Raw genomic sequence first — 108,401 nt, forward strand, 5'->3', positions numbered from 1 at the left:
TACACACACAATATAAGATTCTTTTCTTACCTTGTTAGAGCTATCACATCTAAAAAGGTTGCATTTATTTGGTGCAAAACAGTAAATAAAGTCTAATTAATAAAAACGTTTAGCTGTTTGCTTGCGATGGGTTAACTTTAGAATAATCGTAAAAGTCAGACAAACGATAAAAATAAAACCAATAAGTGAAAAAAATTAAGCTATAGACTTTAGTCTAACGTGTTGTGTTATTTTATTGATTTAAAAAGATAAATTTTTATAGGTTAGCTTGCGGGGCAAAAACGAATGATTAAATAAAAATATTTAATTAATAATAAATCACTAAACGGTGTTGTTAAGCTGCAAGAAAGTAAAAAAGAAGGAGCTTTACAGTTTACTGCGTGCAGCTTTAGCACTTGCTACGTGCTGCACACATTAAAATTGGCGTTATTAAACCAAAATGTAAATTGTATTTACTAAGGTAACACTAACCTTGAATGTTGCTAAATGTAGATACAACCCATTTAGCAAATAAATCTAGCGCGGGATTTGGCGAATTAGCTTCATGCTGTACTAAATAGTATTTATCTTTGGTGGTAAGGGGCTGTTGAAATAATTTATAAAGCCATTTTTCATCAAACCAGCTTTGGCTAATAGGCAGCGGTATAAGTGAAATGCCAATGCCCTGTTGCGCTGCACGAGCGACCCCAAACATACTATCAATTTGTATAATTTGCGTAGGCGAAAAGTCATCTATACCTGCTTTTTCAGCCCATTGGTGCCATGCCCACGGCCTTGCTTTGTGAAGGATTAATGGTACTTGGTTTAATGCTTGGCAGTGATCGTCTTTCCACTGTTTTAACAGTTTTTCGTTACACGCCGGTATATATTCAAGATTAAATAGCTCTGTAGTAAGGCCCTCAGTGGGTTTACTTGAGGATAAAACAATCGATAAATCACTGTGACGGGTTAGCTCTTTACGGGTTTTGAGCGTATCCATTTGTAAATTTATATTAGGGTGCTCAGATGTCCACTCACTTAATTTAGGCATAAGTAGTTCACTGGCAAAAAATTCAGGCAGCGTAATGGTTATATTAGTGTTTTGCTGCAATTGACTGAATTCGTTGATGGTGTTTTCAAGCGTATAGATAATAGGCGAAATGGCATCAAAAAAGTTTTTACCCGCAGCCGTTAAACTAATGGATCGGGTTTGGCGTTGAAAGAGTTCAATGCCCAGTTGTTCTTCAAGTTGTTTTATCTGATGGCTTACCGCAGAGGGCGTTAAGTACAGCTCTTTAGCTGCATGTTTAAAACTTAGGCTTTTTGCTGCAAAGCAAAAAGAGCGGAGGCCTCGAATAGGAGTTTGCATGTTTTCCAGAATTGTTTAATTAATTTAAGACGCCTTTAATAGGCAATAATCGAACCAATAATTTAATATAATAATATCAATAGTTTAATTTTAAATATAGCACTAGTTCACAAAAAAGGTGCAGACAATCCACAAATTAGTGCAAATAATCTAAGCGCTTACATTAAAAGCTATTTGTATTATAGATAATATTTACTACAACTGTATTAAAACTGAAAAAAAGTTTATGGCAGGCAAAAAAAATCCCTCTTGCGAGGGATTTTGGGTAACTCAGCGCCATTGGCACTGGGAATGAGGTCGGTACATGGTAAAGCGTTAAAAAACCATTTCTGGTACTTCACCGTCAACAAGTAATTTACCTGCTGTTTTACTAATTATTTCATCAACCGATACGCCCGGAGCGCGCTCGAGTAAATGAAATGCGCCGTCTTTAACTTCAAGTACGGCCAAATCTGTTACTATTTTTTTAACGCAATTAACGCCCGTTAGCGGTAATGTGCACGACTCTAATAATTTAGAATCACCATGCTTACTGGCATGGGTCATAGTAACAATAATATTCTTTGCCCCAGCGACTAAATCCATTGCGCCCCCCATGCCTTTTATCAGCTTTTTGGGGATCATCCACGAGGCAATGTTGCCGCTTTGGTCTACTTCAAATGCACCCAGAACGGTTAAGTCTACATGACCACCCCGTATCATGGCAAAACTATCTGCACTATTAAATATGGCTGCACCTGTGGCAGCTGTCACGGTTTCTTTACCCGCGTTTATCATATCTGCGTCTAGCTCGGCTTTTGTTGGGTAGGGACCCATACCTAAAAGCCCATTTTCTGACTGTAACATAACTTCAATACCATCAGGTACATAGTTTGCGACGAGTGTCGGAATTCCTATGCCCAAATTAACGTAAAAGCCGTCTTGTAGTTCCTGTGCAACGCGCATTGCAACTTGTTCACGTGATAATGCCATAACCTATGCTCCTGCTTAATCTCGTGTTGTTACACGTTCAATGCGTTTTTCAAAGTCGCCTTTAATAACGCGATTTACAAAAATGCCTGGGGTATGAATTTGGCTTGGCTCAAGTTCACCGGGCTCTACTATTTCTTCTACTTCGGCAACGGTAATCTTACCTGCTGTTGCGGCCATTGGGTTAAAGTTCATGGCAGTGTACCTAAATACTAAATTACCGTATCGGTCGGCTTTCCACGCTTTTACAATGGCAAACTCACCGGTGATCGACTCTTCTAAAATATAAGGGCGACCGTCAAATTCTTTTACATCTTTACCCTCTGCAACGGGCGTACCGTAACCTGTAGCGGTATAAAATGCAGGAATACCTGCACCGCCCGCACGCATTTTTTCAGCCAAGGTGCCTTGCGGGGTAAGCTCTACATCTATTTCACCGCTTAGTAATTGCTGCTCAAATAGGGCGTTTTCACCCACGTATGAGGCAATTACTTTTTTAATTTGTTTATCTTTAAGTAAAATTCCTAATCCAAAGTCATCTACACCACAGTTGTTAGAAACCACGGTTAGCTCTTTGGTGTTCATTGCCTTAATTTGTTTAATTAAGCCCTCAGGAATACCGCATAAGCCAAAGCCGCCAGCAATAACGGTATCGCCGTCTTTTAACCCTGCCATTGCAGCTTCGTAACTAGAAACCACTTTATCAAAACCGGCCATGAGACTCTCCTCATTGTGTTAACTGCCATTTGGCAAGTTAAGCTATTATTTTTGTGTGTTGCCTAATGCAATTGAAACTTTGCTTACAGGCGTTTTGCCAAGTGCTTGTGTAATTTTCCAACCAGCGCTACTTAACCTTTGTAAATCAATTCCATGCTCTATGCCAAGCCCATTGAGTAAGTAAACCACATCTTCGGTGGCAACATTTCCTGACGCCCCTTTGGCATAAGGGCAGCCGCCAAGGCCTGCAACAGCGGCATCAACCGTTGCTATACCTAAGCTTAACGCTGCGTAAATATTTGTGAGCGCTTGCCCGTAGGTATCATGAAAATGCACCGCCAGTTTTGATTTATCAATATGCTCAAGCAAAAGTGTTAAAAGCTGGGTAACTTTATTTGCAGTGCCAACACCTATGGTATCGCCAAGGCTTATTTCGTAGCAGCCTAAATCTAAAAGCTTCTGCGAAACGCTAAGTACTTTATGGGGGTCTATTTCTCCCTCATAAGGGCAACCGAGTACACAACTGACATAACCGCGTACACGTATGTTATTGGCTTTTGCAAATGCCATAACGTCGCTAAAACGCTCAATACTCTCATCAATACTGCAATTTATATTTTTTTGACAGAACGATTCGCTTGCCGCGGTAAATATGGCAAATTCTTTTATGCCAACGGCATGGGCCGCTTGGGCGCCTTTTAAGTTGGGTGTAAGCGCACTTAAATTTACATGGGGTAAATTAAGCGCTGTTATCACCTCGGCTGAATCGGCCATTTGTGGCACCCATTTAGGCGATACAAAAGCACCAGCTTCAATATTTTTTAAGCCCGCGTCACTAAGTGCATTTATTAATGAAATTTTATCAGATGCAGTGACTGATTTTTCGTTTTGTAGGCCATCACGCGCGCCTACTTCAACAATTTTAACTTCAGTTGGAAAAGCTGCCATCACGATGCCTCCTGCGCCGTGGTGTCTTCTACAATTGCTAATAAATCGCCGTGCGAAACTAATTCGCCTTCATCAAAGCAGTAGCTTTGTAAAATACCATCGTGAGGTGCATTAAGCGTGTATTCCATTTTCATGGCTTCAATAATCACTACGGCATCGCCTTTGGTAATGGTGCTGCCTACATCAACTAAATGCTTAACCACAGTGCCATTAAGTGGTGCCTCAAGGGGCAGGGCGTCGCTCTCATGGCTACTAATATAATGTTTAGTGTTTAAAGCAAGCTTAATTTGCAGCGCAGCAAACATCACGCTAATACTATTATCAAAGTGGCTAACATGGGCGGTAAATTTTTCCCCATTAATAAACACATTACATACGTTTTGGTTTACAGAGCCTGCTATATCGAACGACTTATCATTATGCGTTACAACATAACCCGTTTTAGTTTTAACGGCGCTTATAGCTAAGTCTGTAAATGGTACATCCACTTTTTGTGGTGCGTTAAGTGTAAAACCACTGAGTTGCTGCCACGGGCTTGCGCTTTGCTGAGTTGCTTTTTTAGCACCAAGCGATTCAAGGTAAGCAAAGGCTGCAATTAGTTGTGCTTTTTCAAGCGCGGCGCTATCAACACTTACCAATGCATCGCCTTGCTCGGCAATAAAGTGGGTGCTTGGCGCACCTTGAGCAAATGTAGGGTGGCTTGCTAAGTTGTGTAAAAAGCCAATATTAGTGCTAAAACCCGCTAAGTGAAATTGCTCAAGTGCTTGGCGTAAACGCGATAATGCTTGCTCTCGGTTATCATCATGTACTATAAGCTTTGCAATCATAGGGTCGTAATACGGGCTTATTTCATCGCCTTGTGCAATACCTGTATCTATTCGTACAAACTCACTGTTAAGCGGAGTATTTAACGATTCAATAGTGCCCGAGCAGGGAATGAAATCGTTACTTGGATCTTCTGCGTAAATACGCGCTTCAAAGCTGTGGCCTTGGAGTTGTATGTCTGATTGCGTTAACGGCAGTGTTTGCCCAGCGGCAATATTAATTTGCCAATTGACTAAATCTACGCCGGTTACCATTTCGGTTACAGGGTGCTCTACTTGTAGTCGCGTGTTCATTTCCATAAAGAAAAACTCATCGCCACACAGTAAAAACTCAACCGTACCTGCACCTCTGTAGTTTATTGCAAGGGCACAGCGTACTGCGGCTTCACCCATTTCTTTACGCAGTTCATCAGACAAACCCGGCGCTGGGGCTTCTTCAATTACTTTTTGATGACGACGCTGTAATGAGCAATCACGATCCCCTAAATAAACACAATTACCGTGGTTATCGGCAAAAACTTGTACTTCAACATGGCGAGGCTGGTTAACATAGCGCTCAAGCAGCACTAAGTCGTTACCAAAGCCCGCAATTGCTTCACGCTGTGCGCCCTCAAGTGCACTTATAAAGTCTTTGGCTTGCTCAACAACGCGCATGCCTTTACCGCCGCCGCCAAAGGCCGCTTTAATGAGCACGGGGTAGCCAATTTTTTCAGCCTCAGATTGTAAAAAAGCAGGATCTTGGTTTTCACCGTAATAGCCTGGCACTAATGGTACATTTGCCGCGGCCATAATTTCTTTGGCGCGGGTTTTAGAGCCCATGGCTTCTATGCTGCTTGCAAGTGGGCCAATAAACGCAATGTTGTTAGCTTCACAGGCTTTAGCAAACTCACTGTTTTCAGATAAAAAACCGTACCCAGGGTGTATACAATCGGCGCCGCTTGTTTTTGCAACCTGTAAAATTTTATCTGCTACAAGGTATGAGTCTTTACTTGGTGCAGGGCCAATGTGGTAGGCCTCATCAGCCATTTTTACATGTTGTGCGTGTTTGTCGGCGTCAGAGTAAACAGCCACCGTTGTTAGGCCCATTTGTTTTGCACTTCGCATTATACGGCATGCAATTTCACCACGGTTGGCAATGAGTATCTTTTTTAATGTGTGTGTGTTCATAATTAGTCCTACAGTTGCCAAGCGGGAGGGCGTTTATTAAAAAAGGCGCTTAGTCCTTCTTGGCCTTCGTCCGATACCCGAATATTTGCAATACGTTCGGCCGTGAGTTCAATAAGATCATCATTAATAGGCTTATTTGCTACATCGTTAATTAATGATTTAGCGGCTTTTACAGCGACTGGGCCGTTATCGATTAATGTTTGCAGCATGTTATCAAGGGCACAGTCTAAATTACCGGTCACCTGATGAACCAAACCAAGTTGTTTTGCTGTGTGGGCATCAAACACCTCGGCAGTTAAAAAGTAGCGGCGCGCAGCACGCTCACCAATGGCTTTAATTACATACGGGCTAATTACCGCAGGAATAAGCCCTAGCTTTACTTCGCTTAAACAAAACTGCGCATCGTCTTTACTTAGGGCAATATCGCAACATGCAATTAAGCCCAGAGCGCCACCAAATGCAGCGCCTTGTACAGCACATATAGTAGGATGAGGAGAGGCGGCTAGTACCTGCATTAATTTAGCGAGCTGCATAGAGTCGGCAAGGTTATCGGCGTAGTTGTTATCAGCCATTGATTTCATCCAGGCTAAATCGGCACCGGCAGAAAAGTGCTTGCCTTCAGTTTTTAAAACCAAAGCGCGAATATCGAGTGTATTTGCATGCTCTATGCACTGAATTAGCTCGTGTATCACTTCACTATTAAATGCGTTACGTTTTTCAACTCGGCTTAAAACAAGTACAGCCACATTAGATTTTGTTATTTGTAGTGTTACTGACATTTTTGCGCTCCGGTTACATTCTAAATACGCCAAACTTAGAGTCTTGCTGTGGTGCATTTTTAGCTGCACTTAAGGCAAGGCCTAATACGTTACGGGTATCGGCAGGGTCAATAATGCCGTCGTCCCACAAGCGGGCGCTTGCGTAATACGGATGACCTTGCTCTTCGTACTGATCAATTATTGGCTTTTTAAAATCGCTAACTTCTTGCTCGCTCATGCTATGGCCTTTACGTGCTAAGCCATCTTGCTTAACTTGAGCCATTACACCGGCGGCTTGCTCGCCGCCCATTACCGAAATACGGGCATTGGGCCACATCCACATCATGGTAGGTTCAAATGCGCGGCCACACATACCATAGTTACCCGCGCCGTAAGAGCCACCAATTAGCACCGTAAATTTAGGTACATCGGCACACGAAACTGCCATCACCATTTTAGCGCCGTGCTTTGCTATGCCCTCCGCTTCGTATTTTTTACCTACCATAAAGCCGGTTATATTTTGCAAAAACACTAAAGGAATATTGCGCTGTGCACATAGTTGAATAAAGTGCGCGCCTTTTTGCGCCGACTCACTAAATAAAATGCCGTTATTAGCTACTATGCCTACAGGGTTACCGTAAATGCTGGCAAAACCTGTGACCAGCGTTTCACCAAAGTAGCGTTTAAATTCATCAAACGATGAATCATCAACCGTACGGGCAATAACTTCACGCACATCAAACGGCTTTTTAAGGTCGGTGCCTACAATGCCGTAAAGCTCGTTTATATCGTAACGTGGCGGTTTTACATCCTCTAAAAGAGGGGCTGTAGGGCGCGTGTAATTAATACGCTCAATACATTGGCGGGCAATAGACAGCGCATGCTCGTCATTTTCTGCAAAGTGGTCAGCCACACCCGATGTTTTACAATGTACATCGGCGCCGCCTAATTCTTCGGCGCTGACTACTTCACCGGTCGCTGCTTTTACAAGTGGCGGGCCTGCTAAAAATATAGTGCCTTGCTCTTTTACTATTATGCTTTCATCGGCCATAGCGGGTACGTATGCGCCGCCTGCGGTACATAACCCCATTACCACAGCAATTTGAGGAATACCTTTACCCGACATACGGGCTTGGTTATAAAAAATACGCCCAAAATGTAATTTATCAGGGAATACATCGTCTTGCTCGGGCAGGTTGGCACCGCCCGAATCAACCAAATAAATACACGGTAAGTGACAGCGCTCGGCTATATCTTGCGCGCGTAAATGCTTTTTAACGGTAAGCGGAAAGTACGTACCGCCTTTTACCGTGGCATCGTTTGCAATGATCATGCATTCAATGCCTTTAACACGGCCAATACCAGCAACTACACCCGCACAGGCAATTTCTTGTTCGTACACACCAAAGGCTGCAAATTGCGAAATTTCTAAAAACGGTGAGCCTTCATCTAATAAAGTGCTAATACGGTCGCGTACAAATAACTTACCTCGGCCTTCGTGGCGCTCTTTTAACGCAGCGCCGCCGCCTAAGCTTATGGTGGCTACTTTACTATGTAAATCATCAACCAAAGCTGCCATGTTTTTGTGATTTTGCACAAAAGTAGGATCGTGAGGATTAACGCTCGATTTTAATATCGTCATAATTTAATCCTTAACGGCTTTCGGTAAAGAGTTCGCGGCCAATAAGCATGCGGCGTATTTCTGATGTACCAGCACCAATTTCGTATAGTTTGGCATCACGCAGTAAGCGCCCTGTGGCGTATTCGTTTATGTAGCCGTTACCCCCTAAAATTTGAATGGCATCGAGCGCCATTTTAGTGGCAAGCTCAGCTGCATATAAAATGGCGCCGGCGGCATCTTTACGGGTGGTTTCGCCGCGGTCACACGCTTTTGCAACGGTATAAACGTATGAGCGCGCTGCGTTCATTTGTGTATACATGTCGGCTACTTTGCCTTGAATTAACTGAAATTGGCCAATAGGGGTGTCGAACTGTTTACGTTCATGAATGTACGGTACAACAATATCCATACAGGCTTGCATTATGCCAAGGGGGCCTGCAGCAAGTACTACACGTTCGTAATCTAGGCCGCTCATTAGTACCTTAACGCCTTCGTTTAGGTTACCTAAAATGTTCTCTTCGGGTACTTCGCAGTTTTCAAACACCAGTTCACACGTGTTTGAGCCACGCATACCAAGCTTGTCTAGCTTTTGCGCGGTAGAAAAACCAGGGAAGTCTTTTTCAACAATAAATGCGCTAATGCCTTTAGCGCCGGCTTCTAAATCTGTTTTTGCATAAATAACAAATGTGTGTGCATCGGGGCCGTTGGTGATCCACATTTTATTGCCATTTAAAATGTACTTATCGCCTTTTTTTTCAGCTTTAAGTTTCATTGATACCACGTCAGAGCCTGCATTTGGTTCGCTCATGGCAAGGGCACCAATGTGTTCGCCGCTAATAAGCTTTGGTAAGTATTTTTCTTTTTGTGCTTGATTACCGTTACGGTTAATTTGATTTACACACAAGTTTGAATGCGCACCATAGCTTAATCCAATTGATGCACTCGCACGGCTAATTTCTTCCATGGCTATTACATGCTCTAAGTAACCTAAGCCTGCACCGCCAAAGTCTTCAGAAACGGTCATGCCTAGTACACCCATTTCGCCCATTTGCGGCCAAAGCTGATTAGGAAACGCGTTGTCCATATCGGTTTGTTCAGCCAGTGGTGCAATCTCTTGGCTTGCAAAGCTATTTACGTGGTCGCGGATCATATCGGCGGTTTCGCCAAGGCCAAAGTTCATCTCTTTATAAAGTGAAATAGTGCTCATGATTCATTCCTGTGTGTGTTGTCAGTGTGTTTTTATTATTAAAATAGGCTACTCGTCTATTTTATTGAGTGTGTCTCTGCAGCGGCGCTCCGCTGTCACTAGTTCCATAAGCACAACTTTTATGTCGTCCATTTGCTGAGAAAGGTCGGCTTTTTTCTCTGCTATTAAATCGAGCATAGTCACCAGCTGTTTAGCGCTAGATTTATCAGCGTCGTACAGTTCAAACAAACGGCCTGTTTCAGCCAATGTAAAGCCTAAGCGTTTGCCACGCAGTATTAGTTTTAAGCGAACTTTGTCGCGTTTTGAATAAATACGGGTTTGGCCATTGCGCTCTGGGCTTACTAAACCTTGGTCTTCGTAAAAACGAATAGAGCGGGTGGTAATATCAAACTCTTTAGCTAAATCGCTAATACTAAAGGTTTGATCGTTAATGCTTGGCGCTTTTGCAGAACTTGCAAAGTTTGTTTGGTTATTTGGTTTCATAGTTGTGTTTACCTCATTCGAATAACTCCAATATAAGTGAAGTTTACGTAAAGGTAAAGCTTGGTGTGGTATGAAACTATTTATAAAGGAGTGTTGATGTGAAATGTTAAATTATATTATTAATATTCAATAGTTTATTTTTATTAATTGTTCACTTCGCCGTTACTGGAAAATAATGCTTACACTTTTAAAACTAAAAATTAAACGCTTTTTAGTTGACGTTAGCGTAAACGTTAGTATTGTGTAAGGGTGTTAAACAACAAATGAATACTAAATTAATAGAGCAAATATTCTAACAACTATTTGCATATAAATACAACGGAGTTAATTATGACTTTAGAATCAGTGGTAATTGTAGCAGCAAAGCGTACGCCAATGGGCGGGTTTATGGGCGCATTGACCGATGCACAATCTACCGAGCTTGGCGCAACCGCCATTGCAAGTGCGCTTGCACAAACTGGTTTAGCAAATGATGCAATAGATGAAGTAATTATGGGCTGTGTATTGCCGGCGGGCCTTGGCCAAGCGCCAGCACGCCAAGCAATGTTAAAAGCAGGCCTTGCTCTGGGCACGGGTGCTACCACCATTAATAAAGTATGTGGCTCTGGTTTAAAAGCCGCCATGCTCGCTAACGACTTAATTAAAGCGGGCTCAATTAGCAGTGCAATTGCTGGTGGCATGGAAAGCATGAGTAACGCACCGTATTTTATACCTAAAGCACGTGGCGGTATGCGTATGGGCCACGGCGAAATTAAAGATCATATGATGAGCGATGGCCTAGAAGATGCTTACGATAACAAAGCAATGGGCTGTTTTGCACAAGATACTGCCGATGAGTACGGCATTGGCCGTGAGCAAATGGATGAGTTTGCACTTAGCTCTTTAAGTAAAGCTAATGCGGCAATTGAAAACGGCAGCTTTGAAAACGAAATTGCGCCGCACACCATAAAAACTCGCAAAGGCGATGTAACCGTATCGGTTGATGAGCAACCCGGTAATGCCCGCCCAGAAAAAATACCAAGCCTGCGTGCTGCCTTTAAAAAAGACGGCACCATCACTGCGGCTAATTCATCGTCAATTTCTGATGGTGGCGCAGCGCTTATATTAATGAGCGAATCAAAAGCTAAAGAGCAAGGCTTAACACCGCTTTGTAAAATTGTAGCGCACAGCACGCACTCTCAAAAACCAAGCGAATTTACTGTAGCACCTGTGGGCGCTATGAACAGTGTGCTTGAAAAAGCAGGCTGGACAACTGCTGATGTTGACCTGTGGGAAATTAACGAAGCCTTTGCCATGGTTACCATGCTTGCTATTAACGAATTAACACTTGATGAGAGCAAAGTAAACGTAAACGGTGGGGCGTGTGCACTTGGCCACCCAATTGGTGCCAGCGGCGCGAGAATTTTAGTCACGCTTATTCACGCACTTAAAAACCGTGGCCTTAAAAAAGGAATTGCGTCTTTATGTATTGGTGGCGGCGAAGCTGTAGCAATGGCTGTAGAGGCTTACTAACAAAAAAGTTAATTAACTAACAGCAACTAAAATGCACCGTACTCATACTAATAACAAAACGGTGCCATTTTTTAAAAGAACACACTAACAACAGGATTTACCTATGCACCAAGTTCCACTACTTATAAATGGCGAATTTGTTCAGTCGGCTTCAAACGAGCTTATTGATGTAATTAACCCAGCAAACCAAGAAGTACTTGCGCAAGTTCCATGTACTACCGACTCAGAAATGGATGCAGCTATTGCCTCGGCCTCAGAAACATTTAAAACATGGAAAGATGTGCCCATTACCGAGCGTGCCCGCATTATGATGAAATACGCGGCGCTGTTAAAAGAGCACCACGATGAGCTTGCGACCATTATTTGCCACGAACTAGGTAAAACGTTTGAAGATGCAAAAGGCGATGTATGGCGCGGTATTGAAGTAGTAGAACAAGCAGCTAACGCACCATCACTAATGATGGGCGAAACAATGGAAAATGTTGCCCGTAAAATCGATACCTATTCTTACATGCAGCCCCTTGGCGTATGTGCAGGCATTACGCCGTTTAACTTTCCGGCGATGATCCCACTTTGGATGTTTCCGCTAGCTATTGTATGTGGTAACACCTTTATTTTAAAACCCTCTGAGCAAGACCCACTCACACCAATGCGTTTAGCTGAGCTATTTATTGAAGCCGGCGCACCAAAAGGCGTATTACAAGTGGTTCATGGTACAAAACCGCAAGTAGACCGCTTATTAGAAGACAAAGCCGTACGTGCAATTTCGTTTGTGGGCTCGTGTGGTGTAGGTGCATACATTTATTCTAAAGGCACACAAAACCTTAAGCGCGTACAAGCGTGTGTGGGTGCTAAAAATCACATGGTTATTATGCCAGATGCGAGTAAATCACACGTGGTAAATAACCTAGTTGGCGCATCGGTTGGTGCAGCAGGCCAGCGTTGTATGGGTATTTCGGTGGCTGTGTTTGTAGGGCAAGCAAGTGAGTGGGTAGATGAAATAAAAGCTGGCTTTGAAAACGTACGCCCAGGCGTGTGGGATGACAAAAACGCAGCCTACGGCCCACAAACATCAAAAGCAGCAAAAGAGCGTATTTTATCGCTTATAGCAAGCGGTAAGGAGCAAGGCGCCACCTGTTTAATTGATGGTTCAAACTACACAGTAGAGGGCTTTGAACAAGGTAACTGGGTTGGCCCAACATTATTTACCGACGTTACAAAAGAAATGGACTTATACAAAGAAGAAATCTTTGGCCCTGTGCTTGCCTGTATGTTTGTAGATACGCTTGATGAGGCAATTGCCCTTATTAACGAAAGCCCGTACGGCAACGGTACCTCGTTATTTACCTCAAGTGGCGCTGCGGCTCGTAAATTTCAAAATGAAATTGAAGTAGGCCAAGTGGGTATTAATGTGCCTATTCCGGTGCCGCTGCCGTTTTTCTCGTTTACGGGCTGGAAAGGCTCGTTTTACGGCGATACACACACTTATGGTAAGCAAGGTATACGTTTTTACACAGAAACTAAAACCATTACCTCACGTTGGTTTGAAGACGACATCGCTTCAGGTCCAAACATGAGCATTAATTTAAAATAAACACACTCAAAAATAATAATAAAGAAGGGCGCAAAGGCTAAACCCGCTGACAAGCAACTAGAACACACACATCAGCCTTTGCCGCTCTTCACTCATTTACCCTAATGGGACACACTAACAACACAATTAAAGAGGTCTACCATGGACTTTAACTTATCAGAAGATCAACAAGCCTTTGCAGAAACTGCACGCCAATTTGCAGAATCAGAACTTGCTCCACATGCAGCAAAGTGGGATCGCGAGCATATTTTTCCTAAAGATACGATTAAAGCGGCGGGCGAGCTTGGCTTTTGCGGTTTATACACGCCAGAGGAAGCCGGCGGCCTTGGTTTATCACGTTTAGATTCAAGCATTATATTTGAGCAGCTTGCGATGGGCTGTACAGCTACAACGGCCATGCTAACTATTCATAATATGGCTACGTGGATGGTAGCTAGTTTTGGTACAGATGCAGTTAAAGACACATACGTAGAACAATTAGTAATGGGCGAGCTACTTGCCTCTTATTGTTTAACTGAGCCTGGCTCAGGCTCAGATGCGGCATCACTAAAAACAAAAGCCGTACTTGAGGGTGATGAGTACGTTATTAACGGCTCAAAAATGTTTATATCGGGTGCGGGCGAAACCGAAGTATTAGTAGTAATGGCACGTACCGGTGGCGAAGGCGCTGCGGGTATTTCGGCATTTGTAGTCCCTGCCGACGCACAAGGCGTTGAGTACGGTAAAGCAGAAGAAAAAATGGGTTGGAACGCACAACCAACACGCTTAATTAGTTTTGAAGATGTGCGTATTCCGGCGCATAACTTATTAGGTAAAGAGGGCGAAGGCTTTAAATTTGCCATGCAAGGCCTAGATGGCGGGCGTATTAATATTGCCACGTGCTCAATTGGTACAGCACAAGCTGCGCTAAACACGGCAAAAGAGTACTTAAAAGAGCGTACTCAATTTGGTAAGCCTTTGGCTGCTTTTCAGGCGTTGCAATTTAAAATTGCAGATATGAACACTGAGCTTGTAGCTGCACGCCAAATGGTAAGGCTTGCGGCATTTAAACTTGATACCGGCGATAGTGAAAAAACCACCTATTGCGCCATGGCTAAACGCTTTGCCACCGACGTTGGCTTTACTGTGTGTAACGAGGCACTGCAAGTACATGGTGGTTACGGTTACATAAAAGAATACCCGCTTGAGCGCCATGTACGTGATGTACGCGTTCATCAAATTTTAGAAGGTACTAACGAAATTATGCGTGTAATTATAGCGCGCCGTATTTTAGCCGAGTCTGCAAGCGACGTTTTATAAGGAGCAAGTTATGTCACAATCTAACCCGAGTATTGAACTGACTACCGAAGGCCATGTTGCTATTTTAACTATGTCTAACCCACCAGCTAATACCTGGACAAAAGACACCTTAATAGATTTAAAAAACAAAGTTAACGAGCTTAATAACAATAAAAATATTTATGCCTTAGTGCTTACTGGCGAAGGCGAGAAGTTTTTTAGCGCCGGGGCCGATTTAAACGTATTTGCTAGTGGCGATAAAGGCGTTGCCGCTGATATGTCGCGTGTATTTGGTGAAGCCTTTGAAGCACTGACTAATTTTACAGGGGTGTCGGTTGCGGCCATCAACGGTTATGCCATGGGCGGCGGGCTAGAAGTAGCGCTTGCGTGTGATATACGCATAGCAGAAGAGCAAGCACAAATGGCGCTACCTGAAGCAAAAGTGGGTTTGTTACCGTGCGCGGGTGGCACGCAAAATTTAGCATGGCTTGTAGGTGAAGGCTGGGCAAAACGCATGATTTTATGTGGCGAGCGCTTAAAAGCCGATAAAGCCCTGCAAATTGGCTTAGTAGAGGAAGTAGTCCCACAAGGGGAAAGCTTTGCAGCGGCGTTAAAACTTGCCAACCAAGTAAGCGAACAAAGCCCAAGCTCGGTAGCTGCATGTAAAACACTAATTCAAAAAGGGCGACATCAACCTATGGCAAGTGTATTACCACTTGAGCGTGAATTGTTTGTAGGGCTGTTTGATACACAAGATCAACAAGAGGGCGTTAATGCCTTTTTAGAAAAACGCCGCGCTAATTGGGTAAATGGCTAATGAGTAATTTAACGTTATTAAATAATGCCGATGACCCCGTGCTATTTGAAACGGCAAGTGCAGCAAACGGCAGCTTAATTGGGGTTATTACACTCAACGTACCTAAAGCATTAAACGCCCTTAATTTTGACATGATCAAATTACTTGAGCCGCAGCTGCGCGCTTGGCAAAGCGATGATGCAATTGCAATGGTATTGTTAAAAGGCGCAGGGGATAAAGCATTTTGCGCCGGTGGCGATGTAGTGAGTCTTCATCATGCAATGGCGCAAGGTAAACCAACAAGCTTAGTGGAAGACTTTTTTACCCTAGAGTACCGGCTTGACTACCTTATTCATTGCTACGAAAAACCACTTTTAGTATGGGGTAATGGCATTGTTATGGGCGGTGGTTTAGGCCTAATGGCCGGTGCTAGCCACCGCGTAGTAACCGAAACATCGCGCATTGCTATGCCAGAGCAAACCATAGGCTTATACCCAGATGTAGGCGGTAGTTACTTTTTGCATAAAATGCCACAAGGTGTGGGGCTATTTTTAGGGTTAACATCGGCCTCTATTAATTGTGAAGATGCACGCTTTGTATCGCTTGCCGATCACTTTATCGACAGCACTATATATGATGCCATGCTAGCGCAAATTTTAGCGGCTAAGTGGGGCAAAACCGCAAGTTTAAATCATGAGCGTTTGACTAAATTATTAACCGATTTAGATAACCAATCTGAACGTATGCCCAAAGGCAATATTAAAGCTAACTTAGCAACCATTCAAAAATTAGCTGAATTTAATACGCTACAAGAACAAGTTGATTATATTTTAGGCCTAGCTACTGACGATAAATGGCTGCAACGCGCCCAAAAATCACTTAAGCATGGTTGCCCACTAAGTTGCGCGCTAGTAAGTGAGCAGCTAAAAGCCAGTAAAGGCAAAAGCTTACTAGCGTGTTTTAAAATGGAGCTGGGTATGTCGGTACGCGCTGGCGAAGTAGGTGAATTTCAAGAAGGCGTAAGAGCACTATTAATAGATAAAGACGGCGCGCCTAATTGGAAATACAAAACACTGAATGATGTACCACAAGCCATAATAGAGAGCTTTTTTGCTAACCGTTTTGGCGAAAATCACCCACTCAATGGCTTAGACACCCCAACACACACATAAAGGAAAGACGATGACTAAACTCAATATTGGTTTTATCGGCTTAGGTAATATGGGCGGCCCAATGGCGGCTAACTTAATTAAAGCCGGCCATAATGTTACAGCATTTGATTTAAACCAGTCGGTCTTAAATGAACTTGCAAGTAAAGGCGCACACGCAGCTGATAATGCAAATGCATGTGCAACCAATGCCGATATACTTATTAGTATGTTACCTGCGGGCAAACATGTTAAATCACTTTATTTAGGCAATAACGACGATAGCGGCTTAATTAATGTGCTTAGCAACAACACCTTAGTGATAGATTGCTCAACAATAGATGCAGAGTCGGCCCGTGTGGTTGGCAGCGCACTTGGCGAGCAGGGTATTAGCTTTGTAGATGCACCGGTATCGGGCGGTGTTGCTGGAGCAACCGCAGGCACGCTTACGTTTATTGTTGGTGGTAGTAAAGCCGCGTTTAATACCGCACAACCTGTGCTTAATGATATGGGTAAAAACATATTCCATGCAGGCGATATTGGCGCAGGACAAGTTGCAAAAATATGTAACAACATGCTGTTAAGTATTTTAATGGCAGGTACGAGCGAAGCCCTGCAAATGGGTATTAATAATGGGCTAGATGCAAAAGTACTTAGCGACATTATGACTGCAAGCTCTGGCCGTAACTGGACCCTTGAACTTTACAACCCATGCCCAGGCGTAATGGATACAGCCCCTGCAAGTAACGATTACAAACCGGGCTTTATGGTCGATTTAATGGCTAAAGATTTAGGGCTTGCTATGGAAGCCGCGCAGCAAAGTAATTCTGCAACCCCAATGGGTTCAATGGCTAAAAATTTATACACTATGCTACAGCACCAAGGTGCTGGCAGTGATGATTTTAGCGCCATTTTTAAACTTTTTTCTAAGTAGGAGCAAGGCGTGGAAATTAAAAATAACACGGTAGTAATAACCGGTGGCGCACAAGGCTTAGGCTTTGCAATGGCGCAAAAATTTGCCCTTATGGGCGCTAACATCGCACTTATAGATATGGCGCAAGAGTTATTAAACACAGCGTGCGAGAAACTAACACAGCTGGAAGGTGTATCTGGCACTATTAAAGGCTACGCCGCAAACGTAACTGTTGAGAGCGAAGTGGAAAACGTATTTAATACCATTAAAAGCGATTTTGGCCACATTGGCGTGCTTATAAACAACGCCGGTATTTTACGCGACGGCATGTTTATAAAAGCTAAAGACGGCAAAGTGGTTAAAAAAATGTCACTTGAGCAATTTCAATCAGTGATTGATGTAAACCTGACAGGCGTATTTTTAGCAGGGCGCGAAGCTGCAAGCCACATGATTGAATCAGGCATAGGCGGCGTAATAGTGAATATGTCGAGCGTAGCGCGCGCGGGTAATATTGGGCAAACAAACTACGCAGCTTCAAAAGCAGGCGTAGTGGCACTTACCACCACATGGGCTAAAGAGCTTGGCCGCTTTGGTATACGCGTAGGCGCTATTGCACCAGGTGTAATAAGTACCGCCATGACCGACGCCATGAAACCTGAAGCCAAACAGCGCATGCTTGCAGTAACACCCGTAGGGCGTTTAGGCGAAAGCAACGAAATTGCCCATACCGCACAGTACATAATCGAAAACGACTTTTTCACCGGTCGCGTGGTTGAAATAGACGGCGGCATTCGTTTGTAAATTAAGTTTTTTACGCTTGAATTTAAAAAGCATGGCGCTTGTGGGCTGTGCTTTTTTGTTTTAAATCGGGGAGATTGATAATCTTGAAAAAGGGCTCATAACCCCGTTGGCACTTTGTTGTACTACATGAGTAGGATACCCGCTGTATTAAAACGTTGATCATTTTAGCGCTCTAAATAACTCATTAACTGCGTTAAAAACTTCTCATGTAGATAAACTATATAACTAAGTTTTTGCCTTGTTACTGAGCAATTTATCTACCGCTATAATTGCTCACTAATTCAATACAGCGGGTATTATTTGTGTTGTACGCACATCGTTGTGACCTAGTTGTGTTTGTACTGAGCGTATATCGGCGCCATTTTGCAGTAGATGAGTAGCAAAAGAGTGCCTCAATGTATGAGGTGTTATTATTTTGTTAACCCTGATTTTTGACGGCTTTTTTAACCACTTTTCGAATACAAGAGTGATGAAAATGATGTCGCCTTATTTCACCACTTTGAGAGTCTGAACTTAATATATGAGAAGGAAATAAATACTGCCATGCTAGTGTTTTTGCGGCTGAAGGATATTTTTTTGTTAAGGCATATGGCATCCACGCGCCGGCATATTTAGTGTTATTTAAATCAAGCTTTAGGAAGTCATCAACGTTCAAAGTTTGAGTTTTCAGCATAGGGAACAGCTCTGCAGCGAGCGTTACAATACGATGTTTATTTCCTTTGCCATTCCATACTTGAATACATTTATAATCAAAATCAATATCTTGCACCCTTAATTGCACCGCTTCAATTACTCAAACCACTTCCATACATAAGGGCTGCGATTAAATAATAGCGCTTATTTAATCGCAGCCATCAACATTTTAACTTCCTCTGGGGTTATCACGACAGGGAGCTTTGCTTGTTTTTTACTACGGGCAAAGTTTGAATTTAATGAAAGTTCTTTTTTTATTATATGTTTGTATAAAAATGACAATGAATTGAGTCAGTGGCTTGCGTACGTGGTGCAACGTTTTGCTTTAACACTAAATGCTCTAAGTAGCGCTCGACTTCATTGTCTTCCATTGAGGCGGGGTGGTGTTTATTATGAAAATGGATATAAGATGCAATCCATCTTAGGTACGTATCTACGGTGCGAAATGAATACTGACGTACCAGCATATAATCGGCTATATAATTTAAAAATGGAGAACGTGTTTTCATATTATCACCAATAATAGTACTGTATTTACATACAGTGTAGTTGTGCTACTCCAATATTCAAGAAAATAAGCGACGAGCGCATTTTGTCTTTTATTGAGAGTTTGAGTGCTAGTAAAAAATTATATATAGCAATGTGTTAAGTTATTTGGTAAAAATGATTTATAAAATACATGAGCGTATCGTTGGCATAAATATGCGCGATGAGCGCACTATTAAATTGTTATGTGCAAGGAGAAAATTTTGGATTCTATGGATGGAATTGATCTTCAAGATTCTTTCGTATTGGGATGGGAAGTTTCAGAAAATCAGTTTTCCATACAACTTGAAGCAAGTATTTGGCCTTCATCAGTTCATTATGTTGAACCCAAACCAAATGAATACACTTGTTACAAGAAAGCCGTTTTAACCTTTTCTAACTTTTCATCAATATCTTGTGTTAATGGGCAATCGGCAATCGAACCGACAACCGACATTGACGGTTCGATTGACTATGGCTACATAGATAGCTTCATTAAAACAGAGTCAGGTTTTTTCATCTCGGCATGCTTTGGTAATGTCAGTATTAGTAATGGCAAGGTTGTTTTGAATGTTTACACATAACAAAAAAATTATGTCACTCACTTCGTTTGCTGGGACGCTACACGTGGGCTGCTTCGCATTATAGCCCACATGTCTGCGCCCCTTATTTAAAAGCTAGTTGCTAAAAGGAATGAATATGGACATTGAATCTGCCGACATTGCGTCTTGGAATATTGCAGATAAAAAAGTTAATGGAACGGTTGGGTTAATTCGATACCGTCCTGACCTTCACTTTTTATTAGGTCATACTAATTACCCTAAAAAGCTCACAATTTTTTGGGATTTTGAACAGTCTAATTCGAGTGGTTTACCATCCGACGCTCAGATTGAAGAAATGCGGCAATTTGAAGACGCAATAGTACCAGTTCTTGATGACGATAGACTCGCCATATTTGTTTTTACTTACACTTTTAATGGTACTAGAGAGTGGCATTTTTATACTAATGATATCAGCTCAGTAGGTGAAAGAATTAACTCGGCTTTGTCCAAGTTTGCGAAACTTCCTATAGAAATGCAGGTAGAAACTGATGAAAGATGGTCAAAATTAAGAGAAGTTTATGAGCTATGTAGTTGATATCGCAACTAACACTTTACATAAACCGGATTTTGGCAAGAGCGGCCAAAACCGCTTATGTAAAGTGTTAGCAATTTAATTTAGCATGTGCAAATTTTTTTAACCCCTTTTGGTGTGTTCGGACGTTATTAAAAAATAATAATAAAATTTCAGGAAGAATATGAATAATAAAATACTAAAATCCCTCGCCATTGGCTCATTAGTTTTATGTAATTCAGTTGCTGCGGCAGATTGTCGTGATGTGTCAGAAATTATTGCTAAGCAGCTTGAAGATAACTACGTAATTCAAAATACGGCAACAAAGCTATCTAAGTTAATGCGCTCCAAGCTATTTCTCTCTGATTGCAGTCGCCTAGAATCAGCTGAAGATATAGCTGATTTTATGACTTTAGAATTAAACAAAATTGCTAATGATAAACACCTCTCTGTCGTTTATGACCCACAATGGGTAAATGAACTGAAAACATACCGTTCATCAGCACAAACTAAAGCGTTTTCGGATAGTCGAGCCATGGAGACTCCGACAGATAACTATGGTTTTAAAAAAGTTGAAATGCTTGATGGAAACATTGGTTACCTCGATATAAGAATGTTCTCTGACAGTCATTTAGGTGGTGAGACGCTTGAAAATGGGATGAAATTTTTACAGTATGCCGATGGTATCATTATTGATTTAAGGAACAATTTTGGTGGTAGCCCATTTATGGTAACTTCCTTAGCGAGTTACTTTTTTGACTTAGATACCGTCCACTTATCAACCTTTGAACAACGTGAAAACGGTGTGTTAACTCAAACGCAAGATTGGACGTCTCCATATGTTCCGGGTCCTAGGTTTAAAGATACTCCACTTTATATTCTCACCAGCAGAAATTCTGCATCCGCTGCAGAAGCCTTTAGCTATGCTATGCAAAGTTTGACTAGAGCAACCATTGTTGGAGAGGTAACTGCTGGTGCCGCTCATGGTAGAAGTGTAGAAATAGTCAATAACGATTATATTCTCACTTTACCATCTACACGACCTGTTGACCCTCGAACAAAAGATAATTGGGAAAGAAAAGGTGTAAAACCAAATATAGAAACGAACAGCGACAATGCACTTAATGTAGCTTATGCTGAGGTGCTTAATTCCTTAATCAAAAGTAATAGTAGCAACCTTAGTTTGCATCAATGGGTCTATCCATTGGTTAAAGCAAAATCCAGCCCGTACCAGCCAAGTCAGAGTGATTTCAATCAAATTATAGGTACGTATGGTAAGCGCAAAGTTTTTCAAGAAAATGGCAAACTTTTTTATCAATATTTAGATGATCCAGCTTTTGAAATAGAGCTACTTGATAAAGAAACTATTATTTTTAAAGCGTTTACTGAAGCACGGTTGCAAGCTATATATAAAGATAAAGAAGCCGTAGCATTGAAAATGCTCTCTTTTGGCGAGGATGCAAAAGAGTTTCAGAGAACGATGTAAAAATTGCTAAAAAGTTGCTTAAATGGACAAAAACAGCTGGCTTTTGCTCGTTCCTCGCTAATTTTAGCCAGCTATTTTATTGCCGCTTAGCAAAGCGTTAGGTGCTTCTGGAAAATCAATGGCTAAATCAGAAATAACACAGTTCTTAAAAGAGATCCGCACTAAATTTCCAAATGTTGGTCCTCTTATGGAAAAACATGAGAGTTGGGCACTCACATTTCTAATGGAAGAGTTCGCAAATTTGACAACTATTTTGTTAAACCAAGGCGATTTAGAAGAAGCACTAGAACAGTTGCAGTACATGAGCGAGAAACTAGATACTGCAACCAAGGCGGAATTCGAGTACATAGATGTATATTATACAGAGCACTTATTCTGGAAAGGAACCAAAGAAGGTATTGAACGTGGCTGGCCTCTCGTGCCAGATAATCTCAAAAAATTGTACTTGGACTTTCATGGTAAACCACCTAGGGTTGTGGTTTAAAAATGCACGCACCTAGGAATTATTAACGAGACACCCATATTAAATTTTGCACTTCACGCAATTAGATAGTAGCTTTTATTTAGTATAAAAAACAAGTCTAGAGCTCGTTGAGCTAACAGGGCTAATAATGCGAGAGGATAAACGCGGGCACATTGATAATATAACCCTTCCTTTGCTAGTAAGCCTTAATATATCACCAGAAAACTGGTTCAAGCTTGCAACCCAATTTACACGCGTATTTCATGGTGCATTAGGCAGACCCGCTTCTCAAGCACGTTACTGTGAAAATTTGAAGCGCAAACGGCGTTCAAATATTAGCAACTGCGAAAAGCTACTCGCATAAATCAGAAACCACTAAGTAAAAGTTAAAACTGCAATCCTGCAGTTATTTTCATGTATGAAATTTAGATCTAAGAATGCTAATGACTTATTTATTAGATGAAATGAAAAGTGACCCAGAAATAAAAGATAAATTCTTAATCTGATTGGTAAATTTGTTGGTACATTTTATTTGTAAATAAAAGTGGGTGTCAAGTTTGGTTTCTATTAAGCGTTATTACTTAGTTGGTCAGCTTTAAAGGTTATATACTTGAAATATAAATTCGAGAGAAAGGAAGAGTCTTTATTATTTAGCCAAAGTGAGCTTTATTTATAACCATTATCAGCAAAATTAAGTCACTAATGTAAATTATTCCATAATTAACAACGTTAAAAAACAATAACTTATTTGACAGAGTAGCTATCTCGTTTATTCTTTTAACATTTAGTAATAAGTTTTTTTATTATCACAGCTACAGATGTCGTGAAGTGATTTTAGTAAGTGCTTTAAGGAATAATTTATTCACATGTCTTCTACACCAGAAAATATAATTGGCCAGCAAGAAATGCTGGCGGTGCGCCAACGCAGGCGCTATACACTTTGCCATGTTTTGACCTTTTTAGGTGTGCTTTTTCTTGCTGCATTTGGAGGTTTGAGCTTAGTTAGTGGTTCGCATGTATTAGGTACCATATTATTAATTAATGCACTTGTGGGGTTAATCAATCTTTATCTTTTAAAGCGAAGTGGTAATGTTGAGCGAGCGGCAAAAATTCTTAGCGGTATTTTGTTTGTTTTATCGATGAGCTTATTAATCACTGGCGGTGAGAACAATACCGGAATGCTGTGGATTTATCCTATTGTTGCTATAAATCTTTTTATAAACCGCTTTTGGCCTGCTGTTTTTGTATTTAGTATTTTTAGTATTGCAAGTGCTTTGCTTTTATTTACGCCATTAAGTGCTTTATTAATGACTAGTTACTCACTCACCGAATCCGTTCGCTTCATGCTTACAATGCTGGCTTTAAATTCTATTTGTTTAGCTGCTTTACGTTCAGAAGAGCAAGCCTACGAAACTATTATGCAACTGCATGCAGATGATATTCGCCAAATGGCTTATTACGATAAGCTTACGGGGTTACCTAATCGATGGAGCTTTAAAACTAACCTTGAGCGTATGCTAAACCGTGCTGAGCGAGATAAACAGCGCATTGGTTTGCTTTATATAGATTTGGATAACTTTAAGCAGGTTAATGATCAGCATGGCCATGAAGCTGGGGACAGAGTTTTACTTAAATTTAGTGAGCGGCTTTTAGATGTTATACGCCCAAATGATCAACTATATAAGCCACAAACAGAAAGTTTAGCAAGGCTTGCTGGCGATGAGTTTGTTGTACTGTTACCTAATATTAAAGACCCCCTTGATGCAAGTACTGTGGCCGCAAGAATTTTAAATATTTTTAAAGGGGGATTTAGTGTTGATGATGTAGATCACATGATATACGCAAGTATTGGTATTGCTGTTTACCCCGATGATTCTGCTGACTCCAAAAATTTACTCCATCATGCTGATGCAGCAATGTATGACGCTAAAAATAATGGACGTAATTGCTTTAAATTTTTTACCCAAGACATTGCTGACAAGCTTCGTGAACGCCAACTCATTGACAAAGGGCTTAGACTTGCCTTAAATGAAGCGCATTTTAGTTTAGTTTATATGCCTATTTTTGCTTGTAAAGATAGCTCTATTGTAGCCGTTGAAGTGCTGCTTAGGTGTCACAGCCCCGCATTGAAAGGTTATGTGCCTGATCAATTCATCCCTGCGGCTGAGGCAACAGGCCTTATAAAAGATATTGATTTATGGGTTATAGACAACGCTTTAGAAGCACAAGGCGTTTTACAAAAAGAACACAGTTTTAGTGGCAAAATTTGTATTAATATTTCGGGTGTTGAGCTACACAACGAGCTATTTTCTGAACAGGTAAAAAATTTATTAGAACATCACCAAATTAAACCTAACTGTGTTGAGCTAGAAGTTACAGAGACGGCATTTGTTGCTGGTGATGTTACCTGCCTTAAAACGCTCAATGCGCTAAATGAACTTGGCGTATCCTTAGCATTAGATGATTTTGGTACAGGTTACACGGCATTTAATCAATTAATACATTACCCAGCTCATTGCTTAAAAATAGATCGCTCATTTGTAAATGATCTTTTTTCAGAGCGCGAGGCACGTAACAAAATGGTGATGATCATCCAAAGTTTGGCCAAGCTTTACGATCTTAGAGTGATTGCTGAAGGTGTTGAAACCGAAGCACAAATGACTTACCTCAAAGAACTTGGTTGTGATTGGGCACAAGGCTACTATTTATCGCGGCCATTACCGTGGGATGACTTTTGCGCGTTACTTAAATCCTAAAATAATTAACTTAACCAGCGCACTTATTTTTAAAATAAGTGCGCTGGTTTATGCGTGAATTATCCGAAACCAAAAATGAAGACATTGGTCGCAGAGCTTGTAAAGAAGATAACTGCACAGGTCGATTCTTTCATGCTGCATTAGGCAATCTCACTTCACAAGTAAGTGACTGAGAAAATTTAAAGCGCAAACGGCTTTCAAATATTAGCAACTGCGAAAACTACTCGCATAAATTAAAAACCATTCAGTAAATGTTAAAACTGCAATCTTGCAGTTTTTTTTATGCGTGTAATTCAGGTTTGGGAATGCTAAACAAGTGACTCATGGTTTATTAGCTCGCCTTTTTTTAGTCAGTACAAAACAGTTATCGATTTTGCTATTTGTACCCTTAACTTATAAGGCTCTAGAGGTTTTTAGAAAATTGGATTGTTATTTAAAATTCTCTGTTTATTTAAAATACGGATCTAATATATTTTCAATACGATAGGATTTATCGTTTTTTTAACAAAATTATAAAATGTAGATTATTCTGAAGAATAATGCGTGTGTACAATATTTGAACTTTTTAATCCCTTTATTATCAATCTATTGCACTATATATGTTGCTTAATGAAAATATACAATATTTACAAGCCTATTCTATAGGTGTAGTATTTTTAATGATTTATTATTATTTTCACTAAACAACAAGGATCTGTTTATGCACTTATATGAGGAACAGTTTTTAGAAGAGCATGATTACCCACGAGTTTCTAAACCTACAAAAGTGCTTATTATCGCATCAACTGAACGTTGTGGTAGTCATATGCTTGGTCATGCTTTACATAATACGCATGCGTTCGGTTTTCCCCTAGAATATGCCAATCCTGCTAATTTAAAAAAATGGAAAGAAAAATTTAAAACCGATGATTTTTATGAGGTTTTAGATGAGATACAAAAACGCAGAACATCACCCAATGGGGTATTTGGAATAAAGTTACATTATCAGCACATTGAAGAATTTGGTGGATTTGAACAATTAGTTAATTATTTTCCTGATGCTTATTATGTTTTGTTATCAAGAGAAAATGTGCTTAATCAAGCTGTGTCTTTATCAATAGCAAGCCAAACTGGGGTATGGATTGCGGGGCAAGAGCCTGTAAACGAAAACCCTGAATATGATTACTCGAGTATTGATAAAAGTCTTAAAAGTATTATTAAAAATAACTCGTCTTGGCGATATTCTCTCGCGGCGAGTGACTGTAATTATATGGAAATGAATTTTGATAATGTCAAAAATAATTTGGATAAGACTATTTCTGATATAGCTAAATTTATGGGTGTTTCAGTAAATGTTGAAGATATACCTACTGAACAAGTTACGAGTAAACAAAGTAATAAGCTAAACAAAGAATGGGAAGAACGTTTTTGCTCAGAGTTTAACTTATCAAGTAAATTAATTCCTGAACAAAAACCTGAACTTATAAAAAAGATTAAGAAAAAGGTTAAGAAAGTGTTGTCTTAATTTGTATATTTATAGGTTAAGCGATTTTTTCCTCGTGCTTTTTATATTTAATGGCCCATTAGTAAAAATATACTAGTGGGCCAATTTAATGATAGTCACTTTTAGATAAACCTTTACTTCTCTAATAGCTCTTTTCTTACTATTTCCGCGCCTTTACTCAATGCGTTAAGCTTAGCGTTCGCAACTTCGCGCGAAAGCGGGGCCATGCCGCAGTTTGTGCAGGGGTAGAGTTTGTCGGCATCTACAAACTGTAGGGCTTTGCGTAAAGTAGCGGCTACTTCTTCAGGTGTTTCTATTTCATTGGTGGCAACATCAATAGCGCCTACCATGACTTTTTTACCTCTGATCAGTTCAAGTAAGTCCATAGGTACGTGTGAGTTGTGACACTCAAGTGAGATAATACCAATATTTGATTGCTGTAATTTAGGAAAAGCTTCTTCGTACTGGCGCCATTCATTGCCGAGTGTTTTTTTCCAATCGGTGTTGGCTTTAATGCCGTAGCCATAACAAATATGCACAGCAGTTTCGCATTTTAACCCTTCAATTGCGCGTTCTAAACAGGCAATGCCCCAATCGTTTACTTCATCAAAAAATACATTAAACGCGGGCTCATCAAATTGGATAATATCTACGCCTGCGGCTTCTAGCTCTTTGGCCTCTTGGTTGAGTATTTTGGCAAATTCCCAGGCTAATTTTTCGCGGCTTTTGTAGTGGTCGTCATAAAGAGTATCTATCATGGTCATTGGGCCGGGTAGTGCCCACTTTATAGGTTGGTTAGTTTGCGAGCGCAAAAACTTAGCGTCTTCTACAAATACAGGTTTTTGACGGCTAACAGGGCCCACTACGCTTGGAACACTTGCATCGTAACGGTCGCGTATTTTTACGGTTTTTCGTTTTTCAAAATCAACACCGTTTAGGTGCTCTATAAATGTAGTTACAAAATGCTGACGTGTTTGCTCGCCATCGCTCACTATGTCAATACCAGCGAGTTGTTGTGAGTGAAGTGCAATGCGCAGGGCGTCTTTTTTGCCTTCAATAAGTTCGTTGTTTTGAAGCTTCCACGGCGACCAAAGGGTTTCTGGCTCTGCAAGCCATAAGGGCTTTGGTAGACTGCCAGCTGTAGATGTAGGTAATAATGTTTTCATAATAAGAGTGACCCTTTATTAAAATAAGGTTAGACGTTTGCTGATGTAAATTGCTCAAGCACTGATTTATACGGTTTTATAAAATGCTCTTCAGCAAACTTGCCTTGTTCTGCGGCTAATTTACTGCGCTCATCTCTGTCGTAAATAATTTGCGTGAGTGAGTGGTCGGCATTTTTTAAATTAGGCTTAAAGGCGTTACCCGCTTTGGCATTGGCGTTATAAATTTCTGGGCGATAAATTTTTTGAAAGGTTTCCATTGTGCTAATGGTGCTTATTAGCTCAAGGTTGGTGTAATCGTTTAGTAAGTCACCAAAGAAAAACAAGGCAAAGGGTGCGGCACTATTTGCAGGCATAAAGTAACGCACCTGTAGGCCCATTTTTTTAAAGTATTGCTCTGTTAACGAAGATTCGTTTGGTTGGTATTCAATACCTAAAATAGGGTGCTGGTTGGCAGTGCGATGATAGGTTTTGTTATCTGACACACTGAGGCATATTACCGGTGGTTTTTTAAAGTGTTGCTTATAGGTTTTTGAGCTTACAAACGATTGAAATAATTTACCATGCAGCTCACCAAAATTATCGGGAATACTAAATTGTGGTTTATTTTTATTATGTTGCTGCAGTAACACGCTAAAGTCGTAGTCGCGAACGTACGATGAAAAGTTATTACCAACAATACCTTCTATGCGCTTGTTTGTTTTGGTATCAATAATATTCGTTTTTAATATTTCTATAGAAGGAAAGCTTTGGCTGTTTTCATCTAAACCAATATCTACAGAAATAATCTCAAGCTCTACACTGTAGCGCTCAGCGGTTGGGTTATCCCAATTAGCAAGAGTGTTAAAGCGGTTGTTGATCATATTTAGCGCTTTTCTTAAGTTTTGTTGGCGGTGTTCGCCTCGTGCTAAGTTTGCAAAATTAGTGGTTATACGGGTGTTTTCAGCGGGTTGGTAGTTTTCATCAAGGCGCTGACTTTTAATATTGAATGTAATGTTTTTACTCATGGTGACTCTATCCATATTGTATATTTAAAACCTGAGCCTTTAGCGTGCTCAAAGGGTGGTTTTGTAATAAACAGGCTTAATGCTTATAAGCGCTGGCCGATGGATAATTTATACGTTGATTGGTGCTTTAATAAAAACGGTTTAATTTCACATAAAACATGAGTTTGATTCATTTATATAAATTAAATGTGTTACTGAGAGAACATATACCTGTGTTTGGGCATGTAAAAAAATAGTGCAGCGTATAATTTATAGGTGCTTAGACGTCTAGAAGTGTTTATTGTGACAAATTCACGTTGCGCATTAATAAAATTCAGGCACGGCTGTAACCCTTATTTTAATTAACGCTTAAAATTACAGTTTTAAAAATTACTGTAATTTTACGGCGAGTTATAGGCACTTATTTATTAAAATAGCGGTTAAAAGGGAGTGGTTTTTAATGCAACAACTAACAATAATACCCGCAGGCATCTATGTGTTGTTCATCTACGCTTAGTTACACTGACTTAACTAACTTGATAATAATAAAGTACATTATGTACGGACACTAAAATAAATGAACAAACTAAAAAATCTCATTACTCAATTTATAGTGGCAATGCAAAAGCGACCAGGGCTATTGGCTGTATTGGCGTTTTGCTCAGGTGTTGCAAGCTATGTAATGGTTGATAGAAAAGAGTCGTTCTCGCAAGTTATTGCCATTGTTTTACTGGTGAGCTGGTTTTGGTTGATTATCGACAATTGGCTACGCGATAAAGTACAAGAGCGCTTTGGGGTAGCTGTATCTCCTAATGTAATGCGCTTTGCACTGCAAATGGTGCAGCAAGAAAGCCTATTTTTTGCGTTACCGTTTTTTTTAGCGGTTACCCAGTGGGATCACCCACAAGCACTCTTTACATCGCTAATTATTATATGTGCCTTCATATCGGTAATAGATCCATTTTACTATAAAAAGTTAGCTAAAAACCGCACACTGTTTACAGTATTTCATAACTTTGCATTATTTGTGGTTTTGCTTGTTACGTTACCTATTTTATTAAACCTAACTACGAGCCAAAGCTTAGCAATTGCGCTTGTAACCTCAGTGCTTATTACTTTACCTAGCTTAACAAACTTAATGCCTGATGCGCGCTGGTGGCGTTTTCCTATTTTAGTTTTAATTTTATGCGTAATAAGCGCTGGGGTTTGGCAGCTTCGCAGTTTTGTTCCGCCTGCAGCCCTGCGTTTAACCGATATTACCTTGGCACATAAAGTAGATGTTGAGCATAAAAAACCACTAGGTAGCATTAATACTCTTGATTTATATACACTTCATCATGAAGGGTTATACACATGGACCGCAGTAAAAGCGCCAAGAGGTCTAAACGAAAAAATATTTCATGTATGGATACACAATAAAAAAGAGGTCGACAGAATTACGCTCAATATTAATGGCGGGCGAAAACAAGGCTACAGAGCATGGACTCATAAAGTAAATTTTCCGCATAATGCTAAAGGTAAGTGGCAAGTAAAAGTGGTAACTGAGTCGGGGCAATTAATAGGGATTACGAAATTTATTGTTACACCTTAACGCTATAAATACGCTGATAATCAACTAGAGATTTGATACGCTGTTTTTACATTACTTAATGGATGAGTGTTATGAGCATTGCTTTAGATATTGTTATGTGGCTAATGATAGAAACCATTTTAGGGTTTATTTTGTACTCTACCGGCTGTGCAATTTTAAACGTATTCACCTTTGGTCAGTTTAAAGCTGACATTAAAGATTATATGAGCTTTAAGGCAAATAAAGCTAAAAACGTTTACCTAATATGTTTACTTGGTTTTAGCTTTTACGCAGCGTTAATTGGTTTTGTTGCTTACATAAGCCAATAACTTAGGTTTATAAGTATATGAAGTTTAATAAGCTATTGGTTATAGCTGGGGTTTTAAGTTTTATAGCGTCACTTTTACATATTGCCTGTATTTTTGGCGGCCCTGATTGGTATCGCTTTTTTGGTGCTGGTGAGCACATGGCGCAGTTGGCTGAGCAGGGAAGTACGTATCCTACCTTTGTTACTTTAATTATATCAGCCATACTTGCTATTTGGGGCATGTATGCGCTCTCTGGCGCAGGTGTTATTTTAAAGCTGCCTTTTTTAAAAACGGCTTTGGTATTAATAACAGGTGTTTATTTACTAAGGGGGATAGCAGGATTAATAGCTCCTTTTGTAACAACCAGTCAGTTAATTCATCACAACTCAATTGTATTTTGGATTGTAAGCTCAATTGTATGCAGTATTTATGGGCTGTTTTATTTATTAGGTACACTTAAACTTTTCCGAACACATACCTCATTAACCTTATAAATTAAACACAGCGAGCGCTAAAAATAGATTTTTCACAGCTCAGGTTAATCAAGTTATTTACTATGTAAGGAGCAACATGAGTCACGATCACAGCCATCATATTAGTCACTATAATCGCGCGTTTGCTATAGGCGTTTTACTCAATCTTATATTTGTCGTGATAGAAGCAGGGTACGGTTTTTTTGCCAACTCCCTCGCGCTTTTAGCCGACGCAGGGCATAACCTAAGCGACGTGGTTAGTTTGTTACTTGCGTGGGGGGCAAATGTTTTGGCAAGTAAAGCCGCTACCGACAAGCGCACCTTTGGCTATAAAAAATCAACGGTGTTAGCGTCTTTAATGAGCTCTGTTTTACTTATGGCTGCCCTTGCTAGCATAGCTTGGCATGCCATAGAGCGTTTTGAAAACCCTCAGCCGGTTACAGGCATGACGGTTATAGTGGTTTCGCTTATTGGTGTGGTAATTAACACCTTAACTGCGTTGTTGTTTGTGCAAGGGCAAAAGCACGATTTAAATATTAGAGGTGCCTTTTTACATATGGCGGCCGATGCAGCGGTGTCTTTAGGTGTGGTAATTGCCGGCATTGTTATTTTATTTAAAAACTGGCAATGGGTAGACCCTGTTGTAAGTTTGAGTATTGTAGTGATTGTGTTTATTGGCACGTGGGGATTATTTAAAGACTCGCTCAATTACGCCACAGACGCCGTACCCAAAAATATTAGTATAGAAAAACTAAAGCAGTATTTTTTAAGTATTGAGCATGTAACAGGTGTGCATGGGCTACGTGTGTGGCCACTAAGTACCACAGAGTCTGCGCTTATTGTTCACTTAGTAACTGACAACAACGCATTAAATAACGACTTTTTAATTGAAGTACAGCACCATTTACATGACCACTTTGACATTGAACACGCCACCATTCAAGTTGAAAGCAGCCAAGGCAGCACAGGTTGTATGTTTAACCATGGGCATGCCCATGGTTAAACGTTAATTGGTTTTAAAAAATTAAACCTGATAGCTTGTAACAACTTAACGAAAAAATGAGTAGTAGCACGGGTAATATAACCACATTTAAAAGTGTTGAGTTGGTGTATTTTCCCATGACTGATTTTTGATTCACTAACCACACCAAGTACGCGGTAATGATGGGCAGTAGTAATCCATTTGCAGCTTGTGCAAATATTATTACCGCAACAGGGTCAAGCCCCAGTGAGGCCACAAATGCACCAAAAGCTAAAATAGTAATGGCGACTGTTTTAAAACGGGTGTTACTCATTTCGCTTGACCAACCAAGCATGCCACATACCGCATACGCACCTGCTAATGGGGCTGTTATTGCGCTGGTTAATCCTGCGGCAAATAAACCAATAGCAAAAAAGTAATGCGCTGCTTCGCCAAGTAATGGCTCAAGTTGCACAGCCATATTTGCTGCACTAATTTTACCGGCATCGGTGCCATAAAACGCAACAGACGCGGTTGATAAAATGGCAAGGGTGATCACCCCACCTAGCGTAATTGATAAACCTGTATCTAAGTTAGTTTGTTTAATAACAGTGTCTTTATCACTTTTAGAATGATCTTGCGCTGCTAAAACACCAGAGTGCAAAAATAAGTTATACGGTACAATGGTTGTGCCAATGAGGGCCAATACCGTTGTAATTGAGCCACTTGGCATTGTAGGTATAAACCCAGCGAGGACTTTAGCCATTGGTGGCGCAGCCATAATTAGGGTAGATATAAATACCAGGCTCATAAGGATCACCAGCAGTATTAATGCATTTTCTACCACTTTGTGCTTACCACTGTATAAAAGAATAGCGCTACACACAGCAATTAACGGCGTCCATATTTGTGCACTTACCCCTGGGAAAATACCAACCAACCCCATACTTGCACCACTGAGGTTTCCGGCTTCATATGCAGCGCTACCCACACCAATTGCACTTATTACTAAAAAACTAGCAAGCGCTTTAAGATAAGGGGTTTTAATGTGTGCACGTAACGCTTGTGCTAAATCTTGCCCTGTTGCTACTCCTAATCGAGCAGCCATAGACTGCAACAAAATAGTGGCAATAACCGAAAAGAGTAATGTCCAGATTAATGCAAACCCAAAGTTTGCACCGGCAACACTTGCCGTTGTGATTGTTCCGGGGCCAATAAATGCGGCAGTTACAAGTAATCCTGGGCCAAATCGCATACTGTTACCTTAATATTTGCTTTTAAATTTAGAACAACGTTTTATTACGTTGAACCTAGATTGCTGCCACTTTACGTGCCATGCAGCGAGAGCCCCACCTTGGCTAATTAACCTTAAACTCTGGGTAATTATTTTAATATGACTATCAAAAAGCCGCGTAGGATACCAACTTATATATAGATTTAAAGAGCCAAACGATTACCTGCTTGTTAATTGCACAATACGCGCGAGTTATATTTATAAATCAGCCATGTGCGTTGTTGGTTTCATATTTTTATCCTACCTTATAGATTGTAAAATGAGCAAGTTACTTAGTTTTTTAATGATGTGAGCCATTTTTTAAATAAATTGTTTAAAAAGGCATCTTTTTATTGCTGAGCTTCGTTAAATAGCACTATTATGCGCAACTTTTTGGTTTTGGACCTTTTAATGAAAACTAATTTAAAAATCTGTCACTTTATCTGCATTATCTCGCTGGCTTTAGGTACGAGTAAAAGCGCTGCGAATGAATCGCTACACGAGCTTGAGGTAGGTGTAGGCGGGAATATAAAAAGCGTTGCACACACTGACCACGAAAATGAAAAATTAAATTTTCATATTCATCCTTTATGGGAAAGCCATTATGTGACAGAAGGGCGCGATAACTTGCCCGGTAGTGCTTTAGCCTCTATTGCGGGCGAAATAAATTACAATGACTTTACGTTTATCCCTTGGTTAGCAACAGGCACTGATAATGACTACGATGAGCTAAATTTAAATGCTATTTATTCAACTGAGCTTGCAGAACACCTAACTTTGTATGCAGGTTACAACCATATAAAAGCACGCGAGGAAGGAGTAAATTCCCATGATAATGAGCTTAGCCTCGATATAAGCTATGCATATGATTGGGATATACATGCAATGGCGAGTATTTACCACTCGTTATCGCTCAGTGGCTCTTTTATAGAGCTGGCAATTACAAAAGAGTATGCATTTAGTGATTTAATGCGATTGGAGCTGCAAACTGCGGCGGGTTTTAATAGTGGTTATGTTAGTGATGGCCACAATGGCCTTAATAACGTAAAACTTGCTGCTAATTTATCTTATCAACTATTAAATAATGTCATGCTATCTGGCTATGCCAGTTACAGCGTTGCAATAAACAAAGATGCTGCACACTATAGCGGTGATGAGCATTTACGCTCCTTATTTTGGGCAGGGCTTGGTGTTAGTTATCAATTTAATTAAGGGGAGATTAGGCGTAAGCATTAAAGCGTAAGTGATGGCCCCCTTATTAATTTTTGTTTATAGTGCTAAAAATTGTGCAAACAAATAAAAGTCTCGCATTTTTAATATGTTTTAGGTTTAAGGTATAGTGGGTACAACACTCAATTAAAGAGGCTTTTATGAAATTTTTAGTTTTTTTAGGCACCGTTAGAGATAGCACACCCCCTAAGCCAGCACGATTAGGAGATCGAGTGGCTGAGTCATGCCTCAAATGTTTAAATCAGCGCTACAGCGAGCACGAGTTTGAGCTTATAGACGCGCTCGACTTTCCTTCAGAGGATGTATTTAAACCTCATTTTGCCTATGCAAAAAGCCAAGCTCCAGCACATTTAACAGCCTTAGCAGATAAAATTGCCCAAGCAGATGGCTATATAATGGTAAGCCCAGAGTACAATCATAGTATGAGCCCGGCATTAGCTGATTTGCTAAACCATTTTGGCAGTTCTTTGTTCTCTTATAAGCCAAGCGCTATTGTCACCTATTCGGCAGGGCAATGGGGAGGATTACGTGCGGCAATTAGTTTACGTACCTTTTTATCAGAACTTGGGTGTTTGCCAGTCTCTGCAATGGTTCATGTACCAAAGGCGCAAGAGGTGCTAAATAGCGATGGTTCAATGCAAGAGGGTGAAGAAGAAAAATCGTGGTTTAATTATTATTCGCGTACTTTTAGCCAACTGATGTGGTGGGCACAGGCGAGCAGCCAACATAGTAAAAACGTAGATCCCCACGCTATGTTAAAAAGTTTTAAAACAGCGCCATCTCAGCGAAATGCACCTTAAAAAATGTATTAAGGTGCGCTTTTATATGTGCACTGTTTTTATATACAGTGTTTTGCTCGGTTAAAACAATAAGCTAATTGATAAGCGGGCTGTGCGAGGCTCAATAGGATGAAAGTGGTTATCTTCTACACCTTGTGCAGGCTCGCCCGGTAAGCGCGAAGCGTAGTAGTAATCTATATCGTGATCGGTACTATCAAATAAATTCAGTAGTTCAAAATCGACTTTCCAGTGAGTTTGTTTATAGCTAATAGCACTATTTACAACCGTTAATGGTTCAGAGCGAATATCACCCGAGTCAGAAAGCGTACGTTTACCTATGTGGCGTACTCTAAATGATGATTGCCACATTTTACTCATATGCCAATTTAAACCTGCACTTGCTACAACAGGTACTGCACCTTCTATGTAGTTGTTGTTAGAGTTTATATCTAATCGTGAATGAGTAAACGAGGCTTCCATGTCTAGGCTAAAGCGTTCATTAATCCAGTAATACGCGCTTAGCTCTAGACCATAACGTTTTGATGCATCACTGGGCTCTGTATTACCCGCATCACCTACAAATAAAAGCTCTGAGTCGAGTCTAAGCCACCATAAAGCGGCGGATAAATTAACGTTTTGATCATCGGCAAAACGCAGGCCTAGTTCAGCACCTTCACTTTTTACCAGTAAATCTACTTTTTCGGCATTTTGTTGGCTAACAGGGTCAATATTAATGGTAGTGCCGCGGGCATCGTTTGAATGAAAAGACTGCCCCCAGTTTGCATAAGCGACTAACAAATCAGTAAGTTTATAATTTAAACTGCCTTTAAAGCTTACTAAGTCATCGTTTGCTTTGCCCGAATTTACCTGTGTGATACTGCTTACATCGGTATCAAAATAGTCGTACCGCACGCCTGCTGTTGCCTCTAATTTAGGTGTGAAAAGTATTTTTGTTTGCCAATAACTCGAATAGCTTGTTTGTTTTATGGCATCTTGTCTTATTGTATTGAGTCTCTCTCGCGCTTTAGTGTTATAAAGTCCTACCTTGTCTATATCGTCATGGCGAACCTCAAGCCCAGCAGTGTGCTGCATATTTAAACCAGCAGTAAGGGAGTCAAATTGATAACTTAGCTCACCACCATAAATAGTGCGGCTATCTTGTTGGTTAAACTGATCGCCATTTATAGGGTCGTTTAAAAAATAGCTAAAGTTAGAAAACAGTGTTAAATCGTAATTTATGGCATAAATACTGGTTATTATATGCTTGCCTTGCCAAACACTTGATAGGCTATAGCGACTCGAACTCCCCCCAAGGGTGGTATCAAGCGACCCTAAGGGTGACGTTATATTTTGTGACACTGCGCGCTGTGGAATTTGATCGGCTGATTGCCATGTGTTGTCGTAGGCCATTGCTGTAATAGATAAATCTCCATTTAAAGCTTTGCCAACATAACGAAGTAGGGCATTTTTTTTATTTACGTTTTCGTTTATATCATCCCATGGGCCATCGTAGCCTTGCCACTCAGCTGCTGCTATTAACTTGGCATTAGATACATCAACTGCACTAAGCACTACTGCACGTTTATAGTTATCTTCACCAATGCTTAGCTCTATTTGCTTGTGCTTTAAGTTATTAGCTAAATTAAATTGCGCACTCCCCGCACTTGAAAAGTCCCCTTGTGTAGCGCTGTATGATCCTTTTTGGTAATTTATAGTTGAAATAGCTTCTGGAATAATAAAATTAAGATCGGTATAACCTTGCCCGTGTCCATGGCTTCGCATATTTATGGGCATGCCCTCAATGCTGGTGGCAAAGTCGGTGCCATGATCTAAATTAAAGCCTCTAATAAAGTATTGATTAGCCTTACCCGAGCCACTATGTTGTGTAACCGCCATGCCTGGAATAAGCTCTAACATTTCGGCGCTTCTGAGCATGGGGCGCTGCTGTATTTCTCCTTGACCAATGATACCGCTTGAGGCACTGATAGACTCGCCAATTAAACCATCTCTATGCCCATAAACAGTAAGGGTCTCTATATTAGCGTAGGTGCTAATGCTATATAACGTGCTCAGTGTAAGTAAAGCTAATCTCTTCATCGCTAAAATCCCTATGTATTTACTATCTAAAATAAGCAGATAATTTAAATACGGCTTAGCTAATCGATTGGATGCAACATTTGTTAGCAAGGTGTAATAGTGCATGTTTAGCACTTGGCTAGTTAGCTTTTTAGGTATTAGTAAAAACTACCTAGTGAGTATTGTAATCTGGCTATATAACACTAATAATCATGTGGCTAACTCACTATTTAACCTATAAAACAAAGAGCCTGTATTGAAAGCCAAAGAAATTCGCAATTTTTATATTAACGAAGAGCAATCTGTTTATTTGCTGTCACATAGAGATGCCAAAAAACACCGTCAATGGCTTAATATTTGTATTAAACAACTGAGTGCGCTTGGGTATAAAAATGTAGAGATGATTGGCTCAGGCGCGTTTGGGTTTGTGTTTGCTGGCAATGACGAAAATGCCTTACCTTGGGTGTTTAAGTTCTCGCGTATTACGCTTGCCCAAAGTGTGCGCGACCGCCTAGAAGACGAAGCGTATATGCTCTCGCAAATTAATAACCCGCTAGTGCCTACCTTTTATGCTTTTGAGCGTATAAAAAAGCAAGGTATTCTAATGATGGCCCGTGCCATTGGAGAAGACCTTGAAAAAGTATCGCTAAAAAAAGGGCGTTTTAGTGCCGCCCATATAATGCAATTAGCGGTGCGGCTGCGTAATGTATTAATTGATTTGCGTAATCATAAAAATGGTTTAACCCCTCAACCTATAGTGCATGGCGATATTAAACCTTCTAACTTAGTATGGGATGAGCAAAGCGATGCGCTGTCTTTAGTTGATTGGGGAAGCTCTGTTTACGCACAGGTTGATAGTAAGGGGGAGCCTATAGCCAGTAATTTTATGGATTTAATGTCGGGAGATTTAAGCACTACTAATGCCAGAATGGGCGATGTGTATTTTATAGGTGATGCGCAAATGTCGGGTGAGCAGTCATCACCACGCTTTGATGAACAAGGCGTGGCTTCTACTTTATATGCACTTGCCTCCGCTCAGTCGTGTCGTTTTGGTGCGCAAGCCATTCCTGCAAGCTCGCTTGGCTTACCCAAAGAGCTTGCCAATGTAATTGATGGCATGCTGTCTAAAAATAAAACCATACGCGATGGCGCAGGCGATTACTTTATGCGTAACATTACCAAAATGGCTCAGGCGTATTTACCTGAGCTTAAAAAAGCGGAGCCTCGTCCTGCTATCCCGTATTGGTTTGGCAAAGGTGATAAGCCCGACACCGTAGTATATAGCTCGCGCAAACAGTTTTTACGACAAGCCGATCATAATCAGCAGCTGCTAGATGTTAACGATGCTCAATTAGACCGCTACTATAAAGAGTTTTTGTTTGATACCGGCGATACCGAAAAAGCCTTTTTGGCCTCTATCAGCCGCCTAGCTAAATACCCGGTAGTGGGTGGATTGAGTTTTCATTGGAAAGATGAGTCGGTGTTTGTTGAGTCATCGCTTATTATGCATGATGAAAGTTTAAAAACAGCCTTTACCGATGCCATTAATAATACCGTGATGCTTGCTCAAGCAATAAGTCAAAAAGGTTTATTTAAGTGTTGTTTATTTGATGCGCGTAAAACCATTCAGTTAGAGCGAGATGGAACCGGGGCGTTTAAGTTTGATAACCTCCCTGAGCTTGATTATGAAGTGGTCAGTATGAAGGCAAACGAAATTGCACGTCCACATTCTTACTTTGAAGACGGTAAAGACCCTGATGAGCAGCTACAACTGCCTAAAAAAGTGATTAGATGCGTGTTTGAGCTAAACCAAATTCATCATACTGGCTGTATTATATTTGAAGCACTGCCAGATAGAATGAAAATACACCATTACTATCGCTTACTCGATGAAAGCAAAGAAGTAGAGTTTAAACGGTTACTTAATAAATTAATGCAGTATGCAGTTAACATTACTGATGTGGGTGTAGCAGGATTTATGAAGCTTCCTTATAAAAACACTCGCGAATTTTCGCTTTGTGAAAAACAACCAGAGAATTTCTTTCCTAAAAATCCAAAATTATTAGCGCAGTAAAAATAAAAAAGGGCAGCTAAATATTAAGTCTGCCCTTGGCTACTTAATTGTTAGTTTAAAACACTGTGCTAAAAGGCGTACGGGGTGTTAAGGCAAACTGATGAGTCATTTTTTGCTGTTTGTTAGTGGCGGTAATGTGGTACTTATTTAAATCAGAATTTTGACTAAATAACCTAACGTTTAATTTTAGCTGTGCGCTTATATCGGGCACTGTATATCGGCCCGTAATCGTTATGTACTCAATGTTATTAGTATCAGTATGCGACACTTCAGGGTTTAGTAATAAGCCCTCTAAAGAAAACTTATAATGATGATCGTTTAAATAAACCCCTCGCATTATGCTTTTGCTGATTTGCTTTTTATGGGCGTTAAATTCATCCATAGATACTTTTTTATTTAAATCATCATCAAGGTTATTAAATGCAGAAATAGGCAGCGAGAGCACTATAAAGGCATGGTTATCAATCACGTTTAATGTTCCGTGTTGAGCCACCATTAAATGTGCATAAACAACCGGTGCTATAACAATGTTGGCCACTAAAATAAGCGCAACTAGTGCTTTTTTATGTATTTTCATCATGCTCACTTTGCCTATAAGTAAATTTATAGCTCGCCTTTAACACAGCGTTGAAAAAACGGATAAGTATCGGTTGCATAGTAATGGTATATGCCTTGTGGAAATTCAGGGGTAACACCAAAGCGCCCGTTACACTCATCTAAATCGCCAGAGCCAGCTACATACTCCCAATCTTGTGCAAAAGTTCCTAGTGGATAAATCTCGGTAGAAGGGCGGTTATCGCTTACCGTAATAATATGTTGGTAGCTACCAGTCATGACTTTAAGTGACGAACTTGCATCATCTGCGGTGCTATAGCCATAACGCGCATAAATAGGAAACCCATCAGCCGCCCATGCAATTAGAGTCATTGTTGAGCTGTTGCCGCCTCTAAGGGAGATAAATCCCTCAGGCATGCCATGATAATGATATGTGCCATCGGGCTGTACGTGTGCGTTGTTATCGTCAGTACCAAAACTAAAGATATCTTGGCTTAGTGCTTCAATACTCCAGTTGCCACTGTTATCGCCAAGCGAGCAATTATCGCCAGAGTCATCACAACTGCCGCCGGTACCTGCGTCAATTTTAACGCCATTTAATACTATGCCTAACACGCCTCGAGGGCCGCCCATTAAGGTTGCTGTATCGCTTTGTATAGGCGTTAACGTAAAGCTCTCACTCACAGTTTGCTCAGAAATGGTGTTTGGATTGTCGGGGTTAGGAAACGTGCCCACATCATGATCTGGAATGCCATTAGCAACTACATCGCGTGTTGTACCTGTGCATGCCCAATCAGCAGAGCTGGTGGTTTGCACTGATGTTGAGTCGTTGTATTCATTGTAACTGTATTCACATAGCACTTGCTCGGTTGAGCTGGTGCCACTTGTTGCTGTTGTACTTTCACTGCTTGAACTTGTACTTTCATCAGAGGCAGTTGTTAGGTTTTGCTCATCACTGCCACATGCAACAAGAGAAGAAATTGCTGCGCTTAATAACGAAATTTTTAATAGTTTAACTTTATTACAGAGAGTGTGATTCATCATACACAGCCAATTAAGTACTAATTGACGCTATTTTTGATCTCAAATGTGCAAGCAATGTGCAAAAATAAATCAACATTGAGTATGTTTGTTAATCAGGTGATTTTACTTAAGCTGCATGTATTATAAAATCAGTGCATTAACAGCCTAAAGTAAAGAATGGTGTAATGGCAAAATCAAAACCTGAGGTGTCGATTCAAAGTTATGGGATTTATTCTACCTGGGATAGCAAAAGTAAAGCATTGCCTCAAATTGAGCAGTTTACAACCAATGTAATTGCCAAGCTTGATGTTGAATTTGGTTTAATAATTAATATCAAAAAAGCAAAAGGCGAAAAACTTCACTTTTGCATCTATCACCCCGATATTCCAGACAGTAATGGCGAAATAATGCCGCCCTTTGAAGGCGTTGAATACATTAAAGAGAACGACTGGCAGTTTTATTTAGGTGATACGCTGTGGGAGCCTATTGAAAATAAATTAGGTGATTGGCGAATGACACTCACCCTAAATAATAAAATTATTGCCGATAAAACATTTAACGTTGCACTTGAAGAGCAAGGCTCTGTTAATGATTTTTGGCGTAAACGAGGTTACTAAGCCTTAAAATTGCAGGGCTAAAAAAAGCCAATATACATTGGCTTTAAAAATATAACTTAACCTGAACTCTGGTTAAGAGATAGACCAACATAATTTATCATGATGATCTTTAAGCTTAATTCTCTAGCCAGCGGTTTTCGGTGAAAACAAGGCGAATTTACGCGTCAATAGCTAGCCTATTGCAAGTAAATTCAACGCTGTTAGCGCTGAAAATAGCTGCTAGAGATAGATTTATTATCCAGAGTTGAGGTTAACTTAGTTACCCCACGGGTTAGTTGCATTTGAGCGTTGTTTTCGTGCCCTTGCGCGTTGTTTAGTGGCCTTTTTTTCCATAATTCGCTTTGCATCACTAAAACTTAATTCGCACGGCTCCCCCGGTTTATGATCCGCAGGAATAACTCTATCTCGTGGTGGTAACTCGTATTGCACATCGTCGGGTTTAGGTAAGTTTTTAAGGCGGTATAGGTAAAAGTTATCTACCTTTTCTTGTGCCCATTGTGTTTTACGTAAAAACTTAACCGCCGATTTTACATCTGGGTTGTTTTTAAAACAGTTTAATTGCAAATAAGCGTGTAGTAGCTCCCACCCATATTGCTCAACCAGTTCTTCAACCACTTGCTCTAATTTTACGCCTTGCAGTGGGTTATTACTGTAAAGATCTTGGTTGCTCATAGGTGTTGCCTCATTAATAAAAATACAAATGCCATTATAAATTTAATAACGAGGCTTTAATAGATAAAATTGCTTAACTTTGGCAATTAACAACTACGCGGCCGCGAATTTTACCTTCCATAAGTTGCTCGGCATTTTCGATTACTTGCTCAAGTGTAATTTCGGTTGAAATTTTATCAAGGTAATCGGCTTTTATTAAGCTTGCTAGTCTGTCCCATGCTTCTACTCTGTCTTTTTTAGGGCGCATAACGCTGTCTATACCAATTAAAGATATACCACGTAAAATAAAGGGCGCTACAGAGGCGGGTAAATCCATGCCTTGGGCTAAACCACACGCAGTAACCACGCCACCGTATTTAAGCGATGCACAAATATTAGCAAGTGTGTGGCTGCCTACCGAATCTACAGCACCTGCAAAGCGCTCTTTTTGAAGTGGCTTACCTGGGTTTGAAAGCTCATCTCGGCTGATAATTTGTGACGCACCTAGCTCTTTTAAGTAATCGCTTTGCTCCATTCTTCCTGTGGCAGCGGTTACGTTATAGCCCAGCTGATTTAATAAATAAATGGCAAAGCTGCCAACACCGCCGTTTGCACCGGTCACTAATATTTCGCCATCACTTGGAGTGATGCCTTGTTTTTCTAGGGCAATAACACTCAGCATTGCTGTGTAGCCTGCGGTGCCAATTTGCATTGCTTGTTTTGGCGAAAGCGCTGCAGGGAGGGGTATTAACCAATCACTATTAAGCGATGCCTTTTGTGCAAGACCACCCCAGTGTTTTTCGCCCACACCAAAGCCATTTAAAATTACATTATCGCCAACAGTAAATTCATCGGTACTTGTTTCACTTACTGTGCCCACTAAATCGATGCCTGGCACCATAGGAAAACTGCGCACAACAGGGCCTTTACCTGTAATGGCTAACCCATCTTTGTAATTGAGTGTGCTGTAAAGTACATCAAGTTGCACGTTTTGATCTGGTAGGTCACTTTGCTGCACTTCACTAAGCGCCGCAGCGTAGTTTTCGTCTTTCGTAATTACAATAGCTTTAACTGAGTTACTCATAACATATCCTTTTAGACCGATCGGTTTTTAATGGCTAAATAAAATGCGCACTAGGTAAGTAATGCGCGTAAAAACATTTCTGTATACAACGTAAGGGGTTTACTTGATTGGGTAAGTTTAGCTCGCATAACGGCGCCTTCCCAGCCAATCCAAAAATATTCACTCATAAGCTGCGTATCAACAGTTTTAGCAATCGTGCCTTGTTGCTGTGCTTCATTTAAACACAGCTCAACTTGCTGCTGCCATGCTACGTAGCTTTGTAGTAGGCGGATTTTAAATTCATCACTTAAATGATTTAGCTCTTGATTTAAATTGCCGACCAAACAACCGCGTTTGTACTGGTATTTTTGCATGCCCATAATGGCGCTTTGCGTAAAGTGAATTAAGCGCTCGAGGGGCGGTGTATTGCTATCGGTTAAATATTTTTTGAGCTTAGTAATAAAGTAGTCATCGTAGGCATTTACTAAGGCAATACCAAACGCTTCTTTACTTTTAAAGTAATGATAAAACGAGCCTTTAGGCACGCCGGCTTTTTTTAAAATGGTATCAAGGCCAGTTGCGCTAAAACCAAATTCAGTTAAGGTTTCTAGGCCAACCCTAATAAGGTGCGCTTTGGTATCGGCGTTTTCGCGAGGTATTTTAGGGGGTCTTCCGCGCCGTGCAGGTGCTTGAGCAGTATTCATTATAAGTAACCCCTAATAGCCTTTTTAAAGTTAACCCATATTAGACCGATCGACTTTAATTAATCAAGCATAAATACCAATTGTTTAAAAATAAATCGTTAAAGCTGTTTTTTAAACAAAAGGGCAAATTGCAATAAAATCGTCATGATTACATTTTTGTTTGGAACTTAGCCAAAAAAGGTGTGTCGGATAAATAGGTCGTGTTGATTTTTGCTGGTTAAATTTGCAGTGGTGTTTGGCATTTAGACAAGGCGGTAAAGCACCATAAATACCAACTATATGCTTCCCATTAGCTGCTTTCATTAAGCAGTTATTTAATCGCTTTAATGGAGATATTTAAATCAGCAAAGTAGAACACGCCTTAGCACATAAGTGCATTTAAGCGGTTAGATAGCCGTATTGTAAATTAAAGAAGTAGTAAGAAATGAAGTGGTGCGACCACTGTGTTTTTATTAATGTTAAATTATTTTTGCATCAGCATGTTAGTTAATGTCAAACAAATTAATTAATTTTGCTATTTGAATTTAACATTTTTATTAACTATTCATTAAATGTAGATTTCACTAATGCTACAAAATTTATAATTAAAAAAGGTGAGGATATTACCGATGAAGAGACAAAAAAGAGATCGTTTAGAAAGAGCTCATTCTCAAGGTTTTAAAGCAGGTTTAGCCGGGCGCTCAAAAGAGCTATGCCCTTATCAGCAAATCGATCCTAAGTCAGAATGGTTAGGCGGTTGGCGTGAAGCAATTGAAAACCGAAACATGTATAAAACCTAATTCATCAAATAAGAATTAACGTAAAAAGGCCTCCAATTGGAGGCCTTTTTGCATACATTACTAATTTTAGAATGCGCTTGTGTCTTGAAATAAGCCCACTTTTAAATCTTTTGCTTCGTAAATTACGCGGCCATCTACTTCAACTGTGCCATCAGCCATACCCATAAATAATTTACGCTTAATTACACGTTTCATATCAAGGCGGTACGTTACTTTTTTAGCTGTAGGTAAAATTTGACCGGTAAATTTAACTTCACCCACACCTAAAGCACGGCCTAAACCAGGCCCACCAGACCAGCCTAAGAAAAAGCCAACGAGTTGCCACATAGCATCTAGCCCTAAACAACCTGGCATAACTGGGTCGCCTTTAAAATGGCAATCGAAAAACCATAGGCTTGGGTCAATATCAAGCTCAGCTACAATTTGGCCTTTACCGTGCTCGCCGCCATCAGCAGTGATTGAAGTAATACGGTCCATCATTAACATGTTGTCGCTTGGTAAACGGCAGTTACCTTCACCAAACATTTCACCTTGACCACATAGGATCAAATCTTCTTTTGTATAGCTATTTTTAGGTTCCATAACACTTATCTTCGCTTAGAAATTGCCAAGTACTTTAGCGTACACTTGTACGCTAAACAACTCGGAGCAGTTGAAAAAAACACTTTTTTGCGTGATTTATCGCCAATCAGTAGTGGCGATTGCTTTTTGCACTATAAAACCGCGCAATTACAATCAGAAATCATTATAATTACCCCTGACTTATAACCAGTTTAAAGGAAGTTTATGATCCTTTTTGTTAACTCACTAACAGTGATTGATTTTTCTTACTTATGTAACAAACGTGGCGCCGTTGGCGAGAGCTGGATTGTTGACTTAACGTTGCATGGCAAGCTAAATGAAGAGTCTATGGTGTTAGACTTTGGCTTAGTTAAAAAGCAAATTAAAGGCATAATTGACGACTGTTTAGACCACAAATTAGCAATTGCTAAAGGTTTAAATGGCACAGTACAAGAATTTGATTCGCACAAAACGCTCGATTGCACATTTGGTGATAACCACCATTTAGCCATGAGTGCTCCGCATCAAGCTTATTGCATGATAGACGCACCAGAAATTAGCGTTGAATCAGTGACTGAATTTTTAATAGACACTATTTTACCAAAACTGCCAGGAAACATTGAAAAAATTGAGTTGTCGCTTAAACCAGAGCACAGCCAAAGTTTTTATTATCATTACAGCCATGGCCTTAAAAAGCACGATGGCAACTGTCAGCGTATTATTCATGGCCATCGCTCGCAAATTGGTATTAGTTTAGATGGTATGTCTATGCCACGCTTACAAAAGCAATGGGCAGAAAAATGGCAAGATATTTATTTAGCCACGGCTGAGGATCAAATCGCTGCAAGCGAATTAAAACACATAAGCGCTAAAAACGATGATGTGTGTTTTGCTTATACCGCTGCACAAGGTTACTTTGAAATGGCGATAAGCGAGTCACGCTGTGACATTTTACCTGTTGATACAACGGTAGAATGTATTGCTCAACACCTTGCTGAGCAAGTTAAGGCAGAATACCCAGACAAAGACGTAAAAATTATCGCATATGAAGGCGTAGGAAAGGGATCGATTAGTTATGCTTAAAACTCTTTTAGCAACAGCGCTTGTAACCACAACTAGCTTTAGTGCATTAGCGCTTGAGCTAAAAGGGCACCTTACGCAGGGCGGCTTGGTGACAGGCAAGCTTGAAAATGTAAAGTCAGTATCGTTAGATGGTAAAACATTAAAGTTATCAGACTCTGGCGATTTTGTGTTTGGCTTTGGTCGCGACGCGAAAGCAAAACATGCCCTTACGTGGGTAGATAATAATGGTAAAACACACACGCAAGATTTAATGATCACTAAACGCGATTATAAAATTGATAAAATTACCGGTGTGGCTAAAAAGTATGTGTCGCCTCCTAAAGAAGTAAGCGCACGTATTAGCCGCGAAGCGCAAGCAATACGTAAAGCGCGCGCGGTTAACTCTGATTTACAGTACTTTTTAGACCCGGTGTTAAAGCCGGCACAAGGGCGTATATCGGGTGTTTATGGTAGCCAACGTTATTTTAACGGTGAACCGCGACGCCCACATTTTGGTTTAGATATTGCCAATAAAACCGGCTCGCCTGTTTATGCTCCGATTAGTGGCACCGTGGTGTTTGCTGACCCCGATTTATACTACTCTGGCGGTACGCTTATTATTGACCACGGCCATGGCGTTACCTCTACATATATTCATTTAAGCAAATTAGATGTAAAAGTAGGCGATACAATAACCCAAGGCGACAAAGTTGCCGAAATAGGTGCGACAGGGCGTGTAACAGGCCCACACCTTGATTGGCGTTTTAACTGGGAAGGCGAGCGCCTAGACCCAGCATTATTGATGCAAGATAAGCTTGCTAATAAAAAGTAGATACTATGACAGACATTAACCGCGATGCAATTATTGCAAAGCGTATTGAAGACTCAACGACCTCGGTTACTAAAACGGTTTTTCCTGGGCGCACTAATCATCACAACACATTATTTGGTGGCGATGCGTTAGCATGGATGGACGAGGTTGCTTTTATTGCCGCCACTCGTTTTTGCCGAAAGCCGTTAGTGACTATTTCATCTGATAGAGTTGATTTTAAAGAGGCTATTCCAGCGGGTACTTTTGCTGAGCTAATTGCTAAAGTTGTGCATGTGGGCAATACATCACTTAAAGTGGATGTGGATATTTGTTTAGAAACCATGCATAAAGATGATAAGCACTCGGCGATTTCAGGCAGCTTTACTTTTGTAGCCGTAGATGATGACCACAGACCGACACCGGTTGTGTGCGATAAAATGATTTACGGTTTTGAATAAATAAATATTAAGGCAAGCGGCCTTTAAATAAGCATCTTTATTAGGTGCTTATTTAATTATAGCAAAAGAACACATCATTCTAATTAATTGTAAAAGCAATCTTAGCAACTATAAAAATATATAGATTAGATCAGCAAAGAAGGAGTTATAAAAAAGGCATGAAATACATGCCTTAAAAATAATGAATTATACAAACTATAAGTGCAGAAGTGTTAAAGCACCATAGCCGCAATCCAACCAAATATAAGTAATGGAATATTAAAATGTATAAAGGTGGGGATCACCGAATCTCGTATATGGTCATGTTGACCATCGGCATTTAAACCCGATGTTGGCCCAAGTGTAGAGTCAGAGGCTGGAGAGCCCGCATCACCTAATGCACCCGCTGTACCCACTAAAGCCGCAGTTGCCATAATCGAGAAACCTAAATCTAAACATAAAGGAACAAATAAGGTAGCTATAATTGGCACTGTAGAAAACGAACTACCAATACCCATTGTTATCAATAATCCCACCAATAAAATAGAGGCCGCAGCGAGGGGCTTATTGCCATCAAATAATGCAGCGCCACTGTGAACTAAACTTGCTACATCACCGGTTGCTTTCATTACTGAGGCAAATCCTTGAGCCGAAATCATAATAAAGCCAATCATCGCCATCATGGCGACGCCTTTACTAAATACGTCGCCGTTTTCTTCCCACTTAACAACACCAAATACACTAAATATCATTACGCCAACAAGGCCGCCTAATATCATAGAGCCACTTAGGTTTTGTGCAACCAAGGATGAAAGCACAGCAAACAAACCCACGATCATCACTTTTTTTGGCTTCTCAATGTCGCTAGCTTTGCTTTGTGTTGTTAACGGTTGCGCTTGGTAGTCACGGCGCTTTGCGTAACTTATAAACACCGCAATAATTAACCCAACCAACATACCGCAGGCAGGAATAATCATTGCCATAGGCACTTGGGTGTTAACTATGTCTAGGCCGTTATCAACTAAGTTTTTATGCAAAATAGAGTATAAGTAAATGCCACCAAATCCATAAGGCAATACCATGTAAGAGGTAGCTAAACCAAACGTTAATATACAGGCAATGGCGCGACGGTCTAAACGTAGTTGATTAAACACAACCAGCAAAGGGGGGATTAAAATAGGTATAAAGGCTATGTGCACAGGCACTAAATTTTGAGAAGAAATAGCGCAGCCTAATATAATTAATAAAATAAAATAGCTTAAAAAGGTTTCGCTGCCAGCACCTTGTGCATTCACTTTGTTTAATAGCTTTTCGGCGAGGATACGGGTTAATCCCGATTTTGAAATAGCCACTGCAAAGGCACCTAACATTGCGTAACTTAGTGCAATTTCAGCGCCTGCCGACAAACCAGAATTAAATGCATCAACACTTTCTTTTATCCCTAAACCCGCTGTTAAACCAGCTACAAGTGCACTAATTATCATAGCTACAATGACATTTACACGTGCTAAGGAGAGCCCAAGCATTAAAATAACGCCTATAACAACCGCATTCATAGTTTTCTCTATTTTGAAGATTTAATTAATTTTATCAGATCTTTAGCCTGATTTTTACGTTCTTTAGTAAAAGGTTTTTTAGCGTAGCGCACTTGGTTAAATAAATAGCTAAATTCGCTTAAAGGTTCCGCAGCATTAGGGCTTTGCTCAGCAAAGTATATTAACTGCTGATTAGGTGAATAATGACTAGGCGCCGCTATGTCGTTTTTATCTGCCCAGTGCTTAATTACCTCAAATTCTGAAACTAACGGCGGGCGTTTACTTTTATTGCGTGGCCAATTTAAATAAATAAAGTAAGCAGCAAAGCTAAAAGCAAGCCCTAAAATAACCGCTAAAGGTACCAACCAAAGATGTTTACTACCAAAAAGTGATTTTAAAAAGTTACTTTGCTTTTCTTCGTCAAAGCCAAGTACCCAGCTGGTCCATTGGTAATCAAGGGTTTCTAGTTTTAGCCTTAACCAATTAACGGCTGCAAAGTTACTTAAACTCACTAAGCCAAAATCGAGATTACTTTTAAATTCATCATTGAGTTCTTCGTTTTGCGAAAGTGAACCATTTAACCGCTCGGGGGCGACCACCGCAGTGGCATCAAAAATCTGCCACTGATTATTAATATACACTTCAACCCAAGCGTGGGCATCGTATTGCCGAACCGATAAATAATTATTTGTTTGGTTTTTTTCGCCACCTAAATAACCGCTGGCCAAGCGCGCGGGAATACCGGCGCTTCTAAAAATATACGCTGCTGCACTGGCGTAATGGCCGCAAAAGCCGCGCTTTTTATCAAATAAAAATTGATCAATAGTGCTGTCACCGGTCATTGGCTCAGGGGTTAACGTGTAACTAAATTCTTGTTTAGAAAAGTAGCTAAGCAATGCATTATAAAAGTCGCTTTGCGAGGTGGTTGATTGTTTAAGTTTGGCAGCAAGCTTGGCTGCTTGTTGGTTTGTTTGGTTATTTAAGCGTGTGTAATAAGCGGTTTGCCAATCTGAAAGTTGCTCAGTACTCAGTGCTGCACTTGATACCTGATACTGCAAGCTTTTAGCTTGATATTGTTTTTTTCGAAGTAGCCCCAGCGCATTACTTTCAACATTTTTATTGTTACTGGTTGCGTAATCAAGCCCATATAACCATTTTTGATTAGCAGGCTCGGCAATAATAGTGTAGGTATTTTGTACTGCAATTTGTTTATTGGGATCTGCGCTTTGATTATTATATTTTAATAAATCAGATGTTTTCCACGCTTTACCATCAAAGGTATCGTGCACAAGTGCTCGCCAATAATAAGGTGAGGCGGGCGTGTCGTTATCAAAACGCGCTCTAAAAACAAGTTCATCAGAATTAGACAGCTTTGCAATATCAAACGGGTCTACCTGTTCAGAAAGCCCTGTTTTAGCAAGCTTGGGCCCAGGTAACTGCCAAAAAGCGGGCATTTTAGGTAAAAACAACAACAAAAATATAGCTAAGGGCAAAGCAATAAATAACAGCTTAGCACTTTGTTTAGAGGCTAATTTTAAACTATGAGAAGATTCAATTAAGCTCAATACAGCAAAATTGAGTAAAAATAGGGTGCTCATGGTTAAGGTGGTTATTATGCTTTGGTTAAACAAATACGCCGATGAAATAGAAAAAAACGTGAGTGTGACAATAATATGGTAATGTTTTTTTGTTTTAGCCTGCAGTAATTTAAAAATACTAGAGAGCAATAACATAGCAACAAACAATATGACTGTATCGCCTATACCTATGGTGTAAATCATTAATATTAAGGCTAATCCAGCCAAAATATTTGCAAGCCACGCGTTAGGTTTAGGGTTGTTAGTCAGTGTTAAGTACACGTTCCAAAGGCATAAAAGCGATAAAACCCCAATAAAGAGTATGGGCATATGCGATAAATAAAACGCAAATAAGCAGGCGTATATAAAGCTCATTGCTAAATTAATTGCCCGGTAATTTAATAGCTCAGCCATTATTTGCTCCGCCGTATTCGCTCAGAAGTGCTAAACACTGTGATTTATCGTGCGTATCGTTAGTTGCTTTGTAACTTGCTGAGGGCAAAATTAGTGTAAACGGCGTGTTGTTTTCGCATGCATTACACACTAAAAAGCAAAGCTGACTCAAGCGTTGCTCGGTGTTACCCGTTAGCAGGTTAAAATCAAAAACAATATCGGACTTTTTATAATCTATAAATTCTTTTACGAGTAACTGCTGCGATTTAGCATAATGTTTCCATGAAATTCGCTGCAATCCCATTTCTGGTAAATGCGTAATTAGTTCATCAAACTCTTCGCTGCCGGGCTCTTTAATACTGCCTGTTTGCGTTGTGTGTTCAAACGTACTGTTGTAAGTGTCGTTTAGTACATGCTCTGGCGCAGGGTAAACGTAAACAGAGTCATTGGGTTGTATATAACTCCACACGCTTACCAGCCCAAATGGGTAATTACTGTGTATTTTAAAACGTTCAAGGGTATATTTACCGCGGGCATTATAAGGTAGGTTAATAATTAAAGCGCTGTCTTTGGGCGTAACTTGCGTTAAGTGCTTTGCGTATTCTGAGTCACTCGAGTAGCCAAGCGATACTGATTGAGTAAGTGTAGGGGCTTTTAAAATAAATTTAACCGAGCCTTTATTTGGTGAGAAGCTGGCAAAACTTTTTATATATTGAACTTTTAGCCCTTTGGCATTTGTATAACCAAGCAGAACGGCAATAATCATCACCACAAACATTAAATAAGCCATTACCAAAATTAAGTTATTTTGATAATTAATGCCCATAACAAAATTTAAAATAGCCACAATAATAAAGTAAAAGCCGAGCTGCGAGGGCACTACATATATATTGTTATGAGCCAGCGTAATGGATTGCTTTGAATGCTTGTTTTTAAGTAGTTTATTAAGTAAACGCTTTTTTAATGCGCCTAATATACCGACCTTTTCGGCTTTTTTTCTAAATAACACGTTAAACTGGCACAGCAACGGTTTTTAAAATTTCATTTACTTGCGCTTCGCCCGACTCGTTATGCAAACCTAATCGGTGCTGGCACACACTTGCAAATACAGCTTGTACATCGTCAGGAGTTACAAACTCTCGCCCTTCAATAAATGCCCACGACTTAGCCGCTTTTGCCAGCGCCATACTTGCCCGTGGAGACAGCGAGCCTGCAAATGCTGCGCTTTGACGAGTGTGCGTTACTAATTCAATAATGTAATCGATTACAGGGCTACTTATCACAATTTGGTTAATCAAGGTTTGAATTTGCTGTAGCTGATAAGCGTCTATTCTTTGTGGTAATTGGCTGTAGTCTCGCGGTTTAATGTTTAAAATAAGTTGTTTTTCAGCCTCTTTAGGAGGAAAACCTAAACTTATGCGCATTAAAAATCGATCTAACTGCGATTCTGGAAGTGGGTAAGTACCCGACTGATAAAGCGGGTTTTGCGTGGCAATTACAAAAAAAGGATTTGGTAACGTGTACTTAGTACCATCTACTGTAACTTGCTGCTCTTCCATTGCCTCAAGCAATGCACTTTGCGTTTTAGGGCCCGCGCGGTTTATTTCATCTGCTAATACAACTTGGCTAAAAATCGGCCCCTTGTGAAATGTGAACGTGTGCTCATTAGCGTTAAATACATTGGTTCCCAAAATATCGGCAGGTAAAAGATCGCTTGTAAATTGTATACGCTGATACGACAGCCCAAGCACTGCAGCAAGTGCATGTGAGAGCGTAGTTTTGCCCATACCAGGTAAATCTTCTATCAGTAAATGTCCTTCACTGAATAAGCAGGTGAGTGCTAGTTTTATTTGTTGTTTTTTTCCAAAAATAACACTCGATAAATCGTCGATAATTGCCGTAACAGTGCTTTGCATACTGACCTTATTTTATTCGCTTAGTTCGAGGCGCTTCATAACAGAATTAACTTTTTTAGCGTTAAAAGGTTTTTCTATAAAGCCTTTAGCGCCTAATTCCCATGTGTTTTGCACGTTTTCAAGGGTGTTATGACCCGAGCACATAACAACGTGAGCGTGAGGGTAGCTATCATTAATATGTTCTAGAATATCAGAGCTTTCAGAATCAGGTAAGTCCACATCCAAAAATATGACATTGGGTGATTTTTTATCAAGAAGGGGTTTTGCAGAAAGGTAATCGTTGCTTTCTAAAATATCTTCAAAGCCTAGCTCCGTTAATATTTGGTTTAGGTAGTCACGTATTTCTTTAACGTCATCAATAATAAGTATAGGCTCAAGCGGGCGCACAAATTCCATATGTTAATTACTTCTATTTTTTATACATCTAAAGTAATTTAATTTTATGCTAAGCACTGTATAAGCTCAAGAAAGTAAATCAAAAAACAACCAATTAGCGCTTTTACGCGCCTAAACCTGCCGTATTAATTAAACGCCCATACCATTTAATTGGTTAATAAATGTTAAATAACGATCTTCAATAGCCCTCTACAGAACACTTTAAATAAGACTTTAGTCATAACTGGCAATTTTATTTTGGAATTCAAAACTATTAAACCCTTGTTTATAAATGTAAATTTTTATAAACACGATTTCATGTAAATGTTTTGTAATAAAAGATGTTGACGTTACATTATTCATTTGTGATTATGCCCATTAGCTGAGCCAATGCCCATTACGAAGTTTAAAAACACATTTAAATAAAATGCCCATTTGCTTTAGCTGCACACTGAAAATACACAACACACTAAATAGAGAGTTCATTATGTTAAATAATAAGAAAGCTAAATTTGCGCTAACTTTAGTAGCAGCAGCGTTGGCGGCGCCTGCACAAGCAGAAATGTCAGATTACTTTGACCGCCTTGACGTTAACTTTCTAGCAATGCAAAACTTTCAGTCTATACAAGCTAAAGACGGTGCATTTCGTCCTGGAGATGAAGAGCAATCATCAGGTTTTGGGCGTATTAGAGCTAACTTGATGCTTAAGTTTCATATAAATGAATACATTACTGCCGACATTGATATAGCCGAAGAGCCAAACGATTTTGGCGGCGGCGACCGTGATTTTTCGTTCCATAACGACTTTGCAGGTATTGAATTTGATTTACTTGGCTTATACGGCACACCAAACGAAAACGAAAATTTAACGCTTCGTTTAGGTAATATTGGCGCGTCTCCATTTCAGTTTAAAGGTTTTCAAGACGGCGCTGATAACCAAGGTAATGCCTTAATTGGTAACGGCATTAACGACTACGCAACCGCAGAAAACGGTGCACAATTAAGCTACACAGAAAATTTTGATAGTGGTGTGCTTCGTTCTTATAACGTGGCAGGTCACATTACTACATCAAGTTTTGGCGAAGCATTTCAAGAAGATAGAGGCTTTAATTACCGCTTACAAGGTACATTAGAGTTTGAAGGTGGCTTTAAAGTTGGCTTAAATTACTTACAAGCAAACCAAGGCGATCAACTTCGTTTTGAAAATGGCGTAGCGAGCTTAGATGGACTCACAACAACAAATTACCGTTTTGGTGATGGCGAAAACTATAACTTTTCGGCTTCTCCTTCAAGCGAACGTGATACTCACGTAGGTGTTATGCCAGGGCTTGATCAGTCTATCATTCAATTAAATTTAGCGTATCAGCCATCAGATCAAACCAGCATCATTTTAATGTTGGGTAAATCGTCTGACGATTACACCTTTGCAGACTCTGCAGGTAACGCAGTGGCAGGTATTACCTACTTTGGTACAGATGGCGTGGCAGACGAAAACGGTACCACGTTTGATTCTAACAGTGTAATTAAAGGCGAAAGCTCAGTAGAATATTACGCAGTTGAAGCACAGCAATATATCATTCCTGAAAAACTTTACGTAGCCGCGCGCTATGCAGAGTCAGAAAACACTTCCGATTTAATCAGCCAAAACGATAACACCGTTGAGCGCTTACAAGTAGCCGCAGGTTACTGGTTTACAGATTCTACACTTTTAAAAGTTGAGTATGTAAATCAAGAAGAAGGCGTAAACTCAGGCGGCCAAATTGGTCGTGGTTTTGACGGTTTCACCTCAGAAATCTCAGTTAAATTTTAAATAGCTTACTAACTTACTGTTTGGTTTAAAGGTAATTTCAGCGCTGTAAATACGTTGAAATTACTCACCGCTTTATTTACTAAGGCGCTTTACAGTTATTTTTTTAAGCGTCATTTAACATATTTATGAGGGTTAACCCGATGAAAACTAAATTATTAATGCTCGCGTGTTCAGTTATGGCTATTAACGTAGCCGCTAAAGAAACCATAACCATTGCCACTGTTAATAATGGTGACATGATCACCATGAAAGAGCTTAGCAATCATTTTGAAGAACAAAACCCAGATATTTCATTAAAATGGGTAACACTAGAAGAAAATATTTTACGTCAACGTGTAACAACCGATGTTGCCACAAAAGGCGGCCAATACGACGTAATGACAATTGGCACATATGAAGTGCCAATTTGGGGTAAACAAAACTGGCTAACTGAGCTTGATAACCTAGGTGAAAATTACGACGTTGATGACTTACTACCGGCTATTCGCAGTGGCTTAACGATAGATAACAAATTATACGCGGCCCCATTTTATGGCGAAAGCTCTATGGTTATGTACCGTACAGACCTAATGGAAAGAGCCGGCCTAGAAATGCCAAACGCGCCTACGTGGAGCTTTATTCAAAAAGCTGCAAAAGCGATGACCAATAAAGATGAAGGTGTTTATGGCCTTTGCTTACGCGGTAAAGCGGGTTGGGGCGAAAATGTTGCTTTAATTACTTCAATGGCAAATTCGTTTGGCGCTCGCTGGTTTGATGAAAATTGGAAACCACAATTTAACACCCCTGAATGGAAAGCCACACTCCAGTACTATGTAGATGTTATGAAAGAGTCTGGACCTGCGGGTTCGTCAGCGAATGGGTTTAACGAAAACCTAGCGTTATTTCAAACGGGTAAATGTGGTATTTGGATTGATGCAACGGTTGCTGGCGCATTTGTAACCAATAAAAAAGATTCTGAAGTCGCTGATAAAGTAGGCTTTGCACTTGCACCAGATAATGGCTTAGGTAAACGTGGTAACTGGCTATGGTCATGGACACTTGCAATTCCTTCTAGTAGTAAAAAATCTGATGCTGCAATGAAATTTATTAGCTGGGCTACATCAAAAGAGTACAGCCAATTAGTTGCCGATAACAAAGGCTGGGCAAAAGTACCGCCGGGTACTCGCGCATCACTTTATGAAAACGAGCAATACATGAATGCAGCACCGTTTGCACAAATAACGCTTGATTCTATTAATTCGGCCGACCCGAAAAACCCTACTGTTAAACCCGTGCCTTATGTTGGCATTCAGTTTGTAGCTATTCCTGAATTTCAAGGAATTGGTACTGCTGTTGGGCAGCAGTTTTCCGCTGCACTTACTGGGCAAATGACTGTTGAGCAAGCGCTTAACACATCACAACGCCTAGTTGAGCGCACAATGCGTAAAGCGCGCTACCCAAAATAAATAAGTAGGCGGGTAAGTTTAACGCTTACCTCGTATTTTTCGTCAGCATTAGCATGTTATCTAGTAGCCGTTTGTCGTTGTTGCTAAGGTTAATGCTGACTTTTTCAAGGTCACTGATATGGCAACTACACAGTCTCGTACGCTTGCACGCATAATGCTATTTCCTAGTGTAATTTTATTACTAGGATGGATGATAGTGCCGCTGTGCATGACACTCTATTTCTCGTTTGTAGATTACAACTTACTTATTCCTGGTGAACGCGAATTTGTAGGCTTTTTAAACTACGAGTTTTTTTTAACAGATCCCGCATTTGTTGAATCCTTTTTTAATACCCTTTATTTAGTAACGGGTGTATTAGCTATCACAATTTGTGGTGGTATCGGTTTAGCTGTTCTCCTCGACCAAGCAATATGGGGGCGAAACTATGTTCGTATTATGGTTCTCGCCCCATTTTTTGTTATGCCAACCGTATCGGCTTTGGTGTGGAAAAACATGTTTATGAACCCTGTAAACGGATTATTTGCACACTTTGCAATTTGGCTCGGGTTTGAACCTATCGACTTTTTTGCGCAAATGCCTTTGTTTTCAATCATTATTATTGTTTCTTGGCAGTGGTTACCGTTTGCAGCGTTGATATTACTCACGGCAATTCAATCCCTTGACCGCGAACAACTCGAAGCTGCCGATTTAGATGGTGCAGGGCCTTTTAGTAAGTTTTTTTACATCGTGCTTCCGCATTTATCACGCGCTGTTACCGCTGTTATTTTAATTGAAACTATATTTTTACTTTCTATTTTTGCAGAAATTTTAGTGACAACCAGTGGCGGGCCTGGGTATGCATCAACCAATATTACTTACTTAATTTACACCCAATCGTTATTACAATTTGATGTAGGCGGGGGCTCAGCAGGGGGCATAGTTGCAGTAATTATTGCCAATATTGTAGCCATATTTTTAATGCGCCTTATTGGTAAAAACTTAGAGGGTTAATCATGGCTAGTGCAGCAAATAAAAAATCAAAACTAATTTATACCCTGGCAGCATGGACCATCAGTGGGATGATATTTTTCCCAATTTTGTGGACACTAATCACCAGTTTTAAAACCGAAGCAGAAGCAATATCAGCCACACCAGCGTTATTTGCTTTTGATTGGACACTGGAAAACTATCAAGATGTGTTAGCCCGCTCGCCATATTTTGATCACTTTTGGAACTCAGTGGTTATATCACTCGGCTCAAGTTTATTGGGCTTATTAATAGCCGTACCAGCCGCGTGGTCAATGGCGTTTGTGCAAACGAAAAAAACTAAAAACCTACTTATGTGGATGCTTTCTACAAAAATGCTCCCGCCGGTAGGGGTGTTAATTCCTATTTATTTACTCTTTAGAGACTTTGCCTTATTAGATACAAAACTGGGCTTAGTTATTGTTATGACCTTAATAAACTTACCGATTATGGTATGGATGTTATACACCTACTTTAGAGAAATTCCGGGTGAAATTTTAGAAGCGTCACGAATGGATGGTGCAACTATTGGCGAGGAAATATTTCATGTATTACTGCCAATCGCATTACCCGGCATAGCCTCAACATTACTGTTAAACGTAATTTTGGCATGGAACGAAGCATTTTGGACACTCATTTTAACCGCTGCGAATGCCGCACCACTAACGGCATTTATTGCCAGTTACTCAAGCCCAGAAGGGTTATTTTACGCCAAGTTGTCGGCAGCTTCTGCCATGGCCATTGTGCCAATATTAATTCTTGGTTGGTTTAGTCAAAAACAATTAGTGCGCGGCTTAAGCTTTGGCGCAGTAAAGTAGGAGAACACACATGGGCAGCATCACACTAAAAAAAGTAACTAAAAGTTTTGATGAAGTTAACGTAATTAAACCGCTTGATTTAGAGATAAAAGACGGTGAATTTATTGTATTTGTAGGGCCATCAGGCTGTGGTAAATCAACATTACTACGTATGATTGCCGGATTGGAAGACACAACCAGCGGCACAATTGAGATTGATGGCCAAGATGCCACAAAGACGCCACCGGCAAAACGTGGTTTAGCTATGGTCTTTCAGTCGTACGCTCTGTACCCGCACATGAGTGTACGCAATAACATTGCGTTTCCACTAAAACGTGCAAAAGTAAGCCCTGCTGAAATTGAAAGTAAAATAGCAAATGCCGCTAAAATACTTAATTTAACTGATTACTTAGACCGTAAACCAGGGCAATTATCGGGCGGGCAACGCCAACGTGTAGCAATAGGGCGTGCAATTGTTAGGCAACCGTCGGCTTTTTTGTTTGACGAACCGCTTTCAAATTTAGATGCATCACTGCGTGTAAATATGCGCTTAGAAATTTCTGAGCTACACAAAAGCTTAGCTACAACAATGATTTATGTAACACATGATCAAGTTGAAGCGATGACAATGGCAGACAGAATTGCGGTATTTAATGGCGGGATTATTGAGCAAGTCGGTACGCCACTTGAGCTGTATCAGCACCCAGTAAATAAATTTGTGGCAGGCTTTATTGGTTCACCAAAAATGAACTTTATTGTAGTAGATAACGATAGCCATGCACAAACGCACAGTTTGGGTGTACGTCCTGAGCACTTTGAAATTTCAACTGAGTCAGGAACTTGGCAAGGTACTGTAGGCGTAATCGAGCATTTAGGTTCTGAAAGCTTTTTACATGTAACTATTAACGATGGCAGTACGGTTACGGTAAAAGCAGATGGCGATTGCCCACTACAATATGGCGATACAATTTATTTAAGTGCGCCTGAGCACAAGGTACATAGATTTGATAAAAATGGTTTAACGATTAAAAACCCAACAGTTTAATCCGCCGTTTTCACCCAATACTTTAGGAATAGCAAATTTACCTAAAGTATTGGTTATTAAATTAATGTGACACTTCGGCATTTTATAAATGAATGATATATTTGCAAATATTATAAAATGATTTATCGCTAAAACTAAGCGGCTTATCAAAATAAGAGGTTTATGTGGCAAAGCTATCAAATACAGAAATACGTAAGCTCGATGATGCAGCTAGAGCAGGGTGGCTCTATTATGTTGCGGGTAAAACACAAGACGAAATTGCCAAGAAGCTCAATGTATCTCGTCAATCGGCTCAACGTATGGTGGCATTATCTGTAAGCCAAGGGCTTATTAAAGTAAGGCTCGATCATCCTATTGCTAAATGTATGGATTTAGCAGAAAAAATTAAAAGCCGTTTTGGCTTAGACTCTTGTGAAGTAGTGCCTAGCGATGGCTCAGATCCAAACTCTACAGTGGGTTTAGCGCAAGCCGGTGCTGCTGAAATACAACGCCATTTAAAATCAGAAACACCGAAAATTTTAGCTATGGGTACTGGGCGCGTATTACGTGCATGTGTTGATGAACTGCCAACGCTAGATTGTAGCCAACACAAAGTAGTGGCGATGCTAGGTAACATGGCACTTGACGGGTCGGCTTCACCTTATGATGTAGTTGTTAGAATGGCCGAGCATATAAATGCAAAGCATTACCCAATGCCGCTTCCTGTATTACCAAGAAGTGTTGAAGAGAAACAGCAATTGCATTCACAACATAATATTACCAGTAACTTAAAATTGGCCACCCAAGCCGACGTAACATTTGTGGGTGTAGGTAGCCTAGGCGAAAAATCGCCATTGCATATTGATGGCTTTGTTGATGAGCAAGAGCTAAAAGAGCTACAAAATTTAGGGGCTGTGGGTGAAATGATCAGCTGGGTTTACGACAAACGCGGCCAATTAATTGACTGCACTGTAAACCAACGTGTTGCCAGTACGCCATTAAAAATTGAAGGTAATAAACAAATTTACGCTATAGCCGCCGGTGAAGATAAAGTACTTGCGATACTTGGTGCAGTTAGATCGAATATGATCAGCGGTTTAATTACTAACGAATACACAGCAGAACGTATTTTAAGTATGGATTAGCCAAGGTTGTTTTAGGTAGCTTTTTAAAATCTACGGATGATAACTGACTAACTGAGCCTTTATTTTTCAAAAAGGAAAACTAACAGGCTCATTTAAAATACCAATAAAGTTTTAATAAATTTAGGCTTTTTATAAAACGTTTTAAATAGCGCTGTAATAAAAGAGCGCCGCAATGAAAGAACGTTGATGAAAATAGCAAAACAAAAACTGCTGTGGTAAAAATTTTAAAGTAGCCAATGCTTAAAGTTCTTTGCAAGTAATATAGTTAGTAAAGTTTTGAGTGTAATGGATAATAAAAGCGTAATGACCAGAAATAAACTAAAAGCACTTAGCAAAGTAAGGCTTGGTATAGCTTGGTAAAAATAATCCTAATGTCCGATACCGTCTAGTATTGGACATAGCAGGAGTGTAATACGCACTCCTTATTATAATATAGATAACTACCTATAATTTATATTATGTTAAATAAGGTGGATTAATACATAATCAAAGTAACTATGCTTCTATTATTTAGGTATAAACCCCTATTTTTGGTGTTTTGAGTAATAGTCGTTTTAAAGTTGGTCTTTCAGTTAACCGTTTAAATTGTTATGCACAGTAACTTTTAACAACAACTTACGGACTAGTTTTTACACTGATATTTTCGCAACTATTTATGTAGCCTTTCAATCTTATAAAACCAAGCAATTACAAATTCCATATAGCAGCCTCTATATTCCCTTTATGAAAATTAATTACCTTTTTAAACAGAATCAAATTTAGTAATCGTTGTTTCTATCATTTTATTTAGAGCTAACTTACTGCTACAAGATTTTTTGCGACTCATATCAGGTTTAATTTAAAGCCTTAGATTTAAGTTCTTCAAAACCTAAGGCCTAACGCAAAAATAATATGACTTAGTTACAACCTAGTTCAGACCTTAAACCATATATTGATGATTCAATTGTTTGTGCACTGTTATACGATAAGTTTGGCATTACATTTATACCTGAGCGCGATTCAACTTCATCAATACTTACTTCGGTATTACAAAAGTTATCACTGCGATTTGCTGTTTGCTCCATAATAAATGCCGATGCTTTAATTGTGCTACCAGTTTGCTGCATAACAATTTTAAAATAGCCACTTGGAATGGTATGCGCTTCGTTAGCTTGTGGTAACTCTGCAAAATAATATTCGTATAATGGACCTGTTACTACATATAAATCATTTCCATTTCCTACGTGATTTCGCACTGCAGATTCAAGCCTAACCCATGGGCCTTGATTTAATGCGGATGATTGCGGCGTAATATTAGAAAGTAAGTTTGTTAGTTTCCAATCATCCGTATTGCTAAAAGATGCTAATGGAACTTGATGGCCTCTATCGGTATTTATTGTTGCATATGCATCAGTATAATCATTAGGCTCTAACGTGTAATGTGAGTATAGGTCAGGATCGGCTTTCCAACTTCTGCTTCTCGATGGTCCACTCATAGTGCTAATCGTAACATGGTAAGCTACCCAATCTGCAAACTTTGTATAACGATTATTTTTTAAAGTATAAATACTTCGCTCAATTGTATTACCATTATTCAAACCTGTTGGGCAACCTTGTAAACAATTGTCTGCACTTGCAATGTGCGCAAAACATAAACCTGTAAGTACTATTGATGCCTTTATTATTGTCTTCATTGTTTTATCCTCAATTAAATGAGGGTAAAAATTAGCAGTACATTATTACAGCAATATGTATCTAACTAATTGTTTATAAATACAATAATATCGTCTTAGGCTTTTGGTATTACTAATAAAAGTCGCAAGTATACAGTTACCCTCGCCTTATATTCAACGTAGTAACGTCACTTGTAGACATAGCGAATGAAGGGGTTTTTATATACCTATATGTATTATGTTAAATTGATCTCTTTGTGATTTTCTATGCGTAATCACCCTGATATAAAGCGTATACGCACAATTTTAATGTGTGAATGTTGAGCAATTAATAGCGATTTATACTTAAATGGTTTAATACTAAAAATAGATGAAAACAAAAAGCCGTTTGAATAACTAATTATATAAAAATTAATACAGCTCAAACGGCATGGTTTTATATACATGTTAGCCAAAGTGGCTAACTAGGCCTTTAAAACTAAGGTGTTTTAAAACTTTTTATCAGCCAAAAATTCACCCATTAACGAAGTTACTCGTTCTGGTTTTTCATCTATAACCCAGTGCCCTGCTTTTTCTATCCAAGTTAGTGTTGCATTTGGTAAGGTTTGAGCTAACTGAGGTGCATATTTAGGTTTTTGAAAGTTATCTTCATCACCCCATAAAATGAGGGTTTCATGCTTTAAGCTTTTAAGCTCACCGGCAATTGCTTGTGTGTACTCTTTATTAAGTCGGCGCATATTATTGAATAACGCTGCTTTACCTTGCTCATTACTCCATTGCTTTAAATACTGTTTTTTCAGCTCATCGGTCATTATGCTTTTATCGTATACACCTTTTGGCATAAAATCATTTAGCGTATCAACAAACTCATCAACTGATGTTTCTTGCTCTACACCAGGTTTAAGCAAAGGTTCAAACTCGGGTATTGGCCAAGAATCAAAGCAAACACTATCAATTAATATTAAGCTGTTTACTTTATCTGGGTAATTTACCGCCATGAGTTGTGCAATTCCGCCACCTATATCATGAGAGGCAATGTTTGCTTTAGCAATACCTAGCTCATCCATAAATTGACTGATTATTTTGCATTGGGCATTAATTGATACATCGGTATTTTTTGGCATATCCGATTCGCCGTAATTGAGTAAATCAGGTGCAATAACACGATGTTGCTCACTCAGTGTTGGCATAACATTTCGCCATAACGATTTGTTAGTCGGAATACCATGTAATAATAGTAGAGGTGTGCCCTCGCCCATTTCTTGATACGCAATTTTGTGGCCTTCTACGGTAATGGTTTGTGTTTTACTCATACTTAATATCCTCATCAATATTTAAAATTTAGCCTAAACCTGTGTATGTATAGTGATGAGCAATTATCATCCCAGCTTGTTTTTTACATAATTTTCTTGAGGTTTTAATAATTACAAATACCTGAGAGCCTTTTAAAACGCGCTCTGTGGCTATTAATAGTAAGTAGGATTTATTTTGAGTTAAGCGAAAAGAATAAATAAAAAGAGTTATAAAATAACCTTCATTTTTAAAATTATGAAATAAAGTAGCAGCTACATGAAATAATTACTGCCGGTTTGGGCCTATTAAAAATAATAGGCCCTGTGTATTTTACAGTTTTATATTGTTTAATTTGGCCTAGCTTAGCAAATGCTTAATTTTATTAATTAATACTTGCTGCTTTACTGGTTTTTCAAGCATGTCGTCAAACCCAAGCTCAACATACTTAGCATTACTATTTGTGTCAGAATCTGAAGTGTGTGCAATAATTTTGGTTTGCTTGTCTGCGTTATGTTTTTTTATTTTAAGCATCGCGTCTGTGCCCGAGAGTTATGGCATAACAATATCCATTAAAATAATATCGTAATTATTTTGCGACACCATCAACATAGCTTCTATTGCATTGCTTGCATAATCTATTGCTACGTTTTCATCTTTCAGCATGGCTTTAATAACCATTTCTACGAGCGGTTCATCATCAACTAATAACAACGATTTGGTGTTGTTAAATTCTGTATGCGTTGTAGTTACAGTAATGGGTTCTTGCTTGTTTGCACTTACGGGTAACAATTCTACCGTGTTAACTAATAACGATAAATTAATAGATGTTGTTTTACCGCGCTCGTGCACAGTAATATTTTTACCGCCGAGCATTTTAAAAATTGAGATAAAAAACCGCAGCTCTAAAGTAGCATCAAAATTAATATCGCTTTCAAAAGACCGTTGTTTGCTTACCATTTGTAACTGACTATAAAAATTCCCCTGATTTGCTAAGTTATTTATAGAAAAATCCAGCGACAAATAATGTTTACCTTGCTCGTTAATCAGCTCAGAATTTAACGACAATTTGCCTTGATGTGTGCTTTCTATAAGCTCACTAGCCAGCTGAATAATTAATTGCATAATCAGTTTTTCATCACTGCTTATGCCTTTATCTATGGGCACATTGTTATTAATAATTATATTTTTATCATCAGAGTCTTTATTAAGAATATCGGCCGTATTTTTAAGTAAGTCAGCTAAATTAATAGCGCTCATTTTAAGCTTTAATTTACCGGTATCGGTTTTATTTATATTAACCAACTGCTGCACAACACAACTTAACTGTGTGCATGCATTTTCTAACTCATTGCTAAAATTGGCTTTACTGTTTTTATAATTAAGCTCTACTATAGATTGCAGAGAACTAAGTGGCGCTTTTAATTGCATTGCTAAGCGTGCTACAAATTTATCTTTGAGCTGGTTAGCTTGCTTAGATTTTTCTACTACTTGGGCAAGTAATAACTCTTTTTGATGCGCTTGTGTTTCATCTCTAAAGTAACAAACAAAGCCACCAAAGTCGGTATGCCTTTGCACAACGGTGATCCAGCGGCCATCGCTAAATCCTATATCTATTAATTGGCTATGTTCATTAGCTAATTTATTATGTTCTTGATAATGGGTAATAATATTATTTTGTTGAGAAATACTCATTATTTGGCTGTAACTTAATTGCTTATTGTTTTGAATAACATGAGAAAACAATTCGTTAAATGCCTGATTAGTTATTACCGGAAATTCGTTACTATTAAAAATGGCAAAGCCATGCGGCAGCGCATCAAGCGAGCTTGAAAACAGCGATTCTCTATTAAGTATAAGGGTATTTTTTTGTTTAATTTCGTCATGTAAGCGCCTTGGTAAACGTAAAAAATAATAAACAAATGCAAATATAGCTAAGCTAATTAATGCCAGTTTAAATAAGTCGAACCTAGATACATTAGCAGGCGTTATTGGTTTAATGGGTTGCACATGCAAGCGCCACGTAGCAGGAAAACGACTACTTGCTGCGCTTATGCTGTTAGGGATAGTTTTAAAATTTAGCTCCCCCCTACTTCCTAATATAAACTGAGGGGTTGATATAAATAAATTATAATTTTGCGTATTTAGTTTACCTATTATGGCATTTAAAAACTTACTTAAATCAAAGGCTGTGAGTGTATAAATAGCGCTATTACCCATGTTTATTTCTGAAATTAAAAACGCTGTATCGGCAACAGTAAATACCTCTACTGATTGTTTATTTGCGCGCATTGAAAATGCGTTTAGCCAATTAGTAAAGCCATAAGCTGCTAAATCAAAGTTGTTTTTAGACCATATGGCAAGTTGTTTATAGTCATTATCAAATACAACAAAACCTTTATACGTTAAACTGCTTGATACCTGCGTTTTTACTAAATCACTTAATTGTTGCTGAGTATAACTTTGTTGGCTTTTTAAAAAGCCTGCGACAATTTTATCTTTTTGAGTAATGTAAAGTGCTTGGTTGTCAAAACGCTCTAATGCATCAAACAGCGTTTGCCTTAACTGCTGAGTTTGTATGGCATAGGCACTTTTTTTATCTTTTTTATCTAACGTATATAAAAGCAAAGCCGAGAACGAGCAAATAACCAGCGCAATTAAAAAGGCCACCGGCGCTAAGCTAAATAAGTGAACAAATCGATTCAGTGATTTTGTCTCACTCGGTTTAATTGTCTTAGTTGGGGTAAAATGCTTATTAAGCTGGGTTTGCAGTAATTGCGCAAAAGATACAAATTGCTCTTTTTGAGAGCCAATAAGTGTTTTAGGTGAAATATCGGCAATGATCAGTACGCCAATTAAGCTGTTATCTAAATTATAAATGGGATATTGAGAGTAAAAGCGTACCTGTTGGCAGCGCCCTTTTGTTAGTGGGTCAAATAAGGTGTCTTCAATTATGTAGAGTTTTTCTTGTGTGCACGTTTGTGCCAAGCTATTTAATTCACTGTCGGCTTTGTATGGGTCATCGCAGCTAATAATTTGTTGCGTATACAAGGCATTATAATCAACGAATTTAACAATAGAAACATCGTAAAACTGCTTCATTAGGGTCAGTGTTTCGGTTATTTCTTGTTTTATTTCATCTATTTGTGTGTTGTTAAATTCATTTATATTATTTGCATATAAGCTGTTCATGGGCGCACTCCTTCACCTTTCGGCGGTGTAGAAATCCAACGCGTGCTGTTAGCACTTGTATGTGATGGAAGTTTTACTCTAAATGGCGGAAGTAAGTTATTTAAAGCAGGTTCGCCTTGTACATTTAACACCGGCTCTGCCGAGGTTAAATTGAGCGAAGCCTCGCAGTAAGTTACGCCAGGCTCTATGCCAATAAGGGCCAGCGTTTGAATAATTATGTCGTTATTTATTAAATCGATACCTAGCAGCTCAAAAGTTGTTTCTAAAATAGTAAATACCAGTGTTTCTACTATATTTTCATCTTCTTCTAGTTGCGTACCATGTGGGCAGCAAATACCGCCTAGCTCTACATCTACACTGCTTGCTACACCTATGAGCGACAGTGCATCAAGCGCGGTTCCTAATAACACTTCAACTTGTGGCAAATATAAATCAAGAATATCGCCTTGCGGCTCATACCCTGTTTGGCAACTATTGCACGACTGCGATAATTGCTGACTGTCTATGCCTAGTAACGGATTACCAAGCGCAGTTACACCAACCAAGCAACTACTATCGGCTTGTTGTTTAGCAATTGAAAAGCTTTCGCATGGGTTACCAGTAACTACCTTTTGAGACATATAGCGCGATACAATCTCGTCACCTGTTGCGGGGCACGCTAATGCTGTACTTTTTAGTAATTGCCCCATTACGGAGTTACTTAATTGGCCAATGGCATAATTAGGGCCTTGTTGTAGCGCATTTATATAACTTACATTGCCACTATTCGCGGTGTTACTAACTCCTAAACTATCTGAAAACTCATCACTTAAACTTTTTATACACGGGTTGCCTTGGCAATTAGGCGCATCGTAATAAATGGCTTCTCGTGAGGTGAACCTGTCATCGCGTATCCCAATTAAAGCGCGGTATGTTGAATTTGCTTGGCGGTCTGTGTAAAAAATTAAAGGCGCTTGGTGCTCATCAAACCCAATGGCGATTCCCAAAGGAGTGTTATTAGCATCAACCACTGTTATTTGGTTATCTACCTTTGTGTGATAGCGCTTAATAAGTGCATCGCGCACTAAAATAACACCCCCAATAGAGCCAATAATTAAAATGGTAATAATTAAAATCAGCTCAATAGTGAGTATGTAGCCCTTTTGGTATTGTTTATTCATAGAGCGCTCCTATAGCACTTCAACCAGCATTTTTAGTACATTCATTACCTGCAGCGCTGCAGGAAAGAACACCAGTACTAAAAACATAGGAAAACAAATTAAGATAATGGGAAAGGTGGTATGCAGTGCTTTTTTATTTACTTTTTTAGCTAATAAAATATTTTTTTTAAGCGCAAAGCTTTCTAATTGTGACTCAACCGCCTGTATTAATGGGGTGCCAAGCTTAGAGCCAATAAGCATTAAATTAGCTAATTTTTTTAAACCCGAAACCTCTGTTCTGTCATATAACGAATTAAAGGCTGTTTCGCGGTCTTTACCGGCACTGAGCTCAAACAAAAATAGTTTAAGCTCTTTATATAAAGGGTGTTTTTTACTTAACCCGTGATCAACCGCTAAAGCAAATGCGCGCTCTAGCGAAAAGCCAGCGCGCATATACACTAACAGCACACTTAAAAAAAACTCTAAGCTATTGTTTATTTGTACTTTACGATGGCCTTTTTTAAATAAAAACCACATATCAGGCGCAAAAAAGCTAATAAAACAGATAATGGCTACAAGCGGTGTACTTAATACATAACCAGTGATCTCTATGGCAGTATAAGCACAAAATGTGGCGGAAATTTTAAAGCAGTACATGCTCAATAAAATTTTATTTAACTGATACCCTGCCTGTCTAAATTGGTTTTTTGAAATAACAATTAATGGATACCAATTTATATTGGTTTTGATAGGTTGCTGAACCTCAGCCTTTAATGACTGCTTTTGAATATGGATAAATGCACCCATACTCACCAATAAGCCAACAAATAAAAATAGGTCTATCATAGCGTTACCCTCAAGCTTAGGCGAAGCCATAAAAAGCCAAATAACTGGCAAAGCACAGCAACGGTAATAAACGCCATGCCATTGGGGTTATTTAACAGCGGATCGAACCAGGTTGGATCTGTGTAATTAAATAAAGGCACTAAAGCGTAGGGTAAAACGCCACTAAACAGCGCAGCGTATTTAGTACCAGAAAGCTTAGCTTTGAGCTGCTGGCGATCTAGCGTTCTTAACGACATCATTTTGCATACACTTTTAAGCATGTCAGTTAAATCGCACTGGCTTTGTGTATGAGTAATTATGCTATGTGAAAATAACCGCACGGTTTCGCAGTTGTAGCGTTTAATTAAAGGGGCAAATGAGCTTTGTATATCACTGCCCATATTTAAGCGCTGCAGTAATAAATGACTTTGCGGTTTAATGTATTTATCGGCGTGTTCGTCGGCAAATTGCATAGCCTGAACAAGTGAAAGCCCAGTACTTAAACACGATTGTACGGTTTCTATGTACTCTAAAAATAAGTGCTCAAACTTGGCTAATTTATAGTGTGCTAAATCAATAATCACTATAAAGCAGGTTATAAATACAACCAAAGAAACGATTAATGCACTCGTAGTTGCTTGAGGGTAAAAATACTGTGCAACATACCAAGTACTGGTGGCAAGCGAGCAAGCAACGCTTATAAATAAAGCATTACTGATGTTAATCCCAAGTACCCGCAATGACACTGTGATAATGTCTTTTTCTTCAAGTACATCAACCTCGTGCTTAGTACTTGCAGCGTGTGTTTTTACTTTAAGTGTTATAAAAACACTCAGTGCTAAAGTAAATGACATAACACTTGCTATGGCCAGTAAGTAATCAAGTTTATTCATAATTACGCTCCCTGGCCGGTTTCAGTAATGCACTTATTTCGTTTGCGTTGGCACCTTGGCTTTGCATAAAGCTCACTACGCTTGAGGTAGTAATTGCCTCTTCATTTACTTGCTCGGTATCACTTACGCTATACAGCGCAGAGTATTGCGCACGTGCGTCTACTCGCTTTATTTCGCCAATACTTTTTAGGGTTCTTACACCGTTTGTATTTCGAGAAACATGCACAATTAACTGAATGCTTGATGCGATTAATGCGCTGGTGTGGGTATCGCTTAGCTGCGCGTTATGTAATTGCACTAGCGTTGATAATCGGGTTACCGCATCGCTTGCACTATTAGCATGTACGGTGGTCATTGAGCCTTGGTGGCCGCAGTTCATGGCTTGCAGCATGTCTATTACTTCACCTGCGCGTACTTCGCCTACGAGTATTCTATCGGCGCGCATTCTTAGTGCCGCTTTTACTAAATCACGCAGGGTAACGGCGCCTTTGCCATCGCTGTTGGTGTCGTGCGCCTCTAATTGCACCACATGATTATGATGCAAATTTAGCTCTGCACTTTCTTCTATAGTTACTACCCGCTCGTTAGTATTTATTGAATTAGCCAGTACATTTAATAAGGTGGTTTTGCCTGCGCCGGCATTTCCACACACTAAAATATTGACCCCTAAGGCCACCGCGGTTTTTAAAAAAGTGAGGCAGTTTTTGCTTAAAAACTTATTTTCGATTAAAAAATCATCGTTAATTTTTTTGTGGTTAAATTTTCTAATCGAAACAATAGCAGCACTGGTGCATGCCGGTGGCACTACAATATGTACCCTGCTGCCATCTTTTAGTTTGCCATCTACAATGGGAGTCAGTGCGTTAACTTGTCGAGCGCAACTATCAAGTAATCTATCAACAAAACGACGTAAGTGACGTTCATCGTCAAACTTACTGGCTGTACATAGCAGTTTACCTTGCTTATCTATCCAAATATTTTGCGTATCGTTAATTAAAATATCGCTTACTTGGTCATCCAGCATAAATTGCGCTATTGGCCCTAAACCTTGTATTTCGTCGTAAACGGCTTGTACTACTTGAGCTTGTTGATGGCTGTTAAATGATGATTGTGCAAATTCGTCAATATCACTGCAAAGGGCAGATATTTTTTCAAGCAGCGCATCATTAAGCAAAGCACTTGGGTCTTGCTCGTATTCTTCAATTACCGCATCGTGGAGAATTTTTTTAAGTGATTCAAAGGTATTTAAATTGGTTTCTACAGACTCTGGTTTACTTGATAAATTAAACATAGCGCCTCACTTAGCTACATATACAGCTTGGTTTTTAACGCCTTTAACCACTTGAATTGTTCGGCTAGTTTGTAATTGGGAGAAATTTTGTAAGCGCCCTTGTTCAATGTCATAAGCGCTGTGCACAATTATCGATACCTTATCTTGGGTATCAATTGCGGCTAACGAATACACATCTTTAGGAAGTACAGCCAACACTAATGACACACCCGCGCTGGTTCCCGGCTCTTTTTTTGCTAGGCTGTCCATAACGCCATTTTTTTGCGCTTTATTGCCAGGACCCTTTGAAATGCCAATAAGCTGCACATCGCGCGCAACGGTTCTTACAAGCCGGTTTGTTTTAGCAACAATATCTAAGCGGTCGCCTTTGTGCACCCGCGATAATGGAATATCTAAAGTGGTTAATTTTAATGTATAAAGCACTCTGCCTGCGGGGATCGCCTCTGATAAATTTTGGCTTTTAACCTGCATAAAATCTGTTTCAAATAGTGGTTGTTCACCCATTTTATTAGTGGCTAATTGCTTACCAATAAAGGCGCGGGGATTTTGTATACTTAGCGCCATATTTGCATAGTTACTGGGGTTTACATCTTTTTGGCTAATGTCGTGCACACTCACTACTTGCCCCGCCGACATATTTTTATTTACCACCCAGGCAGTAACTAAGTCTTGTTCGTTTACTTGTCTGATGCCAAGCGCTGAGGCCAACATGCCAGAGGTGATAAGTAAGGTGAGTGCATCGGTAGTCGCCCCTTTATTATTTTTACTTTTCATAATTTCCTCCTGACAAATTTCACTGCCACACGGTTGTGGCAGTGTGATTTAGGTAGTTATAATTTTAATTACCTTGTGAACCACCTGCTGCTGTACGTGTTGCAGCATCGCCACTTGGCGTTGCATTAATAAGTGCAGCACTTTCACTAAAGTCAGAGGCAACAAAAGTAAACGAGCTACCATCACCAGCGTAAACATCTACTGCATCAACATAGCCAGAGCCTGAAATTTCTGCAGTGCCTTCGGCGTTGATCATGCCATCAAATACATAGCTTTGATCTAACGAGCCAATTGCTTCTGCTACATCTTCAAGCTCGCTGGTTACAGAGTCTCGTAAGGTTGATAAACCAATTACCAGCGCTGCCACCATAGAAGTTGAAAGAATAATTAGCTCAGAAGTAAGTACAAAGCCTTGTTGTTTTTTACCGTTTAAGTTGCTTTTCATAGTTTTCATAATGATCACCTTAAATGTGTTAGAGCTTATGCCCACTTTATATATAGCGAGGACCGTGCCATTAATTAAGTTTATAAAAATCAGTATGTTGTTTTAATATTTAAAATATGCTTTGCTTATCCTTGTTATGATTCGCATTTTGCAAATCATTATTAAAGTGCGTTACAACGCAAGCAGAGATTAATTAAAAGGCAAGCTGTTAACTCATTTATACAAAGCTTTTAAAAGTAATAGTGGTGAGCAATTAGAGGGGGGGTATTCGCAAAGCGAGATAGGTTTAAACAACGACGAGTAAGGCTATTTTAATTGTTTAGGTAGGTACGTTGTTTTTACTTTTTATGAGCGGGTTTAACTAAGGAGTGTGCAGTTTAATAAAATAAAAAGGCCTTGCGGCCTTAACTTTCACAATTACCAAGTACCGAAAGTTTCGCGTAGCGCGCTGTGGCTTGGTTGTGCTGCGCATCAAAACCTATTGCCTCATTATAATAATGACACGCCAATGCGTTATCAGGTGTCGCCTCAGCTATTAGCCCTTTGTGATAGTAATAATGGCTTTTATGCGTGCCAAATTTATAGGCAAGCTCTAAATAGTTAGCTGCAATAACATAATGCCCTTGCGCATAATAAATAGACGCCATTTGTAAATACGGTGAAGCCTCAGTACCAAATTCATCAATGGCGTATTGGGCTATTTGTTTTGCTTTGGATAAATTACCTCGCTCAATAGCCAAGTTAATACCTAAAGATAGCGCGTTTAAAGGCGGATTAGGTAAATTAAGAAGCTTGTTTATTACCGATTGCGCCTGATTAGCTCGTCCGCTTTTATACAGCGCATAAGCTGATACAGATAAAATAACCTTATTGTTCGGGTGCTCAAGAATTAACTGATTAAGCTCATGCACTAAGGCTAAACAATTAACCGCGCTTACCCCTTCACAAGTTAAAGCACTGCTGTTTAATGCATACTTAGTAACAATTTCACTGAGTGCAGTATGTGGGTTTACACTGGGCGCATAATCTATATGTGCGCAGCCCGATACACTCAGTAAAATAACGATATATATTATTCTCATAACCCTTGCTCCTGTATAAAACTGGCCATTTGGCTATCTAAATCAACTGTTTGCCACACACGTAAATTATTAACCGGCTCGCGGACTAAATTAGGGGTAACCACAATAATCAACTCACGGTTGTTTTCGCTTTTACTGGTTGTTTCGCTTAATTTACCAAACAGGCTCTCGCCGTTTGCATCAGGTACAAAGTCGTGACTAGCGTTGTTATCTGTACTAATTAAGCCACCAATAATTAAAGGTTGTCCGTCTTGTAAACGGGTAGATGTTTGCATGCTGCGCGTATTAAATGCACTGCTGTTTAAACTGCTGCCGGTGCTTTGTGCTATTTCTGCTGTGAGTGTGGTGTCTGGCAATGAAATAACAGGATTTAAATCAAGGGTTATGCGGTCTTTGTCATCCACTAAAGCACGAACATTGAGCTCAACGCCAAACGATTTAAACTCAGTACCACTAAACACTGAACCGCTGTTACCTTGTTGCCCGCTGGTAACGCCAGATGGGCTGTAGCTTGTAGGTACTGGCACTTCGCCGCCTACTTTAAATACCGCGCTTTCGCCTGCAAGTACGGTAAGTGTAGGTCGCGAAAGCGTTCTTGAAATTCCCTCTTGCTCTAGCAAAGAAAACAACATATCAATGGCAAATTGCGAGGTTGATAACTGCAAGTTATTTGTTAATTGTCCGCCAATTAATTGCAGTGCGTTTTCTATTGATGCTGAGCCAGACTCACGGGCATTCATGCCTTCTAGGCCAAATAAACCTTGCTCGTTGTTATACCCATTCGAAAGCACACTAATATCCGGACGCCATTGCTTTAAGCGGCGCTGATTAACTTCATAAAGCTGCACCGACACCCTCACTTGAGGTAAGTCTTCTACTTCAATGCTTGAGAGCACTTTACCTTTAGCCACCGAAAGCAAAGTAGCCCGCGCTACGTTTGAATTTACATTGCTTAAAGTCAGGCCAGAATCGCCATTTAATAACCCGCCAGACTCATTTGCGAGTACTTCAATAGCGCTTGTTTCGTTTTGCGTTGCGCTACTGATAAGCCCGTTTGGATCTAGTGCCGATGTGGGTGCTTGGCTTGCTTGCTCTGGTTCAAATAATTTATTGATGGTATTTAACAACCGCACCAGTTCAATTTGATTTTTAACAGTGCCGCTGAGCATAAACACATCGTTATCATCGTTTGATAATTCATCAACCGAAATACGTTTTACAGTTACTTTGTCAGCCCCCATCGATTTTAACACCTGCGCTATGCGCGCCTCCTTAGGCTTTGGCGCTTGCGTAACTTTAATAAGGTTAATAATCGCTACTTTACTTGAGCTTTGTGCTAAGCCATTGTTTAAATTACCCATGCCCTGTAAGCGCTGCGCTAAAGAATTAAACATTCCTTGGTTAGGCGCAGAGGTAATAACAGGTTGCGCCGCTTGCGAGCTACTAGCGTATAAATAATTTTTTGCCGCTTCGTGGGCTGCATGGCGATAATTAAGCGTAGGTACTTCGCCGCGTAGTACTACTGCGTGTCTATCAGGTGCGATGGTGAGCGCTAAATTAGGATGAATATCGTTAAGGGCATTTTCAAGTACACTGTAGTCTTCGGTCACGCCCAGTAAAAATGTTTCTGATGTGTTGTCGTCATACCACACCATCATAGAGGTGCGGCCCAACTTTTTAGCTAAAATTAATAGCTCGCGTCCGTTTACTACGTTTACATCGAGTGTGGTTTCGTGGCCTAGCGCAACACGTGCTATATCACGGTTAAATACAAAGCGAGTATGGGTCCACTTAACTAAGTGGGATACTTTTTTTACTCTATCGCCATTGGCGTTTTCTATGTAATTTAAATTGCTTTGCTTGGCGTATACACAGCACGGTAAAAAAAGTATTACAAAAATAATGGCTTTAAACATATGCGCGTCCTCAAGTATGCGTTGAATTAACAGAGCAAGTTTAAGACCAGCAAATATTTAGCTTTAAATTCAATAAATTAAAATGATTGGAGATATAAGCACAGGCGGCTTTAGTATTTTGATTTGCAAAATGCAAATGAAGTTAGGAGAGAAGGCACAAAGCAGTGCTTTGTGCCAAAAGTATTAATGCAGTGCGGCAGTAAAAGGAATGTTTTTACAAATTTCGGCTTCAGCGACTAGTAGCTCTTCTAAACGAACATCAACTTCTTCTTTATCAAAGTATTCGTACGCTAACTCTACAAATAAGTTTTTATGTTTTTCTTCTGATTTAGCAATCGCCACATAAAAGTCTTTTTCTTTACCCTCTGGTAATGCTTGAGCAACCAATGAAAAGCGCTCGTGGCCGCGGGCTTCAATAACGCCGCCAACCAGTAATCTATCCATTAAAAATCCATCACGGCCATGTCTAAATAAAGCGCGTATTTGTTTTATGTATGGATCTTTTTTGTCATCACCTAAATTAGTATCGCGTTCAATAAGCAGTTTAAGCACTTGTTTAAAGTGGATTAACTCCTCAAGCGCTAAATCGGTCATTGCTTTTACCAGTTTACGTTTGTCTGGGTAATGAGACAGCATAGAAATAGCCATGCCCGATGCCTTTTTCTCAGCAGCAGCGTGGTCTTGTAAAAACGTATTAAAGTCGGCTAAAACCGCTTCGGTCCATTCAAAGGGGGTGTTGTATTTTAATTCAAACATTTTTTGTACTACTTAAAAAATAATGCGGGGATTTTAGCGTATTTAATAGTAAAAATCTTGCAGCGCAGGGCAAAATTAACGCATATAAGGTAAATGCTTATCTATGCGCCCTTTTGCTGTTGAGTCAATTTTTAACGGGTGTTTAATATCGTTCCATGCGGTCACTTTGCCGCCTATGTTCATTTTTTCAAAGTCGGTGCGCTCGCTTTTAATGCCCAAAAACGCAGTAAGCTCGGCAAAACTTTGTCGCTTTGCTATATCAATTTCTAAGTAGTCGTTACTGCGGTGCTTAAAATACTCACGCGCGTTAGCTAAATGTGTGTTGTAACACTTTGCTAAATAATCATCTTGGTTAATATTATCAATCGATAAGTCAGTAAAGGTCGTTAAGTAACACCGTTTTATATGAATATTAAAACCACCGTCTGGGCGCGTTAAATTAGTATGCATTCGCAGCAGCAATTGCCTAATTGAGGCAATCCAGGGTGTTTTTTCGCGCGCTAAATATATAAATTTAGCGCCGGGGTAATGGCTATCTAATGCTCGGTAGTCATTAAACACAGGGGTATCGGCTATGGCTGTGGCGTTTTCAAAACAATACGAGGTGTACGCAGTGTGCGCCGTGGCAATGCCAAACTCTAAAAATGCGTGGCATACACTGGTGGTGCCAGTACGCGGAAGCCCTATTATAAATATTTTACTCATAACTGCTATTACTAACTATTGCGTGTTACAAGCAACAAAAAGGCACTAATAACCATCACTAAAAAGGTGGCAATGGTACCAATTTGGCGATACTTAAGGTTGTTTTCAACAATGCCTAAATTGTGAAAAACGCGCCCTATTAATAATGCGCCACCTAAAATATTACAATAATGGCTGGCAAGGCCTTGGTATTCGGCTAAAAAAAGCAAAATAATCGCAAAGGGTACGTATTCCATAAAATTAGCATGGGCACGCACAGCACGTTGTAATTTAGGGTTGCCGTTATCGCCAAGCGACACTTGTTCGCTGCGGCGCACTTTGATCACATTAAAACTTAAGTAAATATAATAAAACGCTAAAAGCGCAGCATACGTAGAAACTATCACGGTGTTGTCCTATTTTATTTTTGGCAATAATAACATAGTTTTGCGCAATCATAAGTTTACTTAGTAACTATGCTACAGTGTGTATTAGTTGAATTTTATAACGCAATGAAAGGAATTTATGTTTGTCCCTCGCAAAGTAGCCGACCGCTATCGTGAAATGATCAACAGCATTGGCTTTTACCCTTCTGTACTTTCGGTTGGTTTTTTACTTTTTGCTGTAATTACCATGTCGCTTGAATACATAGCACCTGTAGAGCAGCTCAAGGCGTTTATATCTGTTGTGCTGGTAGATAGCGCCGAAAATGCCCGCACCATTTTAAGCACCCTAGCAGGCAGTATTATATCGCTTACGGTGTTTAGTTTTTCTATGGTGATGGTGGTTTTAAATTCGGCCAGTGCCAGTTTATCTCCGCGGGTTGTACCTGGGCTTATTACCCGTAAGTCGCATCAAATGGTATTGGGCTTTTATTTAGGCAGCATAATTTACTCAATTATTATGCTCATTAATATAAATAAGCTTGAAGGTGGCGATACCGCTATTCCATCGCTTGGGGTGCTGCTGTCATTGGTGTTTGGCTTAGTATCGCTTGGTTTGTTTGTATTTTTTATTCATTCAATATCTAAAGCTATTCAAGTAGATAATGTACTTAACGGTTTATTTAGCCAAACTAAACGCGAAATTAAAGCCATTATTGATAGGCAATCAGATAAACCATTCACTGACTTTCCTGATTTTACACAATGGCACTCAGTTAATAGTACTACCGAGGGTTATTACAAAGGGGTGCATACAGATAAGTTATGCGCCATATTAGCCGAGGAAAATATTCGGGTGTATATCTCGGTAAACCAAGGTTACTTTACCGTTAAAGGCTATCCGTTTTTAAAATGCGATAAAGACATTTCTAATAACGAAGAACTTATTGCAAAAATTTTAGACTGCTTTATTTTTTATATAGAAGAGTACATTAGCGATCATTACCGTTATGGATTAACGCAAATTTCAGAAATTGCCGTTAAAGCAATGAGCCCAGGTATTAACGATCCTGGTACTGCGGTTAAATCGATAGATATGCTGAGTATTTTATTAATTGAGCGCCTGTCGCTTAACGATACAAATTATTCGTTTAAACACAGCGACAACGCCCCGCTACTCTTGATACACGAAACCAGTTTTGATGAGTTACTACACGATAACTTTACGCCACTGCGAAATTATGCAAAAGGCGATGCGTATGTAATGACGAACGTTTTAGAGGCATTTAAAAATATATTGTTTGTAGCGCATGGCAATGATGCAGCCCGAAACAGCCTATTTAATTACTTAAATGCCATTGTAGATGACATAAACGAGCATGTAAGTAACGAATACGACAGACAAGAAATTACCAACATGCTTAACGCGATTGCCCGCATTAGCAAGCCACAAGGGGATAAACTAGTGGCTCGTTTTACCTGCCAACATACTAGTCAATAAAGTAAACCGCATAGCTAGACGCTGTTACTTTGATTTCTCCAGCATGATACGCATCAGGAACAAAATTACCGGGTGCGCTATCTGCCACCATCATGGTTTTTTCTGAGCGAGCATAAGGCTGAGCAGGTACGTTCATTGGGCTTAGCGACGCCGTATATAACCCTTTAAGCTCAACGCCGTAATCGGCACTTAATTCTTTGGCGGCTTTACGGGCATCTTGAATGGCCAGTTTTTGCGCCTGTTTGTGCAGCTCTTCATAGTTGCTCGCTAAAAATTGAGTTTGGTTTATTTGGTTAATGCCATTATTTACCAGATTTTGCAACAGCTGAGGGTATTTTTCGATTTGCGAGAGTTTAACGCTTAACGTGCGCGACACTCTAAAGCCTTTAAATTCTTGCTCGCCAGAGCTTCTGTTGTATTGGCTTTCGCGATTTATAGAAATATGCCCTGCATTAATATTACCGTCTTTAATGCCAAGCTCTTTTACTAATTTGATCGCTTTGGCCATGGTTTTATCGGCCTTGTTTTTAGCATCAATTAGGTCTTTATCTATTTCTACAATGCCTACGCTTAATTGTACGTAGTCAGGCATAGTGGTTAGGGTTGCTTCACCTTTAACATAAATATGAGGAGCGTTAGGTGTTGAGTTTGCATGCGCATCAAGGCTCAAGGTACTTAAGGCAATTGCGCTACTTAATAAAAGAATGTGTGTTTTCATTGCATTATCCATTGTATTTTTGTTGTCACCATTAAAGAGCCTACGTGGTTAACAATAAATGAACAAGCACAAAAAAACAGGCAATTGCCTGTTTTTTGTAACTGGCTGTAACGCAATGTACAGCCTTATTTACTTTACGTTACTCAGCGTAATTAAATGCTGCAACGTTTGTAGTTACGGTATTTAGGTAACCAGTAATTTCTATCAATAGCAGCCCACAGTGCATCATCGCTAATCTCAAGAGCTACGCCCTCTTCAATTGCTTTTTTAGCCACTGCAAATGCAATACGCTTACTTAATGTTTCAATTTCAGTCAGTGCAGGTAATAAGCTGCCTTTACCGGTGTTTGCACGTGGTGATGACTCAGCAAGCATTTCGCTCGACATACTCAGCATTGCATCGGTAATGCGTGTTGCTTTTGCTGCAATTACACCTAGGCCAATACCTGGGAAAATATAACTGTTGTTACACTGTGGAATTGGGAACACTTCACCATTAAACTCTACTGGCTCAAACGGGCTACCCGTTGCTACAAGTGCTTTACCTTCAGTCCATTTAATAACATCTGCTGGGTGTGCTTCAACCTGCTTAGATGGATTACTTAATGGGAAAATAATCGGCTGCTCACAGCCTGAGTGCATAGCGCGGATAACTTGCTCGGTAAATAAACCCGGTTGACCCGATACACCAATTAAAATATCAGGTGCTGCACAGTGCATTACATCTAATAATGAAGCGTATTCGCCGCTGTAAGTCCACTCGCTTAATGCAGCTTGTGGTTGCGCTAGTGCTTGTTGGAAATCGCGTAAGCCTTCCATGCCTTCAGTGAGTAGGCCAAAACGGTCAACCATAAATACTTGGCTGCGCGCTTGTGCTTCGCTAATGCCTTCAAACACCATTTGGCTAATAATTTGCTCTGCAATACCACAACCGGCTGAGCCTGCGCCAACAAATACCACTTTTTGCTCGCTAAGGGTTGAGCCTTTAACACGACACGCAGCTAATAAAGAGCCCACAGTTACCGCTGCAGTACCTTGAATGTCATCGTTGAAGCTACAAATTTCGTTACGGTAGCGTTTAAGTAATGGCATAGCGTTTGGCTGCGCAAAATCTTCAAACTGCAGTAATACATTTGGCCAGCGACGTTTAACCGCTTTAATGAATAAGTCTAAAAACTCATCGTATTCATCTTGCGCAATACGCTTATGACGCGCGCCCATGTACATAGGGTCATTAAGAAGTTTTTCGTTGTTAGTACCTACATCAAGCATTACAGGTAATGTGTACGCTGGGCTAATACCACCACACGCTGTGTAAAGTGATAACTTACCAATAGGAATACCCATGCCACCAATACCTTGATCGCCTAGGCCTAAAATACGTTCGCCATCGGTAACCACAATTACTTTTACTTTACCTTTGGTGGCGTTACGTAGAATGTCGTCAATTTGATAGCGATCTTCGTAAGAAATAAATAAGCCACGTGCACTGCGGTAAATATCTGAGAATTTTTCACAGGCATCACCAACCGTTGGCGTGTAAATAATTGGCATCATTTCTTCAAGATGATCACGCACTAAACGGTAGTAAAGTGTTTCGTTGTTATCTTGAATGGCACGCAAGTAAATATGCTTGTTTAAGTTATCGTTAAAGCTTGAATACTGCTGATAACAACGCTCAACCTGCTCTTCAATTGTTTCAAAACGTGGAGGAAGCAAACCCGCAAGGTTAAAGTTTTCGCGTTCTTTTTTACTAAACGCGCTGCCTTTGTTTAAAAGCGGAGTTTCAATTAGGCCAGGGCCAGAGTAAGGAATATAAAGGTAGTTAGGATCAGTATTAGTTGTCATATTTCCAGGCTTTAACGGAGTCTTAAGTTATGATCTGCCATTATCATTGTAAAAGGTTAAATTGCAATGACAATTAAGCTTGTCAGACCATTGAGAGAAAACACATGCAGGCTTCACTGCCTGCATGGCTATTATACATAAATTAAAATTTGATAGTGGCGTTTTTGTCAGTTAAATCCGACAAAGCAACCCCTTCACGGCGCGGATCAGCACCGCCATACAATTTATTGTTTTTAACCTCTACGGCATGTAAGCCAGAGTTTAAATCAAGTACGCGTACAGCATGGCCGCGTTTAGTTAATTGTGGGGCTATGGCTTCAAGCGCGGTGCCTTTTTCAAGGCTCGTGTAATCGTTACGATTGGTGGTTCTTGGCAGGTTAATCGCCTCTTGCGCCGATAAGTTCCAATCCAGTACACCAATAACCACTTGCGCTACGTAATCAATGATACGGCTGCCACCTGGCGAGCCAACCACTAAGCGTAAGCTGCCGTCGTTGTTAAACACCATTACCGGCGACATAGAGCTGCGTGGGCGTTTGCCTGCCTCAACGCGGTTAGCTACTAATTTGCCGTCAATGCGTGGCGAAAGCGCAAAATCGGTTAATTGGTTATTTAAAATAAAGCCATTAACCATCACAGTCGAGCCAAATGCCATTTCAATTGAACTGGTCATTGATACGGCATTACCAAAGCTATCTACAATGGATACATGCGATGTTGATGGCAACTCAAAAGAATCATCTTTTGCGTAGCTTAAGTAGCCTACCGGATTACCTGCAACTGCTTTTGTGTCTTGCTCAGTAATAAGCTTGGCGCGCGATGTAATGTACTTTTTATTTAACAGCTCTTTGGTAGGCACTTGTGTAAAATCAGGGTCGCCCATGTACATATTACGATCGGCAAATGCTATGCGTGAGGCTTGGCTAAAGTAATGAATTGCCTCTTCGCTATTAGGTTTAAGCGCGCTCATGTCTTTGTGTTCAAGCAAGCCCAAAATTTGTAATACTGCTACACCACCACTGCTCGGTGGGGCCATAGAGCACACATTATAAGCACGGTATTTAATACATACTGCGTCGCGTTGCTTGCTTTTGTAATTAGCCAGGTCTGATTCGCTTAATGTTCCCGGTGCAATTTTTGAATTTTGCACTGCGTTTACCATTTGCTTAGCGTTATCGCCTTTATAAAATGCATCAATGCCTTGTTTAGCAATGTCTTTGTATAAATTAGCTAAGGGCTGATTTTTTTTAAACGTACCGGCTTTAATTAATTCGCCATTAGGGTAAAAGTACTCGTTAATCACCGGCATACTCATTACACCTGGGTTTAATTGGCGAGCCAATAAACCATGTAAACGTGGCGACACCTCAAAGCCCTGCTCGGCAAGTTTAATAGCGGGTTTAAATAACTCGCTCCACGCAAGTTTACCGTATTGTTGGTGCGCACTTGCAAAGGCATGCAAAATACCTGGCACACCCACAGAGCGACCGCCAACAACTGCTTCAATCCACTTAACGGCTTTACCGTGTTTATCTAAAAACAGGTTTTCGTCTGCATTTTGCGGCGCAGTTTCACGGCCATCAAAGCTTGTAAGTAGGTTATCAGCTTTGTTGTAGTACATCATAAATGTACCACCACCAATGCCCGATGATTGTGGCTCAACTAAGGTAAGCACTAATTGCGTTGCAATTGCCGCATCTACCGCGCTTCCGCCTTTAGCTAAAATCTGTTGTCCAGCTTGTGAGGCATACGGGTTGGCCGCGGCCACCATGTATTGATCACCAGTTACTAATTGTTTTTGTACAATTGAAGTGGTGGCTTCTGGCTCGCGAATTTCTAATTTTGCAGGTTCTTTTGCTATTGTTGGCAGCGTTACTGCAAACAAACCAATAGTAAATAATGACTTAAGTTTAAAATGCATAAAAATACTAAAAACACTTAATTACGTAGTTGTATTTGGCATCTTAAAGTTAAACGGGCACAATATGCAAAAATTTTGACTAAAAAAACATAATAAAATGCTTAATTTACCGCTACAACCTCGTTATTTACTTTCGCCATTATTTTTGATGCTTTTTAGTATTGTTTTTGCTGCATTTGATTTAAATAATTTACTTGAATTTAACCGAAGGCTCATTGAAAACGGCGAAGTTTGGCGAGTGTTTACCAGTCAATTTGTACATGCTAACTGGGCGCATTTAGGATTAAACGCATTAGGCGTATTTTTAATTTGGTTACTGCATGGCGAATACACATCGCCTGCGCGTTATGCCTTTAATGTGTGTTTTTTAGCAATCTGGTGTGGGCTCGGCGTATTATGGTTTTGCCCTGCTATATCTATATACACGGGGTTAAGCGCCCTATTGCATGGTGTCATTATTTGGGGAGCGGTGAAAGACATTACCCTGTCGCTTAAATCGGGTTATTTATTATTTATAGGCGTGTGGATAAAAATAATAATGGAGCAAGTAAACGGCCCCGATGCCAGTATTGGCCAATTAATTGATTCAACCGTTGCCATTGATGCGCACTTAATTGGCGCGGTGGGCGGCACATTGCTTAGCATACCTTTAGCAATTAAATACTTAAAAAATAGCGATTAAGCTTTTCAATATTTATAAAAACGCCGCGTTAGTTAACGCGGCGTTTTTGTTTTTACACTTTAATTTTTAAATTTAAGATTAAAGTGTTTCTTTAAATAATTTATGTATACGGCGGTATTCATCTAACCAGCTTGATGGCTGTACAAAGCCATGTGGCTCTACCGGGAAGATAGCCGTTTCAAAGTTTTGCTTTTCAAGTTCAATTAATCGCTGTACTAAACGTACTGAGTCTTGAAAAAACACGTTATCGTCAACCATAGGTGCGTTAATTAATAAGCGCTTGTTTAAGCCCTCTGCGTAATAAATTGGCGAGCTTCGCTCATACGCTATGGGATCTACATCTGGGTGATTTAAAATATTAGCCGTGTAAGCGGTGTTGTAATGCGCCCAATCGGTTACTGGACGAAGTGCTGCCCCAGATTGAAATAGCTCAGGGGCAGTAAATAGCGCCATAAAGGTCATAAACCCGCCGTATGAGCCACCGTATGTGCCTACTGCGTTGGTATCAACATTTGCGTTTTGCGCCATCCATTTAACGCCATCTGCTAAATCTTGCGTTTCAGGTGTACCCATTTGGCGATAAATCGCAGTACGCCAATCGCGGCCATAACCTTTAGAAGCGCGGTAATCCATGTCCATCACTATGTAACCTTCATCGGCAAGTAATGAATGAAACATAAACTCACGAAAATACACAGACCACCCCATGTGTGAGTTTTGTAAGTACCCTGCTCCGTGGTTAAAAATAACCGCTTTACGGGTTTTGCCTGTTTCACCTTCTACATAGTCACTTGGGTAATACACCTTGGCATAAATAGGTTGCTCTGTGTGGCTAGATGGCACGGCAACAATTTTAGGTGCGGTGAGCTTTTTAGCTAAAAATTCATCCGACACCGTATGGGTGAGCTGTGTAGCTGTGGTGTTTGCTTTAGCATCGGCAACAAAAAGCTCTGTTGGCATTGTTATTTTAGAGTGCTTAAGCAGTAATTTACTTTCGTCTGGGCTTAACGTGTAGTCGGTCATACCGTTAAGGTCAGTTACTTGCTCGTTTTTACCTGTTTGTGGGTTAACACGGTAAATTTCGTAAAGGCCTGGGTGCTCTACGTTTGCCTTGTAATAAATAGCACTATTATCATGAGTTAACGTAATGTCCGATACTTCAAACTGGCCACTAGTTAAAGCGGTTGCTTTGCCGTTAAGCGGTTTTTTGTAAAGCTGACTATAGCCCGACTCTTCTGATAAGTAATACAGGGTGTTTGAATTATGTAACCAGCCAAAATTGTTAAACGCGTAAGCTATCCAAGCATCATCATGCAGGCGGTGCTGCGACACAAGCTCATTTTTATCAAAGTCGATTGTGGCTATCCAGCGGTCTTTGTTATCCCACGCCTCTAGCATAATGGCAACTTGCGTACCGTCATCGTTCCACACTATGGGAGCTTGGTTTAATCCCCAATTAGTAATTAAGTTAATACCGCGTGGCGCTTTTTTAGATTTATACGTTTTACCATCACGCGCGTAGTTTTCTTTTTTAACCTCGGCTAAAACATCTTCATCAAAGCCCGGTAGCGTATCAAAGCTCAGTGGCGTTTGTGTTTTATCTACAAGGTTAATGTGTATCACCGATGATGTTTGCTCTTTTGCATCAGCCACACGGCGGCGCACTTTTTTAGGCTCTATAGTGGCATCATCGGTGATGTAGTTAGGCATAATATCGCCTTTATCACGCCACGATTGCTGCTTTTGCAACACAACAATTAAAGCATCACCGTTTGGCGATAGTTGCGCTTCTTTAATTACATTGCCATCACCTAAATAAAAAGCGGTGTTAGCAATGGAGCTATTTTGCGCGTTTATTTGTTCATTGCGTGTTTGCGTATCCTGTTTGTTTTTATGCTGCAGCGCCACAAACTCAATCAGTTTATGCTGCTCTTTTGCAATGTAACTAGTTGGCTCTTGTAAGCCTTTTGGCTCATCGGCCAATTTTAAGTTAGCAAGCTCTGTACTTAACCCTGTTTTTAAATCAACTTTAAAAAACACACTACCTTGGCGGTAAACTAAATCGCCATTATTTAAAAACTGTGGTTTAGACTCATTTGCTGAGGTGGCTGTTATTTGTTTAAGTTCACCCGTTGTGAGGTTTTTAACAAATACATTGCCTTTAAACGTATAAGCTTGAAGTGCTCTATCTGATGAATAAACCGCTTTAGAAGCACCTACAGTATGCAGTTTATCAAGTGAAACTTGCATCGCTTTTTTGCTGTTAATTGGCTGGCTATAAATATCGTTTAGGTTGCTGCCTTGCTGCTTTTGAGCATAAATAATGGTGGCTGAATCACTTGCCCAGTACGCATTTTTAGGCTGGTTGCCTATCCAATCAGGGTTTGCCATGGCTTGTTCTAGCGTAATATTTTGCGAGCCAGCATCAGCAGGTGTGTTTACAACCGCAGCAACGGGAGTTGCTGGTAAAGCGCTTTGCTGTGATGAAGAGGTATTAGCGGTAGCACTACAACCTGCAAGCATAATGCTAGAGGTTACAGCAAGCGCTACTAATGTTTTTGATGACGATAGGTTAAAAATCATAGTGCTTCTATACGGTTATTATAATTGAGCCGTATTTAAGCAGAAGCACTTGAGTTATTGCAATTTTTTAAGATAAATAACACATTTTCACGGTAAAGATGAGTTTACTCTATTAGCAAATCGAGCCACACCAATCGGTGATCGCTCGATGCGTTTCTATCTTCTATTAATCTATATTGCTCGCTGTTTTTAGTGGGCCAAAACACCCCGCCGTCTTGTATTTTAAACCCATAGGTAGACGGTAAAACATAATCTACACGCGCTTGCCAGTTAGCGGTAAAGTGCTTTGCGTATGGCTGCGGGTATTGCTCTTTAGCACCGGCGCTTTGCGGTATAAATTGCGAATTTATAAGTGGGTTATTTAAAATTTGATTGGTGGTTTCAACCCGTGCTTTATCCCCTTCAGGCGCGGCGTTTAAGTCACCTAAAATAACAAACCGAGAGTTTGCTTTTAATCCGCCTTTTTGGCCGTTATCGTCGTAAATATAGGCTTTATTAGCAACATAATCGGCAATTAACCTAACTTCGTCATGATTACGTTTGCCGTTTCTGTCTTCGTCGCCATCAAACACCGGCGGGGTTGGGTGCGAGGCAAGCACATGCACCGTTTTATTGTTTACTACAACAGGTACATCCCAAAACGATTTAGAGCTAAGCCTAAGCGCTTGCCATTCTTGCGTGTTATACCAATTCTCTTTTGTTTTAGGGTCTATTGGCATTTGCGCATTAGGCATATCTTTATATTTAAACGTTTGAAGCGTGCGCAGTTTCTCAAGGTTAATGGGATATTTAGATAAAATAGCCATCGCGTAATGCCCTTCAAAAAAACCAAAACCTTGAGCATCGCCCATTACAGCGGTTTTTTTACCGTTGTTATCAAGGTCAAACTCAGTAGCAAGGCCTGTATTTACAGGGGCAATAAAACTGTATGGGTAATCAATGGGGTCTTGTTTATTTTGGCTTACATTTAAAAACTGGCGTTTAAAATAATCTATACCTTGCGCTTTTGGTACATAGTCAAACTCGTTTAATAAAATAATGTCAGGGCGAACACGCTGAATTATTTCGGCTATATTTTTTATTTGCTGGTGGTTTGATTTTAGTGCATTAACTAGCGCATCGGGGTTAACTTGCTCGCCTTTTGGCGTGTGATTAGTTGCATCCATACTCACATTAAAGGTGGCAATACGAAGGCTCTGGCTGGCTGTAGCATTTAAACTAAATGAAGCGGCAATGGCTAATGCGCCATAAAGTATGTTTAGTTTCATTTTTTTACTTCAAAAAATTAAAAAATAGACTTTACCAGTATTACACAATTAATACCTATTTTTATGACAAAAAAATACCGGCTTAAGCCGGTATTCAATTAGTTAATTGCAGCCTTTACTCACTTAGCATAAGTGCAGTAGCAGCTTTTAAAATGCCGGGATACGCTTGCTCAGGTAGGTAATCGGTAAGTTGCCCAAGCTTATCGGCAAGGTTATTAATGTTATCTGCAGATACATTAATATGCCCCATTTTACGTCCAGGTTTTGCCGTTTTTCCGTACCAGTGGCTGGTTACATCACTGACTGCTAAAACCTCGGTAGGAATACATCCTTGGCCCAACACATTAATCATGGCGGTAATATGCTTAAGCTCTGTACTACCTAGTGGTAAACCCGCTACAGCTCGCATGTGGTTTTCGAACTGCGAACAATGGCAGCCTTGCTGTGTCCAGTGTCCTGAATTATGAACTCGCGGCGCAATTTCGTTCACCAGTAAAGTACCGTTTACATCAAAAAACTCAATGGCAAGTACGCCAACATAATTAAGCTCGTTGGCAATTTTTGTAAATGCACTATGGGCCTGCTGCTCAACCAGCGTGTTATTTTTACCCGCAATCGACAAAGTAAGCACGCCGTTGGTGTGCTCGTTTTCAGTAATTGGGTAAATAGCCACATTACCTTGCTTATCGCGTGCACCAATAATAGAGACTTCACGGTCAAACGGGATCATTTTTTCAGCAATAATGCTGTGTGGCGCATCCTGTGTGCCAGAGGCAATAAAATCAGCCATTTCTGACCAAATTTGCTCTATTTGGTCATCTGATTTTAGACGCCACTGCCCTTTACCATCGTACCCTGCTTGGCACGTTTTAATAACCAGCGGTTTGCCTAGGGTTTTAACCGCTAATTCTAAATGCGCTTTTTCTGTGATCAGTTGATACGGCGCACATGCTACGTTTGTTTTATCTAGTAACGCTTTTTCTAATGCGCGGTCGCCACCAGTCTTTATGGCAGCTTTCCCTGGGTAAAATTTATTACTGTTGCAGCACAGTGTAAGTACATCATCGGGGATATGCTCAAACTCTGCGGTAATCGCATCAGCGTCACTAATTGCCTGCTCAAGTGTGGTTGTGTAAATTTCACCGGTTAGCGGATGCATAATTTTTTGGCTGCCTACATCGTAAGCAACCACATTTAAATTAAGGGGGGCGCCTGCTAGGCTCATCATTCGCGCAAGTTGGCCGGCACCTAAAATTAAAATTTTCATTTTTACTCTGCAGGATTAGGGTTAGCTAAAATAGTCTCGGTTTGTTCTTTACGAAATGCTTCAATTTTTGCAAAAATTTCTGGGTTTTGGCACCCTAAAATTTGTGCAGCAAGTAAACCTGCGTTAGCAGCGCCTGGCTCACCAATAGCCAGTGTACCCACGGCTACGCCTTTTGGCATTTGGCAAATAGATAACAATGAATCTACACCGTTTAAGGCTTTAGATTTAACCGGAACACCAAGCACAGGAAGCGATGTAAATGCCGCTGCCATACCCGGTAAATGCGCAGCACCACCGGCGCCAGCAATAATCACTTTTATACCACGATCTGCGGCTGAATTTGCATAATCTGCAAGAAGTTGAGGAGTGCGGTGCGCAGAGACCACTTTTGTTTCGTACTCAATACCAAATTTTTCGAGCATGAGCGCTGCGTGTTCCATGGTTGGCCAATCTGATTTAGAACCCATAATAATGCCAACAGTCATAAATACTCCTCAGTAATGTATTTTAAAAATAGCGGACTTATGTCCGGTTTTAGGCGGGTATTATACCCAAACCAAGTTTAATTGCGACTCACAAAAACAAAAAAAGCCACGTTTAAACATGGCTTTTAAAGGGTTGCAGTTACAAAGAGCTTATACTTCTTTGCTTGCTAGGTATTCGCTGTAGTTGCCTCTAAAGTCAATCACCTGGCCGTCTTTTATCTCCCAAATACGGGTGGCTACCGATGATACAAACTGGCGATCGTGCGATACAAACAGTAAAGTGCCTTCGTACGCTTCTAATGCAAGGTTTAACGCCTCGATAGACTCCATATCCATGTGGTTTGTTGGCTCATCCATTAACAGTATGTTTGGTTTATGCATCATAATTTTACCAAATAACATACGGCCTTGTTCACCACCTGAAATAACCTTTACAGACTTTTTGATATCGTTTTGCGAAAACAACATGCGTCCTAAAAAGCCACGAACCACTTGCTCGTCGTCGCCTTCTTGTTGCCATTGCTCCATCCACTCAAACAAGTTCATGTCTTTTTCAAACTCGTCAGCATGATCTTGCGCGTAGTAACCAATATTGGCATTTTCAGACCACTTAAACTCGCCCGACTTAGGTGCTAAACGCCCAGCAAGCGTATTAAGTAATGTTGTTTTACCTACACCGTTTTCACCGATAATAGCAATGCGCTCGCCTACTTCTACTAAACCTTCTAAATTTGAAAACAACGTATTGTCTTCAAAACCTTGGCTTAGGTTGGTCATTTCTAATGCGTTACGGAATAGCTGTTTTTCTTGCTCAAAGCGAATAAACGGCGATTGGCGAGAAGAGGCTTTTACTTCTTCTAGCTGAATTTTATCAATACGTTTTGCACGCGACGTTGCTTGTTTAGCCTTTGACGCGTTTGCAGAAAAGCGCGATACAAACTGTTGTAGTTCAGCAATTTGGCTTTTCTTTTTCGCGTTTTCACTTAATAGGCGCTCACGTGCTTGTGTTGCTGCAAACATGTACTCATCGTAGTTACCTGGGTAAATACGAAGCTCGCCGTAATCAATATCGGCCATGTGCGTACATACTGAGTTTAAAAAGTGGCGGTCATGCGAGATGATGATCATGGTGCAGTCGCGTTGATTAAGCACATCTTCTAACCATTTAATGGTGTAAATGTCCAAGTTATTGGTTGGCTCATCAAGTAGCATAATATCAGGGTCAGAAAACAGCACTTGCGCAAGTAACACACGTAGTTTAAAACCGGGTGCTATTTCAGACATAGGGCCATAATGCTGCTCTGTCGAAATACCTACCCCTAATAAAAGCTCACCCGCTTTAGACTCAGCTGAATAGCCGTCCATTTCGGCAAACTCAGTTTCTAAATCGGCTACTTTCATGCCGTCTTCTTCACTCATCTCTGGTAATGAGTAAATGCGATCGCGCTCTTGTTTAATATCCCATAATTCTTTATGGCCCATGATCACAGTATCAATTACAGAGTATTCTTCGTAAGCAAACTGGTCTTGGTTTAGTTTAGCCACACGTTCATTTGGATCTGTACTTACGTTACCTGCAGAGGGCTCTAGTTCGCCACTTAGGATTTTCATAAATGTAGATTTACCACAGCCGTTTGCACCAATTAAACCGTAACGGTTTCCTTCGCCAAACTTTGCAGATATGTTTTCAAATAACGGTTTAGCACCAAATTGCATGGTGATGTTAGCTGTACTAATAATAGCGCTACCCTCCAGGGGGACATGATGTATTTAAATTGCGCGCAGTTTAAACTAAATACAGCTTTTTTTCTATGAAAGTTTAAGGTTGAAAGTGCATGAACTATGCCCTATTCCACTCATTAAAGGCGTAAATTAATGCCTACCAAATAGTGCCTAAAAACGTAATTAAGCCAGTGAATGCTTATTCAACTAAAAAAATGCGCTTAGCTAAAAATAATAGCGCGATTTGTGCGCCATATCAGGATTTAAATTTTAATTAATAAACCCGTTTAACTTAATAAGTCGATTGTTTATCGCAAAGCATTTTAAAAAACAGATAACTGGGTATATATTTATGATATAAAATGCTTTTTAGAGTTTTTGCACTAGCGTTTTATTTTTATCCAACATGAAAAAAACTCATTTTAAAACCCACTTACTTGCGCTATTTTCAGCACTATTTACGTAGTTTTTAATCAAAAATAGCCTATCCCTTAACAGATAAAAAACACCATTAACCTCCAGTGAATATATATTCATTTTTAGCGCTAATTTCATTGATTATTTTTCACTTTTGAGCCCATAAGGGCTTTGCTAGTCTTCATGCCTTCTAAATTTAATGTCACTTTTTAAAGTTAATACACACAAGGCATCACAAATGATTAAAAACTTTGTAACCCTACTATTAGGAACAAGCATAGTAGTTGCGCCAGCTGCTTCAGCAGTAGAGCTCTATAAGGATGAAAAGAACACTATTAAAGTAGGTGGTTACCTTGATGTGCGCGTTATTAATACGCAAAACCAAACCGAAGTGGTAAATGGTACATCACGTATAAACTTTGGCTTTACTCGCCAACTTAAAAAAGACTGGTCGGCACTGGCGCTTGTTGAATGGGGTGTAAACCCTGTTGGTAGTAGCGATATTATTTACAACAACCCAATGGGGTGCGTGGTACGACGTAGTTTATGGCACCAATAACAGCTTTGTATGGGATGGTAATGCTGCGGGTGTTTACACATACAACAAAGACGACGGTGCTGTAAATGGTACTGCTTTGAATCTATTCAAGATGAGTTTTTATATAACCGTTTAGGTTATGCTGGCCTTTCGCACGAAAAGTACGGGCAAATTACCATTGGTAAAGGCCGTGGTGATAAATTAATTCAATACCGTAATAGCTACAACGACTTTAGCTTTGCAGTTCAAGCGCAACTTAAAAACAGCGAATTTTATACCTGTGATGTTAATGACATTTCTGAAGAAGCGTGTGAAGCCCTGTGGAATACTGGCGACAGCGCAGCTCAAGAAGTAGAATTTAACTACACCTTTGGTGGTTCTGTAACTTATAACGCAACCGACATGCTAACGTTAACAGCAGGCGTAAACCGTGGTGAATTTGATGTAACGTATGGCGATGGCACAACACAAACTGTTGAAGACTTAATTTTTGGTGCGGGTGTAATGTGGGGCAGCATTGAAAAACCAGGTTTATACGTTGCCGCTAACATAAATAAAAGCGAAAACCACGATACCGATAACCTAGGGCGCTTAATTAAAGACTCTATTGGTGTAGAAACCTTTATGTCGTACCGTTTTGATAACGATGTGCGCCCTTTTGTGGCTTATAACATTTTAGATGCCGGTGACGATTACGTTATTCAACCTAACTTTAATACCGATCCTAATGATGTATTCAAACGTCAGTTTGCTGTGATTGGTGTTCATTACTTAATTGACGAAAACACCATTGCCTACGCTGAAGCCCGTAAAGATTTTAGCGACTTTGAAAGTGATGACAAAGACCAGCAATCACAAATGGAAGCGTCTGAAGACGACGGGATTGCATTTGGTTTTAGATACAAGTTTTAACTTCCCACCATAACAACACACAAAGCCCAGCTATATGCTGGGCTTTTTTATTTTAAACGTTAAATGATGAAAAAAATTAAATGTTTGAATGCGTTATAAAAGCTGTGTGCGCTGCGTATTAATAATGCCTGTAAACATGCTTAAAATTCACCCGAAAATTAATGGAGAGAAAATGAGTTCACTCAAAACCGCCGGTAATTTTACTCTACTATGTATTGCCAGTTTAACCATAATGGTTGGCACCCTATTAGCGCCGGGTTTAGTTACCATTGCTGATGGCCTAGGCATACAAAGCAACAGCGTATTATTAATTACTTTACCTTCTTTAGGTGCGGTGGTGTTTGCCCCCCTAGCCGGAAGATTAATAGACAAGTACGGCGCATACCCTTTACTTATAATAGGTTTATTTTTATACGGATTAGTGGGTGCATGTGCTTACTTTTTACATGGCCCGACCTTAGTATTTATTAATCGTTTTGCATTAGGTGGTATTACAGCAATAGTGATGGCAAGTTGCACCGTATTAATTTCAACGTGGTACAGCGGCGAAGCCCGACTGAATATGATTGCCAAACAAGGCATGGCGATAGAGCTAGGTGGCGTTATATTTTTATTTTTAGGCGGTGTTTTAGCGTCAATGTATTGGGGATTACCCCTTGCTTTGTATTTAATTGCTTGGGTATTTTTAGCTATGTTGCTCATGTTTGTACCCCGCAAGCAGAAATTAAACGCCCAAAACACAGAGCAAACTCAACAAATAAAAAAGAGCAATTCAAACGCATTAACGCTTAAAGGGGTTTATATAGTATCAACCCTAGCTATGACCATATTTTTTACCTCAACCGTGCTTTTACCTTTTACCTTGCACGCACTAAATTTTAATGAGTCTGAAATAGGCCAACTATTGGCTTTTATATCTTTAATTGCGGTATTTACAGCGGGATTTATGCCTAAAGCAACTAAACGCCTTAGTGAGAAAAATGTATTAGCAATCGCATTTTTTGCCTTTGGTTTATCATACCTTTGCTTTATACAATCAAGTACATTGATATTAGTATTAGGCGCGCTATTAATTGGTATTGGCTTTGGTTTTAGCATTCCTCTTTTAAACCACATGACCGTAGAGCTAAGCCCAGAAAATGTTCGCGGACGTAACTTATCGTATTTTACAATGGCTGTGTTCTCCGGTCAGTTTTTTACCTCGTTTATGGAGTACATACCTGGGGGTGAACATAACGTATTTATAATATGCAGTATTTTAAGCGCCGTTGTAGCTATCGCCCTTCTTGTTAAACCTAAAGCGCACTAAGTAGCAATCAATAACCGGTAAAATTATTAAATTAAGTAGCCAATTATATCCCCTATTTATTGGCTACTTTTATTCCTTTTCACTCTTTAGCTAAGTTTATTACTTAACGATAACTTAGTATGATGTGTTCTTTTACCATAAAGCCACCAGCTAATTTATATTAATTGCATTAAGAGTTTATAAAGATGGTGAAAATATACTTAAATGGCAAAGTAATTAAACAGATTATCGCTGATCACAAATGCGTAAGGATGATTAAAAGCAATAACAGTGAGTTTGGTATATGTCTATATGTACAGATGGCATTCTAACTCAAGAGCAAGATGCTGTATATAAACACAGTTTAATTTATTTTTTGTGCAAAAATAAATTAAAACAACTTCCCTCTGTAACTCGTTAATAACATAAAACTAAGTGAAGTGCTATCCAGTTAATTCGTTATCATAAATAGATAAAACACCGATAGCTGTATATGCATACAGCTATCGTTTGAGACTATCTACCTATTTTTAATAAATGTACTATAACCAGCTAACCCCTTTGATACACTCAGTGTTGGATTATCTGAATGTTCAGCACCTTCGTTTATAGCGCTTTGCCACACAAGGTTGTTATTAGGGTTTGCTATTAAAGCAGACTCTAAATTATCAAACGCTTTTAACATTAACGGATGTTCTGCTCCACCCACAGAAAGGTATAAATAAGTAGGCGACTTAATTTTATTTGCTTGAGTAGTTAAAAATGCTTCTACATTCTTAACCACTGTCATATCGTCATACCAAGCCGCTGGGCTAAAAGCAAAGTAGCCATTAAACAGTTCAGGTTTTGTATGCAATGTATAAAGCACAAAGCTGCCACCTGCCGAAAAACCACTTAATACACGGTTATTACTAAGCTTATATTTTACCGATAAATACGGAAGTAACTCAGTTTCAATAAACGCTAAAAACTTGTCAGCTTCACCATTTGGCTCTATAAGTGTTTCATTTTCTGTGCGCGCTTGTGTATTTACATCTTGGCGAGCATAAGGAGGCACTAAATCGCGATTACGTGTATCTGTAAAAAACAAATTAGGAATAGACACCAATATAGCCTTATCCCCTTTTTCGCTCTTAGCTTGTTTTGTAAGTGCTTTATCCCATGTATCTAAATTAAAGTTACCATCGGTTTTAATAATTAACGGATACGCTCTTTTAGGATCGTAATTAACGGGTAATCTTATAAACACTTTGCGCGACTCATTAAGCACGCTTGAGTTAATTGTTACGTCGGTATAATGCGATACATAATGGTTGTAATAGCGTATGGCTAAAATACCAATAGCAAAAATGACTACGGCTAAACTTAAATTAATAAAATAATGTTTTGTTATTTTTATTGCCATGCGTCATTCCTTTAAATGTTTAGGAGTTATTTAATCGAGCTTAACCCACTGCTTAACTTCAAGTGCAGTCATTATCAGCTCTACAGAAAAAGCGGCCAGTATCATCCCCATCACGCGGGTTAAAATAGACGCCCCGCCAATACCCATTAGCTTTATAATTTTGCCCGACAGCAACAACAAAATTAGGGTTACACCCAACACTGCCAGTGTAATTAACGCTGTGCCTATTTGGGTTGTAATTGGGTGAATGTGATTATCGGTAAGTAATATAACGGCTAAAATAGCCCCTGGTGTGGCAGTAGCCGGTATAGCAAGGGGAAACACTGCAATATCGTGCCCTGGGTCTTGTTTTGCTTTATTTGAATCATTACCAAATATCATTTGTAGGCCAAACAAAAATAAAATTATCCCGCCTCCTAACTGAAACGATACCAGCCGTATACCCATCGCATTTAAAATAAGCTGCCCTATTAAAATAGAGCCAAGTAACACTGCACCTGCATATAGCACTGTTTTAAACGCAGTTTTACGACGTTGTTGATCACTTAAATGAGAAGTCAGCGCAGCAAAAAGCGCCATAGTCCCTATTGGGTCAATAGTGGCCCAAATAACGAGGGCATCTTGAGATAGTTTTTCTAGCATATAAAATCCTTGTTAAGCGAACACGTTTTAAAAACTCGGGTAACAAATTCATTTGCTTACGCTTAACTATAAGCCAAATTGGCTATTTTTTATATTGCATTTGTTCCTCTTATGATGAAATTTACTAACGTGTATAATGCAAATGCAGAACTAATACATTACTAATGCAGTACTAAACGTGTTTATACCAAATAGAATGCTCACCCAAGCTAAAGCCTAATTTAACTAATAAGTTATGCGAACGCGCATTATGTGCACTTACCTGCGCCGCTAAGTAATTAAGCGGTATAGCCAGTTTAAGTGTTTTAACAAAGCCGGTTATTACCTCAAACATAATGCCCTTATCCCAATACATAGGATCAAGCTCAAACCCAATAAACGCCCTACTTTTACAAGGCGATAAATTATAAAGCCCGCAGGTGCCCATGAGTTTGCCATTTATATTATGTTCAATAGCCACTCTTATCACTTCGCCTTCGTAATAGGCGGTAATATCGTCTTGTATTAATTGCTTAATTTGGCATTTACTTAAGGGGGTTTGATAGTCGTTAAATTCGCTCACTTGCGGGTGATTCAAAATAGAAAATAACTGTGGGGCATGCTTATGAGTAATTAAACGCAATGTAACGCGTTCAAGCTGAGTTGTTTTAAACATTTTATACAGGAGTTAAAATAGCGCTTTATGGTTAAGCATTATTAACTTACCATAGCGTATTCACAAGCATTATCTTTATAGCCAATATTGAGAGCAATAATGAGCGACGATTTTAAAGTAATTCAACCTACCACAACCGTATACTGCCCTAAACGTGGTGAGGGCTGGACCCTAACAGGCATTACTAATATGAACGAGTTTACCTCGGTAATGTTTGACGGCACACGTTATACACTCCCCGCTCGCGAAATAGTAGAAGAGCTGTTACCAAACCAACTAGCCCGAGAGCAAAATAATAGCTAGCGCCCGTGTATAAACGGAAGTGGCTGCCACTGTGCAGCCACCTATATAAAGAGTAACGAAGGATTAAAATGTATCGTTTTCACTGTATACATTTACTTTTAACTCGTCTTCATCTTCAAAAACAACAAACGAAATAGGCTTACAGCATACTTGGCAGTCTTCTATGTATTGCTCGCCAATATCTGCCGCGTCTAATAATACTTCTATGCTTTCGCCGCAATACGGGCAACTTATCGATTTTTCGGTTAACTGGTTCATTTAACACCTGCTACTTTTATCTCAATGCTTTCACTTTAATAAACACACTCTGATAATACTACATTGTGCTACAGAGGTTGCCCAATGTACGTATGGTCTTAATTAAAAACCATTACGTATATTACTTTTTCCGCTATTCACGTTAGCCTACTAAAAACAATGAAATAGGTTTTACAGTTAAAGGGTCTAACTATTAAGAATATGTATTTAAACTCATACTAGAGGTAGATCATTATATGAAAAAATCACTTACGCTTGCATTAACATCTGCCGCAATGTTGTTTAGCACCTTTTCACATGCAGCTAAAACCGAAAAAGCAGTTTTAGCCGGTGGATGTTTTTGGTGTATGGAAAGCGACTTTGAAAAGCTAAAAGGCGTAAAAGATGTTATATCGGGTTTTACAGGCGGTAAAATTAAAAACCCGACCTACAATGGTAACCATCAAGGCCATTATGAAGCAGTACAAATTACTTACGACCCTGATGTAGTAAGCTACAAAGGCATACTTGATCATTTTTGGGTAAATATTGATCCCTTTGATGCCAAAGGCCAATTTTGCGATAAAGGCCCAAGTTATTTAAGCGCCATATTTGTAGCTAACGAGCAAGAGCGCAAAATAGCAGAGCAAACCAAACAAGCCGTAATAGCAGAATTCCCAAATCAAACAGTGGTCACGCCAATACTTAATGCCAGCACTTTTTACCCAATTAAAGGTAAAGAAAGCTACCATCAGGATTATTATAAAAATAACCCCATACGCTACAATACCTACCGCTGGCGCTGCGGACGCGATAATCGCCTAGAAGAAATTTGGGGCGATAGAGTCACACATTAAAATCTATAGTTAAACGCTTGATGGGTTTATACAAACCCATCTCCACTACAGCTAACTGCTAATTCTATTCATTCCGCCCCTAATTATAAACATTATTTTGATACTGTTTCCTAAAACAGCTTATTTATCTAACTTTATAAATATAATAAATTTCACTCCTAGATTGATAAAACCTAATTCAACAACTGGAGTTACACATTATGTCTGCCACCCAATTACAACTTGCTCGTGCTCTAGCGTTACCTTCAAGAGAGGCCATGTTAAATCGTGAGCACTCAGTACAGCATTTTTGGTACAACAACGACCAACTACTTACACAAGCCTGGAAAGAGTGGGAAGAAACCGAAGTAGATACAACCACCTTTACCCTTGACGATTCATTACTAGATAAAAACTTACGTGAAGCCGTTAATGCAGCATGGGAAGATCCATCTAAAGAGCATTTAGTAAAATCACTACTAGAAGAAGTAGCGACTGATGTGTATCAGTTTCAATTTTTTGATCCTGAGCGCCTAGCTGTTTTACGTGGTTACCTTGAAAAAGTATGGAATGCTAACATTCCTATGCGTCCACCGTACGGTATTGTATTAAACCGCCGCGGCGCCATGCTCGACAAACGCTCAGAGGGCTATTTAGCTGCTCCTAGTTTTCAGGCATTTTATAACCAAGTATTAAATACATACATGCGCCCTATTTCACGTTTATTGTTTCCTGAAATCATAGGTTACGATACGCAAACGTTTGGTTTTTCTATTTATTACGACCCAAGTACAGATGCGTCTATTCGTCCGCATACCGATGCATCATCAGTAACATTAAATATTAATTTAAACTTACCTGGGGAAGAATTTAGCGGATCAGAACTTGATTTTTACGACCAAGTAAACGCAAAAGTTGTACAACTTAGCTTTAAACCAGGCACCGCCATGATCCACAAAGGCAATGTACCACACGCGGCAAAACCTATAACCAGTGGCGACAGAACAAACCTAGTGTTATGGCTTTTTGGCGATAATGGCCGTATACCAGCGCCGGGGTCAAAACGTACAGATATTGATGCAAAAGAGCGTTGGACTACACCAAAAACAACGCCAGACGGCTACGCACCTTTTTAAACGGTGCCAAGTTTAACCTTTTGTGCTTAGAACTTGCCCATTAAAGGTATTTAATCATACTTTAATGGGCTATTTACTTGTTACATAACCACTTAGTTACTATCTTTTTAGTATGCCAAGTTAATTTAAACAGCCTAATGAAGTTAAACTTTTTTATAATAACTACACTGCTTGTATCATCTTTTGCCTGTGCATCGCCTACTAAACAAAAATTAGTTGTAGGTTTAGGCGAAACCCTACCGCCTTTTGTAATGTCACATACCAACAGCGGGCTAACCCTCGATATTATTAAAGCCGCATTAACGCCTTTAGGCTATGAAATAGAGCCACGCTATTACCCCTATACGCGTCGCGCTAAAGGGTATGCAAAAGGCAGAATAGATATTTTAGCCGATATTAACTTAAACACCGCTAACGGAAACCAACTCAAAGGGTATATTTCTGATGAGGCCTATGTATACGAAAACGTAGCGATAACCCTAAAAAGCAAACAGTTTAACTTTACTAAAATTGCAGATTTAACATATTACAGCTTAATTTCGTGGCCCAGCGCCGCCATACACTTAGGCGAATAATATGCAAAAATGGCAAAAGCCAATACGCAATATTACGAAGTTCACGACCAATCTCTTCAAGTTAAAATGCTTTTTTCAAACAAGGTAGATGTAATTCAAATGGATAAACAAAGTTTTGATTACTATCGCTCAACCCTTAAAGATATTGATACAACACAATCTGTAGATCGCTTTGCGCTGTTTGGAAAAAGCCCAAATGGCTATTTATTTAAATCAAAAAGACTACGTGATGACTTTAATATTCAACTACAAAAACTTAAAAATTCAGGTCAGTACCACAAAATTTTTGAAAAATACAAGCACGCCAAATAAAAAAAGGTCGCTTTAACTAAGCGACCTTTTTACTTTTACAGCGCAAAATACCAATTAAAACTTATAAGAGGCAGAAAATTTAACGTTACGCGGTGTACCAGGTTGTACCCATGCATCGGCAAACGAGTTTGTGTAATACGTTTCATCAAACAGATTATTTACCTCAGCCGTAACACCAATCGCGTCTGTTACATCGTAATTTACAAATACACGCGCGGTTGTATAACTGGGTAGTTTAAAGTCGGTACCAAAATAGCCATTGCGTTCGTCTACAAATAATAGCCCGCCACCAAATTTAATTGCATTGCCATATAACTCGCCCGATTTAACAAGCTGCAAGCTAAGTTGATGCTCTGGTACATTTAAAAGTGACTCGCCGGCCTCTACTGTGTAGCCAAAGTTAGCATCAAAAAATGAGTTTTCTATTTGGGCATCTACATACGCATACGACGCCCAAATTTCTAAACTATCGCTAAGCTCACCCGTTAGGTCTATTTCTATTCCCTTACTTTGCGCTTCACCAATGGCGGCATAAGTAAACGCTGCTGGGTCGTCTACTACTAGCATGTTGTCTTGATCTACTTTAAATACAGCAACGGTACCAAATAACGCGCCATCGTTAAGGGTAAATTTTACACCTAGCTCAGCAGAGGTAGATTGGTTTGGCTCAAAACCATCGCCATTGGTATCATTGCCCGACAGCGGGCGAAAGTTTTCGCCGTAGGCTGCATATACAGATACATAATCACCGGCTTCATACACCACACCAAACTGCGGGCTCACGCGCGACTGCGTTTGTTTAGTATTAGTACCTGCTAAACGGTTATTTAAACGCTGCTCGTAATCATCAAAACGGGCACCAATACGAATATCTAACTTATCGGTTACGCTTATTTGGTCTTGAATAAATACCCCTAGTGACTCTTGAATCTCTACGCGATCGGTATTAGATGTAGGCGTTGGTAATTCATACGCGCCGTATACAGGGTTAAATACATTAATGTATTGATCGCCCCGTACACGTAAAATAAATTGATCGTTTTCAAATTTATCAGCGTCAACACCCATAATTAAACGGTGCTCAAAACCGCCAAGCTCAAGGCTGCTGCTTAGCTCTGCACGCAAAACATGGTATTGAGCATCAAAATCGCGGTAGCGCCTAAAGCGGTTTACTTCGCCATCAACTACGCCGCCAAACCCGGTTTCGGTTGCAAAGCCTTCCATAGAGGTATCACGGTAGTTTGCACCAAATAAAATGCTCCAGTTATCATCAAAGTCATGAATGTACTCTAACTGATGCCCTAGTACATCGGCTTCAATTAGGCCATCGCCCGGTTCACCTAAAAAACGGCTTTGTGGAATAAGCCCAAGCTCGCCATCTATGGCTAATACGCCTCTATCAAACGGCACTTCTTGGTCGCTGTATTCAAGCTCGTAAACAAGTTGGCTGCTGTCGTTAATATTCCACACTATTGACGGGCTAAAACCGTGTTTAGTGGTTTCTATGGTGTCTCTAAAGCTCTCGGCGTCTTCGTAAAAACCAACCAGTCTAATTGCAATGTCGTCGGTAAGCGCTGTGGTGTAATCAACATCGGCGCGGTAAGTATCAAAACTCCCTACCGAGAGCTTAATTTCACCTTGCGTATCAAACGTTGGGCGTTTAGTAACTAAGTTTACTGTACCACCTGGCTCACCACGGCCAAATAAAGCCGCACGGGGGCCTTTTAAAACCTCAACCGACTCAATACCCGACAAATCACGCGAGCCACCAAAACCGCGCCCAGCATTAAAACCATTTACTAAGTAGTTACTCGGTAGGTTTTCATCGCCTACAAAGCCACGTAACGAAAAACTATTCCAAAGCCCACCAAAGTTATTTTGCCGTGCAACAGAGGCCGATAAATCAAGCGCTTGGTTAAGGCTTACTGCACCTGCATTTTCAAGGGCTTCTAAATCAATTTTAAGCTCTGATTGTGGAGTTTCTAGTTGGCTAAAGTTACCTTGGTAAGCTTGGCGCGTAGCAACCACTGACAGTCTTTCAATATTCGTGTTAGCACTGTGTGTTTGCTGGTTTTGATCAGCAGCTAAAGCCTGGCTGCTAAATAAGCTTACTAGGCACGCACTTAAATAGGAGAGCTTAAGCCCTGTTGTGTTGGTTTTCATTGTGAACCTTGTTAGTAATATAAGTATTTTATAGTTATGGTGTTGTTACTAGGAGCGCCAAACAGCGGCGGTTAGCGCACCTAGTAAGGATTACTTTGCTATAGCCTCAAAGCGTGGCATGTTATTGAGAACTGATTTAGGCGGGTTACCCTTATAAAATAACCAAGGGTAGTAAAACTCACGTAATTGCTGATGATAATCACGAATTTGCTGCTCGTATGCATACGCTGCTACTGAGTCGGTTTGGGCGGCTCGCGTTAAGCTGCGCTGCAATAACAGCGGTGGCGAAAACCACGACACAACGCCTGCTAAGTCATATTTTTTAGCGGCTGCGTCTCGGTATGCTTTAGAGAGCGGCGCTGCTTTTAAATCGCCCATTTGCTGAAATGCGTAATACCATTTCCACTCAAACTCACTGCTCATAGCAATGTATGGCGCAAGTGCTGGGTACTCTTTAATAAAAGGCTGCATAGTGGCAGATTTTGGTAAATCCCAGGCATCATTTACCGCTTCACGCTGAGTAAGCATAATGTCGCCACCCTTAGGCGAATGCACCGATTTGTTTATAGCAAGGTCGCCTAAAATAGGAATAATAAAAGCAAATAATACCCATAAACCAATTAGGCCAGAGGCAACGCGCGGCGCACTAGTCGCGTTTTTGCCCCACCACACACTCAGCGCAGTCCAAAATGCAAGGTATGCAATACAAAGTAGCGATACATACGCAATTTCAAACGCGCTTGCCCCAGCTATAAATGCACCTATAAAAAATGGCAGCATTAAACACACTATTACTGCTAAAAACCTTACCGTTATACGTGCGCCCCACAAATCAAAGTACGATTTAGCCGTAGTAACCAGTAAGTCGTGCCTGCCGCTAGTGCGCTCGTTTGCAAATAAGTCATGAAACAGCAAAATAATAACCAGTGGTGCTAAGGCGCTAATTACAAATACAAAATCAATTTTACCGGCTTGTGCCAGCTCGGCATTTTGCGCATCGCTTTCGTAAATTTGCCCCTCTATGGCCAATAAATTAATACGGTGTTTCCACGGGAATATATCGCGCTCACCTAATGCTGCAAAAGCAAGGTTAGATGGCTGAGAATACGTTAAATGAAAACTGTAATAAGCCAACATGCCCGGATCGTCTTGCTTTTGCAGCACTTTAGCGCGATCGCTTTGATCTGCAGCTTTTAAACGCTCTATTGTTTGCTGCTGCGCGCTTACTTCGCTAAGCCCGCTGTATATTGCAAAGCCCGATAAAACAAAGCTACATAACAGCAATACCACAAGGTACTTTTGACGCAGTAAAAAGCCCCATTCTCGTGTAAGTTGTGTAATTAAATAACTCATATCAAACGTTTTCCTACCAATTTAATACCGCCTACAAGTACTACAATCCACAGTATTAACTGTAAAAAAGCAGGTACACTTCTTTGCGCGCGAACATCAGCGCTATCTACATCAAAGGTAAAGTTTTGCAGTATTTGCCAGTTCTCTGATCCTACGCGTGCTTTTTTAGTGGCCTCGGTATTGGCGTTGCGGTTCATATCAACTTGGTAATCAAGCTTTTCAATGTGTACTTTGTTAAGCCCTTGCACAAAATCAAAGCGCAGCTTTTCGGTTTCGCGTAAAAAGCGATGATGGGTTTCTATGCTTGTGCCTACTACAATCATCGACAGCGAGCGAATAGCCACCATAGGCGATACCCAACCAAAGTAACGCGATACCTGCGTTTGCTTAAGCTCACTTTGCATGCGCTGCTCGGCAAACTGGTTTAACACCTTAGTTTGTTTGGCCTCTGATTCACTGGCCACTAACCCTCTAAAGTTTACTGGCAGCTCATCAATGCTGTTTACGTTGTATTTTTTAAGCAGAGATTGTTTAAATTGCTTAAAGGCGGGATCGTTGGTGTTATGGCCATCACCTAGTTTTCTAAGCTCAGCTTTTACTTCAAAGTCGGTTTCTATTTTACCGGCCGATGGCACAGCCGTAGAGGCACTGGTACTTGCTACGCGCGGCATAACAATGCACAGTAAAATCCACACAAACGCAAGCGCTGTAAAGCTGCCACTATTTTTACTAAACACGCTCGATGCTAATAAAACAACTAACACCCACACGCTTAAATACAATGCATAGCCCACAATAAAACTAACAACTGCTAAAAGGCTCTCACCAGCGCTAAGCGTAAATAACGCCGACACCGCTAATGGCGCAATAATTAACCCAACAACACACAAAAGCGCCAGCCCTTTACCCGCAATCAGCGTGCTGCCTTTGGTGCCTTGCGCCAATAAATACGACAGCGTTTGCGATTCGCGCTCACGGCTAATAGAGCTGTAACCTATTAAAATAAGCAGTAACGGCGCTAATGTTTGCACAATAAAAGCAGGCGTTAAGCTGCCAAGTTTTGTTAAAGCTGTGCCTTGGCGCTGCTCGGCAAACATTGCACTGTTTTGCCTATGCCCTTCTAAAAATATTGAGTTACCTGTGTAGGCATCAATCCCCGGATCTAGGGTGCTCAGTGGGGTTGGTGTTCTAAAAGCGTAATGCCCGTAATGCACCATTCTGTGTGGGTGGCGATCGGGCTGCTCAGCAAAGCTTTGCTCTGCATTGCTTTGTAATTCATTACGAGTGTGGCTAAGTTCGTGCATTGTAATGGCAGTCACCACCACCGATGAAAGCGTAAGTAATAAACCTATGGCTAAAACGGTCATCGCCAGTTTTGAGCGAAGCCAATAGCGCCACTCATCTTTGGCAACTATAACCACCTTTGAAAAATTATTTTTGCTCATTACGCGCCTCTTTGTGCAAACGCGGCATGAACTTGCTCGGTATCAATACGGCCGTTTTCTGGCGCGTCAAATTCGCCCACCAGCTCGCCCGCTCTTAATAAACCAATTCGGTTTGCAACTTGGCATGCGCCGTATACATCGTGCGTTACCATTAAAATAGTAGCGCCGGTTAATGCAAGCTCACGCACTAACTGGTTAAACTCATCAATAGCAACAGGGTCAAGGCCCGATGTAGGCTCATCGAGTAAAAATATGGGGGCTTGGCGTAAAATAGCCAGTGCAATCGCAGTTTTTTGCCTCATGCCTTTAGAGTACGTTTGCATAGGACGCTCCCATGCAGCTTGCTGTAGCGCTACACGGTTAAACGCAGCATTAATTTGCTCATCGGTTTTTTTAATATCAGCAAGCGATAAAAAATACGCCACGTTTTCGCGGGCAGTTAAATGCGGATATAACGTGGCCGACTCTGGCAAATACGCCGTTTTACCGCGTACAAAATCAAGTGCGTGTGTTACCTCTTTGCCCGCTACTTTTACAGAGCCTTGAGTGGGTTTATTAAATCCAAGCAAGGTTTTTAACGTGGTTGATTTACCCGCGCCGTTACCGCCAAGTAACGCGTAAATTTCGCCTGAGCCTACGCTAAAGTTTAAGTTTTTTAAAATAGCGTTGTTTTTAATGCTAAAACTTAACGAGTCCACTTCAATAATGGCTTCGCTTTTAACTGTTTGAGTAGCGGCTTGAGTTGTATTTAGGGCTTCATTACGTGTTTGTTCCACACGTGGAGATTCTTTCGGTGATGTTTGATTAACAGCTGTAGGTGTACTCACATTCAAACTCTATTAAGGGAAATTAGAATGCGTTGAATGTTATACTATATCAAACACCTATTGCAACACTATAACATATTAATAATTAACAAATGATGCAGAGGTTTTAATAGTGATACCCACGTTGATTTATTCAACGGGTTTTGCCTATTACAAAATCCATAGCCATTTAGGCTAAAATCATTCCTAACGCAGCGTTTAAAATTAAGTACTTAAGTTATTTACGTCTTACCTTTAAAGTAAATTGAACAATGAACTTTTCAATTGCTAAAATGCCCACCTATTTTTCTATCAAGAGATACAATGGCAAATTTCAATACTCATCTTAATACTGCAGTCATCGTCACAGGTTTAGGCTCAGCCACTTTATTATCTGCAGGCCATATTGATTTAAACGGCGCACTTTGGTTATGGTTTTTAGGCTCAATTGGCGGCTTATTACCCGACATAGACTCAGATAACTCAACCTCGCTCAATACTATTTTTAACTTATTCGCACTGAGCGCTGTATTACTGGTGCTGCATTACATAACCACCGAGCTAATAATCGAAATTAGTTTTATAGAGCTAATCGTAGTGCCGTTATTGGTGTACGGGTTTATGAAATACATTATTAGGCCCATTTTTGAATGGATCACTGTGCACAGAGGCAGCTGCCACTCATTATTATTTTTAGTGCTATGCGCGCTGTTAACAACGCAAGTAACCTGGCAACTAAACGAGCAAACAACCACACAAGCAGCCACCTTTGCCTGGTTAACAGGTGGGTTTATTTTAATCGGCGGGCTAATTCATTTATTACTCGATGAAATTTACAGTGTAGATTTAAGCAATGTCACCATTAAACGCTCCTTTGGCACCGCGTTAAAAATAGCCGACTTTGACAATAAATTAATTACGTTAGCATCAATAATTGCCATTGCAGGTTTAATCTATGTAGCCCCGCCTACAGAGCAAACTATTATCGCATTAAGTGATTGGTCTCATTTTAGGCTTTTATCTTAATAAAAAACATTTATAGGCTTAGTCACACAAAATACCCATAAACATTGTTTGTGGGTATATATGCGTTTTTAAGCGATTGTTTTAATTTCCTCTCGAATAAACAGCCAGCTTAGTTAGTCGAAATCACCCCAACATTTAATTTAAAAGTTAATTCACAAAAAGGATAAGAGGCGCATCTCTTTTAAAGTCTCAACAGCTTAACTCAATGCGGCTTTGCCAATTTAAGTTTCATTAAAAGCGCAAGTTTTAGCCTATTTGATATTAATTATTATTTTTATTGGTTTTAGTGAAATAATTACTCCGCTTTACCTGTCTTATAGCAGCAATACTTTCATCTGTTTGATGTATGCAAAGTGACTACAACTTTTAAAGCGTCAAATATACAATTAGAAGAGGACCATAATGGAATTTACACATAAACGCACCACCCTAATTACAGCATCGTTATTGTTAGCGTTAGCAATAACCCAGGCTATTTTTACTGCCTTTTACAGTGCTGAAATTAGCTTTTCAAGACAGTATGCATGGGGACTAGAAGCCGTGCTGTTTACTGTGCTTGTGGCCTTTGCAAGTACCACTATGGTGCAAGCTAAAAACGCTCAACTAGGTTGGTCGGCTATCACATTTAGCGCAATACTTAACATAATACAGGTGAGCATTGGCCTAACGTTGTTTTCAACATTTGGTGAAGTAGCGGGCGCAGTAGAAGGCGCACAACCTTTAATTGGCGGTGTGGTGTCTTTATCATTCATGATTTACTACGCAGCTAAATTACTACTAGGCTTAGCAGCACTTGTATTTGGCCTATCTTTTATTGCTAAAGGTGGCAAAGCCATTGGCGGCCTTACAGCCCTAACAGGCGCAGTTGCAATGCTTGCCAATGCAGTATTAATTATTGCTGGGCGTGATGGGTTCTTACCATCAGGTGTTGCTGGTGCATCAGGTATGATTGCAACATTACTTCTAGCAATCTGCTTATTTAGCCTTAACCGTAAGCAAGACTAAGGTTTAGTGCCTTTTTAGTAAGGCACTTACTTAAATAAGTTATAAACATCGGCGTGAATTAGGGTTCTAATTCGCCGATGTTTTATGTTTGAAGTATACTCTTTGCGCATTCCAATTTTGCTCCCTCTTAGTAATCTAAATACTAACTCACAAAGAGTTTATGAGGCGCTGCGCTTTTAGAGGGTAAAAATATCTTATATCAAAAGCTTTTAACCGATTTATGTTTTGATGTATGAAGTCAAGATTTGA

The 108,401-nt window shown here is 40.0% G+C and carries 95 protein-coding genes and 4 pseudogenes; 44 read left to right on the forward strand and 55 right to left on the reverse strand.

What is annotated here, in order from left to right; genetic code table 11:
* Positions 1 to 466 precede the first annotated feature (466 nt).
* From CWB60_RS05510 to CWB60_RS05550, 9 genes are all read right to left on the reverse strand, one after another.
* Positions 467 to 1,348 carry a LysR family transcriptional regulator gene (locus CWB60_RS05510; RefSeq protein ID WP_004587893.1) on the reverse strand — a complete coding sequence of 294 codons (882 nt, stop codon included), beginning with the start codon at positions 1,346 to 1,348 and terminating at the stop codon, positions 467 to 469.
* A 315-nt stretch (positions 1,349 to 1,663) separates the two neighbouring features.
* On the reverse strand, positions 1,664 to 2,320 hold the full coding sequence (locus CWB60_RS05515; RefSeq protein WP_004587894.1) for a 3-oxoacid CoA-transferase subunit B: 657 nt from the start codon (positions 2,318 to 2,320) through the stop codon (positions 1,664 to 1,666).
* Positions 2,321 to 2,335: 15 nt separating this feature from the next.
* Positions 2,336 to 3,034, reverse strand: a complete 699-nt coding sequence (locus tag CWB60_RS05520) for a CoA transferase subunit A (protein WP_138576258.1) — start codon at positions 3,032 to 3,034, stop codon at positions 2,336 to 2,338.
* A gap of 45 nt (positions 3,035 to 3,079) precedes the next feature.
* Positions 3,080 to 3,982 (reverse strand): hydroxymethylglutaryl-CoA lyase, encoded by a 903-nt coding sequence (locus CWB60_RS05525; RefSeq protein ID WP_138576260.1) that lies wholly within the window; start codon positions 3,980 to 3,982, stop codon positions 3,080 to 3,082.
* On the reverse strand, positions 3,982 to 5,973 hold the full coding sequence (locus CWB60_RS05530) for an acetyl/propionyl/methylcrotonyl-CoA carboxylase subunit alpha (protein ID WP_138576262.1): 1,992 nt from the start codon (positions 5,971 to 5,973) through the stop codon (positions 3,982 to 3,984). The genes CWB60_RS05525 and CWB60_RS05530 overlap by 1 nt, the downstream gene beginning before the upstream one ends.
* 8 nt (positions 5,974 to 5,981) lie before the next feature.
* Positions 5,982 to 6,752 carry an enoyl-CoA hydratase/isomerase family protein gene (locus CWB60_RS05535; protein ID WP_138576264.1) on the reverse strand — a complete coding sequence of 257 codons (771 nt, stop codon included), beginning with the start codon at positions 6,750 to 6,752 and terminating at the stop codon, positions 5,982 to 5,984.
* Positions 6,753 to 6,765: 13 nt separating this feature from the next.
* A complete protein-coding gene (locus tag CWB60_RS05540; RefSeq protein ID WP_024034118.1) occupies positions 6,766 to 8,373 on the reverse strand; it encodes a carboxyl transferase domain-containing protein in 1,608 nt (535 codons plus the stop codon).
* Between the two features lie 10 nt (positions 8,374 to 8,383).
* Positions 8,384 to 9,559 (reverse strand): isovaleryl-CoA dehydrogenase, encoded by a 1,176-nt coding sequence (locus CWB60_RS05545; RefSeq protein ID WP_138576266.1) that lies wholly within the window; start codon positions 9,557 to 9,559, stop codon positions 8,384 to 8,386.
* Between the two features lie 48 nt (positions 9,560 to 9,607).
* Positions 9,608 to 10,042, reverse strand: coding sequence for a MerR family transcriptional regulator (locus tag CWB60_RS05550; protein WP_138576268.1), 435 nt, complete (start codon positions 10,040 to 10,042; stop codon positions 9,608 to 9,610).
* A gap of 330 nt (positions 10,043 to 10,372) precedes the next feature.
* Between CWB60_RS05550 and CWB60_RS05555 the strand changes: the two genes are divergently transcribed.
* The 7 genes from CWB60_RS05555 to CWB60_RS05585 all read left to right on the forward strand — a co-directional run bounded on the left by CWB60_RS05555 (position 10,373) and on the right by CWB60_RS05585 (position 18,084).
* On the forward strand, positions 10,373 to 11,554 hold the full coding sequence (locus CWB60_RS05555; protein WP_138576270.1) for a thiolase family protein: 1,182 nt from the start codon (positions 10,373 to 10,375) through the stop codon (positions 11,552 to 11,554).
* Between the two features lie 103 nt (positions 11,555 to 11,657).
* Positions 11,658 to 13,148 (forward strand): CoA-acylating methylmalonate-semialdehyde dehydrogenase, encoded by a 1,491-nt coding sequence (locus CWB60_RS05560; protein ID WP_138576272.1) that lies wholly within the window; start codon positions 11,658 to 11,660, stop codon positions 13,146 to 13,148.
* Between the two features lie 141 nt (positions 13,149 to 13,289).
* Positions 13,290 to 14,447 (forward strand): acyl-CoA dehydrogenase family protein, encoded by a 1,158-nt coding sequence (locus CWB60_RS05565; protein WP_138576274.1) that lies wholly within the window; start codon positions 13,290 to 13,292, stop codon positions 14,445 to 14,447.
* 10 nt (positions 14,448 to 14,457) lie between these two features.
* Positions 14,458 to 15,243 (forward strand): enoyl-CoA hydratase, encoded by a 786-nt coding sequence (locus CWB60_RS05570; protein ID WP_055253520.1) that lies wholly within the window; start codon positions 14,458 to 14,460, stop codon positions 15,241 to 15,243.
* On the forward strand, positions 15,243 to 16,394 hold the full coding sequence (locus CWB60_RS05575) for an enoyl-CoA hydratase/isomerase family protein (protein WP_138576276.1): 1,152 nt from the start codon (positions 15,243 to 15,245) through the stop codon (positions 16,392 to 16,394). Before CWB60_RS05570 ends, CWB60_RS05575 begins: the two co-directional genes overlap by 1 nt.
* A gap of 10 nt (positions 16,395 to 16,404) precedes the next feature.
* Positions 16,405 to 17,304 (forward strand): 3-hydroxyisobutyrate dehydrogenase, encoded by a 900-nt coding sequence (gene mmsB / locus CWB60_RS05580; protein ID WP_138576278.1) that lies wholly within the window; start codon positions 16,405 to 16,407, stop codon positions 17,302 to 17,304.
* 9 nt (positions 17,305 to 17,313) lie between these two features.
* A complete protein-coding gene (locus CWB60_RS05585; RefSeq protein WP_138576280.1) occupies positions 17,314 to 18,084 on the forward strand; it encodes an SDR family oxidoreductase in 771 nt (256 codons plus the stop codon).
* A gap of 276 nt (positions 18,085 to 18,360) precedes the next feature.
* Here CWB60_RS05585 and CWB60_RS05590 read toward each other — a convergent pair.
* Positions 18,361 to 19,286: pseudogene (locus tag CWB60_RS05590) on the reverse strand (integron integrase).
* A gap of 240 nt (positions 19,287 to 19,526) precedes the next feature.
* Between CWB60_RS05590 and CWB60_RS05595 the strand changes: the two are divergent.
* The 8 genes and pseudogenes from CWB60_RS05595 to CWB60_RS05625 all read left to right on the forward strand — a co-directional run bounded on the left by CWB60_RS05595 (position 19,527) and on the right by CWB60_RS05625 (position 26,624).
* A complete protein-coding gene (locus CWB60_RS05595; RefSeq protein ID WP_138576282.1) occupies positions 19,527 to 19,886 on the forward strand; it encodes a hypothetical protein in 360 nt (119 codons plus the stop codon).
* A gap of 115 nt (positions 19,887 to 20,001) precedes the next feature.
* Positions 20,002 to 20,439, forward strand: coding sequence for a DUF695 domain-containing protein (locus tag CWB60_RS05600; protein WP_171036119.1), 438 nt, complete (start codon positions 20,002 to 20,004; stop codon positions 20,437 to 20,439).
* Between the two features lie 160 nt (positions 20,440 to 20,599).
* Entirely contained in the window at positions 20,600 to 21,901 is a 1,302-nt protein-coding gene (locus tag CWB60_RS05605) for a S41 family peptidase (RefSeq protein WP_138576286.1), read from the forward strand.
* Between the two features lie 118 nt (positions 21,902 to 22,019).
* Positions 22,020 to 22,385 carry a DUF7674 family protein gene (locus tag CWB60_RS05610; RefSeq protein ID WP_138576288.1) on the forward strand — a complete coding sequence of 122 codons (366 nt, stop codon included), beginning with the start codon at positions 22,020 to 22,022 and terminating at the stop codon, positions 22,383 to 22,385.
* Positions 22,386 to 22,473: 88 nt separating this feature from the next.
* Positions 22,474 to 22,728: pseudogene (locus tag CWB60_RS05615) on the forward strand (transposase); the annotation flags it as partial.
* A 502-nt stretch (positions 22,729 to 23,230) separates the two neighbouring features.
* Positions 23,231 to 25,120, forward strand: coding sequence for a putative bifunctional diguanylate cyclase/phosphodiesterase (locus CWB60_RS05620; protein ID WP_138576290.1), 1,890 nt, complete (start codon positions 23,231 to 23,233; stop codon positions 25,118 to 25,120).
* 50 nt (positions 25,121 to 25,170) lie between these two features.
* Positions 25,171 to 25,293 (forward strand): hypothetical protein, encoded by a 123-nt coding sequence (locus CWB60_RS21070; RefSeq protein ID WP_283234866.1) that lies wholly within the window; start codon positions 25,171 to 25,173, stop codon positions 25,291 to 25,293.
* A 527-nt stretch (positions 25,294 to 25,820) separates the two neighbouring features.
* Positions 25,821 to 26,624, forward strand: a complete 804-nt coding sequence (locus CWB60_RS05625; RefSeq protein ID WP_138576292.1) for a Stf0 family sulfotransferase — start codon at positions 25,821 to 25,823, stop codon at positions 26,622 to 26,624.
* A gap of 113 nt (positions 26,625 to 26,737) precedes the next feature.
* On the opposite strand, the gene CWB60_RS05630 is transcribed toward CWB60_RS05625, so the two are convergent.
* Complete coding sequence (locus tag CWB60_RS05630; RefSeq protein ID WP_138576294.1) at positions 26,738 to 27,769, reverse strand: methionine synthase; 1,032 nt, start codon at positions 27,767 to 27,769, stop codon at positions 26,738 to 26,740.
* Positions 27,770 to 27,798: 29 nt separating this feature from the next.
* A complete protein-coding gene (locus CWB60_RS05635) occupies positions 27,799 to 28,773 on the reverse strand; it encodes a DUF1852 domain-containing protein (RefSeq protein ID WP_138576296.1) in 975 nt (324 codons plus the stop codon).
* A 556-nt stretch (positions 28,774 to 29,329) separates the two neighbouring features.
* Here CWB60_RS05635 and CWB60_RS05640 point away from each other — a divergent pair.
* From CWB60_RS05640 to CWB60_RS05655, 4 genes are all read left to right on the forward strand, one after another.
* Positions 29,330 to 30,343 carry a DUF5924 family protein gene (locus CWB60_RS05640; protein WP_138576298.1) on the forward strand — a complete coding sequence of 338 codons (1,014 nt, stop codon included), beginning with the start codon at positions 29,330 to 29,332 and terminating at the stop codon, positions 30,341 to 30,343.
* A 71-nt stretch (positions 30,344 to 30,414) separates the two neighbouring features.
* Positions 30,415 to 30,651 carry a hypothetical protein gene (locus CWB60_RS05645; protein WP_138576300.1) on the forward strand — a complete coding sequence of 79 codons (237 nt, stop codon included), beginning with the start codon at positions 30,415 to 30,417 and terminating at the stop codon, positions 30,649 to 30,651.
* 17 nt (positions 30,652 to 30,668) lie between these two features.
* Entirely contained in the window at positions 30,669 to 31,124 is a 456-nt protein-coding gene (locus tag CWB60_RS05650; protein ID WP_055253537.1) for a hypothetical protein, read from the forward strand.
* A 76-nt stretch (positions 31,125 to 31,200) separates the two neighbouring features.
* Complete coding sequence (locus CWB60_RS05655; RefSeq protein WP_138576302.1) at positions 31,201 to 32,106, forward strand: cation diffusion facilitator family transporter; 906 nt, start codon at positions 31,201 to 31,203, stop codon at positions 32,104 to 32,106.
* Between the two features lie 13 nt (positions 32,107 to 32,119).
* On the opposite strand, the gene CWB60_RS05660 is transcribed toward CWB60_RS05655, so the two are convergent.
* Positions 32,120 to 33,319, reverse strand: coding sequence for an Nramp family divalent metal transporter (locus CWB60_RS05660; RefSeq protein ID WP_024032231.1), 1,200 nt, complete (start codon positions 33,317 to 33,319; stop codon positions 32,120 to 32,122).
* A 429-nt stretch (positions 33,320 to 33,748) separates the two neighbouring features.
* Between CWB60_RS05660 and CWB60_RS05665 the strand changes: the two genes are divergently transcribed.
* Together CWB60_RS05665 and CWB60_RS05670 are read left to right on the forward strand one after the other, a co-directional pair.
* The gene (locus CWB60_RS05665; protein WP_138576304.1) at positions 33,749 to 34,549 is read left to right on the forward strand and encodes a hypothetical protein; all 801 of its coding nucleotides are present in this window, start codon (positions 33,749 to 33,751) and stop codon (positions 34,547 to 34,549) included.
* A gap of 158 nt (positions 34,550 to 34,707) precedes the next feature.
* A complete protein-coding gene (locus CWB60_RS05670; protein WP_138576306.1) occupies positions 34,708 to 35,367 on the forward strand; it encodes an NADPH-dependent FMN reductase in 660 nt (219 codons plus the stop codon).
* 60 nt (positions 35,368 to 35,427) lie between these two features.
* Here the strand turns inward: CWB60_RS05670 and CWB60_RS05675 are convergent, their stop codons facing one another.
* Positions 35,428 to 37,443: a TonB-dependent receptor gene (locus CWB60_RS05675; RefSeq protein WP_138576308.1), complete on the reverse strand. Its 2,016-nt coding sequence runs from the start codon at positions 37,441 to 37,443 to the stop codon at positions 35,428 to 35,430.
* A gap of 235 nt (positions 37,444 to 37,678) precedes the next feature.
* Between CWB60_RS05675 and CWB60_RS05680 the strand changes: the two genes are divergently transcribed.
* On the forward strand, positions 37,679 to 39,496 hold the full coding sequence (locus CWB60_RS05680; protein ID WP_138576310.1) for a protein kinase domain-containing protein: 1,818 nt from the start codon (positions 37,679 to 37,681) through the stop codon (positions 39,494 to 39,496).
* Between the two features lie 55 nt (positions 39,497 to 39,551).
* On the opposite strand, the gene CWB60_RS05685 is transcribed toward CWB60_RS05680, so the two are convergent.
* A complete protein-coding gene (locus CWB60_RS05685) occupies positions 39,552 to 40,076 on the reverse strand; it encodes a hypothetical protein (protein WP_138576312.1) in 525 nt (174 codons plus the stop codon).
* A 23-nt stretch (positions 40,077 to 40,099) separates the two neighbouring features.
* Complete coding sequence (locus tag CWB60_RS05690; RefSeq protein ID WP_138576524.1) at positions 40,100 to 41,092, reverse strand: YHYH protein; 993 nt, start codon at positions 41,090 to 41,092, stop codon at positions 40,100 to 40,102.
* Positions 41,093 to 41,259: 167 nt separating this feature from the next.
* Between CWB60_RS05690 and CWB60_RS05695 the strand changes: the two genes are divergently transcribed.
* Positions 41,260 to 41,691, forward strand: coding sequence for a DUF3859 domain-containing protein (locus tag CWB60_RS05695; protein ID WP_138576314.1), 432 nt, complete (start codon positions 41,260 to 41,262; stop codon positions 41,689 to 41,691).
* 255 nt (positions 41,692 to 41,946) lie between these two features.
* On the opposite strand, the gene CWB60_RS05700 is transcribed toward CWB60_RS05695, so the two are convergent.
* The 3 genes from CWB60_RS05700 to acuR all read right to left on the reverse strand — a co-directional run bounded on the left by CWB60_RS05700 (position 41,947) and on the right by acuR (position 44,109).
* The gene (locus CWB60_RS05700; protein ID WP_004586518.1) at positions 41,947 to 42,363 is read right to left on the reverse strand and encodes a VF530 family protein; all 417 of its coding nucleotides are present in this window, start codon (positions 42,361 to 42,363) and stop codon (positions 41,947 to 41,949) included.
* Positions 42,364 to 42,436: 73 nt separating this feature from the next.
* Entirely contained in the window at positions 42,437 to 43,426 is a 990-nt protein-coding gene (gene acuI, locus CWB60_RS05705; protein WP_138576316.1) for an acrylyl-CoA reductase (NADPH), read from the reverse strand.
* A gap of 50 nt (positions 43,427 to 43,476) precedes the next feature.
* Positions 43,477 to 44,109 (reverse strand): acrylate utilization transcriptional regulator AcuR, encoded by a 633-nt coding sequence (acuR, locus tag CWB60_RS05710; protein WP_054982497.1) that lies wholly within the window; start codon positions 44,107 to 44,109, stop codon positions 43,477 to 43,479.
* A 608-nt stretch (positions 44,110 to 44,717) separates the two neighbouring features.
* Between acuR and rmf the strand changes: the two genes are divergently transcribed.
* Positions 44,718 to 44,888, forward strand: a complete 171-nt coding sequence (gene rmf, locus CWB60_RS05715; protein WP_004586522.1) for a ribosome modulation factor — start codon at positions 44,718 to 44,720, stop codon at positions 44,886 to 44,888.
* Positions 44,889 to 44,954: 66 nt separating this feature from the next.
* On the opposite strand, the gene fabA is transcribed toward rmf, so the two are convergent.
* Positions 44,955 to 45,470, reverse strand: coding sequence for a bifunctional 3-hydroxydecanoyl-ACP dehydratase/trans-2-decenoyl-ACP isomerase (gene fabA, locus CWB60_RS05720; protein ID WP_004586523.1), 516 nt, complete (start codon positions 45,468 to 45,470; stop codon positions 44,955 to 44,957).
* Positions 45,471 to 45,674: 204 nt separating this feature from the next.
* Here fabA and CWB60_RS05725 point away from each other — a divergent pair, with 204 nt between their 5' ends.
* Genes CWB60_RS05725 through CWB60_RS05735 form a run of 3 tightly spaced genes read left to right on the forward strand, consistent with a single transcriptional unit; the run spans position 45,675 to position 47,780 of the window.
* Positions 45,675 to 46,532, forward strand: coding sequence for a 6-carboxytetrahydropterin synthase (locus CWB60_RS05725; protein ID WP_138576318.1), 858 nt, complete (start codon positions 45,675 to 45,677; stop codon positions 46,530 to 46,532).
* Complete coding sequence (locus CWB60_RS05730) at positions 46,525 to 47,343, forward strand: M23 family metallopeptidase (RefSeq protein ID WP_138576320.1); 819 nt, start codon at positions 46,525 to 46,527, stop codon at positions 47,341 to 47,343. The genes CWB60_RS05725 and CWB60_RS05730 overlap by 8 nt, the downstream gene beginning before the upstream one ends.
* Before the next feature lie 5 nt (positions 47,344 to 47,348).
* Positions 47,349 to 47,780: an acyl-CoA thioesterase gene (locus CWB60_RS05735; RefSeq protein ID WP_029772286.1), complete on the forward strand. Its 432-nt coding sequence runs from the start codon at positions 47,349 to 47,351 to the stop codon at positions 47,778 to 47,780.
* A gap of 212 nt (positions 47,781 to 47,992) precedes the next feature.
* Here CWB60_RS05735 and CWB60_RS05740 read toward each other — a convergent pair whose 3' ends face one another.
* The 5 genes from CWB60_RS05740 to CWB60_RS05760 form a co-directional block, all read right to left on the reverse strand.
* Positions 47,993 to 49,315: a Na+/H+ antiporter family protein gene (locus CWB60_RS05740; RefSeq protein WP_138576322.1), complete on the reverse strand. Its 1,323-nt coding sequence runs from the start codon at positions 49,313 to 49,315 to the stop codon at positions 47,993 to 47,995.
* 8 nt (positions 49,316 to 49,323) lie between these two features.
* Complete coding sequence (locus tag CWB60_RS05745; RefSeq protein ID WP_138576324.1) at positions 49,324 to 51,285, reverse strand: transglutaminase TgpA family protein; 1,962 nt, start codon at positions 51,283 to 51,285, stop codon at positions 49,324 to 49,326.
* On the reverse strand, positions 51,278 to 52,090 hold the full coding sequence (locus CWB60_RS05750) for a DUF58 domain-containing protein (protein WP_417655221.1): 813 nt from the start codon (positions 52,088 to 52,090) through the stop codon (positions 51,278 to 51,280). Before CWB60_RS05750 ends, CWB60_RS05745 begins: the two co-directional genes overlap by 8 nt.
* A 184-nt stretch (positions 52,091 to 52,274) precedes the next feature.
* Entirely contained in the window at positions 52,275 to 53,180 is a 906-nt protein-coding gene (locus CWB60_RS05755) for an AAA family ATPase (RefSeq protein WP_138576328.1), read from the reverse strand.
* 12 nt (positions 53,181 to 53,192) lie between these two features.
* Positions 53,193 to 53,576: a response regulator gene (locus tag CWB60_RS05760; protein ID WP_029772290.1), complete on the reverse strand. Its 384-nt coding sequence runs from the start codon at positions 53,574 to 53,576 to the stop codon at positions 53,193 to 53,195.
* A 466-nt stretch (positions 53,577 to 54,042) separates the two neighbouring features.
* Here CWB60_RS05760 and CWB60_RS05765 point away from each other — a divergent pair, with 466 nt between their 5' ends.
* The 6 genes from CWB60_RS05765 to CWB60_RS05790 all read left to right on the forward strand — a co-directional run bounded on the left by CWB60_RS05765 (position 54,043) and on the right by CWB60_RS05790 (position 60,782).
* Positions 54,043 to 55,365 carry a hypothetical protein gene (locus tag CWB60_RS05765; RefSeq protein ID WP_138576330.1) on the forward strand — a complete coding sequence of 441 codons (1,323 nt, stop codon included), beginning with the start codon at positions 54,043 to 54,045 and terminating at the stop codon, positions 55,363 to 55,365.
* Between the two features lie 140 nt (positions 55,366 to 55,505).
* Complete coding sequence (locus CWB60_RS05770) at positions 55,506 to 56,810, forward strand: ABC transporter substrate-binding protein (RefSeq protein WP_138576332.1); 1,305 nt, start codon at positions 55,506 to 55,508, stop codon at positions 56,808 to 56,810.
* 118 nt (positions 56,811 to 56,928) lie between these two features.
* Positions 56,929 to 57,801: a carbohydrate ABC transporter permease gene (locus CWB60_RS05775; protein ID WP_024033631.1), complete on the forward strand. Its 873-nt coding sequence runs from the start codon at positions 56,929 to 56,931 to the stop codon at positions 57,799 to 57,801.
* 2 nt (positions 57,802 to 57,803) lie between these two features.
* Positions 57,804 to 58,634 (forward strand): carbohydrate ABC transporter permease, encoded by an 831-nt coding sequence (locus CWB60_RS05780; protein WP_004586533.1) that lies wholly within the window; start codon positions 57,804 to 57,806, stop codon positions 58,632 to 58,634.
* Between the two features lie 10 nt (positions 58,635 to 58,644).
* Positions 58,645 to 59,658, forward strand: coding sequence for an ABC transporter ATP-binding protein (locus CWB60_RS05785; protein WP_138576334.1), 1,014 nt, complete (start codon positions 58,645 to 58,647; stop codon positions 59,656 to 59,658).
* A 164-nt stretch (positions 59,659 to 59,822) separates the two neighbouring features.
* Positions 59,823 to 60,782 (forward strand): sugar-binding transcriptional regulator, encoded by a 960-nt coding sequence (locus CWB60_RS05790; protein ID WP_004586535.1) that lies wholly within the window; start codon positions 59,823 to 59,825, stop codon positions 60,780 to 60,782.
* Positions 60,783 to 61,678: 896 nt separating this feature from the next.
* Here the strand turns inward: CWB60_RS05790 and CWB60_RS05795 are convergent.
* From CWB60_RS05795 to CWB60_RS05860, 14 genes and pseudogenes are all read right to left on the reverse strand, one after another.
* Positions 61,679 to 62,455 (reverse strand): DNA/RNA non-specific endonuclease, encoded by a 777-nt coding sequence (locus tag CWB60_RS05795; RefSeq protein WP_138576336.1) that lies wholly within the window; start codon positions 62,453 to 62,455, stop codon positions 61,679 to 61,681.
* 467 nt (positions 62,456 to 62,922) lie between these two features.
* A complete protein-coding gene (locus CWB60_RS05800; RefSeq protein WP_138576337.1) occupies positions 62,923 to 63,747 on the reverse strand; it encodes an alpha/beta fold hydrolase in 825 nt (274 codons plus the stop codon).
* Between the two features lie 337 nt (positions 63,748 to 64,084).
* Positions 64,085 to 66,916, reverse strand: a pseudogene (locus tag CWB60_RS21100) (response regulator).
* Positions 66,913 to 68,076 (reverse strand): hypothetical protein, encoded by a 1,164-nt coding sequence (locus tag CWB60_RS05810; RefSeq protein ID WP_138576338.1) that lies wholly within the window; start codon positions 68,074 to 68,076, stop codon positions 66,913 to 66,915. The pseudogene CWB60_RS21100 and the gene CWB60_RS05810 overlap by 4 nt, the downstream one beginning before the upstream one ends.
* Before the next feature lie 9 nt (positions 68,077 to 68,085).
* The gene (locus CWB60_RS05815) at positions 68,086 to 68,901 is read right to left on the reverse strand and encodes a type II secretion system F family protein (RefSeq protein WP_138576340.1); all 816 of its coding nucleotides are present in this window, start codon (positions 68,899 to 68,901) and stop codon (positions 68,086 to 68,088) included.
* Positions 68,898 to 69,773: a type II secretion system F family protein gene (locus CWB60_RS05820; RefSeq protein WP_138576342.1), complete on the reverse strand. Its 876-nt coding sequence runs from the start codon at positions 69,771 to 69,773 to the stop codon at positions 68,898 to 68,900. The genes CWB60_RS05815 and CWB60_RS05820 overlap by 4 nt, the downstream gene beginning before the upstream one ends.
* The gene (locus CWB60_RS05825) at positions 69,766 to 71,064 is read right to left on the reverse strand and encodes a TadA family conjugal transfer-associated ATPase (protein ID WP_138576344.1); all 1,299 of its coding nucleotides are present in this window, start codon (positions 71,062 to 71,064) and stop codon (positions 69,766 to 69,768) included. The genes CWB60_RS05820 and CWB60_RS05825 overlap by 8 nt, the downstream gene beginning before the upstream one ends.
* A gap of 6 nt (positions 71,065 to 71,070) precedes the next feature.
* The gene (locus CWB60_RS05830; protein ID WP_138576346.1) at positions 71,071 to 71,838 is read right to left on the reverse strand and encodes a hypothetical protein; all 768 of its coding nucleotides are present in this window, start codon (positions 71,836 to 71,838) and stop codon (positions 71,071 to 71,073) included.
* A 64-nt stretch (positions 71,839 to 71,902) separates the two neighbouring features.
* On the reverse strand, positions 71,903 to 72,292 hold the full coding sequence (locus CWB60_RS05835) for a hypothetical protein (RefSeq protein WP_024033620.1): 390 nt from the start codon (positions 72,290 to 72,292) through the stop codon (positions 71,903 to 71,905).
* A 395-nt stretch (positions 72,293 to 72,687) separates the two neighbouring features.
* Positions 72,688 to 73,365: a tetratricopeptide repeat protein gene (locus CWB60_RS05840; RefSeq protein WP_138576348.1), complete on the reverse strand. Its 678-nt coding sequence runs from the start codon at positions 73,363 to 73,365 to the stop codon at positions 72,688 to 72,690.
* Positions 73,362 to 75,281, reverse strand: a complete 1,920-nt coding sequence (locus CWB60_RS05845; RefSeq protein ID WP_138576350.1) for a secretin GspD/PilQ domain-containing protein — start codon at positions 75,279 to 75,281, stop codon at positions 73,362 to 73,364. The genes CWB60_RS05840 and CWB60_RS05845 overlap by 4 nt, the downstream gene beginning before the upstream one ends.
* A gap of 183 nt (positions 75,282 to 75,464) precedes the next feature.
* Positions 75,465 to 76,037: a MiaE family protein gene (locus CWB60_RS05850; RefSeq protein WP_024033616.1), complete on the reverse strand. Its 573-nt coding sequence runs from the start codon at positions 76,035 to 76,037 to the stop codon at positions 75,465 to 75,467.
* A gap of 75 nt (positions 76,038 to 76,112) precedes the next feature.
* A complete protein-coding gene (locus tag CWB60_RS05855; RefSeq protein ID WP_138576352.1) occupies positions 76,113 to 76,742 on the reverse strand; it encodes a sulfotransferase in 630 nt (209 codons plus the stop codon).
* Between the two features lie 11 nt (positions 76,743 to 76,753).
* Positions 76,754 to 77,128: an MAPEG family protein gene (locus CWB60_RS05860; protein ID WP_054982679.1), complete on the reverse strand. Its 375-nt coding sequence runs from the start codon at positions 77,126 to 77,128 to the stop codon at positions 76,754 to 76,756.
* Positions 77,129 to 77,246: 118 nt separating this feature from the next.
* On the opposite strand from CWB60_RS05860, the gene CWB60_RS05865 reads away from it, so the two are divergent.
* Positions 77,247 to 78,605 carry a DUF2254 domain-containing protein gene (locus tag CWB60_RS05865; protein ID WP_138576354.1) on the forward strand — a complete coding sequence of 453 codons (1,359 nt, stop codon included), beginning with the start codon at positions 77,247 to 77,249 and terminating at the stop codon, positions 78,603 to 78,605.
* On the opposite strand, the gene CWB60_RS05870 is transcribed toward CWB60_RS05865, so the two are convergent.
* The 3 genes from CWB60_RS05870 to ggt form a co-directional block, all read right to left on the reverse strand.
* On the reverse strand, positions 78,595 to 79,323 hold the full coding sequence (locus CWB60_RS05870) for an SIMPL domain-containing protein (protein WP_138576356.1): 729 nt from the start codon (positions 79,321 to 79,323) through the stop codon (positions 78,595 to 78,597). The genes CWB60_RS05865 and CWB60_RS05870 overlap by 11 nt on opposite strands.
* A 152-nt stretch (positions 79,324 to 79,475) precedes the next feature.
* Positions 79,476 to 81,170, reverse strand: a complete 1,695-nt coding sequence (locus CWB60_RS05875; RefSeq protein WP_004586602.1) for an NAD-dependent malic enzyme — start codon at positions 81,168 to 81,170, stop codon at positions 79,476 to 79,478.
* Between the two features lie 142 nt (positions 81,171 to 81,312).
* A complete protein-coding gene (gene ggt / locus CWB60_RS05880; RefSeq protein WP_138576358.1) occupies positions 81,313 to 83,091 on the reverse strand; it encodes a gamma-glutamyltransferase in 1,779 nt (592 codons plus the stop codon).
* 97 nt (positions 83,092 to 83,188) lie between these two features.
* On the opposite strand from ggt, the gene rrtA reads away from it, so the two are divergent.
* A complete protein-coding gene (rrtA, locus tag CWB60_RS05885; protein ID WP_138576360.1) occupies positions 83,189 to 83,773 on the forward strand; it encodes a rhombosortase in 585 nt (194 codons plus the stop codon).
* A gap of 78 nt (positions 83,774 to 83,851) precedes the next feature.
* Here rrtA and CWB60_RS05890 read toward each other — a convergent pair whose 3' ends face one another.
* The 5 genes from CWB60_RS05890 to CWB60_RS05910 all read right to left on the reverse strand — a co-directional run bounded on the left by CWB60_RS05890 (position 83,852) and on the right by CWB60_RS05910 (position 91,116).
* Positions 83,852 to 86,356 carry a S9 family peptidase gene (locus CWB60_RS05890; RefSeq protein ID WP_138576362.1) on the reverse strand — a complete coding sequence of 835 codons (2,505 nt, stop codon included), beginning with the start codon at positions 86,354 to 86,356 and terminating at the stop codon, positions 83,852 to 83,854.
* 104 nt (positions 86,357 to 86,460) lie between these two features.
* Positions 86,461 to 87,624, reverse strand: a complete 1,164-nt coding sequence (locus CWB60_RS05895) for an endonuclease/exonuclease/phosphatase family protein (RefSeq protein WP_138576364.1) — start codon at positions 87,622 to 87,624, stop codon at positions 86,461 to 86,463.
* A 115-nt stretch (positions 87,625 to 87,739) separates the two neighbouring features.
* Positions 87,740 to 88,891 (reverse strand): 5-(carboxyamino)imidazole ribonucleotide synthase, encoded by a 1,152-nt coding sequence (locus tag CWB60_RS05900; protein WP_138576366.1) that lies wholly within the window; start codon positions 88,889 to 88,891, stop codon positions 87,740 to 87,742.
* 2 nt (positions 88,892 to 88,893) lie between these two features.
* A complete protein-coding gene (purE, locus tag CWB60_RS05905) occupies positions 88,894 to 89,376 on the reverse strand; it encodes a 5-(carboxyamino)imidazole ribonucleotide mutase (RefSeq protein WP_024033606.1) in 483 nt (160 codons plus the stop codon).
* 150 nt (positions 89,377 to 89,526) lie between these two features.
* Positions 89,527 to 91,116, reverse strand: a complete 1,590-nt coding sequence (locus CWB60_RS05910) for an ABC-F family ATPase (RefSeq protein ID WP_083901794.1) — start codon at positions 91,114 to 91,116, stop codon at positions 89,527 to 89,529.
* Between the two features lie 637 nt (positions 91,117 to 91,753).
* Between CWB60_RS05910 and CWB60_RS05915 the strand changes: the two are divergent.
* Positions 91,754 to 92,965, forward strand: a pseudogene (locus CWB60_RS05915) (porin).
* Positions 92,966 to 93,137: 172 nt separating this feature from the next.
* Positions 93,138 to 94,274: an MFS transporter gene (locus CWB60_RS05920; protein WP_138576368.1), complete on the forward strand. Its 1,137-nt coding sequence runs from the start codon at positions 93,138 to 93,140 to the stop codon at positions 94,272 to 94,274.
* Between the two features lie 499 nt (positions 94,275 to 94,773).
* Here CWB60_RS05920 and CWB60_RS05925 read toward each other — a convergent pair whose 3' ends face one another.
* The 3 genes from CWB60_RS05925 to CWB60_RS05935 form a co-directional block, all read right to left on the reverse strand.
* On the reverse strand, positions 94,774 to 95,658 hold the full coding sequence (locus tag CWB60_RS05925) for an alpha/beta hydrolase (RefSeq protein WP_138576370.1): 885 nt from the start codon (positions 95,656 to 95,658) through the stop codon (positions 94,774 to 94,776).
* Positions 95,659 to 95,688: 30 nt separating this feature from the next.
* Positions 95,689 to 96,300, reverse strand: a complete 612-nt coding sequence (locus tag CWB60_RS05930; protein ID WP_138576372.1) for a MarC family protein — start codon at positions 96,298 to 96,300, stop codon at positions 95,689 to 95,691.
* A gap of 172 nt (positions 96,301 to 96,472) precedes the next feature.
* Positions 96,473 to 96,955 (reverse strand): GNAT family N-acetyltransferase, encoded by a 483-nt coding sequence (locus CWB60_RS05935; RefSeq protein WP_138576374.1) that lies wholly within the window; start codon positions 96,953 to 96,955, stop codon positions 96,473 to 96,475.
* A 99-nt stretch (positions 96,956 to 97,054) separates the two neighbouring features.
* Between CWB60_RS05935 and CWB60_RS05940 the strand changes: the two genes are divergently transcribed.
* On the forward strand, positions 97,055 to 97,258 hold the full coding sequence (locus CWB60_RS05940; protein ID WP_138576376.1) for a hypothetical protein: 204 nt from the start codon (positions 97,055 to 97,057) through the stop codon (positions 97,256 to 97,258).
* A gap of 63 nt (positions 97,259 to 97,321) precedes the next feature.
* Here the strand turns inward: CWB60_RS05940 and CWB60_RS05945 are convergent, their stop codons facing one another.
* On the reverse strand, positions 97,322 to 97,516 hold the full coding sequence (locus CWB60_RS05945; RefSeq protein ID WP_138576378.1) for a CPXCG motif-containing cysteine-rich protein: 195 nt from the start codon (positions 97,514 to 97,516) through the stop codon (positions 97,322 to 97,324).
* Positions 97,517 to 97,752: 236 nt separating this feature from the next.
* Between CWB60_RS05945 and msrA the strand changes: the two genes are divergently transcribed.
* The 4 genes from msrA (at position 97,753) to CWB60_RS21110 (ending at position 100,354) form a co-directional block, all read left to right on the forward strand.
* Positions 97,753 to 98,352 (forward strand): peptide-methionine (S)-S-oxide reductase MsrA, encoded by a 600-nt coding sequence (gene msrA / locus CWB60_RS05950; RefSeq protein ID WP_138576380.1) that lies wholly within the window; start codon positions 97,753 to 97,755, stop codon positions 98,350 to 98,352.
* Positions 98,353 to 98,552: 200 nt separating this feature from the next.
* A complete protein-coding gene (locus CWB60_RS05955; RefSeq protein WP_138576382.1) occupies positions 98,553 to 99,467 on the forward strand; it encodes a 2OG-Fe(II) oxygenase family protein in 915 nt (304 codons plus the stop codon).
* Positions 99,468 to 99,604: 137 nt separating this feature from the next.
* Positions 99,605 to 100,042, forward strand: coding sequence for a transporter substrate-binding domain-containing protein (locus CWB60_RS21105; RefSeq protein WP_349304163.1), 438 nt, complete (start codon positions 99,605 to 99,607; stop codon positions 100,040 to 100,042).
* A 9-nt stretch (positions 100,043 to 100,051) separates the two neighbouring features.
* Entirely contained in the window at positions 100,052 to 100,354 is a 303-nt protein-coding gene (locus CWB60_RS21110) for a transporter substrate-binding domain-containing protein (RefSeq protein WP_349304164.1), read from the forward strand.
* A gap of 54 nt (positions 100,355 to 100,408) precedes the next feature.
* Here the strand turns inward: CWB60_RS21110 and CWB60_RS05965 are convergent, their stop codons facing one another.
* From CWB60_RS05965 to CWB60_RS05980, 4 genes are all read right to left on the reverse strand, one after another.
* Positions 100,409 to 102,517 carry a TonB-dependent siderophore receptor gene (locus tag CWB60_RS05965; RefSeq protein ID WP_138576384.1) on the reverse strand — a complete coding sequence of 703 codons (2,109 nt, stop codon included), beginning with the start codon at positions 102,515 to 102,517 and terminating at the stop codon, positions 100,409 to 100,411.
* Positions 102,518 to 102,607: 90 nt separating this feature from the next.
* The gene (locus tag CWB60_RS05970) at positions 102,608 to 103,870 is read right to left on the reverse strand and encodes a DUF3526 domain-containing protein (protein WP_138576386.1); all 1,263 of its coding nucleotides are present in this window, start codon (positions 103,868 to 103,870) and stop codon (positions 102,608 to 102,610) included.
* Positions 103,867 to 105,315, reverse strand: coding sequence for an ABC transporter permease (locus CWB60_RS05975; protein WP_138576388.1), 1,449 nt, complete (start codon positions 105,313 to 105,315; stop codon positions 103,867 to 103,869). The genes CWB60_RS05970 and CWB60_RS05975 overlap by 4 nt, the downstream gene beginning before the upstream one ends.
* Positions 105,315 to 106,142: an ABC transporter ATP-binding protein gene (locus CWB60_RS05980; RefSeq protein WP_171036120.1), complete on the reverse strand. Its 828-nt coding sequence runs from the start codon at positions 106,140 to 106,142 to the stop codon at positions 105,315 to 105,317. The genes CWB60_RS05975 and CWB60_RS05980 overlap by 1 nt, the downstream gene beginning before the upstream one ends.
* Positions 106,143 to 106,445: 303 nt before the next feature.
* Between CWB60_RS05980 and CWB60_RS05985 the strand changes: the two genes are divergently transcribed.
* Entirely contained in the window at positions 106,446 to 107,147 is a 702-nt protein-coding gene (locus CWB60_RS05985) for a metal-dependent hydrolase (RefSeq protein ID WP_138576390.1), read from the forward strand.
* Positions 107,148 to 107,549: 402 nt separating this feature from the next.
* Complete coding sequence (locus CWB60_RS05990) at positions 107,550 to 108,152, forward strand: thiamine biosynthesis protein ThiC (protein ID WP_138576392.1); 603 nt, start codon at positions 107,550 to 107,552, stop codon at positions 108,150 to 108,152.
* Positions 108,153 to 108,401 lie beyond the last annotated feature (249 nt).

The organism is Pseudoalteromonas sp. S327, from assembly GCF_005886415.1.
Lineage (GTDB): Bacteria > Pseudomonadota > Gammaproteobacteria > Enterobacterales > Alteromonadaceae > Pseudoalteromonas > Pseudoalteromonas atlantica.

Bases quoted from the DNA above. Each gene is read 5' to 3' on its own strand.
- CWB60_RS05510 (WP_004587893.1), bottom strand. From the start codon at position 1,348: ATGCAAACTCCTATTCGAGGCCTCCGCTCTTTTTGCTTTGCAGCAAAA.
- CWB60_RS05515 (WP_004587894.1), bottom strand. From the start codon at position 2,320: ATGGCATTATCACGTGAACAAGTTGCAATGCGCGTTGCACAGGAACTA.
- CWB60_RS05520 (WP_138576258.1), bottom strand. From the start codon at position 3,034: ATGGCCGGTTTTGATAAAGTGGTTTCTAGTTACGAAGCTGCAATGGCA.
- CWB60_RS05525 (WP_138576260.1), bottom strand. From the start codon at position 3,982: ATGGCAGCTTTTCCAACTGAAGTTAAAATTGTTGAAGTAGGCGCGCGT.
- CWB60_RS05530 (WP_138576262.1), bottom strand. From the start codon at position 5,973: ATGAACACACACACATTAAAAAAGATACTCATTGCCAACCGTGGTGAA.
- CWB60_RS05535 (WP_138576264.1), bottom strand. From the start codon at position 6,752: ATGTCAGTAACACTACAAATAACAAAATCTAATGTGGCTGTACTTGTT.
- CWB60_RS05540 (WP_024034118.1), bottom strand. From the start codon at position 8,373: ATGACGATATTAAAATCGAGCGTTAATCCTCACGATCCTACTTTTGTG.
- CWB60_RS05545 (WP_138576266.1), bottom strand. From the start codon at position 9,559: ATGAGCACTATTTCACTTTATAAAGAGATGAACTTTGGCCTTGGCGAA.
- CWB60_RS05550 (WP_138576268.1), bottom strand. From the start codon at position 10,042: ATGAAACCAAATAACCAAACAAACTTTGCAAGTTCTGCAAAAGCGCCA.
- CWB60_RS05555 (WP_138576270.1), top strand. From the start codon at position 10,373: ATGACTTTAGAATCAGTGGTAATTGTAGCAGCAAAGCGTACGCCAATG.
- CWB60_RS05560 (WP_138576272.1), top strand. From the start codon at position 11,658: ATGCACCAAGTTCCACTACTTATAAATGGCGAATTTGTTCAGTCGGCT.
- CWB60_RS05565 (WP_138576274.1), top strand. From the start codon at position 13,290: ATGGACTTTAACTTATCAGAAGATCAACAAGCCTTTGCAGAAACTGCA.
- CWB60_RS05570 (WP_055253520.1), top strand. From the start codon at position 14,458: ATGTCACAATCTAACCCGAGTATTGAACTGACTACCGAAGGCCATGTT.
- CWB60_RS05575 (WP_138576276.1), top strand. From the start codon at position 15,243: ATGAGTAATTTAACGTTATTAAATAATGCCGATGACCCCGTGCTATTT.
- mmsB (WP_138576278.1), top strand. From the start codon at position 16,405: ATGACTAAACTCAATATTGGTTTTATCGGCTTAGGTAATATGGGCGGC.
- CWB60_RS05600 (WP_171036119.1), top strand. From the start codon at position 20,002: ATGGACATTGAATCTGCCGACATTGCGTCTTGGAATATTGCAGATAAA.
- CWB60_RS05605 (WP_138576286.1), top strand. From the start codon at position 20,600: ATGAATAATAAAATACTAAAATCCCTCGCCATTGGCTCATTAGTTTTA.
- CWB60_RS05610 (WP_138576288.1), top strand. From the start codon at position 22,020: ATGGCTAAATCAGAAATAACACAGTTCTTAAAAGAGATCCGCACTAAA.
- CWB60_RS05620 (WP_138576290.1), top strand. From the start codon at position 23,231: ATGTCTTCTACACCAGAAAATATAATTGGCCAGCAAGAAATGCTGGCG.
- CWB60_RS21070 (WP_283234866.1), top strand. From the start codon at position 25,171: ATGCGTGAATTATCCGAAACCAAAAATGAAGACATTGGTCGCAGAGCT.
- CWB60_RS05625 (WP_138576292.1), top strand. From the start codon at position 25,821: ATGCACTTATATGAGGAACAGTTTTTAGAAGAGCATGATTACCCACGA.
- CWB60_RS05630 (WP_138576294.1), bottom strand. From the start codon at position 27,769: ATGAAAACATTATTACCTACATCTACAGCTGGCAGTCTACCAAAGCCC.
- CWB60_RS05635 (WP_138576296.1), bottom strand. From the start codon at position 28,773: ATGAGTAAAAACATTACATTCAATATTAAAAGTCAGCGCCTTGATGAA.
- CWB60_RS05640 (WP_138576298.1), top strand. From the start codon at position 29,330: ATGAACAAACTAAAAAATCTCATTACTCAATTTATAGTGGCAATGCAA.
- CWB60_RS05645 (WP_138576300.1), top strand. From the start codon at position 30,415: ATGAGCATTGCTTTAGATATTGTTATGTGGCTAATGATAGAAACCATT.
- CWB60_RS05650 (WP_055253537.1), top strand. From the start codon at position 30,669: ATGAAGTTTAATAAGCTATTGGTTATAGCTGGGGTTTTAAGTTTTATA.
- CWB60_RS05655 (WP_138576302.1), top strand. From the start codon at position 31,201: ATGAGTCACGATCACAGCCATCATATTAGTCACTATAATCGCGCGTTT.
- CWB60_RS05660 (WP_024032231.1), bottom strand. From the start codon at position 33,319: ATGCGATTTGGCCCAGGATTACTTGTAACTGCCGCATTTATTGGCCCC.
- CWB60_RS05665 (WP_138576304.1), top strand. From the start codon at position 33,749: ATGAAAACTAATTTAAAAATCTGTCACTTTATCTGCATTATCTCGCTG.
- CWB60_RS05670 (WP_138576306.1), top strand. From the start codon at position 34,708: ATGAAATTTTTAGTTTTTTTAGGCACCGTTAGAGATAGCACACCCCCT.
- CWB60_RS05675 (WP_138576308.1), bottom strand. From the start codon at position 37,443: ATGAAGAGATTAGCTTTACTTACACTGAGCACGTTATATAGCATTAGC.
- CWB60_RS05685 (WP_138576312.1), bottom strand. From the start codon at position 40,076: ATGATGAAAATACATAAAAAAGCACTAGTTGCGCTTATTTTAGTGGCC.
- CWB60_RS05690 (WP_138576524.1), bottom strand. From the start codon at position 41,092: ATGAATCACACTCTCTGTAATAAAGTTAAACTATTAAAAATTTCGTTA.
- CWB60_RS05695 (WP_138576314.1), top strand. From the start codon at position 41,260: ATGGCAAAATCAAAACCTGAGGTGTCGATTCAAAGTTATGGGATTTAT.
- CWB60_RS05700 (WP_004586518.1), bottom strand. From the start codon at position 42,363: ATGAGCAACCAAGATCTTTACAGTAATAACCCACTGCAAGGCGTAAAA.
- acuI (WP_138576316.1), bottom strand. From the start codon at position 43,426: ATGAGTAACTCAGTTAAAGCTATTGTAATTACGAAAGACGAAAACTAC.
- acuR (WP_054982497.1), bottom strand. From the start codon at position 44,109: ATGAATACTGCTCAAGCACCTGCACGGCGCGGAAGACCCCCTAAAATA.
- rmf (WP_004586522.1), top strand. From the start codon at position 44,718: ATGAAGAGACAAAAAAGAGATCGTTTAGAAAGAGCTCATTCTCAAGGT.
- fabA (WP_004586523.1), bottom strand. From the start codon at position 45,470: ATGGAACCTAAAAATAGCTATACAAAAGAAGATTTGATCCTATGTGGT.
- CWB60_RS05725 (WP_138576318.1), top strand. From the start codon at position 45,675: ATGATCCTTTTTGTTAACTCACTAACAGTGATTGATTTTTCTTACTTA.
- CWB60_RS05730 (WP_138576320.1), top strand. From the start codon at position 46,525: ATGCTTAAAACTCTTTTAGCAACAGCGCTTGTAACCACAACTAGCTTT.
- CWB60_RS05735 (WP_029772286.1), top strand. From the start codon at position 47,349: ATGACAGACATTAACCGCGATGCAATTATTGCAAAGCGTATTGAAGAC.
- CWB60_RS05740 (WP_138576322.1), bottom strand. From the start codon at position 49,315: ATGAATGCGGTTGTTATAGGCGTTATTTTAATGCTTGGGCTCTCCTTA.
- CWB60_RS05745 (WP_138576324.1), bottom strand. From the start codon at position 51,285: ATGGCTGAGCTATTAAATTACCGGGCAATTAATTTAGCAATGAGCTTT.
- CWB60_RS05750 (WP_417655221.1), bottom strand. From the start codon at position 52,090: ATGGGCATTAATTATCAAAATAACTTAATTTTGGTAATGGCTTATTTA.
- CWB60_RS05755 (WP_138576328.1), bottom strand. From the start codon at position 53,180: ATGCAAAGCACTGTTACGGCAATTATCGACGATTTATCGAGTGTTATT.
- CWB60_RS05760 (WP_029772290.1), bottom strand. From the start codon at position 53,576: ATGGAATTTGTGCGCCCGCTTGAGCCTATACTTATTATTGATGACGTT.
- CWB60_RS05765 (WP_138576330.1), top strand. From the start codon at position 54,043: ATGTTAAATAATAAGAAAGCTAAATTTGCGCTAACTTTAGTAGCAGCA.
- CWB60_RS05770 (WP_138576332.1), top strand. From the start codon at position 55,506: ATGAAAACTAAATTATTAATGCTCGCGTGTTCAGTTATGGCTATTAAC.
- CWB60_RS05775 (WP_024033631.1), top strand. From the start codon at position 56,929: ATGGCAACTACACAGTCTCGTACGCTTGCACGCATAATGCTATTTCCT.
- CWB60_RS05780 (WP_004586533.1), top strand. From the start codon at position 57,804: ATGGCTAGTGCAGCAAATAAAAAATCAAAACTAATTTATACCCTGGCA.
- CWB60_RS05785 (WP_138576334.1), top strand. From the start codon at position 58,645: ATGGGCAGCATCACACTAAAAAAAGTAACTAAAAGTTTTGATGAAGTT.
- CWB60_RS05795 (WP_138576336.1), bottom strand. From the start codon at position 62,455: ATGAAGACAATAATAAAGGCATCAATAGTACTTACAGGTTTATGTTTT.
- CWB60_RS05800 (WP_138576337.1), bottom strand. From the start codon at position 63,747: ATGAGTAAAACACAAACCATTACCGTAGAAGGCCACAAAATTGCGTAT.
- CWB60_RS05810 (WP_138576338.1), bottom strand. From the start codon at position 68,076: ATGAATAAACAATACCAAAAGGGCTACATACTCACTATTGAGCTGATT.
- CWB60_RS05815 (WP_138576340.1), bottom strand. From the start codon at position 68,901: ATGATAGACCTATTTTTATTTGTTGGCTTATTGGTGAGTATGGGTGCA.
- CWB60_RS05820 (WP_138576342.1), bottom strand. From the start codon at position 69,773: ATGAATAAACTTGATTACTTACTGGCCATAGCAAGTGTTATGTCATTT.
- CWB60_RS05825 (WP_138576344.1), bottom strand. From the start codon at position 71,064: ATGTTTAATTTATCAAGTAAACCAGAGTCTGTAGAAACCAATTTAAAT.
- CWB60_RS05830 (WP_138576346.1), bottom strand. From the start codon at position 71,838: ATGAAAAGTAAAAATAATAAAGGGGCGACTACCGATGCACTCACCTTA.
- CWB60_RS05835 (WP_024033620.1), bottom strand. From the start codon at position 72,292: ATGAAAACTATGAAAAGCAACTTAAACGGTAAAAAACAACAAGGCTTT.
- CWB60_RS05840 (WP_138576348.1), bottom strand. From the start codon at position 73,365: ATGAGAATAATATATATCGTTATTTTACTGAGTGTATCGGGCTGCGCA.
- CWB60_RS05845 (WP_138576350.1), bottom strand. From the start codon at position 75,281: ATGTTTAAAGCCATTATTTTTGTAATACTTTTTTTACCGTGCTGTGTA.
- CWB60_RS05850 (WP_024033616.1), bottom strand. From the start codon at position 76,037: ATGTTTGAATTAAAATACAACACCCCCTTTGAATGGACCGAAGCGGTT.
- CWB60_RS05855 (WP_138576352.1), bottom strand. From the start codon at position 76,742: ATGAGTAAAATATTTATAATAGGGCTTCCGCGTACTGGCACCACCAGT.
- CWB60_RS05865 (WP_138576354.1), top strand. From the start codon at position 77,247: ATGTTTGTCCCTCGCAAAGTAGCCGACCGCTATCGTGAAATGATCAAC.
- CWB60_RS05870 (WP_138576356.1), bottom strand. From the start codon at position 79,323: ATGAAAACACACATTCTTTTATTAAGTAGCGCAATTGCCTTAAGTACC.
- CWB60_RS05875 (WP_004586602.1), bottom strand. From the start codon at position 81,170: ATGACAACTAATACTGATCCTAACTACCTTTATATTCCTTACTCTGGC.
- ggt (WP_138576358.1), bottom strand. From the start codon at position 83,091: ATGCATTTTAAACTTAAGTCATTATTTACTATTGGTTTGTTTGCAGTA.
- rrtA (WP_138576360.1), top strand. From the start codon at position 83,189: ATGCTTAATTTACCGCTACAACCTCGTTATTTACTTTCGCCATTATTT.
- CWB60_RS05890 (WP_138576362.1), bottom strand. From the start codon at position 86,356: ATGATTTTTAACCTATCGTCATCAAAAACATTAGTAGCGCTTGCTGTA.
- CWB60_RS05895 (WP_138576364.1), bottom strand. From the start codon at position 87,624: ATGAAACTAAACATACTTTATGGCGCATTAGCCATTGCCGCTTCATTT.
- CWB60_RS05900 (WP_138576366.1), bottom strand. From the start codon at position 88,891: ATGAAAATTTTAATTTTAGGTGCCGGCCAACTTGCGCGAATGATGAGC.
- purE (WP_024033606.1), bottom strand. From the start codon at position 89,376: ATGACTGTTGGCATTATTATGGGTTCTAAATCAGATTGGCCAACCATG.
- CWB60_RS05920 (WP_138576368.1), top strand. From the start codon at position 93,138: ATGAGTTCACTCAAAACCGCCGGTAATTTTACTCTACTATGTATTGCC.
- CWB60_RS05925 (WP_138576370.1), bottom strand. From the start codon at position 95,658: ATGGCAATAAAAATAACAAAACATTATTTTATTAATTTAAGTTTAGCC.
- CWB60_RS05930 (WP_138576372.1), bottom strand. From the start codon at position 96,300: ATGCTAGAAAAACTATCTCAAGATGCCCTCGTTATTTGGGCCACTATT.
- CWB60_RS05935 (WP_138576374.1), bottom strand. From the start codon at position 96,955: ATGTTTAAAACAACTCAGCTTGAACGCGTTACATTGCGTTTAATTACT.
- CWB60_RS05940 (WP_138576376.1), top strand. From the start codon at position 97,055: ATGAGCGACGATTTTAAAGTAATTCAACCTACCACAACCGTATACTGC.
- CWB60_RS05945 (WP_138576378.1), bottom strand. From the start codon at position 97,516: ATGAACCAGTTAACCGAAAAATCGATAAGTTGCCCGTATTGCGGCGAA.
- msrA (WP_138576380.1), top strand. From the start codon at position 97,753: ATGAAAAAATCACTTACGCTTGCATTAACATCTGCCGCAATGTTGTTT.
- CWB60_RS05955 (WP_138576382.1), top strand. From the start codon at position 98,553: ATGTCTGCCACCCAATTACAACTTGCTCGTGCTCTAGCGTTACCTTCA.
- CWB60_RS21105 (WP_349304163.1), top strand. From the start codon at position 99,605: ATGAAGTTAAACTTTTTTATAATAACTACACTGCTTGTATCATCTTTT.
- CWB60_RS21110 (WP_349304164.1), top strand. From the start codon at position 100,052: ATGGCAAAAGCCAATACGCAATATTACGAAGTTCACGACCAATCTCTT.
- CWB60_RS05965 (WP_138576384.1), bottom strand. From the start codon at position 102,517: ATGAAAACCAACACAACAGGGCTTAAGCTCTCCTATTTAAGTGCGTGC.
- CWB60_RS05970 (WP_138576386.1), bottom strand. From the start codon at position 103,870: ATGAGTTATTTAATTACACAACTTACACGAGAATGGGGCTTTTTACTG.
- CWB60_RS05975 (WP_138576388.1), bottom strand. From the start codon at position 105,315: ATGAGCAAAAATAATTTTTCAAAGGTGGTTATAGTTGCCAAAGATGAG.
- CWB60_RS05985 (WP_138576390.1), top strand. From the start codon at position 106,446: ATGGCAAATTTCAATACTCATCTTAATACTGCAGTCATCGTCACAGGT.
- CWB60_RS05990 (WP_138576392.1), top strand. From the start codon at position 107,550: ATGGAATTTACACATAAACGCACCACCCTAATTACAGCATCGTTATTG.